The sequence below is a fragment of the Parendozoicomonas sp. 209JJ7-1 genome, from assembly GCF_058147085.1.
This window is the reverse complement of record NZ_JBYVJU010000010.1, coordinates 57672-173014: the sequence shown is the minus strand read 5'-3', so window position 1 is coordinate 173014 and position 115343 is coordinate 57672. Positions and strand designations below refer to the sequence as shown.

The 115343-nt window shown below is 50.0% G+C and carries 93 protein-coding genes, 2 tRNA genes and 1 pseudogene (1 of these 96 only partly in view); 43 read left to right on the top strand and 53 right to left on the bottom strand.

Annotation, left to right across the window (positions count from 1 at the left end; all coding sequences use genetic code 11):
* The 4 genes in view from ACY2RQ_RS11895 to ACY2RQ_RS11880 are tightly spaced (at most 41 nt apart) and all read left to right on the top strand, a layout consistent with a single transcriptional unit that may run on beyond the window.
* Positions 1–399: the 3' portion of a PilW family protein gene (locus tag ACY2RQ_RS11895; RefSeq protein ID WP_490113195.1), read on the top strand. It extends 384 nt beyond the left edge of the window; only the last 399 of its 783 coding nucleotides appear in the window; its start codon lies off the left edge, out of view; it ends in the stop codon at positions 397–399.
* Positions 400–401: 2 nt separating this feature from the next.
* Positions 402–932: a pilus assembly PilX family protein gene (locus ACY2RQ_RS11890; protein WP_490113194.1), complete on the top strand. Its 531-nt coding sequence runs from the start codon at positions 402–404 to the stop codon at positions 930–932.
* A 41-nt stretch (positions 933–973) separates the two neighbouring features.
* Positions 974–5644 carry a pilus assembly protein gene (locus ACY2RQ_RS11885; protein WP_490113193.1) on the top strand — a complete coding sequence of 1557 codons (4671 nt, stop codon included), beginning with the start codon at positions 974–976 and terminating at the stop codon, positions 5642–5644.
* A gap of 12 nt (positions 5645–5656) precedes the next feature.
* Positions 5657–6055, top strand: a complete 399-nt coding sequence (locus ACY2RQ_RS11880) for a type IV pilin protein (RefSeq protein ID WP_490113192.1) — start codon at positions 5657–5659, stop codon at positions 6053–6055.
* Between the two features lie 17 nt (positions 6056–6072).
* Here the strand turns inward: ACY2RQ_RS11880 and radC are convergent, their stop codons facing one another.
* Entirely contained in the window at positions 6073–6747 is a 675-nt protein-coding gene (radC, locus tag ACY2RQ_RS11875; protein ID WP_490113191.1) for a RadC family protein, read from the bottom strand.
* A 158-nt stretch (positions 6748–6905) separates the two neighbouring features.
* On the opposite strand from radC, the gene coaBC reads away from it, so the two are divergent.
* From coaBC to slmA, 5 genes are all read left to right on the top strand, one after another.
* Positions 6906–8204: a bifunctional phosphopantothenoylcysteine decarboxylase/phosphopantothenate--cysteine ligase CoaBC gene (gene coaBC, locus ACY2RQ_RS11870; protein WP_490113190.1), complete on the top strand. Its 1299-nt coding sequence runs from the start codon at positions 6906–6908 to the stop codon at positions 8202–8204.
* Positions 8194–8646 carry a dUTP diphosphatase gene (gene dut / locus ACY2RQ_RS11865; protein ID WP_490113211.1) on the top strand — a complete coding sequence of 151 codons (453 nt, stop codon included), beginning with the start codon at positions 8194–8196 and terminating at the stop codon, positions 8644–8646. The genes coaBC and dut overlap by 11 nt, the downstream gene beginning before the upstream one ends.
* 45 nt (positions 8647–8691) lie before the next feature.
* Positions 8692–11421: a phosphomannomutase/phosphoglucomutase gene (locus tag ACY2RQ_RS11860; protein ID WP_490113189.1), complete on the top strand. Its 2730-nt coding sequence runs from the start codon at positions 8692–8694 to the stop codon at positions 11419–11421.
* An 83-nt stretch (positions 11422–11504) separates the two neighbouring features.
* On the top strand, positions 11505–12440 hold the full coding sequence (argB, locus tag ACY2RQ_RS11855) for an acetylglutamate kinase (RefSeq protein ID WP_490113188.1): 936 nt from the start codon (positions 11505–11507) through the stop codon (positions 12438–12440).
* A 6-nt stretch (positions 12441–12446) separates the two neighbouring features.
* Positions 12447–13076 (top strand): nucleoid occlusion factor SlmA, encoded by a 630-nt coding sequence (gene slmA / locus ACY2RQ_RS11850; RefSeq protein ID WP_490113187.1) that lies wholly within the window; start codon positions 12447–12449, stop codon positions 13074–13076.
* A gap of 48 nt (positions 13077–13124) precedes the next feature.
* Here the strand turns inward: slmA and ACY2RQ_RS11845 are convergent, their stop codons facing one another.
* The 3 genes from ACY2RQ_RS11845 to ACY2RQ_RS11835 all read right to left on the bottom strand — a co-directional run bounded on the left by ACY2RQ_RS11845 (position 13125) and on the right by ACY2RQ_RS11835 (position 17389).
* Positions 13125–14126, bottom strand: a complete 1002-nt coding sequence (locus ACY2RQ_RS11845) for a hypothetical protein (RefSeq protein ID WP_490113186.1) — start codon at positions 14124–14126, stop codon at positions 13125–13127.
* Positions 14113–14757: an orotate phosphoribosyltransferase gene (pyrE, locus tag ACY2RQ_RS11840; protein WP_490113185.1), complete on the bottom strand. Its 645-nt coding sequence runs from the start codon at positions 14755–14757 to the stop codon at positions 14113–14115. The genes ACY2RQ_RS11845 and pyrE overlap by 14 nt, the downstream gene beginning before the upstream one ends.
* A gap of 202 nt (positions 14758–14959) precedes the next feature.
* Positions 14960–17389, bottom strand: a complete 2430-nt coding sequence (locus ACY2RQ_RS11835; RefSeq protein WP_490113184.1) for a hypothetical protein — start codon at positions 17387–17389, stop codon at positions 14960–14962.
* Positions 17390–18169: 780 nt separating this feature from the next.
* Here ACY2RQ_RS11835 and ACY2RQ_RS11830 point away from each other — a divergent pair.
* A complete protein-coding gene (locus ACY2RQ_RS11830; RefSeq protein ID WP_490113183.1) occupies positions 18170–18949 on the top strand; it encodes an exodeoxyribonuclease III in 780 nt (259 codons plus the stop codon).
* A gap of 146 nt (positions 18950–19095) precedes the next feature.
* Here ACY2RQ_RS11830 and rph read toward each other — a convergent pair whose 3' ends face one another.
* Positions 19096–19815 carry a ribonuclease PH gene (rph, locus tag ACY2RQ_RS11825; protein ID WP_490113182.1) on the bottom strand — a complete coding sequence of 240 codons (720 nt, stop codon included), beginning with the start codon at positions 19813–19815 and terminating at the stop codon, positions 19096–19098.
* Positions 19816–19894: 79 nt separating this feature from the next.
* Complete coding sequence (locus tag ACY2RQ_RS11820) at positions 19895–22255, bottom strand: hypothetical protein (RefSeq protein ID WP_490113181.1); 2361 nt, start codon at positions 22253–22255, stop codon at positions 19895–19897.
* Between the two features lie 249 nt (positions 22256–22504).
* Here ACY2RQ_RS11820 and ACY2RQ_RS11815 point away from each other — a divergent pair, with 249 nt between their 5' ends.
* The 7 genes from ACY2RQ_RS11815 to ACY2RQ_RS11785 all read left to right on the top strand — a co-directional run bounded on the left by ACY2RQ_RS11815 (position 22505) and on the right by ACY2RQ_RS11785 (position 31211).
* The gene (locus ACY2RQ_RS11815; RefSeq protein ID WP_490113180.1) at positions 22505–23368 is read left to right on the top strand and encodes a YicC/YloC family endoribonuclease; all 864 of its coding nucleotides are present in this window, start codon (positions 22505–22507) and stop codon (positions 23366–23368) included.
* A 299-nt stretch (positions 23369–23667) separates the two neighbouring features.
* The gene (locus ACY2RQ_RS11810) at positions 23668–25410 is read left to right on the top strand and encodes a choice-of-anchor I family protein (RefSeq protein WP_490113179.1); all 1743 of its coding nucleotides are present in this window, start codon (positions 23668–23670) and stop codon (positions 25408–25410) included.
* 143 nt (positions 25411–25553) lie between these two features.
* Positions 25554–26135, top strand: a complete 582-nt coding sequence (locus ACY2RQ_RS11805) for a GNAT family N-acetyltransferase (protein ID WP_490113178.1) — start codon at positions 25554–25556, stop codon at positions 26133–26135.
* Positions 26136–26231: 96 nt separating this feature from the next.
* Positions 26232–27560, top strand: coding sequence for an imelysin family protein (locus ACY2RQ_RS11800; RefSeq protein WP_490113177.1), 1329 nt, complete (start codon positions 26232–26234; stop codon positions 27558–27560).
* Positions 27561–27577: 17 nt separating this feature from the next.
* Positions 27578–28984 carry a di-heme oxidoreductase family protein gene (locus ACY2RQ_RS11795; RefSeq protein WP_490113176.1) on the top strand — a complete coding sequence of 469 codons (1407 nt, stop codon included), beginning with the start codon at positions 27578–27580 and terminating at the stop codon, positions 28982–28984.
* A gap of 16 nt (positions 28985–29000) precedes the next feature.
* A complete protein-coding gene (locus ACY2RQ_RS11790; RefSeq protein WP_490113175.1) occupies positions 29001–30083 on the top strand; it encodes an imelysin family protein in 1083 nt (360 codons plus the stop codon).
* Between the two features lie 24 nt (positions 30084–30107).
* Entirely contained in the window at positions 30108–31211 is a 1104-nt protein-coding gene (locus ACY2RQ_RS11785) for a DUF1513 domain-containing protein (protein WP_490113174.1), read from the top strand.
* A 15-nt stretch (positions 31212–31226) separates the two neighbouring features.
* Here the strand turns inward: ACY2RQ_RS11785 and ACY2RQ_RS11780 are convergent, their stop codons facing one another.
* The 4 genes from ACY2RQ_RS11780 to leuA all read right to left on the bottom strand — a co-directional run bounded on the left by ACY2RQ_RS11780 (position 31227) and on the right by leuA (position 35770).
* Positions 31227–31979, bottom strand: coding sequence for a hypothetical protein (locus tag ACY2RQ_RS11780; RefSeq protein WP_490113173.1), 753 nt, complete (start codon positions 31977–31979; stop codon positions 31227–31229).
* Between the two features lie 100 nt (positions 31980–32079).
* Positions 32080–32850 carry an alpha/beta fold hydrolase gene (locus ACY2RQ_RS11775; RefSeq protein ID WP_490113172.1) on the bottom strand — a complete coding sequence of 257 codons (771 nt, stop codon included), beginning with the start codon at positions 32848–32850 and terminating at the stop codon, positions 32080–32082.
* A 284-nt stretch (positions 32851–33134) separates the two neighbouring features.
* On the bottom strand, positions 33135–33752 hold the full coding sequence (locus ACY2RQ_RS11770; protein WP_490113171.1) for a putative adhesin: 618 nt from the start codon (positions 33750–33752) through the stop codon (positions 33135–33137).
* Positions 33753–34048: 296 nt separating this feature from the next.
* Entirely contained in the window at positions 34049–35770 is a 1722-nt protein-coding gene (gene leuA, locus ACY2RQ_RS11765; protein ID WP_490113170.1) for a 2-isopropylmalate synthase, read from the bottom strand.
* Positions 35771–36156: 386 nt separating this feature from the next.
* Between leuA and ACY2RQ_RS11760 the strand changes: the two genes are divergently transcribed.
* Entirely contained in the window at positions 36157–36645 is a 489-nt protein-coding gene (locus ACY2RQ_RS11760) for an Lrp/AsnC family transcriptional regulator (protein ID WP_490113169.1), read from the top strand.
* Positions 36646–36687: 42 nt separating this feature from the next.
* Here ACY2RQ_RS11760 and ACY2RQ_RS11755 read toward each other — a convergent pair whose 3' ends face one another.
* Positions 36688–38352 carry a protein kinase domain-containing protein gene (locus ACY2RQ_RS11755; RefSeq protein WP_490113168.1) on the bottom strand — a complete coding sequence of 555 codons (1665 nt, stop codon included), beginning with the start codon at positions 38350–38352 and terminating at the stop codon, positions 36688–36690.
* Between the two features lie 656 nt (positions 38353–39008).
* Between ACY2RQ_RS11755 and ACY2RQ_RS11750 the strand changes: the two genes are divergently transcribed.
* Both ACY2RQ_RS11750 and ACY2RQ_RS11745 read left to right on the top strand, forming a co-directional pair.
* Positions 39009–41342 (top strand): DNA topoisomerase, encoded by a 2334-nt coding sequence (locus tag ACY2RQ_RS11750; RefSeq protein WP_490113167.1) that lies wholly within the window; start codon positions 39009–39011, stop codon positions 41340–41342.
* A 145-nt stretch (positions 41343–41487) separates the two neighbouring features.
* On the top strand, positions 41488–43023 hold the full coding sequence (locus ACY2RQ_RS11745) for a hypothetical protein (protein WP_490113166.1): 1536 nt from the start codon (positions 41488–41490) through the stop codon (positions 43021–43023).
* On the opposite strand, the gene ACY2RQ_RS11740 is transcribed toward ACY2RQ_RS11745, so the two are convergent.
* Positions 42983–44218 (bottom strand): SGNH/GDSL hydrolase family protein, encoded by a 1236-nt coding sequence (locus ACY2RQ_RS11740; protein WP_490113165.1) that lies wholly within the window; start codon positions 44216–44218, stop codon positions 42983–42985. The two genes, ACY2RQ_RS11745 and ACY2RQ_RS11740, sit on opposite strands and share 41 nt — an antisense overlap.
* Before the next feature lie 108 nt (positions 44219–44326).
* Positions 44327–44935 carry a LysE family translocator gene (locus tag ACY2RQ_RS11735; RefSeq protein ID WP_490113164.1) on the bottom strand — a complete coding sequence of 203 codons (609 nt, stop codon included), beginning with the start codon at positions 44933–44935 and terminating at the stop codon, positions 44327–44329.
* Positions 44936–45211: 276 nt separating this feature from the next.
* Here ACY2RQ_RS11735 and ACY2RQ_RS11730 point away from each other — a divergent pair, with 276 nt between their 5' ends.
* Both ACY2RQ_RS11730 and ACY2RQ_RS11725 read left to right on the top strand, forming a co-directional pair.
* The gene (locus tag ACY2RQ_RS11730) at positions 45212–46156 is read left to right on the top strand and encodes a DegV family protein (RefSeq protein ID WP_490113163.1); all 945 of its coding nucleotides are present in this window, start codon (positions 45212–45214) and stop codon (positions 46154–46156) included.
* Between the two features lie 285 nt (positions 46157–46441).
* Positions 46442–47050 carry a DUF2726 domain-containing protein gene (locus ACY2RQ_RS11725; protein WP_490113162.1) on the top strand — a complete coding sequence of 203 codons (609 nt, stop codon included), beginning with the start codon at positions 46442–46444 and terminating at the stop codon, positions 47048–47050.
* A 34-nt stretch (positions 47051–47084) separates the two neighbouring features.
* On the opposite strand, the gene pfkA is transcribed toward ACY2RQ_RS11725, so the two are convergent.
* The gene (pfkA, locus tag ACY2RQ_RS11720) at positions 47085–48125 is read right to left on the bottom strand and encodes a 6-phosphofructokinase (protein WP_490113161.1); all 1041 of its coding nucleotides are present in this window, start codon (positions 48123–48125) and stop codon (positions 47085–47087) included.
* Positions 48126–48221: 96 nt separating this feature from the next.
* Between pfkA and ACY2RQ_RS11715 the strand changes: the two genes are divergently transcribed.
* Positions 48222–48935: an OmpA family protein gene (locus ACY2RQ_RS11715; RefSeq protein ID WP_490113160.1), complete on the top strand. Its 714-nt coding sequence runs from the start codon at positions 48222–48224 to the stop codon at positions 48933–48935.
* Positions 48936–48997: 62 nt separating this feature from the next.
* On the opposite strand, the gene ACY2RQ_RS11710 is transcribed toward ACY2RQ_RS11715, so the two are convergent.
* Complete coding sequence (locus tag ACY2RQ_RS11710; protein WP_490113159.1) at positions 48998–49552, bottom strand: TMEM165/GDT1 family protein; 555 nt, start codon at positions 49550–49552, stop codon at positions 48998–49000.
* A 332-nt stretch (positions 49553–49884) separates the two neighbouring features.
* Between ACY2RQ_RS11710 and pdsR the strand changes: the two genes are divergently transcribed.
* Complete coding sequence (pdsR, locus tag ACY2RQ_RS11705; RefSeq protein WP_490113158.1) at positions 49885–50577, top strand: proteobacterial dedicated sortase system response regulator; 693 nt, start codon at positions 49885–49887, stop codon at positions 50575–50577.
* Positions 50574–52604, top strand: coding sequence for an ATP-binding protein (locus tag ACY2RQ_RS11700; protein WP_490113157.1), 2031 nt, complete (start codon positions 50574–50576; stop codon positions 52602–52604). The genes pdsR and ACY2RQ_RS11700 overlap by 4 nt, the downstream gene beginning before the upstream one ends.
* 154 nt (positions 52605–52758) lie before the next feature.
* Here ACY2RQ_RS11700 and ACY2RQ_RS11695 read toward each other — a convergent pair whose 3' ends face one another.
* Positions 52759–54141: a BAR domain-containing protein gene (locus ACY2RQ_RS11695; RefSeq protein ID WP_490113156.1), complete on the bottom strand. Its 1383-nt coding sequence runs from the start codon at positions 54139–54141 to the stop codon at positions 52759–52761.
* Between the two features lie 340 nt (positions 54142–54481).
* On the opposite strand from ACY2RQ_RS11695, the gene ACY2RQ_RS11690 reads away from it, so the two are divergent.
* Both ACY2RQ_RS11690 and ACY2RQ_RS11685 read left to right on the top strand, forming a co-directional pair.
* Complete coding sequence (locus ACY2RQ_RS11690; RefSeq protein WP_490113155.1) at positions 54482–55252, top strand: DeoR/GlpR family DNA-binding transcription regulator; 771 nt, start codon at positions 54482–54484, stop codon at positions 55250–55252.
* 174 nt (positions 55253–55426) lie between these two features.
* A complete protein-coding gene (locus ACY2RQ_RS11685) occupies positions 55427–56038 on the top strand; it encodes a glutathione S-transferase family protein (RefSeq protein ID WP_490113154.1) in 612 nt (203 codons plus the stop codon).
* 1 nt (position 56039) lies between these two features.
* Here the strand turns inward: ACY2RQ_RS11685 and ACY2RQ_RS11680 are convergent, their stop codons facing one another.
* Positions 56040–56966, bottom strand: coding sequence for a LysR family transcriptional regulator (locus ACY2RQ_RS11680; protein WP_490113153.1), 927 nt, complete (start codon positions 56964–56966; stop codon positions 56040–56042).
* Positions 56967–57100: 134 nt separating this feature from the next.
* Between ACY2RQ_RS11680 and ACY2RQ_RS11675 the strand changes: the two genes are divergently transcribed.
* Entirely contained in the window at positions 57101–57337 is a 237-nt protein-coding gene (locus tag ACY2RQ_RS11675) for a hypothetical protein (RefSeq protein WP_490113152.1), read from the top strand.
* Between the two features lie 33 nt (positions 57338–57370).
* Positions 57371–58600: a Bcr/CflA family multidrug efflux MFS transporter gene (locus ACY2RQ_RS11670; RefSeq protein WP_490113151.1), complete on the top strand. Its 1230-nt coding sequence runs from the start codon at positions 57371–57373 to the stop codon at positions 58598–58600.
* Here ACY2RQ_RS11670 and ACY2RQ_RS11665 read toward each other — a convergent pair.
* The 12 genes from ACY2RQ_RS11665 to ACY2RQ_RS11610 are packed head-to-tail and all read right to left on the bottom strand — an operon-like array spanning position 58597 to position 68823.
* Complete coding sequence (locus ACY2RQ_RS11665) at positions 58597–59814, bottom strand: vWA domain-containing protein (protein ID WP_490113150.1); 1218 nt, start codon at positions 59812–59814, stop codon at positions 58597–58599. The genes ACY2RQ_RS11670 and ACY2RQ_RS11665 overlap by 4 nt on opposite strands.
* An 11-nt stretch (positions 59815–59825) precedes the next feature.
* The gene (tadF, locus tag ACY2RQ_RS11660; protein ID WP_490113149.1) at positions 59826–60362 is read right to left on the bottom strand and encodes a tight adherence pilus pseudopilin TadF; all 537 of its coding nucleotides are present in this window, start codon (positions 60360–60362) and stop codon (positions 59826–59828) included.
* Positions 60349–60828, bottom strand: coding sequence for a TadE/TadG family type IV pilus assembly protein (locus ACY2RQ_RS11655; protein ID WP_490113148.1), 480 nt, complete (start codon positions 60826–60828; stop codon positions 60349–60351). Before ACY2RQ_RS11655 ends, tadF begins: the two co-directional genes overlap by 14 nt.
* A 2-nt stretch (positions 60829–60830) precedes the next feature.
* A complete protein-coding gene (locus ACY2RQ_RS11650; RefSeq protein ID WP_490113147.1) occupies positions 60831–61631 on the bottom strand; it encodes a tetratricopeptide repeat protein in 801 nt (266 codons plus the stop codon).
* The gene (locus ACY2RQ_RS11645; protein ID WP_490113146.1) at positions 61624–62487 is read right to left on the bottom strand and encodes a type II secretion system F family protein; all 864 of its coding nucleotides are present in this window, start codon (positions 62485–62487) and stop codon (positions 61624–61626) included. The genes ACY2RQ_RS11650 and ACY2RQ_RS11645 overlap by 8 nt, the downstream gene beginning before the upstream one ends.
* An 8-nt stretch (positions 62488–62495) precedes the next feature.
* Complete coding sequence (locus ACY2RQ_RS11640; protein WP_490113145.1) at positions 62496–63413, bottom strand: type II secretion system F family protein; 918 nt, start codon at positions 63411–63413, stop codon at positions 62496–62498.
* Entirely contained in the window at positions 63410–64714 is a 1305-nt protein-coding gene (locus tag ACY2RQ_RS11635) for a TadA family conjugal transfer-associated ATPase (protein WP_490113144.1), read from the bottom strand. Before ACY2RQ_RS11635 ends, ACY2RQ_RS11640 begins: the two co-directional genes overlap by 4 nt.
* Entirely contained in the window at positions 64714–65979 is a 1266-nt protein-coding gene (locus tag ACY2RQ_RS11630) for a CpaE/TadZ family protein (RefSeq protein ID WP_490113143.1), read from the bottom strand. The genes ACY2RQ_RS11635 and ACY2RQ_RS11630 overlap by 1 nt, the downstream gene beginning before the upstream one ends.
* Positions 65976–67340 carry a type II and III secretion system protein family protein gene (locus ACY2RQ_RS11625; protein ID WP_490113142.1) on the bottom strand — a complete coding sequence of 455 codons (1365 nt, stop codon included), beginning with the start codon at positions 67338–67340 and terminating at the stop codon, positions 65976–65978. The genes ACY2RQ_RS11630 and ACY2RQ_RS11625 overlap by 4 nt, the downstream gene beginning before the upstream one ends.
* 4 nt (positions 67341–67344) lie before the next feature.
* Positions 67345–68139, bottom strand: coding sequence for an SAF domain-containing protein (locus tag ACY2RQ_RS11620; protein ID WP_490113141.1), 795 nt, complete (start codon positions 68137–68139; stop codon positions 67345–67347).
* Positions 68140–68170: 31 nt separating this feature from the next.
* Positions 68171–68599 carry a prepilin peptidase gene (locus ACY2RQ_RS11615; protein WP_490113140.1) on the bottom strand — a complete coding sequence of 143 codons (429 nt, stop codon included), beginning with the start codon at positions 68597–68599 and terminating at the stop codon, positions 68171–68173.
* Entirely contained in the window at positions 68596–68823 is a 228-nt protein-coding gene (locus tag ACY2RQ_RS11610) for a Flp family type IVb pilin (protein WP_490113139.1), read from the bottom strand. The genes ACY2RQ_RS11615 and ACY2RQ_RS11610 overlap by 4 nt, the downstream gene beginning before the upstream one ends.
* Positions 68824–69013: 190 nt before the next feature.
* Here ACY2RQ_RS11610 and ACY2RQ_RS11605 point away from each other — a divergent pair, with 190 nt between their 5' ends.
* The 3 genes from ACY2RQ_RS11605 to ACY2RQ_RS11595 all read left to right on the top strand — a co-directional run bounded on the left by ACY2RQ_RS11605 (position 69014) and on the right by ACY2RQ_RS11595 (position 75160).
* Positions 69014–71086, top strand: a complete 2073-nt coding sequence (locus ACY2RQ_RS11605; protein ID WP_490113138.1) for an efflux RND transporter periplasmic adaptor subunit — start codon at positions 69014–69016, stop codon at positions 71084–71086.
* Complete coding sequence (locus tag ACY2RQ_RS11600; RefSeq protein ID WP_490113137.1) at positions 71083–74163, top strand: efflux RND transporter permease subunit; 3081 nt, start codon at positions 71083–71085, stop codon at positions 74161–74163. Before ACY2RQ_RS11605 ends, ACY2RQ_RS11600 begins: the two co-directional genes overlap by 4 nt.
* 79 nt (positions 74164–74242) lie before the next feature.
* Positions 74243–75160 (top strand): helix-turn-helix domain-containing protein, encoded by a 918-nt coding sequence (locus ACY2RQ_RS11595; RefSeq protein ID WP_490113136.1) that lies wholly within the window; start codon positions 74243–74245, stop codon positions 75158–75160.
* Positions 75161–75221: 61 nt separating this feature from the next.
* Here the strand turns inward: ACY2RQ_RS11595 and ACY2RQ_RS11590 are convergent, their stop codons facing one another.
* The 3 genes from ACY2RQ_RS11590 to ACY2RQ_RS11580 form a co-directional block, all read right to left on the bottom strand.
* The gene (locus ACY2RQ_RS11590) at positions 75222–75725 is read right to left on the bottom strand and encodes a hypothetical protein (RefSeq protein WP_490113135.1); all 504 of its coding nucleotides are present in this window, start codon (positions 75723–75725) and stop codon (positions 75222–75224) included.
* Positions 75726–75848: 123 nt separating this feature from the next.
* Positions 75849–77264 (bottom strand): DUF1501 domain-containing protein, encoded by a 1416-nt coding sequence (locus ACY2RQ_RS11585; RefSeq protein WP_490113134.1) that lies wholly within the window; start codon positions 77262–77264, stop codon positions 75849–75851.
* Positions 77261–78973 carry a DUF1800 domain-containing protein gene (locus ACY2RQ_RS11580; RefSeq protein ID WP_490113133.1) on the bottom strand — a complete coding sequence of 571 codons (1713 nt, stop codon included), beginning with the start codon at positions 78971–78973 and terminating at the stop codon, positions 77261–77263. Before ACY2RQ_RS11580 ends, ACY2RQ_RS11585 begins: the two co-directional genes overlap by 4 nt.
* A 470-nt stretch (positions 78974–79443) precedes the next feature.
* Between ACY2RQ_RS11580 and ACY2RQ_RS11575 the strand changes: the two genes are divergently transcribed.
* The 3 genes from ACY2RQ_RS11575 to ACY2RQ_RS11565 all read left to right on the top strand — a co-directional run bounded on the left by ACY2RQ_RS11575 (position 79444) and on the right by ACY2RQ_RS11565 (position 82226).
* Entirely contained in the window at positions 79444–80577 is a 1134-nt protein-coding gene (locus ACY2RQ_RS11575; RefSeq protein ID WP_490113132.1) for an S-(hydroxymethyl)glutathione dehydrogenase/class III alcohol dehydrogenase, read from the top strand.
* Between the two features lie 58 nt (positions 80578–80635).
* Positions 80636–81490 carry an S-formylglutathione hydrolase gene (gene fghA, locus ACY2RQ_RS11570; RefSeq protein ID WP_490113131.1) on the top strand — a complete coding sequence of 285 codons (855 nt, stop codon included), beginning with the start codon at positions 80636–80638 and terminating at the stop codon, positions 81488–81490.
* A 76-nt stretch (positions 81491–81566) separates the two neighbouring features.
* Positions 81567–82226 (top strand): XRE family transcriptional regulator, encoded by a 660-nt coding sequence (locus ACY2RQ_RS11565; RefSeq protein WP_490113130.1) that lies wholly within the window; start codon positions 81567–81569, stop codon positions 82224–82226.
* An 84-nt stretch (positions 82227–82310) separates the two neighbouring features.
* Here the strand turns inward: ACY2RQ_RS11565 and ACY2RQ_RS11560 are convergent, their stop codons facing one another.
* The 5 genes from ACY2RQ_RS11560 to ACY2RQ_RS11540 all read right to left on the bottom strand — a co-directional run bounded on the left by ACY2RQ_RS11560 (position 82311) and on the right by ACY2RQ_RS11540 (position 87031).
* Positions 82311–83078, bottom strand: coding sequence for a hypothetical protein (locus tag ACY2RQ_RS11560; RefSeq protein ID WP_490113129.1), 768 nt, complete (start codon positions 83076–83078; stop codon positions 82311–82313).
* A gap of 525 nt (positions 83079–83603) precedes the next feature.
* Positions 83604–84371, bottom strand: a complete 768-nt coding sequence (locus ACY2RQ_RS11555; protein WP_490113128.1) for a hypothetical protein — start codon at positions 84369–84371, stop codon at positions 83604–83606.
* Between the two features lie 494 nt (positions 84372–84865).
* A complete protein-coding gene (locus tag ACY2RQ_RS11550; RefSeq protein WP_490113127.1) occupies positions 84866–85633 on the bottom strand; it encodes a hypothetical protein in 768 nt (255 codons plus the stop codon).
* A gap of 80 nt (positions 85634–85713) precedes the next feature.
* Entirely contained in the window at positions 85714–85875 is a 162-nt protein-coding gene (locus ACY2RQ_RS11545; protein ID WP_490113126.1) for a DUF7706 family protein, read from the bottom strand.
* 304 nt (positions 85876–86179) lie between these two features.
* Complete coding sequence (locus ACY2RQ_RS11540; protein ID WP_490113125.1) at positions 86180–87031, bottom strand: PA4780 family RIO1-like protein kinase; 852 nt, start codon at positions 87029–87031, stop codon at positions 86180–86182.
* Between the two features lie 91 nt (positions 87032–87122).
* Here ACY2RQ_RS11540 and ACY2RQ_RS11535 point away from each other — a divergent pair, with 91 nt between their 5' ends.
* Entirely contained in the window at positions 87123–87716 is a 594-nt protein-coding gene (locus ACY2RQ_RS11535) for a DUF2780 domain-containing protein (RefSeq protein WP_490113124.1), read from the top strand.
* Between the two features lie 116 nt (positions 87717–87832).
* Here ACY2RQ_RS11535 and ACY2RQ_RS11530 read toward each other — a convergent pair whose 3' ends face one another.
* The 4 genes from ACY2RQ_RS11530 to ACY2RQ_RS11515 all read right to left on the bottom strand — a co-directional run bounded on the left by ACY2RQ_RS11530 (position 87833) and on the right by ACY2RQ_RS11515 (position 94088).
* Positions 87833–89674, bottom strand: a complete 1842-nt coding sequence (locus ACY2RQ_RS11530; RefSeq protein WP_490113123.1) for an aspartate:alanine exchanger family transporter — start codon at positions 89672–89674, stop codon at positions 87833–87835.
* A 60-nt stretch (positions 89675–89734) separates the two neighbouring features.
* The gene (gad, locus tag ACY2RQ_RS11525; RefSeq protein WP_490113122.1) at positions 89735–91165 is read right to left on the bottom strand and encodes a glutamate decarboxylase; all 1431 of its coding nucleotides are present in this window, start codon (positions 91163–91165) and stop codon (positions 89735–89737) included.
* A gap of 179 nt (positions 91166–91344) precedes the next feature.
* Positions 91345–93144: a glycosyl hydrolase family 18 protein gene (locus ACY2RQ_RS11520; RefSeq protein ID WP_490113121.1), complete on the bottom strand. Its 1800-nt coding sequence runs from the start codon at positions 93142–93144 to the stop codon at positions 91345–91347.
* Between the two features lie 371 nt (positions 93145–93515).
* On the bottom strand, positions 93516–94088 hold the full coding sequence (locus ACY2RQ_RS11515; protein WP_490113120.1) for an HD domain-containing protein: 573 nt from the start codon (positions 94086–94088) through the stop codon (positions 93516–93518).
* Positions 94089–94313: 225 nt separating this feature from the next.
* Between ACY2RQ_RS11515 and ACY2RQ_RS11510 the strand changes: the two are divergent.
* Positions 94314–94685: pseudogene (locus ACY2RQ_RS11510) on the top strand (IS3 family transposase); the annotation flags it as partial.
* Between the two features lie 98 nt (positions 94686–94783).
* On the opposite strand, the gene ACY2RQ_RS11505 reads toward ACY2RQ_RS11510, so the two are convergent.
* From ACY2RQ_RS11505 to mutY, 6 genes are all read right to left on the bottom strand, one after another.
* Positions 94784–94859: transfer RNA gene (locus ACY2RQ_RS11505), tRNA-Phe, on the bottom strand.
* A gap of 31 nt (positions 94860–94890) precedes the next feature.
* Positions 94891–94966 (bottom strand) — tRNA-Phe (locus tag ACY2RQ_RS11500).
* Between the two features lie 124 nt (positions 94967–95090).
* Entirely contained in the window at positions 95091–95363 is a 273-nt protein-coding gene (locus ACY2RQ_RS11495; protein ID WP_490113119.1) for an oxidative damage protection protein, read from the bottom strand.
* Positions 95364–95445: 82 nt separating this feature from the next.
* Positions 95446–96012, bottom strand: a complete 567-nt coding sequence (locus ACY2RQ_RS11490) for a hypothetical protein (RefSeq protein ID WP_490113118.1) — start codon at positions 96010–96012, stop codon at positions 95446–95448.
* A gap of 106 nt (positions 96013–96118) precedes the next feature.
* Complete coding sequence (locus tag ACY2RQ_RS11485) at positions 96119–96625, bottom strand: hypothetical protein (protein ID WP_490113117.1); 507 nt, start codon at positions 96623–96625, stop codon at positions 96119–96121.
* Positions 96626–96727: 102 nt separating this feature from the next.
* A complete protein-coding gene (gene mutY / locus ACY2RQ_RS11480) occupies positions 96728–97786 on the bottom strand; it encodes an A/G-specific adenine glycosylase (RefSeq protein ID WP_490113116.1) in 1059 nt (352 codons plus the stop codon).
* A gap of 251 nt (positions 97787–98037) precedes the next feature.
* Here mutY and ACY2RQ_RS11475 point away from each other — a divergent pair, with 251 nt between their 5' ends.
* On the top strand, positions 98038–99219 hold the full coding sequence (locus tag ACY2RQ_RS11475; protein WP_490113115.1) for a protein kinase domain-containing protein: 1182 nt from the start codon (positions 98038–98040) through the stop codon (positions 99217–99219).
* A gap of 120 nt (positions 99220–99339) precedes the next feature.
* Here ACY2RQ_RS11475 and ACY2RQ_RS11470 read toward each other — a convergent pair whose 3' ends face one another.
* Positions 99340–101394: an AsmA family protein gene (locus tag ACY2RQ_RS11470; RefSeq protein ID WP_490113114.1), complete on the bottom strand. Its 2055-nt coding sequence runs from the start codon at positions 101392–101394 to the stop codon at positions 99340–99342.
* Between the two features lie 202 nt (positions 101395–101596).
* Here ACY2RQ_RS11470 and ACY2RQ_RS11465 point away from each other — a divergent pair, with 202 nt between their 5' ends.
* The gene (locus ACY2RQ_RS11465) at positions 101597–102475 is read left to right on the top strand and encodes an outer membrane protein OmpK (protein ID WP_490113113.1); all 879 of its coding nucleotides are present in this window, start codon (positions 101597–101599) and stop codon (positions 102473–102475) included.
* Positions 102476–102490: 15 nt separating this feature from the next.
* Here ACY2RQ_RS11465 and ACY2RQ_RS11460 read toward each other — a convergent pair whose 3' ends face one another.
* Positions 102491–105643 (bottom strand): SPOR domain-containing protein, encoded by a 3153-nt coding sequence (locus ACY2RQ_RS11460; RefSeq protein WP_490113112.1) that lies wholly within the window; start codon positions 105641–105643, stop codon positions 102491–102493.
* Positions 105644–105752: 109 nt separating this feature from the next.
* Positions 105753–106130, bottom strand: coding sequence for an acetyl-CoA sensor PanZ family protein (locus ACY2RQ_RS11455; protein ID WP_490113111.1), 378 nt, complete (start codon positions 106128–106130; stop codon positions 105753–105755).
* Positions 106131–106345: 215 nt separating this feature from the next.
* On the opposite strand from ACY2RQ_RS11455, the gene hisB reads away from it, so the two are divergent.
* Genes hisB through hisF form a run of 3 tightly spaced genes read left to right on the top strand, consistent with a single transcriptional unit; the run spans position 106346 to position 108449 of the window.
* Positions 106346–106939, top strand: a complete 594-nt coding sequence (hisB, locus tag ACY2RQ_RS11450; RefSeq protein ID WP_490113110.1) for an imidazoleglycerol-phosphate dehydratase HisB — start codon at positions 106346–106348, stop codon at positions 106937–106939.
* A gap of 56 nt (positions 106940–106995) precedes the next feature.
* Entirely contained in the window at positions 106996–107631 is a 636-nt protein-coding gene (hisH, locus tag ACY2RQ_RS11445) for an imidazole glycerol phosphate synthase subunit HisH (protein WP_490113109.1), read from the top strand.
* Positions 107632–107675: 44 nt separating this feature from the next.
* The gene (gene hisF / locus ACY2RQ_RS11440) at positions 107676–108449 is read left to right on the top strand and encodes an imidazole glycerol phosphate synthase subunit HisF (RefSeq protein WP_490113108.1); all 774 of its coding nucleotides are present in this window, start codon (positions 107676–107678) and stop codon (positions 108447–108449) included.
* Positions 108450–108466: 17 nt separating this feature from the next.
* Here the strand turns inward: hisF and ACY2RQ_RS11435 are convergent, their stop codons facing one another.
* Positions 108467–109774, bottom strand: coding sequence for a hypothetical protein (locus ACY2RQ_RS11435; RefSeq protein WP_490113107.1), 1308 nt, complete (start codon positions 109772–109774; stop codon positions 108467–108469).
* A 224-nt stretch (positions 109775–109998) separates the two neighbouring features.
* Between ACY2RQ_RS11435 and serB the strand changes: the two genes are divergently transcribed.
* Entirely contained in the window at positions 109999–111225 is a 1227-nt protein-coding gene (serB, locus tag ACY2RQ_RS11430) for a phosphoserine phosphatase SerB (RefSeq protein ID WP_490113106.1), read from the top strand.
* 72 nt (positions 111226–111297) lie between these two features.
* Here the strand turns inward: serB and ACY2RQ_RS11425 are convergent, their stop codons facing one another.
* Together ACY2RQ_RS11425 and ACY2RQ_RS11420 are read right to left on the bottom strand one after the other, a co-directional pair.
* The gene (locus ACY2RQ_RS11425; protein ID WP_490113105.1) at positions 111298–113367 is read right to left on the bottom strand and encodes an EAL domain-containing protein; all 2070 of its coding nucleotides are present in this window, start codon (positions 113365–113367) and stop codon (positions 111298–111300) included.
* A gap of 116 nt (positions 113368–113483) precedes the next feature.
* Complete coding sequence (locus ACY2RQ_RS11420; RefSeq protein WP_490113104.1) at positions 113484–115268, bottom strand: cyclic-di-GMP receptor FimW-related protein; 1785 nt, start codon at positions 115266–115268, stop codon at positions 113484–113486.
* Positions 115269–115343: the final 75 nt, after the last annotated feature.

Below are 115343 nucleotides of genomic sequence, written 5' to 3'. Positions count from 1 at the left end.
TGCAATAACAACCCCATTACTGCTGTTACCACTCTTTCATTCTCCATCGAGAATAACACCCTGGTTTGCCGGGTAAATAACGTTCCGGCTCCAGGGCAGCCAGGTATCCCTCTGGTAGACAATATCCAAAGTATGCAGATCCAGTACGGCATGGACACCGACAACAGCCCCAATCGGGAACCCAACCGATATTTCACCGCAGGGAACATCTCTGGCAGCCAGTGGCAAAGTGTAACCTCCATGAGAATTGCTCTTCTGGTCAGGGCTCCTGGAGCAACAGCTCCCGGCCTGAACCGCAATTATTCCGTTCTCGGAGTTACCGTGAACGGTTCTGATGGACGTTTGCGGCAGGTGTTTGAATCTTCATTCTCCCTCCGTAACACCATGAGGGTTTTATAACCATGAAACACTTCCATCAAAAACAGCATGGCGCAACCCTGATTATCTGCCTGGTTATTCTGCTGGTTATCTCGACTTTAGCCATTTACAGCGCTAGAACTGCTCAAAATGACATGCACCTGTCAACCAGTCAGCGAGATCGTGCCGAAGCCCTCCAACACGCAGACAATGCTATTCGTTCTGCAGAAGTGTTTCTCGCTGCACAGTCTGATTTTTTAACTGTCTGGAACCTTATTAATACAGCCAACAATGGCATCGCGCTTGCCGGGAGCGATCCAGACTGGGGAGCAAGTTATAATAAATGGGGAGCGGCTGACGACAATAAAACAACCACAGCACCAGCTCCGCTTAATAACAACAGCCGCTACACCATTGAATATCTTTTTTCGCACTCTCCCCGTACAGCCAAAGGTTCAGGCAATGGTTCACCGGTGCAAACCCATGTTTTCCTGATTACTGGCTGGGGCCGGGGTGGACCAGGCAGAAGCAGCGTGGTTTTACAGTCAACCTATAACATGATGCGAACGCTGTAAGGTTCGTGGTAAAGCATTCTCTAATAAGAAACAAGAATCACATGAACATATTCAATACACGACGCATACTGACAGCAGGGCTATTGGTTCTTTCAGTATGCCAGCAGATTTCTGCGGCTACGGATCTCAATATCAGCCAGGTTCCGCTTACCGTCTCCCAGACAACACCGCCTCTGATGATGCTGACCATGGCACGGGACAGCAAGCTGTATCAGGAAGCCTATAACGACGCATCCGACCTGAATGGGGATGGAACGATTGATATTGGGTATAAGCCATCTATTGATTACTTCGGGTATTTTGACTCCCATAAGTGCTATCAGTATCAAACAGCCTCAGGTGGATACTTCACACCCACCACGGACACCGCCGATAAGACCTGTTCCGGCAACCTCTGGAGTGGAGACTTCCTTAACTATCTAACAACATCTCGCCTGGATGCTATCAGAAAGGTTCTTTATGGAGGAAAACGCTCCACTGATAACAATAACAAAACCATTCTCGAACGTGCGTTTATCACACAGGATGCTCACAGCTGGGGCAAGGAATATGACCCTGTAAGAGATACTGATTTTGTCATAGCCGATTACACCCCTTATTCAGAACCTAACCCGGGGACACGGCATTTATTTGCCAGCGTCACCTTAAATAACCAAAGCGCTCCTAAATTACGCATAATGCAGAATAGCGAAATCCCTGTGAGTGGATGGGTTTCAAAAAATGGCAGCGTATCAGGCTCTGAATGCACAAAAATAGAAGAAAACAATGGGAATATATCCATAGAGGAAAACAAACCTTGCGCAAACTTCAGCAGTGGCATCATAGATACAGTTGTAAGGGTTGAGGTTTGTAAACAAGGCACAGGATTGACGCGGGAAGCAAACTGCAAACCCTACACTGATGAAAATGGTACATCTTATAAACCCACAGGTATCCTGCAAAAATATGGTGAAAACAACAGCATTTACTTCGGACTAATGACCGGCTCTTATGAGAACAATATGCAGGGAGGTGTGCTCCGCAAAAATATTTCTTCCCTATCCTCAGAGATTGATAGCCTTGGAAAATTCACCGCAACAAACGGAATTATCAGCTCACTTAATAAATTAAGGATGTTGGATGACAGTTTCCCCAGGGGCTGGAGCAGGGGTAATAGGTGGAAGGGCTGCGGACTGATTCTTAACCGAATCATGAATAATGGTGAATGCCCGATGTGGGGCAACCCACTGGCGGAAATGATGTATGAAACTACTCGTTATTTTGCAGGGAAATCAAACCCTACATCCGTATTCTCATACAACGATGACAGCAATATTGCAGATAATATACTAGGGCTTCCTAAACCTGCCTGGGAAAACCCCTATAGAAATAACGGCGGTTTCCCACAGTGCGCCAAACCTTTCCAGTTGGTGATTTCCGATGCCAACCCTAACTACGACAGCGACCAGCTTCCCGGAAGTCGCTTTGCCAGTTTCACAGGAGATATTACAACACTGGATGTAGGCGCTTTAGCTGACACCATCTGGGCAACAGAATCTGGCGAAGGCCTGAAAAAGCACTTTATCGGCGAAAGTATTATATTTGCTGATGACGGTACGCGAGTCCCCAACAAAGAGGGTATACCCAGCGCCAAAAACATCAGCAGTTTTGCCAATATTCGCGGCACACCGGAAGAACCCACAAAGCAAGGCTCCTATTACAGCGCCGCTGTTGCCTATTTTGGGCAAAAAACAGATCTGAACCCTGCAGATGGTGACCAGAAGCTCACAACCTACGCCGTCTCTCTGGCATCATCACTTCCGAAAATTGAAATTCCCGTAGGGTCTGGCTCTAACCAGTCAATAGTCACCCTGGTTCCCCTGGGGAAATCCGTAAAATACGGGAGCCAGATAAACTCTAATGAAGGTGCCCACCAACCCTCCCTGTCCATAACCGACTATTACGCCGAAGAAATAAACGCCACATCGGGTAAATTCCTCATTAATTTCGGGGATGTTGAACAGGGGAATGATAATGAGCTGGACGCTATCGTTCGATACGAGTATTCAGTATCTAACGGACAAGTATCCGTCACCATTACCCAGCTTTATCAAGGTGCAGGTATAGATATGCATATGGGTTATGCTATATCCGGGACTGAGCAGGATGGTGTATATCTGGATATAAGTAATAAAGGCAACATTCACGGAAACAGCAATCATCACCCTTATTTTGCTGACACCCTTCCTGGTAGATATTTCAACGCTCAAGGAGTACTGGGTCCACCTTCTGATGCAACCGCAAACCATTTACCTACTGTTAATACCCGTACATTCACTCCCAACACATCAGCCCCTGCCGCCACAGTACTTGATGAGCCTTTAAAACTCGCGGCGAAATGGGGCGGTTTTAGTGACGATGACAATGATGATATTCCCGATCCAACGGAATACCAGGACGCTAACGGCAATATAAAATCCTATTTCCCTGTGACCAATGCCGGCAACCTGACCGCCCAGATAGAAGCCGCCATTAACAATGCAATAGAGGCGAGTGGTTCATCCAGCTCCGTTGCCCTGAATGTTGGCAGTACAGATAACGGCAGCTCCGCCGTCTACCAGGCGACCTATAACTCTGGTACATGGAACGGTGACCTGGCAGCAAAAAAAATAACCGCCACTGGATTTGACCATGTATGGTCTGCCGCCAATATTTTGAAGAACCGCACCAGCCCCAGGAAAATTCTGACCTGGAGGGAAGCCAGCGGAAATACTCCGGGCAAGGGTGTACCCTTCCAATTCCCTGATGATATGGACAACCCGGGTGTTAATGGCATTCTTGCATCCCAGGCCGTTGAGCTGACTCACGAAATCACCAACCCCCAAAGCTTTGGAGATGACTTAATCGCCTACCTGCGCGGAGACACCTCCAGGGAATCACCTTCCGACTTCAGGGAACGAATCACCCCCCTGGGGGACATTATCAATTCAGATCCTGCCTATGTTGGCCGCCCATCTGATTTATATCTAAGCGCCTGGAAAGATAAGCAATATCCGGGCAAAACCCACTCGGAAAACACCGCAGGTAAGAGCTATCTCGCCTTTGCCAATACCTATAGAAACAGAGCGCCTGTTGTTTATGCAGGTGCTAACGACGGTATGCTTCATGGTTTTGATGCCCGTATTGGCTCTGCAACCCAAACCAGTAATGGCCAGGAACTGATTGCCTATGTTCCCGCTGCAACCTTCCCAAGCCTGAAAGATCTGGTAAGCCAGAGCTACAGCCACAGGCCTTATGTTGATAACTCCCCTGTTTTTGATGATGTGTATTTCTCGACAGATACGAACCCCGATAACCAGGGCTGGCGCACAGTACTTGTGTCCGGAATGGGTGGTGGAGGGAGAGCAGTCTTCGCCCTGAACATCACAGATCCATCCACTTTCTCGGAAGCCAATGCATCAACAATTGCTCTTTGGGAATTTGAAGACCCTGACCTTGGCTTAACCTTCGGTAAACCCACCATTGCCCGCCTGCATAACGGCCAGTGGGCCGCCATATTTGGCAATGGTTATAACAGTGCGAATGCTGAAGGTAACGGGTTTCTGTTTATCGTTAATATTGAGACGGGTGAGCTAATCAAAAAAATTGATACCGGTAAAGGCTCAGGCCAGGACCCTAATAACGCATTTTCTTCCCTGCCCGCAAGTCAGAAGAACAGGAAAAATGGCCTTTCGTCTCCAACAGCCATCGACTTTGACGGTGACAATATTTATGACTATGTCGTTGCCGGTGACCTGTTCGGCAACCTCTTTATGTTTGATATTAACTCAGACAATCCCGAAAACTGGGATATAGCAACTCTGAATACCGGTACAAATACAGCCAAGGTTCCCCTGTTTACAGCCACCAGCCCTGATTATGCCCAACCAATAACCACAAAACCCTTAGTGGCGGCTCATCCTAATGCAGAGAAACCCCAGGATCTGATTATCTATTTTGCAACAGGTAAATACATTGAAGTCGGAGACAATACAACAACAGGCTGGCCAACACAGTCTGTGTACGGTATCAGTTTTTCTGGTGCCAGAGACGCAACAGCGACAGTATCAAGAACTTATGCGAAAACAGTCTCACGTAACAATCTTCTACAGCAACATATAGAAGATGAGATATCAGCAGCAGGCAACCGAAAAGCACTGCGTATTCTCTCTAATAACGAAATCTGCTGGGAAAACTGCACCAGCGGCACAACCTCTGTCGCCCCCCATCAGGGATGGGTTCTTAACCTTGTAAACCGCAATGGCACGATCAATGCGGACGGTACAATCACACCTGGCAACAGCACAACAAACTATGGTGAGAGGGTTACTTTTGATATGCACCTTGACTCAGACCGGGTGGTGTTCACCACACTGATACCTTCCGGTGACGTCTGTGCTGCCGGTGGCTCAAGCTGGATTATGGCCCTGAACCGTACCAATGGCGGACGACTGTTTACGCCTCCCTTTGATGCCAACAACGACAGAACCCTCACCAGCGATGATATCTATAACAATGTCATTCCCAGTGGCGTAAAAAACGATTCTGGTATCACTCCAATCACCCGAGGAAACCCGGGAGCAGATGGCTCAATCACCAGTACAACCAATGATTCCAGTGGTGTTCTGGGAACAGTTATAGAAAGTGGCTCTCCAGATAACCAGGGGCGTCAAAACTGGCGGCAATTACGATAAAAGGTCAGAACAATGAAAGGATTTTCTTTAATAGAACTTATGATTGTTGTTGCCATTATTGGCATTCTGGCAGCGGTTGCTTACCCCTCCTATCAGCAACATGTTAGAAATACCAACCGGGCTGAAGCAGAGGCACTTATGGCTGAATATTCTCTCCAGCTGGAGCAATGGTATTCCCGGGGGTATACCTACGCGGGATTCCCAACTGCCGGACGTACGACATCTCCAGCCACAGGGACAGCCAAATACAACATTGGCTACGCCCTTAACGCACAGACTTACGAGATAACCAGCACTCCGGTTGCTGGTTCCGCCCAGGCAGGGGACGGACGTATCGTCCATAAAAGCAACGGCAGCGTATGCTGGTTTAAAGGGCATGATGGTTCAGATGGAACCTGTCAGAACCTCTAAACCTGCAAAGAATGCACTTACATCAAGCCCCTTTCGGCCATGGAGACGGTCACGCCGTCTCCCACTACCATATGATCGAGAACCCGCACATCCACCAGCTCCAGACCATCGCAAAGACGTCGCGTTAAACGTACATCCGCATCGGATGGCTCGGCAATACCGGAGGGGTGATTGTGGGCCAGAATCACCGCCGCTGCATTGTGAGCCAACGCCCGTTTCACCACCTCCCGGGGATAAACCGCAGCACCGTCTATAGTGCCCTGAAATAACTCTTCAAAAGCCAGGGGGCGATGACGGTTATCGAGAAACAGGCAACAGAAACATTCACTTCTTTTGTCCCTGAGGTGTAACTGCAAATATGCCCGGGTTTTCTCCGGAGATGTCAGGGGGTTATCCCTGAACAGCGATTCTGACTGATGACGTCGGGACATTTCCAGAACAGCCTGTAACTGAACAAACTTTGCAGGTCCGAGTCCTTTTTTATTACAGAAGCCCCTGCGATCCGCCTGAAGCAGCTTTCTTAATCCGCCAAAACTGCCCAGCAGCTCCCTGGCAAGATCAACGGCAGAGCATCCAGGCAACCCTGTTCGTAAAAAAATTGCCAGTAACTCTGAGTCACTCAAGGCACTCGGACCTTTTTGCAGAAGCTTCTCTCTGGGACGTTCGTCCACGGGCCAGTCTGTAATAGCCATGTGTACCACAGCCTTTTTATGTATTTTCCTTCGGAGCGCCCCAGCCTAGACCATTTCCATAGACTCTGTACCAACTATTGATATGCCTATTCGCATGGAGCCCGCTAAGGCGGATATAATGCTGCCATTCATCGGAAAATAATGAAGTCTTCATCCGTATGCACAGACTGAACAACAAACGTATTCTGGTTGGCATTACCGGGGGCATCGCAGCGTACAAGTCTGCAGAGATGGTTCGCTCCCTGGGTAAGGCAGGCGCTGACGTCCATGTAGTTATGACTCCGGCCGCCTGTGAGTTTATTACTCCGCTCACCCTGCAGGCGCTGTCCGGAAACCCTGTTCACACCAGTATGCTTGACCCGAAAGCCGAAGCCGGCATGGGCCATATCGAGCTGGCCAAATGGGCCGATGCCGTTCTTATCGCTCCCGCCAGCGCCGACTTTATCGCCCGTATGGCTACAGGTATGGGCAACGACCTGTTATCCACCCTGTGCCTGGTTACACAGTCTCCCGTATTTCTGGCTCCCGCCATGAACCAGGGTATGTGGCTGGACACCGCGACCCAGAAAAACTGTGAAACCCTGCAAAGCCGGGGCATCACCCTGTTCGGACCTGACGAGGGCTACCAGGCCTGTGGGGATGTGGGCCCCGGCCGTATGCTGGATTCGGACGTTATCCTGCAAATGCTTGCGGAACATTTTGAATCCGGAGCCATGGCCGGACAGAAGGTCGTTGTCACAGCCGGCCCGACCCGGGAAGCCATTGATCCGGTACGTTACATTTCCAACCACAGCTCCGGAAAAATGGGCTTCTCCCTCGCCAGCGCTGCCGCAGAAGCTGGTGCCAGCGTTATCCTGATCACAGGGCCGGTTAACCTGCCCACGCCGGATCGGGTTCAACGTATAGACGTGACCGATGCCCGGGAGATGTACACCGCTGCCATGGAATACTCCGCTGAGAGTGACATATTTATTGGCTGCGCCGCTGTTGCCGACTATCGCCCGGAAGTCTGCGCGGAAACCAAAATCAAGAAAGACCCGGACAGCCCGGAACAATCCCTGACCATCAGTCTGGTACGCAACCCGGATATCGTGGCCTCTGTCGCATCCCGGGAAAATACTCCTTATATAGTTGGTTTTGCCGCAGAAACCGATAATGTTATTGATTACGCAACCGACAAACGTCGTAGAAAAAAGATGGACCTTGTTGTTGCCAATGATGTCAGCGACAGTTCCATCGGCTTTAACAGCGATGCGAACGCAGTCACCCTGATTGGCGAAGGGTTTGAAGAGTCGATGAATAAAAGCTCCAAGAGACTTCTGGCCAGACAGCTGATTGAAATGATTGCGCGGTATTCTTTAGAAAAGCAGCAGTTAAAAAAAGAGCAGCAGGAAGCTTCTGATGAAACCATTACGACAGAACCCACAATGGATGAAAACGCAGACCATGCATCTTAAAACCCGCATTCTTGATAACCGTCTGGGAACGGACTTCCCGATGCCTGCGTATGCGACCGAAGGTTCTGCCGGCCTGGACCTGAGAGCCATGCTGAATGAAGCGGTAACTCTGGAGTCCGGCGAAACCAGACTCCTGCCCACAGGGCTGGCTATTCACCTCGAAGACCCCGGCTACGCCGCCATGCTGCTGCCCCGTTCCGGCCTTGGGCACAAGCACGGTGTAGTTCTCGGCAACCTGGTTGGACTGATTGACTCGGACTACCAGGGCCAGCTCATGGTATCCTGCTGGAACCGGAGCAGCACCAGTTTTACCATAGAACCCGGTGAGCGTATCGCGCAGATGGTTATTGTGCCGGTTGTGCAGGCACAGATGGATATTGTGGAAGACTTTAACGAAACCGACCGGGGCGCAGGGGGCTTTGGTTCGTCCGGTCGCCATTAACGTACGACAATAAGCAAGACAGCCAGCCCCATATTTTTGGAGGATATGGGGCATAAGTATCAAGGCAAGAACAACAGCAAAATCAATGGAGCGGGTATGGCACTGGCCTGGAAATCCGGGAACAAGGCAACCGATAATACCAACCTGTCGGAACAGGGTAAGCCCTCTTTTCATGAGATGCTCCCGGCCACGGGCACCGTTGCGGTCCTGCTGGCTCTGCTGTTTGCCGGGCTGTTTTACCTGACTATCTACAGCCCTAACCAACAGGCTGTTACCCAACAGGCCGCTCTTATTGGGCAGCAGGCAAGTATCCAGCTGCAAACAGCCCTGGACTGGCAGCAGAAGAAAGCAGCCTCCCTCGCGCAACACCCCCAGGTTATTGCGGCCTTTTCGGATAGCGTTTTAACCCGAAAAAAGAAGCTGGCAGCACTTGAACAAGTGCTGACGCCGGCATTAGGAAAAAACCAGAAACTGCGTTTATTTACCACAGATATTGAAAATGAAGACCCGGCAAAAACCGGGTTTGCCTCTATCGACCTGGTTCGACGTGCGCTGAAAGGAACACCCACCACACCTGAAGCAGCCCGCCAAAGCGAACAGTGGCAGGTGCTTACATCCAGTCCGGTTAAAGTTGATGGCAGGCTTATTGGCGTAGTACTTGTCAGCACTCCCATGAACAGTTTGAAAGAACGCCTGACACCTGTCGCCGGTAATAATGGCTCCCTGCATATTTTTCAGAATCCGAACAGTCCAGAGCCGGTTTTCGTTGCTGGAGTTCCTTCCGCCACCTCATCATCAAGCTGGGAAACCACCCTGCCGGCACTTTCCTGGAAGCTTATATTCAACCCGTCCCGGACACTGCTTGCCCAGAAAGTTGCTCCCTGGTGGCCTTTGGCTACGGTTCTGGCTATTTGTCTGGCAGCGGTGCTGATATTACTGAAGATTGCTTCCAAAAAATTCAGTTCTCAAACCGGCCCTGATATTAATCTTATGTCCGGGCTGCTTCAGGATATAGCCTCAGGCCGCCAGCCCCAGCCCGGCGGCTTCCAGAATCCCGGTTTCCAGGATCTTGCTGTTAAGGCCATTACGCTCTTTGCCCGCAAGTCTTCCCTGAAAGGTGAAGCCGGCGTTTCACAACAACCAGCCCAGCCCCAGCCACCCGTTGAAACAGCGGAACTGGTGATTGACGAATCTGCGTCAGAAGAACCACAGATCCAGGAAAATAATACAAAAGAATATCCTGAACCAGAGGATGAGTTCATTCTTTCCGCAGATCATGATCCCGATGCAGACCCTTTCCTGCAGGAGCTGGACGACACAGTTTTTGATGAGCTTGAAGAGTTTGATCTTCCCGGCGCTTCTGAAGACGTTAAGCAGCCTGAAGAACCTGGTGAAGCACAGCCTGATATTTCAGCCAATATTTTCCGTGCCTACGATATTCGCGGTATAGCCGGTGAAACCCTGACGCCATACACGGTGAAGCAGATTGGCCTGGCTATTGGCTCAGAAGCCCTGAGCCGTGGTGAAAGCACCATTATTGTTGGCAATGACGGACGGCTTTCCAGCCCGGCTGTTAAAGAACAGCTTATCGAAGCCCTTGCTGCGACAGGCTGTAATGTCGTAACCATTGGCACTGTGCCTACGCCTGTTCTGTACTTTGCTACCCATGAGCTGGAAGCCAGCTCCGGCGTTATGATCACCGGCAGTCATAATCCAGCCAACTACAACGGCTTTAAGATTGTTCTGGCTGGGGAAACACTGTCCAGCGAACAGATTCAGGGGCTTTACCAGCGCATACTCAGGCAGGACTTTGCAGCCAAAGGTAAAGGACAACTGTCATCTGTTGAAATACTCTCCCGTTACCAGAAACGTATTCTGGACGATGTCATCCTTGCCCGTCCGTTAAAAGTTGTTCTTGATTGTGGCAATGGCGTAACCGGTAAAATCGCTCCCCAGCTGTTTGAACAACTGGGCTGTGATGTTATTCCCCTGTATTGCGAGGTTGATGGCTCATTCCCCAACCACCATCCGGACCCTGGTCAGCCGGAAAATCTCCAGGATCTGATCAACAAGGTCAAAGAAACCCAGGCCGACCTGGGGCTGGCCTTTGATGGCGATGGTGACCGGGTAGGCCTGGTCACCAACAAAGGCGCGATCATTTACCCGGATCGTCTGCTTATGCTCCTGGCGAAAGATGTCGTCTCCAGAAATCCGGGAACGGATATTATTTTTGATGTGAAATGCACTCGTCGTTTAACAGCCCTGGTCAGCGGCTATGGCGGACGTCCCGTTATGTGGAAATCCGGTCACTCCCTGATGAAGCGCAAGATGGAAGAAACCGGCGCGCTTCTGGCTGGCGAAATGAGCGGTCATATTTTCTTTAAGGAGCGCTGGTACGGCTTTGATGACGGACTGTACAGCGCTGCACGTCTCGCGGAAGTGCTGACCAGCGAAGCCAGAGATGTCGATATGGTGTTCCGGGCCTTCCCCGATGCTGTTACCACGCCGGAAATAACCATAAATGCTGACGACAACAGCAAGTTCAGCATTGTTGAGCGCCTGATAAAGGCCGATTTCCAGGCCGGCAATATCAATACCATTGATGGCCTCCGTGTTGATTACCCCTGGGGCTGGGGACTGGTACGGGCATCCAATACCGGGCCGGTACTGACCTGTCGTTTTGAAGCCGACGACCAGGCCGGACTGGAAAAAATTCAGGGTATTTTCCGGGAACATCTGGCCCGAGTGGAACCAGATCTGGAATTGCCATTCTAAACACTATGCCCGTGTGGCCCCGTATGTGGCAAAGCTGCCGGCAGGGCCGGCAGGTCTTGAGAAGTAACAGGAAACAAAAAGTCATGACCGAGAACGTCAGCAACAATAACGACAGCCAGAGCTCTCAGATTGCCAACGTACTGACCGAAGCCCTGCCTTACCTGCAACGCTTCGCGGGCAAAACTTTTGTTATAAAATACGGCGGCAACGCCATGGAGAGCGAAGAACTCCAGAACAGCTTTGCCCGGGATATCGTGCTGCTGAAAGCTGTTGGTATTAACCCCGTTGTCGTACACGGCGGTGGCCCGCAGATTGGCCAGCTGCTGGAAAGACTTAATATCAAAACCCGTTTTGTCGATGGTATGCGGGTAACCGACAGTGAAACCATGGATGTTGTCCAGATGGTTCTCGGCGGGCTGGTCAACAAGGAGATCGTCAACCTTATCAACCGCAATGGCGGCCGGGCCCTTGGGATTACCGGCAAGGACGGCGACTTTATCTGGGCCAGAAAGCTCCAGCGCCATGCTAATCAAGGCAAGGTTGGTGGACGTGAGATTATCGACATCGGTCATGTGGGCGAAGTCAAAGCTATCAACACCGACATTATCAAAATGTTGGAGAATTCAGATTTTATCCCGGTTATTGCCCCAATTGGGGTCGATGAGCAGGGAGAATCCTATAACATCAACGCTGACCTGGTAGCCGGGAAACTGGCCGAAGTACTCCAGGCCGAGAAGCTGATTCTACTGACCAACACCCGGGGCGTGCTGGACGGCGATGGTAACACCCTGACCGGACTGACTCCGGAAGATGTCATAGAATTAATCAACAACGGAACTATTCACGGTGGTATGCTTCCAAAAATCCAGTGTGCTCTTGATGCTGTACGTTCCGGCGTTCAAAGTACCCATATTATTGATGGTCGGGTCACTCATGCGGTTCTGCTGGAAAGCTTCACAGAGCAAGGCGTAGGCACCCTGATTCACTCTTCATCCGCATCAACAACCCGAAACACTTAGTATTGAATGGATAAGGCACAGCAACAAGAATTGCGTAAGGAGCCAGCCTCCCGCAAAGAAAAGACCTCACGTAAGGACCAGATTCTTCAGACCCTGGCCCATATGCTTGAGACAAACCCCGGCGAACGCATTACCACCGCTCGTCTAGCCCAGGAGGTTGGCGTATCGGAAGCTGCTCTTTACCGGCACTTCCCCAGCAAAGCCAAAATGTTTGAGGGTCTTATTGCCTTTATCGAGGACTCCCTGTTCACCCGGGTCACCCGGATTGTGAACGAAGACACGGATGCGCTGACCACCTGCCACCGGATTCTGACCCTGCTGCTGCTGTTCTGTGAGAAGAATCCCGGCCTGACCCGTATTCTCACCGGCGACGCCCTCAACGGAGAAACCGACCGTTTGCGTTCCCGTGTCGTACAATTATTTGAACGGCTGGAAACCCAGCTGCGTCAGGTACTGCGGGATGCGGAAATCAAGGAGGGGTTACGAACGACTCTGACCCAGACAGCAACGGCCAATATGATTCTTGCCACCGCTGAAGGCCGGATCAGCCAGTTTGTACGCAGTCGTTTTCGCCTGCGCCCGTCTGAGAACTGGAATGACCAGTGGCGCTGCCTGAGCCAGGTTGTGTTCAGGTAAGTCTGCGCACGCCCAGCACAGTTGATACTGGCAGCGTGTCAGTATCAACTACTTACGGAATCGAACAACGCTGCCATCCCAGTAGATATAAAGATCACCCGCCTTCATATCCAGAATCTGGTAACGGTGTTCAATAGCCAGTGATTCACGGGATGTCCTTCCAAACCTGGTAACTTCTTTACGGGTATAAAGCACGACAATTTCATTGGTTCGGCTCAGGGACCAGCTGCCAATCAACTTCTCATGCCCCTTTGTCTGGCTGCCACTGCGGAGAATGAAATTTCCGTCAGCGTCCGCTTCCCAGCTCAACAGGTCACCGATACTTTCAACGGGCCTCCATTTGCCGACAAGCTGGGTTCTGTTCAGGCGGAGAGCTTTGTTCTTCTCGACAACCCGGTCACCTTCAATCAGGTGACGGACCCGTTCAGCCTGAACACCATATCTGGCCCTGACCTGATCCTTTTCCTGAATAAAGTCCGCAATCTGCTGCTGGAAACTTTCCCGGCTGGTATCGAGGTTATTCAGTTCCTGTAACAGGCTCACCGGCACAGCACGCCCGGCCCGTTCAAAGTCCGCAGCCTTGCTCTGCTTTTTCTCATATTGAATCTGTAAACGCTGGATGCTGCTGTTGATCACGGCAATGCGGGCATCTATCTCTTCCAACACCCTTTCCTGTGTGCGTTTCACATCCTCAACGCTACTGTAAAGGCGCAGCAGTTCAGCGTCTTCTGCAGCCTGCTTTTCATTCTGGATTTGCTTCTGGCGGTTCAGCTCCTGCTGGAAAGAGCGGGCCTGCCGGACATCTTCGCTGAGTTCAGGCTCTATAACCTCCAGAATCTGGCCCGAGTCGGTGACAACCTCATAACCACGGGACGTGGCCGACCTGGGAATCTGGGTTGCGATAACAATATCCCCTTTGCTGTCGGTATAACGGTAGTAACGCTGGCCGGAATATTCAGCACCCCAGCAGCCAGACGCCAGCAACCCTGTACAGAACAGGGCGGCCAGACGGGAAGGCTGAAAATACTTGTTACTTTTACTGGATTCCATAACGCTGACGATAGTCTTCAACTGCCTCGGCATACTGGGCTAGGGTATCATCTTCCTTTATGAACTCCATAACCTGGGCAAGGCTGACGATACTGATTACAGGAATATTATAATCCCTCTCAACCTCCTGAATCGCTGAAAGTTCACCCTTGCCCTTCTCCTGACGATCCAGGGCAATCAGAACGCAGGCGGGCTTTGCCCCGCACTTGCTGATCAGCTCCATAGACTCACGGATCGCGGTTCCGGCGGTGATAACATCATCAATGACCGCAATTCTGCCTTCCAAAGCCGCGCCGACAAGATTGCCTCCTTCGCCGTGCTCCTTGGCTTCCTTGCGGTTAAAGCACCAGGGCACATCCCGACCGTGATGGTCGGCCAGGGCCACAACAGCGGAAGATGCCAGGGGAATACCTTTGTAAGCCGGGCCAAACAGTACATCATATTCAACCCCGGACTCAGCCAGGGCCTGGGCAAAAAAGCGCCCCAGCTCCGCCAGGGCCTTACCACTGTTAAACAGGCCGGCATTAAAAAAGTAGGGAGAAATACGGCCTGATTTAAGCGTGAACTCTCCGAATCGTAAAACCTTGTGTTCAATTGCAAAGCGGATAAATTCACGTTGGTAATTTTGCATAGGATATTCCGGATTAATGCCGACAAGCCCCAGTATTCTACCAGTAATTGAGAAAAACACCCTGGATTGTGGTGAAGAGCAGCTCTTGCTCCCATTCTGATCTGAGGTTTTCGGAGGGCAAAACCTAGCCGCCAGTACTCCTGCCTGAACTCATAGTGGCCGGGCTTTTAAACCTGTAACATCAACAGAGATGGCAGACCACTCACTCTTTGCTGACATGACGTAAATTTTCCAGGACTCTTTGTTCCTGTGCTCTCCAGCGGTCCCTTTTTTCTCGTTTCATTCTCTCTGGATCAATAGCATTTGCTCGCCGAAAAAGCTCTGTCCATACGCCTTCTTCTTTTCCAAGCAATCTTAAACAGTGTGCCCACTGGCTTAAGGCTGGAGCGCAGGTCGGATATCTTTCACATATGGATTTTGCTATGGCCGATGCTTTTATACAGCATTCCTGTCCCTTTGTTTCCTTACTCTCTTCATAGCAACACAGAGCTTCCTGAAAATATCGGATGGAAATGGCGATCTGGATACTCTTGCTGTGAACCAGATCATCTTTATCGTGGCTTTTGATGTCATCAATTTTTCCGTCAAATGTATCCCATTGTCTCCGTTCCCCCAAACAGATGAGATAGATCTCAAGGTATTCAGATCTCATGGGGTAGTTTTCGATGCAAGCACCGATTAACCTGTCAGACAAGGTGTAATCCCCTTTTTCCTGAAGCAACCGAATCCGGGTGATATCTATGGTGTGGTTGTCACAGGGTGTGGCCCAGTCATCTCGGCCCAGGGCCGGGTTATGGCTCCGGGCCATGGCCTGCAGCAGCTGACCGGCCGAATCGTACTTCCCTCTACCCTGAAGCAAACGAACCCGGGCCAGGTCTGTAGTGCTGTTACCACAGAGCGTGGTCCAGTCATCACGGTCCAGGAACGGTTTATAACTCTGGGCCATGGCCTGCAGCAGCTGACCGGACGAATCGTAATGCCCTCTCTCCTGAAGCAGCCGAGCCCGGGCCAGGTCTATGGTGCGGTTGCCACAGGGTGTGATCCAGTCATCACGGCCCAGAGCCGGGTTATGGCACCGGGCCATGGCCTGCAGCAGCTGACCGGCCGACTCGTCATTCCCTTTCTCCTGAAGCAACCGAACCCGGGCCAGGTCTGTGGTGCGGTTGCCACAGGGTGTGGTCCAGTCATCACGGCCCAGGGCCGGGTTATGGCTCCGGGCCATGGCCTGCAGCAGCTGACCGGCCAACTCGTCATTCCCTTTCTCCTGAAGCAGCCGAGCCCGGGCCAAGTCTATAGTGTGGTTGTCACAGGGTGTGATCCAGTCATCTCGGCCCAGGGCTGGGTTATGGCTCCGGGCCATAGCCTGCACCAGCTGACCGGCCAACTCATAATTCCCTTTCTTCTGAAGCAACCGAACCCGGGCCAGGTCTGTGGTGTAGTTGTGACAGAGCGTGGTCCAGTCATCACGACCCAGGGCCGGGTTATGGCCCTGGGCCATGGCCTGCACCAGCTGACCGGCCAACGCGTAATTCTCTATCTCTTCCTGCAACCGAACCCTGACCAGATCTATGGTGTGATTGCCACAGGGTGTGCTCCAGTCATCACGGTCCAGGGCCGGTTTATGGCTCCGGGCCATGGCCTGCACCAGCTGACCGGCCAACTGGTAATTCCCTCTCTCCTCCTGCAACCGAATCCGGGCCACATCTATGGCGTGGTTGCGACAGAGCGTGGTCCAGTCATCACGACACAGGGCCGGGTTATGGCTCTGAGCCATAGCCTGCAGCAGCTGACCTGCCAACGCGTAATTCTCTATCTCCTCCTGTAACCGAACCCGGGACAGATCTATGGTGTGGTTGCAACAGGGCGTTATCCAGTCATCACGGCCCAGGGCCGGGTTATAGCTCCGGGCCATGGCCTGCACCAGCTGACCGGACAAATTGTAATACCCCCTCTCCTGAAGTAACCGAACCCGGGTGATATCTATGGTGTTGTTACCACAGGGTATGATCCAGTCATCAGGGCCCAGGGCCGGGTTATGGCTCTGGGCCAGGGCCTGCAGCAATTCTTGCGCTGCTGGCCATTGTCCTGATGCTTCCAAGACCCTTACAAGGGTTATATCAAGATCCTTAATACAGGAAAGGACTCCATCGCCAACCTTTCGAGTCGCACTTTTGCCCTTAAGGTCTGTCAATAATTTTTCAGCTTCTCTGTGATGTTGATTCCCCCCTTGCTTAAGCAGTGAACGAGCAAGACCAACTGTCGCGATATTCCCACATTGCTCATGGTGTACAAATCTGCGAAATATCCGTTCTGCGGTCTTTGGTTGAGGCGGAGAGCTTTTCAGTAAACCAAAGGCTTTGGTTATCTCTTCTTGCTGAGGGGTATTCTGGCAATAAGCCTGCGCAGAGGTGGAAGAGGACTGTGCACGGGGAGTCAATGACGCGGGAATAACCGGAATCACGGGAATACTATAAATGACGGGAATGCCAGAAATGACAAGAACGCCAGGAACGCCAGGAACGCCAGGAACGCCAGGAACGCCAGGAACGCCAGGAACGCCAGGAACGCCAGGAACGCCAGGAATTCTGGGTTGTGCACCAGGATTAAGCGTGACAGTTCTTTGCTCTAACATCGCCCGATTTTGTTGAAGAAAGCGCTGTTGCAACACAGACTGAGGAGTGAAACTGGGTGCATTCGGATTAAGTTTACTTCTATTCATCTTAATTCCATTCTAATTCTCAGAGCATAAGTTGGTGTCCAGACATCCTGGATAAAGTTATTTTTCTACAGAGTATTTTTTATTAGACAAACATCTGCTGTATTGCAGAGAGACACCCGTTATAACAGGACAGTACTCAGTAAACTGAGACAACGGAGAGAGAGAAAAATTTCAGTATGTCAGTTTTACTACCTTAATGGTTAAAACCTGGCGTCTATACTCAAAGCTGTCGTAAATAATACAAAGACCGTTCAAGGGTCTCGGTTAAACTGTAGTGCAGGGAATATAACCCTCCAGGAGGGTCTCACTGTCAGGATATATGTTCAACTTTCCATCCGGATTGATCCTGAAAAACGCACATCTGACCCACAATCCAAAAATGAAGCTAATAATTCTTTTTGGATACTTCATTCATAACTTCTTTACGCATCTTCATATACCTAATAAATAGGCATTTTGCTCCTATAGAATTAATATACGAATAAATATTATTTAATATCACCGTATGGCCTTACATCTACGTCAGCGGTATCATACATTGCAAATTGATGTGCACTTTTACAGGACATTATCACCCACACACACCGTGATAATCCTTTACTCCACCTTCTGACAGCCCCTGCCTGGGGCTGAGCAGGATGGTGAAAAAGCGCGAATCTGAGCCGAAAGTGGTAGATAGTACAGGACCTCAGAATGAGAATTATCAGTTTCAACTGCGAAGGAATAACGGAAGCAGCTGAACGAGGCTTTTTTTCCTGGGCCATTGAGCAGGATGCCGATGTAATCTGTCTACAGGATATTCGCGCCCGCGAGCACGATATCATTGACGCGCAATTCAACCCCAAAGATTATTTCAGCTACTTCTTTGAAGATTACGCCGATGCCGGCAAGGGCGGCGTGGCTCTCTATACCCGTATTCCCCCAAAAGCTATTATCACCGGGCTGGGAATTCCGGAAGTTGACAATCACGGCCTCTACCTCCAGGCTGATTTCGATAAAATCAGCATTGGCAGCCTGCTTGTTCCCCAGGCTGACAACACCCCTGATTCCCTGAACTGGAAATACCGGTTTATGGACGAATACCTGCAATACCTTGGGAAGCAACGCCGCAAGCGCCGTGAGTTCATTACCTGTGGCACATGGCATGTTGCCCATAAGAAGATTGACCTGGCCAACTGGCGGGATAATGAAGAAGTTCCCGGCTTCCAACCCGCAGAACGTCGCTGGATGGACGAAATCATCAACGGCCTGGATTATGTTGATACCTACCGGGAAGTTGACCGTGAAGGCGGTAAATACACTTTCTGGGAGAGTAATGACTACCGTGAACGGAATGAAGGCTGGCGTTTTGATTACCAGGTCGCCACTCCCAGTATGAAACACCGCGTCCTGAATTCAGGCATTTTCTCCGGAGAAGTTTTCTCCCGCCATGCTCCGGTCATTGTTGATTACAACTGGGAGCTTTCGTTCTAGCCTGGCACCTGTCGCCATTTGAGTGAATTTAAATAAATGGGCCTATTCTGGATAAGTGATTTTTCCCAGAATAGCCCCAAAGTAACAGAACCGGTTCAATACCAAAGTGTAAGGAACCGGTTAGACAGAAAGGGAAGAATAAACCCTTAAGGTGCTTCCAAAGCCTTGCGCTGAATATCCAGCAGGTTGTTCACCCCTTTACGAGCTAAATCCAGCATAGCGTCCATCTCTTCTTTATCGAAAGGAGCCGCTTCAGCTGTGCCCTGTACTTCGATAAAGCCGCCCTGCTCCGTCATCACGACATTCATATCCGTTTCTGCGTTGGAATCCTCAGCATAATCCAGGTCAAGAACCGGGTTGCCATTGTAAATACCCACAGAAACAGAGGCGATAAGTTGTTTGAGGGGATCATCACGGATAATTTTATTACGCTGCATATGACGCAGGCAGTCCACCAGCGCGACTGTTGCACCAGTAATGGAAGCTGTACGGGTACCACCATCCGCCTGAATCACATCACAGTCGATAGTAATGGTGTTGTCACCCATACGCTTCAGGTCAACAGCGGCCCGCAGGGAACGGCCAATTAAACGCTGGATTTCCAGGGTACGACCACCCTGCTTGCCACGGGACGCTTCACGGTTATTCCGCTCGCCAGTGGCCCGGGGCAACATGCCATATTCTGCCGTCACCCACCCCTGCCCAGTGCCTTTCAACCAGCGGGGAACACTGCGATCCAAAGAGGCCGTACAGATGACTTTGGTGTCCCCAAACTCAACCAGTACGGATCCTTCTGCATGTTTGGTGTAGTGGCGGGTAATCCGAATATCCCGTAACTCATCTGCGGCACGACCACTTGGGCGCATTTTTTCCACCTTTTAATAAAAACGGATACGGATTATAACGGTTCAGCCGTGACGCAGCCATGATCTGCCTTTATGACTGTTATTGTGAATAATTTATTAGTCTGGCATCTATCTCGTCAGCCAGTCTGTGTAAAAAACCATCAGTACTGGAACGCAGTTGAGTTAATAAGTGAGCCCAGGTAACCCCTTGATCCTTCTGCCACTCACGGAGCATCCATTCGGCAAGATTTTCACGTCTCTCATTCTCAGGCTTACGCGGCGTTGGATGATATTGGTATTGTTCTTTTACTGTATGTTCATACTTCCATTCATTCTCCTTTCCAGGAAGTTTTATGGCAAATTCCTGCAATTTTTCTGCATCCCAGCGTCCCAGTCTCTGGACAATATCAAGCCCTTTCAAATTGCGAAGGGCAGCCATGTGAGGCTTAGTCCTGAACCGCTGAGTAATGCTTTTCCCTGTACTCTTCTGGTAGGCAGAGACGACAAGGTCAGCATTTATCTTGCTGCGTAATTCATAATCACTATTCGTGACTACCTTCAGGTAAGTTTCCCACGTTGCCGGTGCTCCCAACCCCTCAAGCCAATACCCGATCAACCCCTTGAAGATCTGATCAGCCCCGTCCTGCTTCAAGTGATGCAATGAGCCATACTGGTGCGAATAGCTTTTCAAATCCAGGATAGTAACCAGTTCCGATAGATTACCCCTTATATGCTTATTTGGATAAGCTTTCCCTCCCGGTTGAAAATGAAACAGGTCCTCTGAACCTAAATAGGCTTTAGAAGGAAAATCTACCTTGAGGGGCTGATCCAAAGGGTGGGCAGAAACAGTTACCGTCGCTGAAGAGGATGTATCCATCTGAGCAGCCTGCAAAGCGCCTTTATAAGCTGCTCCCAGCTGGGGAGGAATATAATCAAGCTTATAGACACAGGCCCATGCCATGGCTTCTATCATGTCCGAGTCCGTGAGTTCCCCTATTATTCTTCCAAATTCATCCCGGGTATCCTTCTCAGCCACTTCTATACCATCATCGTCGTCTTCTCCATCTTCATTCTCATCACCGCTGTCATCATCCTCAATAGTTCTCTGTGCCAGAATAACATCCAGGACCATCAACGCCGGGCGTTCAAAAATCCCTTTACTCTCCAGTACCTGATACAGGCTGTATGCGGTCAGCATATTCTCAGGCTTACCAGCCATCAGCTCCGCCGCCGACAGACTCTTTTCTTCCTGAGAAGCCCTTTTCGCAAGCTCGGCTACAATAGTCTGGCCGTTATCAAGATATCTGTTGGCAAATCTCAACATCCTGTCGCTAACAATATTCTCAGCAATATCGTACTGGGTATTCAGTTCATCCCGAGTGTCATCATTATCGCTGGAGTATTTAAGACCCATCAGGTGAACAGCTCTATATAAGTGAGCCCACCTCCTGGCATTACTCACCCCATAAACATCAAATCCCTTACTTCTTTTAAACAGTCTCTGGAACATAGCCAGACTTCCACTCGTAGACTCTTCAGCCTGCAGATCCAATCGAGCCTGCTGTATTCCCATCAGCATTAATACCCCATCCGGATGACCAACCTCCTTAAAAAGTTTTTTCTTCTTTACAATTTTGTTCAGCTCACGCAGCTGTTTTATACGATCCCCCTTCACTTCCATAACAGGAATAATATCCACCAGCCCCAGGCCAGTACTCACTCTTAACATGTCCATCAGGTATTTAGTATTTAACTCCTTGAAAGCATTTCTCTGATATTTCAGTAATTTTGTGTCAGGATTTAACAGTCGCCCAAGCTGTTCCAACTCATTGATTACTACTCCGGAAGCATCTAACTTCGTTTTAACTTTACTTCTATCCACCTGAATACTCAGGTCAGACGGCAACCGCCCTTCGGCCTTAGGGAGAACATCCTTCCATTGAAAAGCAACAGGCACAGCAGAACGCATAGAGGCGGAAGCCATACTGGCAGTTGTTTGATGCGAGGCAGTTGCCGCTGATGAGTCCTGGTCCATATCCTCTGTATCACTCAAATCATCGTCATCAACTTCCATGCCTGAAATAGCCGACAATTGAACTGCAGGTTGTTTCAATTGCTCTGCCAGGACATCCATTTGGGCTTGATTCCTGCTGTACCTTGAACTGCTTTTTATCAGGGGCACAACTCTTCGAGCAAAATCTCCAGGCTGGTTCAGCGCATAGGTGATTACAGATTGCTGAAGGGCTTGGTATTGATCTTTTTTCAGCAGATAAACAAGTTCTGTAACCACGCCTGCCGTTACACTCTGGTGATTAGCTGCCTCTGGCAAAGATAAAACCGTATCCAGAGAGTCAATACCTTTATCAGGGCAAAACAACGCAAACAGTGCTTTGGCCGTTGTTTTTTCCGACTCACTAATTCCTGCCTGGGCAAAAACCGGAATCAGGCAAAAAACAAGCATTAGAAAAATCCGCCTGGGAATATATTCTGAAAAGAAATTAATGCCGGGAGCACTGCTGTTCATAACAACCTCAAAGGAACAATGATTATGATCTCTCCCTGGGATATTCACTCGTTCTGCCCTGAGGCCGGTAAGCGTAGCAGCTGCCTGCAGATGTTGATTAAAAATCACACACCACAATGCCCTGCACATGACCCACCATAAGCCTATACAATGGTTGTATTTGCTCAATGTTCCAGAAGAGACAACATGACCGCAAGCATGACCTCATTTGCCAGAGTAGAAGCCAGTCACAACTGGGGTTCTCTGATCTGGGAAATCCGTACTGTCAACCACCGCTACCTTGAACCCCACTTTCGCCTTCCGGACAACATGCGGGAAACTGAGACTCGCCTGCGGGATTTACTGCGCAAGACCCTGAGCAGAGGGAAGGTAGAATGCACCCTGAAAGTTATCCAGACCGATGCCAATGACTGCATATCCCTGAACCAGAGCCTGCTTAATCAATTGGATGAGGCGCTGGACTCCGTGTGCAATGCTATTTCCAAAGCCAAAAAGGCAGATCCCTTGGAAATCCTCCGCTGGCCCGGTGTAATGGAGCAGGTAAGCACTGACCTGACCCAGATACAGTTCCATGTTGTGGAAGCCTTTACCGAGGCTCTGAAGCAGATTCAGGAGTCTCGTAAAAGGGAAGGCGAAGAACTCAAGCAGTTTATTCTTCAGCGCCTGGGCCGCATTGCCAAAGAAGCCGCCATTGTTCGCGAACATATGCCCGAACTCCTCCAGGCCCAGCGGGATAAAATCACCCAGAAGCTGGAAGAAATAAAAACCGATATCGACAGCACACGGCTGGAGCAGGAGCTGGTCTTCCTGGCACAGAAAGCGGATATTGATGAGGAGCTTGATCGCCTGGAAACCCATATAAATGAAGTCACCAGGGTACTGAACAACAAAGGCGCAATTGGCCGCCGTCTGGATTTCCTGATGCAGGAGCTGAACCGGGAAGCCAACACCCTTGGCTCAAAAGCGATTGGGATTGAAGTGACTCAGTGTGCCGTTAACCTGAAGGTTTTCATTGAGCAGATTAGAGAGCAGGTCCAGAACATAGAATGATGTCATAGCCCGTAATGGCATGTAACAGCAAGCCCCCCGCATTTCGGGGGGTTCCATATATTTCCACCCTTGTTTGTCCTTTAAGGTAATGTGCTGTAAGTGGTGGGACAAAATGTGGGACAGACACATTTCCCACACCAAGAGAAAAAGAATCTGTAATTAATTATTAGCCCGAATGAAGAGAGCCAAAAACCACTTCCACTGATTCAGTCTGGGTGGTTTTTGTTGCTGTCATACGGATGTCATGGAAACTTTATAAAAGGTACGCTGTCAGAATCAAAAATGAATATGGACGGCCCATGGCTCTTTTTATAAAAACGGCGAAAATCACTGGCGGCCTGGCAGCTCTTAGCACAGCTCTTATGCTGACTGCCTGCAACTCTAAACAACCTGTTTCCTCCTCTGCTGCTTCCTCTATAGCGGCGGAACCGGCCAATATTACTCCGGTGGGTCGTTATGCTTCCGGACAGTACCATAAAAGTGCCGCTGAGATCGTTGCCTGGCATGGAGCCAGTCAGTCCGTTTTTGTGGTCAATGCCGCTTCTGGTACCGTTGACAGCCTCGATGCCTCCGGCCTGACCAGCACTCCCCTGGCCAACCCTCTGTCCGATGCCAACCTGCCCCTGCGTGGTTCTATTGATATTCAGCGAGACCTGCCCGGTCTGCAGCTGGGCGCTGCCAACAGCATATCCGTTCACGGTAACCTGCTGGCGGTAGCAGTTGAGAATGCTGACAAGCAGGCTCCCGGTATTGTCGTTCTGTATACCCTGGATGAGCAGGGCAAGGCTACCTACAGTCATAACGCGCGAGTTGGTTCCCTGCCGGATATGGTGACCTTTACCCCCGATGGTAAGTACCTTCTGGTTGCTAACGAAGGTGAGCCTTCCAGAGATTACAAGAATGACCCTGAAGGTTCCGTCAGTATTCTTACCGTAAAAGGTAACAGGGTTTCTGACGTGCGCACTGCTGGCTTCACCGACTTTAACAAAGGTGGCAGCCGTGCCGCTGAGCTGTCTTCCGATGTCCGTATCTTTGGTCGTAATGCCACCGTAGCCCAGGATCTGGAACCGGAATACATCACAGTATCCTCTGACTCCTCCAAAGCCTGGGTTTCCCTGCAGGAAAACAACGCCCTGGCCATTGTTGATATTGCCAATGCCCGCATCGACTCTATCGTGCCTCTGGGTTACAAGGATTATGGTCAGCATCCCATTGATGCCAGCAACAAGGATAAGGGCGTAAATATTCAGGCATGGTCCGGTGTTTATGGCATGTACCAGCCGGATACCATCACTTCTTTCGAGAACAATGGTAAGACCTTTATTGTCACAGCCAATGAAGGCGATGCCCGTGATTACTGGTACAAGGCTGCTGATAAGTCTGAATGCCTGGCGTCTGGAGGACTGAAATTTGACGATGAAGATGGTTGCCTGGGCTTCACTGAAGAAAAGCGTGCCGGAAAGCTGAAGATTGCCGCCAGCCATCCCCATGCCGCCGACGTGAAAGACAAGGCTAAGCTGGGCCGTCTGAAAGTGACCACCACCCTTGGTAAGAATGAAGATGGCAAGTTTGGCCAGCTCTATTCCTACGGTGCCCGCTCTTTCTCAATCTGGAATGAAGAAGGTCAGCTGGTGTTTGATTCCGGTGATGACTTTGAGCGCATCACTGCCGAAGTTCTGGGCAAGGACTTCAATAATAACGACGATAAGACCAAGGGTGACAGCCGCAGCGACGATAAAGGCCCTGAGCCGGAAGCCGTTGCCGTAGGTGAAGTTGACGGGCGCACCTATGCCTTTATCGGCCTGGAGCGTACCGGTGGCATCATGATGTACGACATCAGCAACCCTTCCAGGCCAGAGTATATCCGTTACGTTCATAACCGTGACTTTAACGTAGATGCGAAGAAAAAAACTGCCCACGCAGGTGACCTGTCTCCGGAAGGCATGACTTTTGTTAAAGCGGAAAACAGCCCTACTGGAAATGCTCTGCTGATTGTCGGCCATGAAGTGTCCGGTACCACCACTGTTTATGAAGTGAAGTAATCATCCGGGCTTAAGCAAAACGCCGCTGGAGCTGCGCATTCCGGCGGCGTTTTTTTATAAATGGGACACGTGAACACTTCTGCCTTTGACTATCCTACGATGGCTTTCTTACTCGACCATTTGTTCTCTGTCTGGAGTGCGGCATGCCATCTATTCAAAATGTTTGTGAAAGTGAGAGGGAAAAGTTTAACCAGTGTTTTATGGGGGCGTTTATCGCAGATACGTTTCTCCGGTATATATGGCCCGATCTTTCTGAATACTTTAAACACTTTGATCGCTTTCTAAGGGTTTATTACAGCAGTGCCATTGAAGATGGAACTGCGGCAACTATTGATGAGTTTAAAGGCTGTATAACCTGGCTTGCGCCCGGAAAAATCCAGGATATGGTTGCTCTGACAAAATGTCTTACCGAAACAGCCTGCAAAGACCATGTTGAAGAACTGCTTGAAGCCAAGGCCCAGATTGGGCGGGACAGCCCTAATGAACTTCACTGGTATTTCACCATGCTTGGCGTTGATCCTTTGTCCTGGGGAAAAGGCTATGGTCGTAAATTGTTTGAAGCGCAGCTTCAGCAAATAGATAAAACATCATCGGCACCAGTCTTTCTGGAATCATCCAATCCCCGCAATGTTTCTCTTTATAAAAGATTGGGCTTTATGACTGTCTCCGAAATAAAACTGGGTGGAGAGCCGGCAATTACGACTATGTTGCGAACAAAAGACTGATAAATCCCCTCTTCAATATTGTAATGAAAATCGTTCTCATTATAATCTCCCGAAAATATTACTATTTAAATAACTAGATAATCGGGGAAGGGAGTCATGGGAAACTTTCGTAAGACGCTGGCAGCCGTTGCTGTCTCAGGATTTGTTGCAAGTTTCATCGCAGGCTGCAGTCAGGAAGATAACAATACCCAGGCGGTAACAGAACCAGCTCCTGCTGTGGAAGCGCAACTGGTTGATGTTGCCCTGAGTGCTGCCGTTGTCAATCATTATGCCGATGTTGCCCATGCCACATTTGAAGATTCCCTGATCACCGCAAAGGCCCTGCGTACTGCTTTGCAGGTACTGGTTGATAATCCTTCTGAAGAAACCCTCAAAACCGCCCGTGAAGCCTGGCTGGCCGCCCGTGTTCCTTACCAGCAGAGTGAAGTTTTCCGTTTTGGCAACCCGGTTGTAGATGACTGGGAAGGTCAGCTGAATGCCTGGCCCCTGGATGAAGGCATGATCGATTATGTTGATGCCGGCAGCTATGCCGCAGAAATGGGTAATGAAGGTGCCTCTGCCAATATTATTGCTAACACCTCTCTGCAGGTGGGTAATAACACTTTAGACCTGACAAGTCTGACCCCTGAACTGCTGGCCGGCCTGAATGAACTGGCAGGCAGCGAAGCTAACGTGGCAACTGGTTACCACGCTATTGAATTCCTGCTCTGGGGGCAGGACCTGAACGGTACCAACCCCGGAGCCGGTGAGCGTAAGGCTTCTGACTATGCAAAGGGTGATGCCTGCACCAATGGTAACTGTGATCGCCGTGGTGAATACCTGCTGGCGGCTGCCGATCTGCTGGTCGCAGACCTGGAATACATGGAAGGCCAGTGGAAAGCCGGTGTTGCCGATAACTACCGCGCTGAATTTGTGGCGCTGAACGAAGAAGAGTCCCTGCGTCGTATGTTGTTCGGCATGGGCAGCCTGGCACTGGGTGAATTGGCCGGTGAACGTATGAAAGTAGCCCTGGAAGCCAACTCCACTGAAGATGAACACGACTGCTTCAGTGACAACACCCATAACTCCCACTTCTACAATGCCCAGGGCGTGAAGAATGTTTTCACCGGTGAATATGCCCGGGTGAATGGTGAGGTGCTGAGTGGTCCGTCCCTGAAAGAAATGCTGGCCAGAAAAGACACTGCCGCAGCAGACAGTGTGCAGGTTCTGTTCGATAACACCACCAAATCCCTGCAGGCACTGGTGGATTCCGCCAACAATGGTGTTTCCTTCGACCAGATGATCGCCGCCGACAACGCTGAAGGGAATGAACTGGTAAAGGTTGCCATCAATGCGCTGGTAGCGGAAACTGGTGGTATTGAGCAGGTTGCCAAAGCTGTGGGTGTCAATAACCTCAATCCGGATACCGCAGATCACACATTCTAAAAATTCAGTGTCTAAGAATGATAAAACGTAGTTCATTAGCACTTGTCGGCGGGCTTTTGCTCGCCGGCTGCAGTGATACAACACCGCCAGGCCCGGAGCCTGGCGAAGCTCTTTCTGGGGGCGGCACAACGGTGTTCGATAAAAGCCGTAATGCCTACTCTCTCCCTGCTTCGAATCTGGACTTCAGCGGTCAGCTGGAATTCAAGGTAGGCAACAGTTTCTTCCGCAATCCCTGGGTCAGTTCCCCCGCGACAACCACGGCCCGTGATGGCCTTGGGCCTCTGATGAACACCAATGCCTGCCAGAACTGCCATATCAAGGATGGTCGCGGACATGGCATGAACCCTGGTGATGCCCACGCGGTTTCCATGCTGATGCGTTTGAGTCTTCCGGCGATGACCGAAAGTGAACGGGAACAGGTGAAGATTACGGGCGGAATTCCGGATGCTGTTTATGGTGGTCAGCTACAGGATTTCGCCAATCCCGGCATTAAACCGGAAGGCCGTATCGCGGTTGAGTACGAAACCATAAAAGTCTCCTTGGCCGGTGGGGAAACCGTTGAACTCCGCAAGCCATTATTTACCCTGGAAGACCCGGGTTACGGGTCCTTCCCTGATAACCTTGAAACGTCTGTTCGGGTAGCGCCGCCAATGATTGGCCTTGGGCTGCTGGAGACGATTTCTGAAAGGGATATCCTGGCTCTGGCCGACCCTGAAGACCAGGACGGTGATGGTATTTCCGGTCGCCCCAACTGGGTGCGGGATGTGGTCGCGGGCAAACAGGTTTTGGGCCGCTTTGGCTGGAAAGCCGGGCAGCCAAACGTACGACAGCAAAATGCCGGCGCTTTTGCCGGAGATATGGGGCTGACAACCAACCTGTATCCGGATGACTGTACCCTGCTGCAGAAAGCCTGCCGGGAAGCCCCCAACGGCGGCAGGGTAGAAGTGCCGGACGATATTCTGGACAAGGTCACTTTCTATACCAGAACCCTGGCGGTACCCGCCCGTCGGAGTGTGGATGACCCTGAAGTTCTGAAGGGTAAGCAGCTGTTCTTCAACAGTCAGTGTTCCTCCTGCCACGCGCCTAAATATGTGACTGCCCAAAAAGGTTCTCCGGCCCAGCTGGGTGGACAGGTTATTCGTCCATGGACCGATTTGCTGTTGCATGACATGGGTGAAGGACTGGCGGATAACCGTCCTGAGTTTCTCGCCGATGGCCGGGAATGGCGCACACCGCCCCTGTGGGGAATCGGTCTGGCTCAGACTGTCAGCGAAGAAGCCACATTCCTCCATGACGGTCGTGCCCGGACGCTGCTGGAAGCTGTGCTCTGGCATGGCGGGGAAGCTGAAGAAGCGAAGAACAAAGTGGTTGCCATGGCTCCCGATGACCGTAACGCACTGATGAGCTTCCTGGCATCGCTCTAAACACAGAAAGGTAGAAATGAAATACATGTTTGTACCTCTGGCCGCCCTGCTACTTGCAGGCTGCCAGCCTGAGGGAAATCCCGAACGGCAATTGGCGGAAAGTACGCTCAATGTCGTTAAACCCCTTTATGACAATCTGGCGGACAGCCTCGCCAGATTAAATGTCAGTGTGGATAAGCTCTGTCATTCTCCCAGCGATCAGCTTCGAAAGAAGGCTGAACAACAGTGGTTTTCTGTTATGACGGACTGGCAAAAAGCCAGTGTCGTTAATTTCGGGCCGATCACGTTGGACAGTATGGCCTGGAAGTTCCAGTTCTGGCCTGACCGCAAAAACCTGACCCGCAAGAAAGTTGAAGAAGCTCTGGCCAGCGATAAAGAGTGGACACTTCCCGTTATGTCCCGCTCCAGCGTGGTAGCGAGGGGGCTTGGTGGTTCTGAGTATCTTCTTTTTGATAGTGGTGCTTCAGACAAACTGAATGAGCCTGTCCGATGCCAGTATCTGAAAACTGTTGTCGCGGATATGAAGCGCAACGCCGGAAAATTGAGTAAAGGTTGGCAGACGGGTGAAAAGCGTTACTCCGAAGAACTGAACAGCCTTGCCCTGGAAAGTGAAAGCCAGGAAAACCATTTTCCGGTCAGTTCTCTACTGGTGGCCAGCATCTACAACTCACTGGAAGTGACCCTGCGTAAACTCCGTGCTCCTCTGGGTAAAAACGTGAAGGCAGCTGGCAACCCTTACCAGGCCGAATCCTGGCGCAGTCGCAGTTCACTAAGCAATGTGCGGGCGTCTTTATCCTCCGTGCAGACCTTATATGCAGGCGGCAAAGGTTATGGGATTGATGACCGGTTGGCAGGGAAGAATGAGGAAGGTCGGTTAATCGCCGAAGAAGTGAATACAGCCTTTCAGGAAGTTTCTAAATCCCTGAACAGCCCCGCCCTTGCTGAAACATCCCTGTTTGATGCTGTGACTGATAAAACCCGCCGGGAAGCGGTCAATGATCTGGCGGTCAAAGTCAGCCGCTTGAAAACTCTGTTTGGTGGCAAGATTCCGGAGAAGCTGGGAATACCAGTTGGTTTTAATTCCAATGATGGAGATTGATGCTCTATAGCATTAAGCAGTTTGATGTTACGTCGTACTTTTCTTGCTTCTGTTCTGGCTGGCGGCGCGGTTGCCGCTGTCGGCCCCCTTGCCGGTTGCCAGTCTTCCCTTTTTCAGCCCTTGCTGAGTGTGGCCCGTAGCCGCAGTGATAAAAACAATCCTTACTCTATCCGTGTGTTTTCGGGAGAGGGTGTTCAGCAGGTTGTTCTGCCTATTCCTGATCGTGCCCATGGACTCTCTCTGCACCCTTCCGGACGATTTGCAGTTTGTTATGATCGCAGGCCCGGTCGCAGGATGTATGTTGTTGGTCTGGAGAGGCGAACCCTTTTCAGAGAGTTGCAGGCTGAGCAGGGAAGGCATTTCTTCGGCCATGGTTCCTTCAGCCTTGATGGAGAATTGCTGTACGCAACAGAAAATGATTATGGGTCCGGGCAGGGTGTAATCGGCATTTACCGCACAGCAGACTGGCGTCGTGTGGGAGAGTTGCCGGCTCACGGAATAGGCAGCCATGAAATGCGCATTCACCCGGATGGAAATACTCTGGTTGTGGCCAATGGTGGAATTCTTACCCATCCAGCCCAGCCAAGGAAAAAGCTGAATCTGGACACCATGGCTCCCCGGCTGACTTATATCGACAGAACAACTGGCGAGTTGCTGGAACAGCGTAGCTTTCGTCATCACCAGCTCAGTATCCGGCACTTTGATATTGGTTCCGATGGAACCGTTGTGCTGGGAATGCAGTACCAGGGCGACAAGGGTGATGTCCAGCCTCTTGTAGCGGTACATCGTCGAGGTGAGGACATTCAACCGATGCATGCCAAAGAAAGCCAGTGGCTGGATTTTTCGCAATATATCGCCAGTGTCGCCTTTCTTTCCAGAGAGAATATTGCGGCAACCACATCTCCCCGGGGCAATATTGTTACCTTCTGGAATGTCTTAACCCGCAAACCTTTAGCCAGCTTTCCCCTTCAGGATGTTGCCGGGGCTGCTGTGACAGGACCAGAACAGATTACTGTAAGTACAGGTTCGGGTTATCTGGTCACCTATCAATGCAGCAGTGAAAAAATAACGGAACGCCTCCGTGTCCATTACCCGGATACCAGCTGGGATAACCATCTGACCGCCTGAACACCTTTCAAGTCATTACAGTGGCAATACCTCCAGGGCTTTTTTCGTACAGGGGCACAGGTGCAGAGGTTTTCCGCATGGCCCCCGCACACCGGCCAGCCCCAGGGTTAGCTGGGTACCAAAAAGCACCAGACTGGTGGCGGTAACAGCGGAGCCAAGCAGGAGTTTGGTCAAACCGTATTTGTCCACAAGGTCACTGAGAAATGTGCGGTCAGGGGATGAAATATCAATAGTCACGGTTTCTGCCGGAGTATGAAGCAGCATACTGTGCTCCCTGAAATCGGCATAACCCAGGATATTCAGCCACAGCTTTTCGGCTATCTCCTGTTCCTGCTCGTTTGAATCTTTGAGCAGAAGAATCCGGGCGGAGTGGTAATAGTGGGCATTATCCTGGTTATAGGTAGCGGCAATAGCGATTAAGTGTTTTGGTCCGTTGGGGGCCAGGCTGTTGGTGGCCCTGATAATTGTGCAGTTCTGTACGCCGCAGGGAATATGGGAGGTTTTCGTCACCTGCTCAAAACTGCGGTCCAGCTCATGGAATACAGAGTCATCGGTAATCTGTTCCGGTGAGGTAATAACGGTCAGTGATGGTGTGAGATAGCACTTCCGGCAGGAAAAAATATGCTGCCAGCCTTTGCCTTCTTTCTGGACAACGGTCGGTGACCAGTAGCGGTCAAACAGCCGGAACCCCTCGGCCTGGGATAAGCCTGTAAACAGGGAAAGCAATGTCAGTAGGAACAGTCCGTTCAAGCAATGTTTGTTTTTCATATGGAACTATGTTCTCACTCTGAATATGTGAGTGAGAACATAGTTCAAACAGATTGATGTCGCCTGTTTGGTTGTATTTCTGTTTTGCTCTATTTAAAGCTCAGTTCAGTATAAAAGGTGGAGGGTTGGAGGCGCAGACCGGGATCGGGATGCTGAGCAGTTCCAGCCAGCTCTCCCGCCAGCCGTTATGGTGTGTTGCTCCTGCAAGGGTATGGCCGGCCAGACAGTCCTGTTTACCAAACCAGGTTTTGTAAGCCCGATAGACTGAGGGTGGAACTATGGCATCATCCGAGCCGGAGAAGTGAATCTGGGGAATATCGTCCAGCTCCCGGGTAAATTTCACCGGGCTTAAGGCTTCCGGCATAAACGAGACATTATGGATTTTGTTGACATAGGCCGGATCAAGGTTACCGGCAATAGTACGTATTGAACGAACATCTCTCCGCTTAGTTGATACCAGTAGAGCGAGCGCAGCCCCACCGGAGAAGCCAACCAGTTCCAGTTGCTGGTAATTTCCTCTTGCTTTAAGTACATCAAGAACGTCGTTTAAAGAGAGAACAGCGGCTTTACTGAAGCGCTGGTCGGTCCATACTTGTCTTGAACAACTTTCCGTCATGACAAACTGACAGGGTCGGGCAATATAGACTTTATCTGTCGTCGGATCAGCAGCCATAAGATCAATCACCAGAAGGTTCTCCGGTGTCGGATCATTGGATGGCAGGGAACGTCTGGCCCAGGCCCGCCCGTCCCCTTCAATATAAATCCGCAGGGTTTTGCTGATTCCGGGGGTTACCTGAAGGGTCTGCAATGTGTATTCACTGGTGGCAATTGTTTCAGCGGTGGCACGCAGCTGTTGTGATTTTTTTAACAACAGGGGCTGGTAATCCTGAACACTGCATCCGTTGAGAAAAAGCAAGCTTGAAAGAGCTAAAGATGAGAGAGCTATAAAACAGGCGCGCATCATTATTGTTTTTATACCGCTTGTGGTATTACCCGGTTGATATTATCACGGCTCCTGGTGTTTTCCCTTGTTTCCTGGGGTTATAGCTTCACAGGGCCAGGGCTGGCCTGTTCTCCGGCACCGGCGCCAGAGCTTATATACAATATGGCAGGAACGGTCGATAGCAGAAATAATGTTCTGCACATACCATAAGGCTAGTTGGTAACCTTTATGATATTTCCTTTCTCATTGATGATGCAGTCATACTGGGGGGAGCGGATAAAGGGATTGCTGGAGGCGCGGCAAAAGGCGCAAAGTACAGCGCTGTATGTATGAGTACACAGAGAGCCTCCGGCTATACCTTCACGTTCAAGTTCTTTAACAAAGTGAACTACATCCTGCAAGGATGTTCCTTTGAACGAATACCAGGGTTTTTTGTCGATGGTAACCATTGCAATGGGGCGGAAGTCCTCCAAAGTATTTTTTGCTGGATGCCCCTGCTTGTTGGCATCTATCCAGGTTTGAAAATATATCGCCGCTCCGTTAATCAGTTGTTCTGATTCTTCAAAGTAACTCAGGTCGTAGTTCGGACAGTTTGAACCGGGTTTGTATATTTCGTAAGGGTAAACTTTTAGTTTGGCGAAGTTAATGGGATTGATGTCCACGAGTGAAGTGCCATCCGGACAGTAAAACCAGATGTCCATATTACGGGGTACAGTAAATGCGCTTCCGGCTTTCGTGCCATGGGATGAAATCAGCAATTGAGCAGCCGGGAAGTTAGGGTTGTAGGTAAGTGTTACGCCATTGCGGCTGATTGTTTGACAAAAGCTCATACTGCAGACTCCAGGGAAATTATTAATCTCTAAATGGTTTTTCTGCGGATGTAGCACAAAGCTAAACAGGAAACACCCGGAAGATGTAATCACATAGCGTGATGACATCATGTTAAAATCCAGGCTCGCAGGATAGATCATTCAACTTTAAGACGGAGATATATCCGGGATATATAAAATAGTTTCTGAGTTTGTTCTTCTCTGTTAATTGCCATAGAACGCCATTATGGCTATGGGGTAGAAAAAGGGAGCTCACCAGCCGGGTATGCGGACGACGATTGTGAGCGGGATTTTTCTTAAGCTACAGCCTGTCCGGATTCCAGTGACTGGTTGGCTGCTGCGAGCATGGCTTTTAACGACGCCAGCACGATATCCCTGTCGATTCCCGCGCCACAGTACCGCTGGCCATTGATGCTGGCATGGACATAGCTGACAGCCCTGGCATCGGAACCGTTGCCGAGGGCATGTTCGCTGTAGTCGAGAATGTCCATCTGTATTCCGAGTCTTTCCAGTCCACGGGCAAAGGCATCCAGTGGGCCTTGTCCTGTCTGGTTGATGGACAGGGTGCCATCAGCGCAGTGAAGATCCAGCTGTACGGAATCCCCTTTATCTGTGTGCTGGAGCTGGTAATTACCCATCTGGTAAGTACCGTCAATGCACATAAACCGGCGCTGGAAAATATCCCAGATCTGCCGCCCGGACATTTCCGCAGAGTTGTTTTCTGCTTCCTCCTGCACTGCCGAGGACATGGCAATCTGTAGCCAGCGGGGAGTCTGCAGTCCTTGCTCCTGTTCCAGGACAAACGCCACGCCACCTTTACCAGACTGGCTGTTGATACGAATAACTTCCTGGTAATCCCGGCCAATATCCGCCGGATCGATGGGCAGGTATGCCACATTCCAGGGAGCTTCGGCCTTGCGAAGGTTCAGGCACTTGCGGATAGCGTCCTGGTGGCTGCCGGAGAAAGCGGTGAACACCAGCTCCCCAAACCAGGGGTGGCGGGGGTGAACCGGCAGATCTGTGCATTCGGTATAAGTGCGGATAATTTCATCGGAACGGGACAGGTCCAGCTGAGGGGCAATGCCCTGGCTGTACAGGTTCATGGCCATGGTGATGATGTCCATGTTGCCGGTACGCTCACCATTGCCAAACAGGGTGCCTTCTACTCGATCCGCACCAGCCATAACCGCCAGTTCGGCAGCGGCTACGGCACAGCCACGGTCGTTGTGAGTATGGACACTGCAGATGACTGCTTCGCGGTTTTTCAGGTTATCGATAAACCATTCAATCTGGTCGGCAAAGACATTAGGTGTGGACATCTCCACCGTAGCCGGCAGGTTAAGAATGACAGGCTTTTCCGATGTAGGCTGCCAGATCTCCATAACGGCATCACACACTTCAACGGCAAAATCCAGTTCCGTGCCGGTAAAGCTTTCCGGGGAGTACTCGAAAACCCACTCTGTGTCCGGATGCCTGCGGGACTCATCCATCACCATACGGGCACCGTCACGGGCAATTTCAAGAATGCCGGCGCGATCCCGTTGAAATACCTGTTCACGCTGCACCCTGGATGTGGAATTGTACACATGCACAACTGCACGACGACAGCCTTTCAAGGCTTCAAAGGTGCGGGAAATCAGATGCTCCCGGGCCTGTGTCAGTACCTGGATGGTGACGTCTTCAGGGATACGATTCTCATCAATCAGCAGGCGGACGAAATCAAAATCAGGCCCGGAAGCGGCAGGGAAGCCCACTTCAATTTCTTTAAAGCCGATTTCAACGAGTTGCTGAAAAAGACGACATTTCTGCTCTACAGTCATGGGCTCTATTAGAGCCTGATTGCCATCACGAAGATCAACGCTGCACCACTGGGGGGCCTGTTCAATAACCTGGTCCGGCCAGCGGCGATCTGTTTTTCTCACTGGAGGAAACGGGCGATACTTTTTATGGCTAAACTTTTTATGGCTAAATGTGGTATGGCTAAACGCGACCTGTCGGTTGATTTCTGTCGTTTTCATAGAGGAATCCCCTGCTAATCCCTGCAACCACTAACCTGAAAAGACAGGCCGAAAATAAAGAAGGCTGGCATTTTGGAACCAGCCTTTCACGTATTCTGTTTTCTCTGAGCCTTTTGTGCTTCCTTTTCGCAGTCCCGGTAAGACCACTGACCAACCATGTTCGCTTGTGGCGGTTAGGTTCTTCCAACTCTCTATGAGACCTGTAAGGCAGTTCTCTCTGAAGGGTTGGGGTGTCACTTGTGGCGACGGAGATATAATAGAAAAAAACAAGAGATGAATGATTGCTAAAGTAGCGTCAATATGGCAATTGTTGACAATAATGCTCTCACTTTGTGGTTATTTTTGGCATATTATTGTTTTATGGTTTGAGAAGAGAGCAATAATAAATGGCTTTTGATCGTTATGACTTTCGTATTCTCGAAGAATTACAAAAGAATGCCCGGATTACCAACCAGGAGCTGGCTGATCGTATCGGCCTGTCCCCCTCACCCTGCCTGCGCCGGGTCAAGGCCCTGGAAGAGAGTGGAATTATCGCTGATCATGTCACCAGGCTGGTGCCGGGAGAGCTGGGGCTGAAGTTGACTGCCTTTATCAATATCAGCATGGATCGCCATACACCGGAGCGATTCGAGAATTTTGAGAGGCATGTGCGTGAATACCCGGAGGTGATGGAATGTCACCTGATTACCGGTCAGGCGGCGGATTATATGCTGAAAGTGATGGTGCCGGATATGGAGTATTATCAGGAGTTTTTGCTGAACAAGATCACGCCACTGGAAGGGGTGACCGGTGCCCATTCCAGTTTTGTTCTGCGGGCACCGGTCAGCCGAACCGAATTGCCGCTGGTTCACCTTGAACGGAAGGGGAAAAAATAACGCAGCCTGTTTGAAGAACAGGCTGCATTGAGTTTATAGCATTCAGTATGCTGGCTTGGTTTGCAGGAAAGGATGCTTCAGCAGAGTTTCAGGTGAGCTGCGTTCTTTCGGGTTGATTTTCAGCATGCCTTTCAGGAAGTCTGCAAATACAGGCATATTGTTGAACAGACTGTTTTTGAGCTTTGAAACCAGCCAGTCAAAATTACGATCTTTTCCGAAACCATCCCACACCTCCCTGTTCTGGGCCTGGCAGCTTTCCCCCAGACCATGATCAACATGAAGTTCTAAAGCAGATATTCCCAATGACCAGATATCGGTGATTTTCGAAAACTTACCGCTTCCCAGTTTATCCATGCTGACTTCGGGGGGGGCATAGGACGGAGACATGTTCAGAGCCAAACCCTTGCCGCTGGCATCAAGTTTAGGACTGCCTCCAAAATCAATAAGCCTTACCTTCATATCTTTATCAATCACCATATTGGATGGCTTAAGGTCAAAATGGGCATATCCGGCATTGTTCAGATCCTTAAGACCAAGCAGTGCGCCTTTAATAACCTGTCGTAACTCATCCATGGATTTGATTTTATGTTTGTACTTGGGACCTTGTGCGGTTAGAGCTGCGTTAGCTTTTGCAGGGTCCTGACGAATAAGCTTCAACAGTGAGAGTGAATGGTAGCCAAGATCCTGGCCACTATCTTCCATCAGCATTACCAGTTTTGCGGATGATGAACCGGCATTTTCAAGCCAGGCATCATGAAGGTTGCCGATATGGTCGCTTTTCACATTCTTTAGAAGGGACATCTCCATAGCACCCTGGACTGCATATCCCAGAAGTGCTCTTCGGATATCAACCGGCATTTCTTTCCTGATCCATATTTTTCCGTTGCTGTCTTTGACCCTTGATGTTGTTGCGCCATTGTTATCCCAAAGCACTTCAATAGTTTCATACTTACCCTTGAAGTATTTCAGGGGAAGATCCAGGGCAGCGCCAACGGTTGCGTCTGCAAGGTATGACAACTCTCTGTTGATTATGTATTCGCCAATATGGGCAAGGCTTCGGGACATCCTGTATTGGCCAGAATCCCTTCGATGGTTTTCATCATCAAGGGAAGAAGAACCAGATATAACGATTGACCCAGGGTAACCCGGATGCCAGCTGGTGTTATTCAGAACATGCAGGAATGTCGGGCTGTCAGCGGACGACATACTGAATGTTCTGGTTTTACTTTCTGCCGTGTCTATAGCCGTCAGGCCCGATAAAGGGGAGCATACAGCGTTTGAATCATGAATTTTTGCACGGATGCAGTGAAGTCCTTCCGGCTCCAGAATTGAAAACAGGTCTTCATCGTGGATGGGGTGCTTATAGGATCTTTCCAGCCAGCGGGGCAGGAACTCTTGTTCATAAGCGGTGCTATAAAGCTCGGAATCTTCCCAGGTTCCGCCTTTGGTGTGTGTAGACAGCATGATGGCTTCACCATACCCGGGATATTCGATGTGAATAGAGTCAAGATTATTTTCCAGAGCATCATTCACCAGCATGCCTAATGATTTATGCCATGGGGATGTCAGGGCATTCAGGTCAACTGGCCTTAAGGGGGTTATTTCCAGTTGCAGACGGTAGCCTTTTTGAAATGTGATTTCCCGGGTGTGAATAAGGAAATCAATAAAAACGGAGCGATCAAGGGGGCTGCCAACATAAATGGGCATTCTGCCCTGCCTCTTGTATCCGGCAGTATTAAAGGCTCTTTCTATTTGCTGACTTGCAATATTCCTGAGCTTTGGCAGCTGGTATAAGAGGTACCAGAGGTTTGTGGCAAGTGGTATACCCAAGGTGGCATAAGCGATAAAAGATTTATTTCCAAAGTAGGAGCGGGCGTGGTGTAGTGTCATAAATATCAGGTGATGTACAAGCTTCCGATAAATAACTTCCCCTCCAGCCCTGAGCAGCGTTGATACCATTGAATCTGGAATCTGCACTCCTGGAATAAAGAGCGTGCGTGCTCCCAGGGTCATATATGTTCCTAAAGGCGTAACCTGAATTGCGGAAGCCTCCGGCATTCGGGGTTCGGCTGTATCTAAAGCAAATATATTCAGGCTAAGCAGGGACAGGGATACAACAAGGCACAAACGTATACATATATTTCTCATAGTCTATGGCCAGAGAGTAGGGAAAGAAGGAAAAGATTAGTTAATAGTTCTGAAAGTGAAGGCCAGAAATGCAATCTGTAACATACAAAGTACAGATGCTTAATCAAAGACAGGCACAGCAATAAAACACATCAAAAATTTTCCTTTTTTGCGGAGATGAATTAACTTAGACAACTGTAAATATATACAGTTATACAGGCTTTGTTTCTTCGCACATGACAGCAAGAAAAAAACATAACAGACAAAACGGTTCCTGCCAGAACCGTAGCGGAAGAGAAAGCGCGCCTGGTAAGACCGTTAAACCTATTGTTGTGCTGGCCGAAAAGCGGGACCAGGCCCGGCAGATTGCTGAAGCCATGGGTTGGCGCATTCACGGGGATTACGGCTCCGGGCAGCTCAACGGCAGGCCGGTAACCGTTGTGTGGGCTTCCGGGCACTTGCTGGAACTGATGGAGCCGCAGGAATTGAAACCCGATGCCAGCTGGAGTAATCCTTCAACTCTGCTGCCTATTCCCTGCAGCTTTGATATCCGGGTCAGTAAACCGGGCAAGGGTCGCAAAGGAAAAACACCCGCCCAGTATCTCAAAGTTATCCGCCAGCATTTAAAGGGTGCCGGGGAAGTGATTGTCAGCACCGACCCGGACCGGGAAGGCACAGCTATTGCCTGGCATTTATTAGAACACTGTCGCTTCCATGGCCCTGTTCGCCATGCCTGGCTGGTGGACGGACTGGATAAATCGGCGGTTAAAAAAACCTTCAGTCATCTGAAAAGTGGTGAGGAGATGAAGTCCTGGTTCCGTGCCTCAGAAGCCCGGGCACGTTCAGACTGGGCCTACCAGTTTGTGGTCAGAGCACTGACCTGTTACGCACGCCATGGAAAGATGGGAAAGCATCTTGGCCAGGGGGGTGGCCGGGGGTCAGTTGTTTCTGTGGGCAGGGTTCAGACACCAACGCTGGCTCTGGTGGTAGAACGCTGCCGGGAAATCCGTAATTTTGTTCCTAAAGATCACTTTTTGATTAATGGCCACTTTGATCTGGCCGGACAAACTATCACCGCAAGATATAACCCCCAGATCAGTCAGAAAATTATTGACGCCCTCCCCCCGGGAGTGGAATGGGAGCCTTCAAAAAAACTGGTGCGGGAAGGGGTTCCTGAGCCACTGGATTCCCCTTTATTTGTGGGGGAAGTCGAGGTGCAGGCTTTTCGAGAACGACTGCTGGCCGTTGGCGACCGAGCAATTGTTGTGGGTAGCAAAACCCGTGAGCTGAAACGTCAGCCGCCCATGCCCTGTGATCTGGCGGAATTTCAGGTGGAAATGCATAAAGCTGCGGGTTTAACGGCTTCTCAGGCCCAGAAGCTGCTTGAGAAACTGTACAACGATGGACTTGTAACCTACCCGCGCACCGAGCATGCGGAACTGCCTCTGTCCCTGTATGAGGCGGGTGAGCGTAATCCTGTTCTGGAACATCTAACCAGTATTCCCGCCGTCGGCCAGGCCGCAGTCCGGGCGCGGGATATCCATAATGGCCAGGACACGTCTTACGCATCATTCCGGCCCGCGTGCTTTACCAGCAAGCCCATGGAGCACTATGGCATTATTCCCACACAGAAAGCAGCCCAGATAAACCGTATGTCCCGGCAGGAACAGCAGGCTTACGAAATTGTAGCAAGGCGTTATGTACAAGCGCTCTGGCCTCCGGCACAGATACGGGAACAAAAGCTGGGTATTGCTGTTCCCGCCCGGGATATGCTTGGCCATGAGTACAGCCGCTTTACCACAACCCTTAACTGTGTACTTGATCCAGGCTGGCAGCAGGCATTTCCTGCTGAAAGGGAAAAGCTTTCCGATGTTCAGCCAATACCCGTACAGAAACATATGCCCGCTCCTTTGCGGGACGTGGATTTGCAAACCCGTACCACCCGGCCGCCACCCTGGTTTACCGACCGCTCACTGATTAAGGCGATGAAATCCGTTGGCCGCCATGTTAAAGACCCTAAACTGAGACGATTGCTTCGTGAGAGTGCGGGAATCGGCACGCCAGCCACCCGAAGCAGTATTCTGGAAACTCTGTTAACCCGGGAATTTATCCAGCGCAAAGGCGGCCGGCTGGAGAGTACAACCAAAGGTGAAGCCCTTGTGGATGACCTGCCCCCATGGCTGGTGCAGGTGGAGACAACCGCTGTCTGGGAAGACTGGCTGAACCGTATCTGTGAATTGCGTAGCGATGACACCACCGCAACCGAGCAGCGCAATAAATTTGTGGGTAAACAGCTGAATCGACTGGAGGAATATCTTAAAGAACTGCAATCCCGCCATGGTCCGGTATCCGGAAGTGCGTCCCGTGGTAACGAAATCTCTGGCCCTCGTAAACCAACAGTGAAAATGCTCAACTTTGCCAAGGCTATTGCCAAAAAGATAAACCAGTCTTTACCGGAAGGAGCTGATAAGGATGGTCGTATCTGCAGCCGTTTTATTGAGTCCAATAAAGCGGCTCTTGAGAGCAAAAGCCGGGAGAAAAAGGCAGCCCCCAGTCCGGAAACTGGCTAGCCTGGAGAAGGGGCAGATAACTCGGGAACTGGATTGGTAAGTAGCTCTGATACAAAGCCTCCACAAAATAAAACCATCGTTCTTATTTGGCCTCACTATATTGTTCTGGTAATCATTGTTCCGGTATCAAGTAACACCGAACCCTATGGCTGTTTTTTCCACTTTGCGTGCAGGTATCCTGATCCTTCTGGTGGCAGTGAGAACTTGCAGTCTGTGGGCGGCTGATGTCCGTTATGGTGATATTCCTGTCGAACCCGTGACCAGTCTTGACGCAGATTGGGGGGCGGATCACATTCCCGGTAATGGCTGGCTTCTGCCGAACTCTGCCAGTAACAGGACCGGGACTTTTGTTCGTTCAGGTAACCGTATCCTGTTTATGGATGGGATAAGCAGTGACCTTTGGAGCAGGATTTACACATCTGCAATTTATGGTGGTTTGATTCCTTCTTTCGTTCTTGGTTCGGCTTATTTGCTGATGGGCGCTACCGGCTCTTTGGGGGGGATAAGTCACACTGTAAACAGTGCAGCTGTTGTGTATGCATGGTTCTGGCAGTTGAGAAACCTTTATAACAATGGTTGGGGGGCAGGAAAGGCTTATCTTGGTGCCCAGTTTCTGGGGGGCATAGAGAGTTATTATCACACTGGAACAAGACTGGTTAACCTGACTTTTGAATTGACCTTCCTGAGCGCAGCTGCGGCATCAGGCATACGTTCATTTCGGCGCTGGTACTGGCAGCAGATGGTGGATGGTGTTGCAGTACAGCTTCCTGCCTGTCTGGCGGAGCGGGCATTTATTGATATACAGGATAATGACCGGACGATGGGAGGCGTGACCACGCGCATACACCGTATTCCCCGGATATTGCGCAGGGACGACAGAAAGTCCGGTCCCCCTGAATGCGTGCCCTGGCGACCATTGCTGAATGTTATGGATACTTTGCGAATAGACAGGATAACCCTGAAGGCCGGTGAAAACGGTAGCAGGTTACTGGCCGGGTTTCTTGACCATAAATCCAGACAAGCTGGAAAAATTATCTTCAATTCTGAACTGGGCGATACAGGCACTCCCTGGCTGGAGCATCAGATTGCCAAGAGACAGAGCCGACATGAAGTTGATGATTTTCGCACCCTGCTTCACCCAAAGATTATAGAGCAGGTTCATGAAGCTTTGGCCTGTTACAAGGCGCTTTCTGAAGGTTATGCACAGGAATGCCAGGGTGGAACCCTGTACCGGGCAAGCCAGGAAGGGAGAGAGTTTGTCTGGTCCCCAAATGAAGCAAAGCTGGATATGGAAACCTGGGTACAGCAGCATCCAGGAGTGGCTGTGTTTTATCTTGGGCGACCGGGTTGTGGGCCCAAATTGTCATGGGAAGGGCCGGGAAGCCCTGTGTTACGATTACGCCCTGATAGTGAAACTGATCCCGAAGTCATCAGTCAGTACTGGCTTGATGAAAAGAACAGTCTGACTTTGTCCGGGCAGCTGGATTACTTTGTCCGTTACCTTCCCCATTATCTAACGGGACAGCTGGTATCCCGTTTCATTCCACTGGAGAAAAAGCCAAAAGTAACCGGCACCATGAAGGAAACACAGGGTAGAATGAATAAATACGCTCCAGGCTGGTTATCCAATGTTTACTCTGTTACTGAATTGCTGAAATGGCTTCTAGCTGGTCAGAAATAACGGTCTTTTCCACAGCGGGTAACGCCTGCAGAGTTTCCTGATCCGGGCACTCAATCTGGTAGCCGGAATCCCTTACCAGGCGACAGATATGACCCGATGCGATTTTATGCACACGGGTTGTGGCATGCACCTGATCCCAGAACAAATACTCATCGGGGTTACTGCATACGGAGGCTTTGGACATGTCGAAAATGGACACCATGTTTTCATCCCTGTCACAGCCCGGCAGGTAAACATTGATGCAGGGCTTGTGAATTTCCTTGAACTTATTGGCCGGGTCATAGGCAATTTCCCGGAAGATATGACCGATATCTCCCATTATTAACTTCACTTGGGGCCAGGCTTTGGAAAAGGTGGCGGCCAGTTTTTTTACATTGGCATTATGCTGTCTGCCCCAGTTTGTGACGAGGTCTCTGCGGGGGCCTTTGTGGAAGCAGGGGGCCATGGAATAGTCGGGTACCAGCCCCCAGAAAATATGTCGTGCTCCGGCATTGATGAGATCCCGGATTTTACTGAATTGCCGTGAAGGAACTATCAAGGTATCACTAAACCCGTTCAGGTAATCATTTCCACTGAAATACACTGCATACATGGTATCCGGGTTCAGTCTGGGCCTGTTCTGCAAAAATACATCAACCACATGGCTGAAACTGGGGGGCATAACTTTGCCCTGGAACATCAGCCTCAGGTTGGGCATCTGCTTTTGGTTCCAGAAATGGCGCAGGGCATCACCGAAGGTTGTGGTCCAGCTGGCACCAAAGGCCAGGTTTAAATACTGATTTGGGTCTTCACGGTTAAGACCGAGGTAATCGACAACGTATTCCGCTGTACTCGGCCCGTTGGAAAAGAAGCCGTTGTAGTAAGGTGCTGATGGAAAGCTGGGAAAGGAAACAAACTGTGGGCCAACCGTACCAATAATGGTCGACAAAGTATCCTGAAAAAAGTCCAGAAACATATTTCCCTGGTAATCTTTTCCAAAAGGGTCTGGCAAACCCTGGTAGTAGTGGCTGAGCCGCCAGGTATTGCCGTTGTCGGAGAGGCTGTCCCCAAAAACCACCAGGCCTTTAATGGGAATCGCCTCTTTGGCAGAAGTTTGCCCGCAGACCGGTAAAAGCAGCACGATAAAAACAGCCAGTTCACGAAGTGCTGACCGGAGCCAGAAAAGATACGGTTTGTCGGTTATGCTATCTGCCATGGTGTACCGTCGCTGGTTAAGACGGATAGCAGCCTAGCACCTGTTATTTATTTGTCAGGTACGCTGTGTGGTCATTTATTTTTGGAAACCCATGGATTTTTATCGTTATTACTCAAGTACAACCAGCAGTGCCGTTCCTACCAGCAATAAGCCCATGATATAGCCGAACAGGCGGCGGTGCTGGGGGGTTGAAAGTACACGGCTCATAACGCTGCCAAATCCCACCCAGATGGCAATGGATGGAAGGTTGATAACCGTCATGATAATTACGACGATGGCCGCGTTTTCAACGTAATAAGGCCCGTGCTCAGGAAAGATACTCAGGGATGTGAGCGCCATCATCCATACCTTGGGGTTCATCCACTGCAGCATAAATGCCTGCCGGAATGTTACGGCATGGTGCAGGTGCCCGCCATCCAGGGCTCCTCCAAACGCGCGGGCAATACTGATGGCGAGATAGATAAGGTAAGCAAAGCACGCCCACTTAAGGGTTTTGGGCAGAAGTGGGTGCAGTTGTATAAGTTGACCAATACCAAGGGCAGTGATAACCAGAACCAGGAAGATACCAAAGTTCACCGCGAACATGGGAACCAGGGTTCGTCTGGCTCCAAAGGATATGCTGGAACAGGCCAGTAACAGGTTGCTGGGACCGGGGGTTGCTGAAGCGACAAAAGAAAAACCCACGACTGCCAACATAGTGGTTGCAGACATCAGCATAAAAACAGCTTCCTGAAAAGTGACGTTTGTGAAGTGTTTGTATAGCGGAAAATGGCTTGTATATATGACTGATGTAAAGTCCGGAGTAATTGTTATCCATGCAACAACTGTCGTTATTTGGAGGGCTGGCAAAACGCTCTCTGAAATATCAGACAGATGACAACAATATGCATACGATATAAAGTAAAGTAAGCGCTAATTTTTTCCCGTAAATGCTCCTTCAGGCCGAGTGCCACCAAACTAAGTGGACAAAATAATAAAAAAGGAAAAAACACAATGAAATCAGTACTCGTTGTTGATGCAGGATGTGAATTATCTTCGGATTACATTAAAGAGAAAAACATTGTTGTCCTGCCCCTGAAAATTCAATGCAAAGATGAGATACTGATTGATGATCGGAATGAGACCTTTATATTGGAACAATATAAATCTGGTCGTCTGGATATCAGTCATGACGCAGATATTATTCCTCCCAGTGCAGAGGAGATTGAGGCTTTTGTTCTGGAGTCGCTGGCCGTAGATTACGATTACATCAGTATACAGACAGTCTCCAAAGCGAATAATCGGGTCTACGATTGTGCTCTTGAAGCCGCTCAGCGTATACCTGTCAGTTATAAAACTTTTCGGGAAACTGCCGGAGTTTCCGGTCAGCTCAGCCTGCGGGTATTTGATACCCGAACGGCTGGTGTTGGCCAGGCTCTGATTGCCAGATACACCTGTGATCTTATAGATGCCAATACACCTCGTTCTGAGCTTTACAACAAACTTGAAGAGTTCCAGAAATACGTTTGGACCTATGGCATTCCAAAAGATGTTGGTTATGTCCGTGAGCGCGCACGTAAACATGGCGCAAAAAACGTAAGTGCTTTCAGTGCATTCTTAGGAAAAGTTCTGGATGTTCACCCGATTATTGCCATCCATCAGGGGGAAAACACCCCGGTGGCCAAAATTCAGGGAAGGGCCAAGGCTGTTGATAAGCTGCTTAATTATCTGATTCGCTGTATCAATGAGAAACGGCTGATTACCCCTGTTATCTGTTTGTCCTATGCGGGCCCTCTTGAGAATGTGAAAAAGTTGGAGTATTTCAAAAAGCTGGAAGTAACAGCCTCAGAGAATAGTGTGACTCTCCATCTGGCTGTTACCAGTCTTCCTATAGCCCTTGCGCTCGGTCCAGAAACTATTGCAGCTTCTGTAGCTGTCCGGAGTAATGATTTCTCATAATCTGATTACAGACACTGTTACGGTTTTAGCGAAACTTCGTACTAACAGATTTGTTGCCACTTCATTTTGGAGAAACATCAATAATTCAGGTTTCTCCTATGGTATTTATGGGGACTTTTATGGTGTGTTAATATCAAAAGAACGGATATACCTATCGAAAGTTCAACGTGAGAATTCTCAGTGACAGGAAGTTTCCCACCCTATATATACATCCTTCCAGTAGTCGGCGTACTGTTGATTGCCTTACTGGCTTTTATCCTGTTACGGCACAGGTCCAGGGTCAGTATGTATCTGCAGGACCCGCTGTTTAACGGAGCATCCCGCTCTTTCTATAGCCTGCTGGATGTTGCCGTACGTGATTATTTCAATATTTTCCGAAATATCCCGGTTAAAGATGTATTACGCTCATCTGGCTCAGTCAGCCCATTGCCGGGGAAAATAAAGAACAGCGCGTTTGATCTGCTGCTGTGCGATCGCCGTAAGATGTTGCCCAAATGCGCCATCGTTCTGGTGGAACGGAATAATCCGAAAACCAAACAGACGGATTGCCTGCGGGAGTACTGTGACAAGGTTGGCTTGCCCCTGCTGGTGTACGAGATAGGTGGAATACTGGACGTGAGCAGTCTGCGTCAGGCGGTTATGGAAGCGGCAGAAATAGAAGCGAAACTGGATAACTGGACGTCCGTAGGGGATGTGCGGGAACAGGAAGAAGAACCCGAGGATAAGAGCCTTTCCGCCCAGGAATCCGAAGCAGACAACAGTGAACGCATGTGCAAAAAGTGCGGCTCCGGCATGAAACAGCGTGCCATTACCAAAGGCGAACATGTCGGACAGAATGTCTGGGTGTGTGAAGAATTCCCGAACTGCCGCTATGCCGTATTGAGTGAAGCCTGATTTGATACCTGCGGCTAAGGAAAGAGCTGTAAAATCAGGTCGTTATAATATCCGCGACCCGGATCAGCTCTGGATCCATGGCCGGGATTTCTTTACAGGCTTTTTCCAACCCAGTGAGGGATATACGATTGTCCCTCAGCCCGACCATGACTCCCGATGTCCCGTCCCGCAGGGCATCAACTGCTGCGACTCCCAGTCGGCTGGCGAGAACCCGGTCGGCACAGGTTGGGCGACCTCCCCGTTGAAGATGGCCAAGAATAGTGACCCGGGCGCTGTAGCCGGGCAATTTTTCTTCAACTGTTTTGGCGATCTCAAAGACGGTTCCGCTTTTCCCACCTTCAGCAACAATGACAATGCTGGAGGTTTTCCCTGCCCGGTTGCTGCGATCCAGTGAGCTGATCAGGTAGTCAATACCTCTGTCCTGTTCCGGAATAAGGATTTCTTCACTGCCCGCGCCAATGCCTGCATGGAGGGCGATATAACCGGCGTCACGGCCCATCACTTCAATAAAGAACAATCGGTTATGGGATGTGGCTGTGTCACGAATCTTGTCAATGGCTTCAACCACAGTATTGGTGGCCGTATCAAAACCGATAGTCAGGTCAGTGCCATAGATATCGTTGTCGATTGTGCCCGGAACACCTACGACAGCTATCTTGTGTTCCCGGGCCAGTGCCACGGCGCCAGTAAAAGAACCATCACCACCAATCACCACAAGCGCGTCAATGCCTGCCTTCTGCAGTTCTGCTGCGGCCTTGGCACGGCCTTCCGGTTCATAAAATTCACGACAGCGGGCAGATTTAAGAAAGGTGCCACCCTGGTTCACAATATTGGAAACCGACCGACTGTTCAGCTTTTCCATCCTGCCGGTCAGCAGGCCGGTATAGCCTTCTGAAATGCCGGTGATCTGCATGCCGTGAAAAATGGCTCCACGGACAACCGCTCGAACAGCTGCGTTCATGCCCGGCGCGTCACCACCGGATGTGAGTACGCCAATATGCTTGAGTGAATTGGTCATCGTAATACCCCGGTTTTTCTGCAGGCGAGTATGGGAGCAGTTGCCATAATTCGCCATAATTGCTCCTCAAATTGCCATACTCTCGCCACGGCTCTGCCCCTTTTGGTGGGTTTAATAAACCTGTCGAAACCAACAACCCAAGAGGGGCAGGATATGAAAACAGATATCTCCAAACTGATTATGGTTTTAGGTCTGAGCGCAGTTTTTGCTTTACCCGTTCAGGCAAAAAATCTGACCAACAGCGAAGAATGGACCAAAGAAAAAACCGGAGTGATGGCGGGCATGTCTATTGCCGGCGCAGTGCTTGGTGGCCCCATTGGTTTTGTACTGGGTGTGGCTGCCGGAGACTGGCTGGGTGACAGCGTAAACACGGCCAGAAGAGCGGAGATTCTGACAACAAAAGTGACAACTGAGCGGGATGAAGCTCTGGCAAGATTAAGCAGGGCGGAAGAAGAGCTGATGCTGGCCAAACTGGAAGCTGGCCGTTACCAGAATCTGGCCCTTGATTCCCTTCAGCTGAACGTTATGTTCCGCACAGCTGAAGATTCACTGTCCATTCGAGATAAAGCCCGTCTGAATGTCCTTGTTCGTTTGCTGAATGAAAAAGGAAATGTACAGGTACAGCTGGCCGGTTTTGCCGACCCTCGGGGCAAGGATGTATACAACCTGGAACTCTCCAAGCGCAGGGCTGAGAGTGTTCGTGATTATCTGGTAAGCCAGGGTATTGAGGCAGAACGTATTGTGACATCAGCCTACGGTGCCCGTCGTTCAGAGGCGGAAAAAGGCAATGTGGATGCCTATGCTATGGAACGGGTCGTGACTATTGAACTCAGGGATGGAGATGACCAGTTTGTTGCACACCAGTAAGACATTGTCAGTCGATGGCCCTGTGATTAAGGGCCATCGGGATAGCTTTAAAATATCAGCATTTAAGCAACGAGAGTCACAATGCCAAGGACGGCAAACAACGCAGCGGCGGCCCGACGAATCCAGAGCAGGGGCAGCCGTTCAGCCAGGCCATTGCCCAGGAAGACAACGGGGATATTGGCCAGCATCATGCCCAGGGTTGTTCCGATAATCACCATGGACAGGGACTCATAGCTTGCAGCCAGTACGACTGTCGCCACCTGTGTTTTGTCACCTATCTCCGCAAGAAAGAAGAGTACGAATGTGGCAAGGAAAGGGCCGTAACGGTGGAAGCCGGTATCTTCATCGTCCATCTTGTCCGGTATCAGAGTCCATGCGGCAACTGCCAGAAAAGACAGACCCACAACCCACCCGAGAATATCCAGAGACACAAGGCCGGCAAGCCAGTTACCCACCCACGCGGAAATCCCGTGGTTGACCAGAGTGGACAGGAAAATAGCCAGGGTGATGGTCCAGGGCTGGCGGTAACGGCAGGCAAGCAGAAGGGCAAGGAGCTGGGTTTTGTCACCAATTTCAGCGATCAAAACCATAAACGTTGCGATCGAGAGTGTTTCCATAGTTTTTAAGCGATACCAGGGGCAGGAACAGGTTCGACCGATACACAGCAACACAACCACTCGTCCCGCCCCGGTTCAGAATGGTTATGCCGCAGGTCTCGTCAAACCCGATATGGTCGCTTGAAAATGCGATATATGCAGGTTGTGGTTACCACAGGCATTGAGGCCCGATTATGTTGATAACCACCCGGCTTTCCCGTTCTGTTGGAACAACTGTGAACAAAGAAAGCGGGAAACTACTCCCCCAGAGCCGGTGCAGGGTACCAGAGTTTGGTTGCTGTGATAACCTTGCGGGTTTACAGGGATTACCGGTGATTCCGGGGGCAGGAAAAATGTCTCGCCATATAGCAATAGTTGAAGATGAAACCGCCATTGCGGAGAACTACCGGGATGCGTTTCGGCGTTACGGATACAGTGTCAGCCTGTATTCAGACCGCTCATCGGCCATGGCCGGTTTTCGCCTTGGGCTGCCAGATCTGGCAGTGATAGACGTTGGCCTTGGAGATGAAGTGGAAGGTGGGTTTGAACTGTGCCGGGAACTGCGAACGCAGGCTCCCGGGCTGCCGATAGTATTTCTTACTGCTCGGGATGATGAGCTGGATGTGATTTCCGGCCTGCGCCTGGGAGCGGATGATTACCTCACCAAAGATATCAGCATCGCCCATATGATGGCCCGGGTGCATGCTCTGTTGCGCCGGGTGGAACTCTCCAGCAAGCCTAAAGAGCAGGATGAAGTGGTGGAGCGAGGAGAATTGCAGATCAATCTGGATCGTATGTCCGTCACCTGGGCAGGCCAACCGGTAGATCTTACGGTCACCGAGTTCTGGATTGTTCACTGTCTGGCCCGCCATCCCGGACAGGTGCGCAATCGCCAACAACTTATGGATGCCGCAAGAACGGTTCTTGATAACAATACCGTGACCTCCCATATCAAACGTATCCGCAAGAAATTTCAGTCAGTGTCCGGTGATTTCTCCTCCATAGAAACAGCCTACGGAATGGGCTATCGCTGGAGTACCCGGTGAGGCTCAGTCGTCAGCTGCTGATAGTCAGTCTTCTGGTTCTTGCACTGCCTGTTGGGGGTATTCGCTGGGTACAGGAGATGGAACTTACCTGGCGGGAGCAGCAGGTTCAGGTTGTAAATGCCTCCCTGCGGGCCACAGCTTCAAGCCTTGCCCTGGAGGATTTACTGCCAGCCCCTGTACAGGGAAAAAACGCGGTTTATGTTGAACCGGTCAGCGGCCATCTGGTAATGGATGGTTACCTTGATGACTGGCGCAGCAATGGTATTACCAGCCGGGAATATAAGTCCCGGCAGAATCCGGATGATACTTTTCAGGTTTCTTTTTCCGCCGCAACAAACGGCTCCAGTCTTTATCTGGCCTTTCAGGTGGAAAATAAATTGGATGTCGTTTATTACAATCCTGTTAAAGAAACCCTGGAAAATGGCGACAGAATAAATCTGTCGTTTGATAGCGGGCAAGGTGTAACGTCATACACAATAGTGACAGAAGCTCCGGGGCCGGTTATTGCCAGAATCATAAAAGATTGGAATGGCATTCACCACCTGACCCGGGAGAGTCGAATTCGCGGTGTCTGGCGGGACACTCCCGATGGTTATCAACTGGAACTGACTATGCCCCTCTCCATGGTGGGGCAGCGTGTGGGCTTTTCCGTGGTATCGGGCAGTGATAATCAGAGAGTGGCCTCTTTTGAATCGGGAACAGAACCGGGCCAGTTAATTCTGCCGGATATGAACCTTAGCGAAATTCTGCAGGCTTTCCTCGAACCGGATATGCGTCTGGGAGTTATCGACAGTGCCGGTTGGCAGATTGCGGAAACCGGCGCAAGAAGCAGTGTCCATGCAACAGAAAATAATGAAGCCTTCTGGCTGATCAGCTGGTTTTACCAGTCCATTCTGGACTGGGGCCGCCTGCCGGAATACAAAGCTTACTGGCGGGGCGGTGGCTGGCAGAACAGTGAACTGGTATCGGCACTGGAAGGACAGCCTCACTCGACATGGCAGCGGGATGGGGGTCAGTACCGGTTGCTGGCTTCCTGGCCCTTGCGAAAAGAGGGGGAAGTTGTGGGAGCCTTAATAGCGGAACAGGGCAGCCAGGCAGTACTCTCTCTGGCCAGCCGCACATTTGACCGGTTATTTTCGGTCAGCTTTCTCACTATTCTTTTGGTGGCTGCGGGCCTGCTGGGTTATGCCTCGTGGCTGTCGGTGCGTATTACCCGGCTGAACCGGGCGACTGATCGCTGCCTGGGGCGTGATGGTCGGTTACAGGCTGCATTTCCTGTGAGTGATTCCGGAGATGAGCTGGGGGAATTGTCCCGCAGTATTGCCGCTATGCTTGGCCGCCAGGAAGAACATGCGGATTATTTAAGAACCCTGGGCAGCAAGCTTTCCCATGAACTGCGTACACCTCTGGCGGTGGTACGTTCCTCCCTGGATAATCTGGAGCATGAACAGGTCAGCGAACAGGGGCAGGTGTATGTTTCCAGAGCGCTGGCCGGTGCCGACCGTTTAGGCACACTGTTGAATACCATCAGTGAAGCCACCCGACTGGAAAATATGTTTGCCAGTACGGTGGATGCCGGTGACAGGGAGTTTGTAGATCTTGCCCGGATGCTGGAAGATTTATATCAGGCATACAGCGGTGTTTATCCACAAAGCCGTTTTCTGCTGGATATACAACAAGAGTCTTGTGTTGTGTCTATCTTTCCGGAACTGGTGGTTCAGGCGATGGATAAACTGGTTTCAAACGCAGTGGACTTCTGCCCGGTACAGGGAACCATTGTCTTACGTTTGCAGCTGATTGAAGGGCAGGCCGTTATCTCTGTGGAGAATGATGGTGCCCCCCTGCCGCAAGCTATGGCCGGGCGACTGTTTGATTCCATGGTATCCGTACGTAAAACCCGGGGAGATAAACCTCATCTTGGATTGGGACTTTATATTGTCCGGTTGGTAATGGATTGCCATGGGGGCAAGGCAATTGCCAGAAACAGGGATGATCAGACCGGGGTGATCTTTTCTCTGAGCTTTTGATAACCCAGTTAGTGAAAGCGTAGAAAAATGGCCCGGATAACTTTGCTATATAACCCATGTATTCTTTCTGCCTTCTTGAATCACTCCTTCCAGGTCAGTAAAGGGCCAGTTAAAAAAAGAGCCGGTAAACCGGCCCATAGTCCAGGAGGTTAACTTAAGATATTCTCAGATCCTCAATACTGGTGGGACACCCTGAGAAGAACTGATTTGAAATCCAGTTAAAGGGATTACCCCAGGTTGTCTTTGTTTCTTCAGTCTCTTTAGCTAAAGAAGTGGATACCGCTTTGTAAGAAGCTTTTTCGGAAGGAGATTCCTCTACTATATCCCCACTTTTTTCAGCTTGATCTTCTTCTGTAACCGGGTGAACTGGATCATTGCCCGGCATGTCTTGCGGGGCGTCTACGAATACCTCATTGCTATCTTCATCGTCTTCATCTTCAGCAAGTACCGGCACAATGCCACCTTCAGCCTGGGGGTTCCGTTGGGCCAGTTCCTCCTGCAGTTGGGCATTGTGCCTTCCCAGAGAGTTAATGGTACTTTTCATGTCGTGCTCTCGACTTCTATTCAGCTTTTGCTGCTTTTCTTTTTCTTCCTGAAGATTGCTGAACAGTGTTTGTAATGCATCGACCTGTGCTTCAAGCTTACTGATTTTCTCCTGCATTTGTTGCTTATTGGCTTCATAGGATGCACTGCATTTCTGCAGGTTTTGAAGATGTAGCTGTGTACGCTTTTTCTGTTCCTTGAGCTGTTTCTCTGACACAACGGCTTTCTGGTACAGGGCAGCTGTACTGGCCAGTCCATCAGACTGTTTTTGAGTGGCATGGGCCATAACCCTTTCCCGCCAGCTATCAAAGCGATTGGAGGCGTAGCGGAACACAACGGCAGTGGTCGCCAGGGCCAGGGCCGCGGGAACACCTATCTGGGGAATAACAAGCAGAGGAGCGACAGTAGTAAGGGTATAACCAATTACATCCCCCAATCCGGTTTTAGCGTTGACCTGGTTTAATTGGTCTTGCGCTCTTTTGTTGAGGGTACAGGCACGTTGTCGAAGAATAGCCGCTTTTTCTAAAGGGTCTTCAACCTTGATGGTCTGCAGCACAGCCTGTTCATTTGTATGTTGTTGCAAACGGGAGATGCCGGTACGTCGGGCAATTCTGTATCCTGTGCTAAGTATTGGGCTGATAAAAGGCGCTGCGATTGTACAGACCGTACCAACAGAGTATTTGCCAGCTGGAAGTACGACAGCGGTTCTTTCGGCCAGTCTGGTAATGGCAGGGTAAGACGACAATGCGCTTTTCAGAGCCGCTTGGACGCCGGCTATCTGTCCGCTGACGTAGGTTCCGCCAACGTTTACAGCCTCACGAACAGGAGTGAACTCGGTGCATGCCCGGTTGAATACAGTTTTTAAACCGCTCCTGGCGGCTGAAAAGCCGTTGAGCAGGAATTCTTTGGAGCTGACAGAAGCTATCTTCTCCAAAGTGGACATTGTATAGCTGGGGATAGCCAAAAAAGCCTGATTAATATTAGGAAAAGACATAGCAAACCTCCATGTTTACTGCTTTCTTATACGTCCAGATTTAAAAGGCCTTTTTAAGACCCGCTTTATATAAGACCCGCTTTATATAAGACCAAAGTATTAGCAGCCTCATCCATGAAACCACCTGTTACCAATATTGACTGTGTTGCCAGGAAAAAGTTCGAAAGAAGTAACCGGAAAACGGGAAAAATCTTATATTCTGCGTTATGCCGGCTTTCCGAAGAGGGGTTAACCGGGCTTTTTCCTTATAATACTGCCGCATCAGCTATCACTGCCTGCCCCTGGAGCCTTCGGCTAACCGGAGGGCTGTGAATTACCGGTTTCTGGAGGGAATGAATCCTTGTTAGCGATAGAGCGCCGTGAACATATCCTCACTTATCTGAGACAGCATGAATACGCCAATGTTGAGACTCTGGCTGAGCATCTGAACGTGTCCAGCATGACCATCCGGCGAGACCTGAACAAGCTGGAAGAGCAGGGTGTTGTGCGCCGTACCCATGGCGGCGCGACCATCGGGCAGTTTATTAATATCCAGCCCCATACTGAAGAACGCCGTGGCCAGAGTCCGGCAGAAAAGGCATCCATCGCCAGGTATGCCGCCTCCATGGTACACGATGGACACTCAATCCTGCTGGATGCCGGCACCACCTGCATGGCGCTTGCCCGGCAACTGACAGATCGTAATATTCGTGTTGTTACCACTGATCTGGCCCAGGCCCAGTTCCTGTGCCGGTACAGCAATATTGAAGTGTATGTGCCGGGAGGGCGAGTGGATGACCGTACCCAGTCTTGTCTGGGGGGGAAAGTGAGTAATTTCCTCGACCTGATTCATGTGGATATTGCCTTTGTTGGCTGCACGTCCTGGGATCTGCGCCGTGGCGTAACAACGCCTACAGAGCGTAGATGCGTACTTAAGCAGAAAATGATTGAGCGGGCGGATACTTCAATCCTGCTGGCCGACAGCGAGAAGTATGGCCGTTACTCCTTCCATAAAATCAGTGAACTGAAAGACTTCGACCTGATTATTACCGACGGTGGCCTCGGGGCAGCCAATGAAGAGCGGATCAGTGAAGCGGGCGTAGACCTGTACTGCACCGAGCTTGAGAAGTAGAAAACGGATATCTGATATTCTTCTGGAACAAACGCCGGGTCATGCATGGCCGTTTCTGCCAGCATGGATCGGGTATTGAAAGGGGTCTCAAAATAACCGGAAGACACTACTCCTGATAATGATATATTGGTCAGGCGTAACCCCTGCCAATTATGATAATTATGGAGTTTTGCTGTGAAGATATATGAGTCCCGTATAGCCCCGAACGCCCGTCGCGTCAGGGTGTTTCTGGCGGAGAAAAGCATCAGTGATATTGAGTATGTTGAGCTGGACTTGAAAGCCGGAGATAACATTACCCCGGAATTTATGGAAAAAAGCCCATTTGGCAAAATTCCTGTTCTTGAACTGGATGACGGTACCCATATTTCTGAATCAGTTGCCATATGTCGTTATTTTGAAACCCTGTACCCGGAATCACCACTTATGGGTTCAACACCCCTTGAACAGGCCCAAGTGGAAATGTGGCAGCGTAATACCGAGATGTATTTTATGAATATGGTGGGCATGAGCTTTCAGCATACCTCCGGATTCTTTGCCGACCGTATGACTCCGGTAGCGGAATGGGGCGTAGAAGCGGGGAAAAATGCCGCCAAAGCCTTCCAGGTTCTGGAAAACCAGTTGGGCAAGACCTCTTACCTGGCGGGGGAGAACTTCAGCATTGCTGATATATCCCTTATGTGTGCTGTGGATTTTGCCCGGGTTATTAAGATTCGCATTACCAACGAGTACCCTAATCTCCAACGTTGGTATGCGCTGGTCTCCTCCAGGGAAAGCATGCAGGCGTAACTCACAGCTCTGGTGTTGAATGGCACTCCGTCAGCTTGCGCCTTGTCCACTGGCACATGGGGTTGTTGTGATGGCGGGCATGCCAGTACATAAAGAAAGTGACTTCCCGCCCTTGCAGCTCATAAGGGAGCTCTTTCAAAACCAGGCTGCGGTTTTTGGTAATACGTCTGGCAAACCGTGACGGAAGGGTGAACAGCAGGTCTGAACCTTCACAGAAATCCGCCACCGACATAAAACTGTTCAGTCGCAGAGAAACTTGTCTGGTTCTGCCCTGGGCTTCCAGCATCGCATCCATGGAACCGGGGCCTTTACCGGTTATTGATACAAGACCATGGCGAGCCTTCGCGTAGTTGTCCAATGTTAGCTCCTGATCTGCCAGAGGGTTGCCCGCATCCATCAGGCAGAGTGCATCCATGGTTTGCAGAGCCTGCCGGTAATACTGATCCGCACGGAGGTTAGGCTCCATACCAACCAGCAGGAAGTGTGCGTCACCATTTTCCAGGGCAGAAAAGGGTTCGTCTGGCTGACGGACAATCTCAACCCGCATATTGGGAGCGATGTTTCTCAACATACGGGTAAAGCGTGGCAGAAACAGTGCAATTTCCAGGTCCAGCCCGCACAGGCGCAAAGTGTCTGTTGATGTGGCCGGATCGAAGGAGGGTTCCGCGATAAGGCGGGATACGCCCCCAAGTAGATTATTCAGGTCTGGCAGAAGGACTTCAGCACGGGCCGACAATTCATACCCTTCCGATGAGCGAACCAACAAGGGATCCCGGAATGTCTGCCGTAAACGCTGAAGAGCGCGGCTAACAGCAGGCTGGCTCATATTTAATTCAATAGCGGACTGGGATACATGCCGATGGGTCAGAAGAGCCTGCAAGACAACCAGAAGATTCAGGTCTATGGAGCGTAAATTCACTTCGCGCATGAAAAGTATACTAATTATGCATTATATGAATCCAAGGTAATTCCGTAGAGTGCGAAGCACAAGCTATTCCATATAAACATGTCAACACAAAGATGAATGGATAAGGAGAGAGACAGTGCCAGCGAGCCGTTCAAATGAGTGCATTTGCTGCCCAGCAGGGTATGATCTGGGCGGGGCTGGATCTGTTACCGGGCAACAACAGCAGCACAGGCAGTGAGAATGACCTGAACCGTCTGGGCAGCACCTTGGGGTTAATGGCCCAAAGTAATGTTGACGAAAGTGCTGAAGTCGCGCCGCCGAACAGTGACCACAGAACCGCCAGAGTCTTTGGCAAACGTGTGGCCGACACTACATCCCACTGGCTGAATTGAATTCCAGATAAACAACAAGTAAAGAAGTAAAAAATGGCTCTTCCCCTTTTGACCGTAATGCTGGCCATGCTTGTGGCCGTAGCGCCACTGGCGATTGATATGTACCTGCCGGCTATGTCGTTTATGGCCGCAGACCTGGAGACACCCATTCATCAGGTGGAATTGTCGGTCAGCACTTTCCTTATCGGCTTTGCCGCTGGTCAGGCTCTGGGAGGTCCATTATCCGACCGTTTTGGTCGTAAGCCACTGGTGGCTATCGGCCTGGTTATCTTTGCCCTGGCCAGTGCCGCGCTCGCCTTTGTTTCTTCACTTGAAGGTTTACTGGCTTTGCGGGTTGTGCAGGCCATTGGTGGCGGTATCGCAGTGGTGAACTCGGCGGCTATGGTTCGAGACTTGTTCTCTGGTGCACAGGTTGCGAAGGTTCTGTCCATGATCTCCATGGTTATGATGGCCGCACCGCTTATGGCTCCTGTGCTGGGGGCTCTGGTGCTGGAAACCATGGGCTGGCGCGCTATCTTCGGGACTCTGGCGGGTTATGCTCTGCTGGTGCTTGTGGTGTTTATGGCGAAGGTGCCGGAAAGCAGGAAAAGGAGCCTGAATAATCAATCAGGCTTTGTCGGCGTATTATCTTCTTATAAAAGAGTACTCAGCCACCGCCGAGCTATGGGTTATATACTGGCTGTGTCGTTTGCCTTCAGTGGTATGTTCGCGTTTATCACCACATCTCCGTTTACCTATATGGAATATTTCCAGGTTGAGGCTTCCGTTTTTCCTCTGCTCTTTGGTGCCAATATTGTGGTGATGATGATTATGAACCGGGTCAATATTCGGGCTCTTAATCGTTTTAAAAGCGACCAGATTCTGAAGGTGGGTCTGAGCCTTCAGATAATAGCTGGAACAGGACTGGTTATTGCCGCCTATATGGGAGCGTCTCTCCCGATTGTTGTGGCCCTTAATATGCTGTTTGTAGGTTCCCTGGGATTAATCGCTTCCAATGCCATTGCCGGTTGTCTGAGCTTTTTCCCGGATATCAGTGGCAGTGCCAATGCGGTTGTTGGCGTAATGGAATTCTGTATGGGAGCGCTGGCCGGAATTGTCTGTGCGCAGTTGCACAACAATACCCTTATGCCTATGGCCTGGGTTATGCTCGCATGTGCTGTTATGGGACTTGTTTCCCTGACCACTTTTCAGGGCAGAGTGAAAGAGTCTGTTGATGGGATTACAGTGGAACCGATAACGGATGAACTGAAAAAGGCATCTTAACGTTTATGCAGATGCCCGACCTCTTCCTCAATAAAAGAGTTTATCTTGTTAAAAATATCTTCGGCATTCTGGGCTGAATAGAATTTGCCTTTATCGGCACAGCGATAAAGGATTTCATTCAGACTCGCATCATAGTCAAAACCGATAATCGCTATTTCTGCCTGAACGGGCTTGTTATCAGGAGTGACCTGCTGGTTGAGGGTGTTACGAATAATATCGCAGTAGCCCCGATCCTGAATCTGCAGATGAAACTTATCGCTCAGGTCCATACCATCGGATAAAACCAGAATCAGGCGACGGGGATTCCTTGTTTTTGCCGCCAGCTGGGCGGCCCGGATTATCCCTTCGTAAGAAGCGGTTCCTCCATTGGGTTTCATGGCATTAATAGCCTGTATCAGGATATCGGCACGTGTGGTTGGTTGAATCGTATAATTCATGCCCATAGCGAAAGATTCAAGTTGTTCTCTGGTCCATGTTTGCGTGCAGGTTTTTTCTATAAACATATTCGCAACAGTCCAGGAAGGGTTCTGGTAACAGATTTGGGAAAGCTCGCAGACTTTGTCGCCGGGTGGCACCAGATCCTGGGTCTGGTCATTGAAGGGCACCAGTGCCATTGTGTTTTTATATTCCGGACCCGCGTCGGCGGTACTGTTTTCGAGGCCGCTGGCAATACGTCCCAGAACATTCTTAAGCATCTTTATTTTTATTATTCCTCCCCATTCCTCGTTCATGGAGGAAGAAAAATCCGCAACAAAAATAACATCTATGGCTTCACGGCCTGTGAATCTTCTGGCGACAGCGCTGTTGCCAACAGTCGTTTCCCTGTCGAACACCGGAGCCATACCACTGGAGAACCAGCTGGTATGTCGGCTGGAAACCTGTACCCGATACTCCACAAACGGGCGGGCTGAGGTTATGTCGCACTCATAATTATCTTCACACTTCACCCGTTTGATTCGGGAAATGATTCCCTGAGAGTCGGGAATCATGGCCTTTACCCAGTTGTTGACCAGATGCCGGTTCTCCGGACTGTTGCCCCCGTTTTTAGCGCTGAGGGCAAGGGTGGCAGCCTCTGCCGCGTCACCAAGGGCCGCGCTGGTGCGCAAATAGCGGCTGCTTTCAAGGCAGAAGAACATAAACCCTGCCAGGGTCGGAATCATCAGCATAAATATAATAGACGCGACGCCCCGCTGACTTTTGGAAGATATGTTCACGGTGTTGTCCTTTAACGTCCCGGCATCAGTGAACTGGCTCGTATGATTCTGTCTCTTCGCAATCCATTTTCTATCTGGTAGCAGAGTGTTACCCGATAAAGGTTGGATGCGATGGAAGATTTTTTCATAAATAAATCCGGCATCTTTTCCATCTTTCGTTCCGCTTTACAGGGAATGCCACGTTTGTAGTGGTGAACTGTAGGTTTGTCGGGCGTGCTTGCATCTAGATAACCTCTCTCCAGATGCATTCCCAGGGAGAAAAGATGAAAGCCTCCGTAGGTACGCTCCATGGATTGTCTGATAAGAGTAAACAGCTGGTCGGCCTGGTTATCGGTAATGGCTGGATTCTTTCCATAGAGCTGGCTGCGCTCCTTGATAATATTGGCCCCCGAATAGCTTAACCGTTGCAGTTGCCCGTGAATGTTCTGTCGGGTAACGACGTCTATTGTGAACATCAGCAGCAGGGCCAGCACTGATGCAACAAGGGCGAATTCAATCATAAAGGCACCCCGTTGTCGGGACGGCCAAGAGCTATTAGCGCATACCACTGCGTTCGTACTCCTGGACAGCGATAATTTCCCTTTTGATTGTTGGTGGCGTAAGGGAGCCGAAGGTAAGGGGCATAAAAAGAGGCTGGTAAGGGTAAGAAACCTGATAAATCGCAAGGGGGCTGTTTAATGCCTTGGATTTTTTTACATTCAGCTTGTCGTCTGTGAACAGGCTTTTTATATCTGCGTAGTAGAAAGTCTGGATATTCAGTTTACTGGTATCGACAAAGCAGGACCATAACGCCTTGTCGTTTTTCAACAGGCGGGCAAAAACCTCTTTATAGTCATCGTTAGGGGATGTACGGGCTGTTCTACTGGCTTCCGCCACTGCGTAATCCACCATGGCGGAGACATAACCCAGATAGTTCATCTCCATCCAGAACATAATTATTGTCAGGAAGAAAAACATTCCCAATGCTGTTTCAACAGTGACAGCTCCCCGTGATAACTTACGCAAACCCATCATGTTTATTTTTTTTCAGGTGAAACCGGCTTGATTGACGACAGAGCAATAAACAGGGAAATCCGTTCCTGTTCAGTTTTGGCGCCGGCGTAAACGGTTTTGAACTCGCTGTAAAGACCGGCCCGTACCAGGGCCAGCAGCAGATTGGCTTTAATACGTTCATCAGCCTGGCCGCTGGTATAAAGGGGCATCAGTCGCTGCACAGCGGCTGTATAGTCCCTCTCAAGAATATCAAGCATGGCCAGATTGTTTTTCACCACCAGGTCGTCAAGCATGGCGTGCCTGGCCTGGTTTATAGAGTCCCGGGCGGCTTTGTAGTTCCCCATATCGGCCTGGATCAGCCCCCGCTGGTTGAGAATATCGGCCCTGCCAGGAGCAAGTATTTCCGCAGTGTTAACAGCTTCCAGAGCTTTTGTGGCTTTGCCCATGTTTAGCAGTGCCTGGGATTTCAGCAGCCACGTATCCGCTCCGGGTTGGTGGGGTGAGGTAAACAGGGGCTCAATAGTGAACAGGGTGGATTCCGGGTCATGGGTGGCCAGATACGCCTGACCAAGCTGAAGACGGATGTCGTTTTTTGTGTTCTCCCCGGAGGCTTTAGCCAGCCTGTCTTTATAAAGCGCGATGAGTCCGGCCTGATTTCCCGCCGCTTTCAGTAAAGTTTCATTCGGCGGTTGTTCACTGACTTTCTGTGTTTTTTTCGAACCAGAGTTATGGGCGCAGCCCGCCAGAGTACACAGGATAAGCACCAGCACAGCAACAAGTCTTAATGTTCTGTATAGGCAGGAAAACTCTTTCGTCTCAGCCATTGCTTATCATCCTCATAATTCCGGGGGCTGTAATTAAAATCACCAGGGGCAGCATGATGAACAGAATCAATGGCACGGACATTTTGGCTGAGAGTTTGGCGACCTTCTCTTCCAGGGTAAGCATCTGAATTTCCCGAAGGCTGGCGGCCTGGGTTGTCAGCACATCGTATATGGAGCTGCCGTATTGCAGATTCTGGTTCAGGGTGTAAACAAAACTCTTGATCTGTGCGGAAGGCAGCTGTTCCGCTAAATCCTTGAGAGCAAGTTGAATTCCCGACAACCGGGAAACGGACGTAACTCTTCTCATGATGTAGGCAAGGTCACGGTCAAAGCTTTCCAGCTCTTCGCCGAGATAGCCGATAGAGGCTTCAATAGTCATACCTGTCTGAATACAGATCGCCATTAAATCCAGGAGGTAAGGAAGCCGGGCCGAAACACGCCTTACCCTGTTAAGGGCGAGTTTTCCCAGGATCATATCGGGAAGGATGATCACTGCGGCAACAGCCACAAGAGCGGCAATCATCTGCTGGTTAAGGGCCGCCAGATGGAGGGTGTCGGGAAACAGGAAAATACCGGCAACCAGCAACAGGGCGATAATAAACTTGATTGGAAAATAGATTCTGGCAATGGCGATATTGTAAATCCCGGCCTGAACCAGCTTCTTTTCAATATCCTTAAAAGGGAGAGACAGGGTGTTTATGATTCGGTCAATTAATCTATTCCAGTCGTTTACCGCGCTGTGGGGTAAATTCAGCCACTGACGTCTGGTTTGCCGGGCAAAGATACCCTCAAGAGCCAAAATCATGAAGGTGGCCAGACTCAGGGATGTCAGCAGGGGGAAAAGATATGACGACATGGTTACCCCTATTCCTGCACCCGGCGCATCAGCAGCCAGATAATAAAACCACCCAGAAGTTCGCTGCTTGCCACGTAATAGAAGATGAACTGGCCGGCGGGGTCATACATCACAAAGTTGAAATCCACCGGGTTTATATATTTCATAAAAATCAGAAACAGCAGGGGAATGGCTGCCACGATCTTTGCGGACAGCCGGGCTTCCGCGGTCATGGAGGATTTCTTCTTCTCCAGAACCTGGCTGCTGAACATAACTTTGTCGAGGTTGCTGATAATGTTCTTAAGTTGTCCACCCCGGTTGATATTGGCTCGCAGAGCAATAATAAAGAACACGAACTGGGGATAAGGAAAACGCTGGCAGGACTTGAACAGTACGGCGTCTACCGGTTGCCCCATGCTTAACCTTTGGCCCATGCGTTTAAATTCCTGTCCCACCAGTCCGTCCAGGGAGTCCCCCACAAAGATAATGGCGTGCATCAGGCTTTCTCCGGAACTGATAGCGCCAGACAGCATGTTAAGAGCATCGGGAAAAAAGCGTTCAAAGGTTTTGTGTTGCCAAGTTCTCAGCCCCACGATTGTTGCGGTAAGAGTGATGGCTGTGACCGCAAGTAGAAGGATGACCAGCGACACCTGTTCAAAGGCCAGGTGCAGCCCCCATGTTGCAATAGGGATGAATCCGGCAAGCAGGGCCAGTTTCAATTCCAGCCTGTTCCCAAGGGCAACCTTTAAATTATCCAGTTCAAAACGCAGCCTGCTTACCAGTGACTGGTCTCTCAGGCTCATCATATTCACCGCGCTGGTCTGTTCTGAGCCGGAAGATATGGTTTCAGAAGCAGACTGTAACAGGAAACTGAGGGGTTGCTTCCGGGGCCAGAGGACAACCAGAAATATCAGCAACGCAAGGGAAATAAAAGCCAGCCAGATCATGCCCCGTCTTCCCTGAAAGCGTTGCCAAGCAGCTCTTCCATACCGAAGAACAGGGATTTTTTGGTCAGCACGGAGCGATTCATCAATCCTGCGCAGGAAAACTCGCCGGTTACGGTGTCTCCGGTCTGGTGTGGAGAAAGATCAAAGTGAAAAATCTCCTCCATCACCACGTTCTCCCCTTCAATGCCCATAACCTCACTGATACTCATAATTTTACGGTTTCCGTCGTGCAATCGGGAAACTTGGATAATCAGGTCAACGGCGCTGGCTATGTTGCGTCGAATAGATGTGATGGGCAGGTTGGGTACTGCCATCATTACCATGCTCTCCAGACGAGCCACGGCATCCCGTGGGGTATTGGCATGGAGGGTGGACATGGAACCGTCGTGGCCGGTATTCATGGCCTGCAGCATTTCAAAGGCTTCGGCTCCCCGGCACTCCCCGATAATAATTCTGTCCGGCCGCATCCGCAGGGCGTTGATGAGCAGATCCCTCTGGGAAATGATCCCGGTGTTCTCTGTACCCGCCGGGCGGGTTTCCATACGTACGACATGGGGCTGCTGAAGCTTCAGCTCTGCGGCGTCTTCAATGGTGAGGATACGTTCTGATTCGGAAATATGGCTGGAAAGGGCATTCAAAAGGGTGGTTTTTCCTGAACCCGTACCCCCGGAGACAAGAATATTCAAACGACAATGGGCGGAAATTGCCAGAACCCTCGCCATAGCCTGGGACAGGCTGCCAAAGTTCACCAGTTGTTTGAAATCAATGGTGCTGTTGCTGAACTTCCGAATGGAAATGGCCGCGCCATCCAGGGTTATGGGGGGAATGGCGATATTGACCCGACTGCCATCGGGTAGGCGGGCATCGCACAGGGGCATGGATTCATCCACCCGGCGTCCGGCATCTGCGGCAATGCGTCGGGCAATGGTCTGCAGCTGCAGATCATCAATAAAGGTGATATCGGTCAGGGCCAGTTTGCCCTGGCGCTCCACGTATACGCAGTGGGGTCCGTTCACCATAATGTCTGAGACTTCCGGGTCATCAATCAGGGGCTGGAGGGGGCCAAGGCCGGTCACTTCATGAACCAGTTTGCGGGCGAACTCGGCCTGGAGGGGTGGCGGCACCTGAATGGATTCTTTTTCCACAATGATTTCGATGGCACCGCGAATCTGACTGGTGAGGGTTTCAACCGGCAGATTCTGTACGGCTTCGGCATCCAGGGCATCCAGAATCCGTGTTCTCAGCTTCAGGAATAGTTCCTGAATGCTGTGGCTGGCATTTATCCGGGCACTGGAGAGCATCAGGCTTCACCTCTTGAGCGCAATGCTGTGAAGCTGTTGAGCATTCTTTGCACCAAAGATTGTTTCAGCTGGTTTTTACCCAGAATTTGTCGTGAAAGCTGCCGGAAGGGCTGCGCCATTCTGGAATTGCTGTCCCGGAAACTTTTGCCGGTGGTCAGATAATCTTCACAGGATGGATACCAGGGCAGTTCAATATCAATCGGCCTGTTCAGATATTGCTCAGTGCTTTTGCCATCAATATCGCTGGATGGCAGGTTGTTATTCAGCACCAGCAGAATACGGGGAGGCTTGCCGCATCGGGCAACCTGTTCCTGTAACTGCTCCAGTAACAGGCGGGTCTGGAACAGGCTGGAAAGAGTCGGGTTGACCATAACCACAATACAGTCCAGCAGTGGCAGTCGGGTTCCGGCAGTTATTAGAAAAGCGTCCCCTGTCGGATAGTCTTCAACGATGAAATTATTGTCACGTGTCAGGCTGACCAGGGCATCATAGGTGTAAGTCGCTGAACCACAATTAAGATAGTTCAGCCTGTCCCCTATTTTGACCAATAGACTGCTGGCTTGGATATATTCAACAGGCTGCCCTGCCGTATATTCTTCAGGCTCCGGATTGAGGTGCTGGCACAGGTCAGCTTTGCCCAGCATGATATGCATATTGCTGCCGGTGTAACCGTGGTCGGCAATAATCCCGGGTTGCCCGCTCTCTTCCGCGAGATTTCTGGCCAGTTCGGCGGCGGTCATGGTACAGCCGCTGCCCCCTTTGGCGGCGACAACGGCAATACCCATGGCTGTATGGGCGCTGCGGACAGCCTGAGTGTCTGTCTGGCCATGATGGAAAGTGCGCAGAATATCCACAATATCCTGACAGGTAGCTGGCCAGAGCAGGTAGTGGAAACCCAGATGATTCAGCTGGCGAACTGTGCTTATGCGGTCATCGGAACCAATAAATACAATCCGGGTGTGGCTGGCAGTCAACCGACCAAGCGCTTTGAGTTGCTCGGACTGTTCTTCAGACACAAAATTTTCGTTAGCTTCAACAAATACAATTGATACCGTAGTTCCGGCAATGCTGTCGGCCAGCATGTCCGGAATATACTTCTGCCCGTCCGGGCAGGGCATACCTTCGTATCGGAGGGCTTCCTGCAGAAGATGAAGGCATGCATCGTTCTGATACAGAATAAAGACGTCGTCTTTACCGTGGACTGTGCTGCTTTGTTGGGTTTTAAGTGCGGTAATATCTCCAAAATCAAGCATTGGATTACTCATTCTTTGAACCCTCCGGTCATCATAATCTCCTGGGCCTGGCTGGCGACGGATGCCTGTTCCTTATGCAAATCCAGGTTGAAAAAGCGCAGCAGGGTGTCTGTGCGGTTCATATGGGGCAGTTGAACGACACCGGTTGGAACCGGTTTCACCAGATTGACCGTCGCGACAATAATCAGTTCTGTTTTCCGGCGCTGGTTGTCAGTATGGCGGAAAGCTGCTCCCAGAATGGGGATGTCACCGATCAGGGGGATTTTGGAGAGGGCTTCCCGGTCTTCGGAGCTGATCAGACCTCCAAGAACAAAGCTTTCTCCATCAGCCAGTTGAATGGTGGTGCGGGTTCTGCGGGTTTTAAATGCGGGTATGCCGGTTCTGGTATTGCTGTTGCTAACGTCGATGGAGCTGACTTCCGGCTCCAGGGACAGATTAATCGTGTCGTTTTTCATGACTTTGGCAGCCAGGGTCAGGCGCACCCCGAACTCTTTGTAATGAATATTCTGGGAACGATCTACATAGGTGACGATAGGCATCTCACCACCGGCCAGAAATGAGGCTGTTTCACCGGACAAAACAGAAAGATTGGGTTCTGCCAGGATCTGCCCCATAGCATCGTCATCGGCGGCACTGATATAACGGGCAATTGTGCTGGAGCTGAAATGGCCGAGGCGGTTGTAGAACTGTCCACCGCCGAGGAATACCGCGCTGGCCCCACTGCCGATTTCCGTGCCGAACTTCACACCTATCTGGCGAATAAATGAGTGGGAAACTTCGGCAACGGTCAACTTCACGTTAATTTGCTTGATCACGCTGATCTGCAGGTTGTTAACCAAGCCTTCGTAGGTACGCCGGGTAAGAAAACGGATGGGGTCTTTGTCCATTGAGCCGTCTTTCCAGCCGACTTTGTCTTCCGTAACCTTTTTGCCCAGCAGCTCCCCGGCCAGATTGTAGATATCCTGGCTGACTTCTTCAGAAGACACTGTGCCATTCAACACCGCTTGCTCCCCGATATTGGTCAGCTGAATTTCGCTGTCGGGGAAACGCATATTCAACTGCTGGCGGACAGTTGTCAGGCTGCGGGTTACTATCAGCGTTTTTCTGTCGATGGCTTCGCCGCTGGCATCCATAACCAGCAGGGAAGTGCGTCCGATACCTTTACCATAAACGACCAGCTGCGTGTTATTGATAACCTTGTAATCAGCGATATCCGGGTCTGCGATAAACACGGTATCAACAGGGGTTTTATAAACCAACGGTGAAGCTTCGCTGATATCCAGATACAGGGGTTCTGCGCCCTGGCAGATCAAGGTAAAAGAATAGAGAGCCAGAGCTGTCAGCGCCTTTGTCGCTGTTGTTGTATATCCCATAACGCTACCTGCCTGGCTGGTTCCTGTTGGCGGATGTGTTGCCCCGGAGCTCAGTCACACTGGCAACCAGAGGGAGAACCTTGCGAAGCCGCGCTGCTTTAACAGGCTGGTTGGTAGAGCGGGTGACATCCAGAAAGCCGACATGTCTGGCCATCATAAGCTGGGTGGCTTCCTGGGACGTAAGAGCCAGGGTCAGTGTTTGTAATTCATCGTCATTCCAGGATGGGCCGGGGAAAGATAACTCCAGCACTTTTTTTCCGGTCAGCAGAGGTGTTGCGCTGATATCTTTGTAACTGCCCATTAGCTGCTGGCTGGTCAGGTTCTTTTCGGGAACAGAGATAAGGGTTACGTCAACCTTATCGCCGGGCAACAGAGGAATACGCAGCTGGTTCTTTTTCTCAAAAGAGATTGCGTAGGGAACAGTATCCTGTTCGTAAAGGAGTTCCCCATAGCCAGGTTCATTCGGGGTTAACAGATTATAACGGGTAAGTACCGTGCCCTTGGCAATATCCTTTATGGCGAGAGCTCCCTCAGGCAGAGCATCAGCCTGTTTCCCGGTTATGCCGTGTGATTCCGCTTCTTCACGGGACATTGTCTGGAAGGTGATATCAGTTAACGACACCCGTTCCCCCTTTTGCAGCGCACGATTGGCGACAAGTACAGAGATTCGTGGAGATTCTGAAGAATCGGGTGCTTGCGCATCTTCAGAACTTTCACTGGTGAGCAGGCCAAATAATCCGACGGTGGTTAAAATAAAAGCGGCAGACAATAACCACCGACGATCTATAGAAAGATTCATTCACTGTCACCCGTGTTTCTCTGTTTCTGATTTATACAAACAGCGTTAAAAACACCCCGGTAAGCCCGGCAATGCCAATGGGAATTCCATAGGGCAAACCACGGCAGCGCACTTCTGGCAGACATTTAAATGCCCAGCCGTACCCCAGATACATCAAAGCCATAAACCCGCCGCTTATGGCCATAGTGAAAAATACCTCCGGCCACCATCGGGTGTGAATTCCCGTCAGAAAAGCCAGTGCCAGTTTGATATCTCCCCCGGCAAGAAAACGACAGGCGAATAAAATACAGCCAGTTATCAAAGCCATCAGCCAGGGAAGAAGGGAAAAAGCAGTGCCATTAGTCGCAATAAGCGACAGCAATGCGATCACCCCTGTAAGGGTATTGCTGATAAAGCGCTTCTTCCCGTCGGACCAGAAGATATATCCGGCCATAACGGGGAGAAGAATCTCAGCCATCATTTTGTGAAGCCGGAAATCTGGCTCGACAGTTTCGACATGGCACCTTTCAAAGCGCCTTTCAGTGAATCTTCTCCATCTCCGGAAAAGACAGTGACCACAATGCCGGCAATAGCCACGGCAACCAGGGCATATTCAATGGCTGTTACCCCTTTCTGGTCTTGAATCAGTGAATCAAGGAACAGCTCACTCTTTACGTACAGGGACGTTATCTTCTCGCTTAACATTCGCTTAACTCCACGCTTTTTGTGATAGCGCTCTTTTGATAGTGTCCAGCCGGTTTAGTTCGTTGATTTTTGTTTTCTGTGTAAGGAATTGTTGTTTTTCAAAGGGAAATGGGAATCAGCAAGCAGGGAAACGTTTTTCATTCAGCTCTTGATTAAGGTGACAATTACGACAACGTAATGGGGGAATGTTGTGAATCTGGTCGGTGCGTTTGGTCTTATGCAGATTCTGCGGGTGTTCAGGTTGCAGATTACCGTAACCTGGCTATTGGTGGCCCTGGAGAATATCTGTCTGGCCCTTATCCCTCTTTTAATAGGTTTTACCATCGACGGTCTGCTGGCCGGAAACTACGAAAAATTGTTTATTCTCGCGGCTGTGCTGGTGATCCTGACCCTGATTATGGTTGTACGACGTATTTACGATACCCGGGCCTACGGCAGCATTCGTGTTGCCCTGGGGCTGGAGGTGGATAAACGTCATCAGCAGGAGCCGGTTTCTACCCGCAATGCCCGGCTGGATATGGCCCGGGAGCTGGTTGATTTTCTGGAAGAGCAGGTTCCGGAAGTACTGACAGCCTTTATCCAGATCATTGTTGCTCTGGTTATCTTATTAACATTTCACTGGATGCTGTCTGTGTCGGCCATGGCTATGGGCCTGGGCATGCTGGTGATTTACTCGCTGTTCCATAATCGCTTTTACCGGCTGAACTCGGTTTTTAATGCCCAGATGGAAGGACAGGTTCATATATTGGGTGCCGGTGGCCGGAAAGGCCTGACTGCACATCTTCGCGCCCTCAGGGGGCATGAAGTTCAGTTATCCGATACAGAAGCCATTGTCTATGGCCTGATATTCCTGATGGCCATTGGTTTTATTCTGTTCAACCTTGCCTGCTGTGCTGATCTGCCGGATATGACCGCAGGTACGATTTTCTCAATCGTGACCTACTCCTGGGAGTTCGTTGAGTCAGCCATCATGCTGCCCATAGTGCTGCAGAGCATTACCCGCCTGACAGAAATCTCCGCACGTTTAAACGGCAGTGATACTGTTGTGAAAAGCGAGCATGTGGGAAGCGAATCTGTGGAAAAGATGGATGAAAACGGCTCTGCGGATAACGGACAGGACGTTTCCCGGGGCAGGCCGGAACTCTGGCTAAGCGTCTCTGGAATTGTATTTGCCCTTGTGGTGGGCTGGTTGATTTTTGGGGAAGACAACCGTGTTACCCAGGATACCAGGCCTCCGTCTCTGCTTCCTGTCTCTGTGGTGGAACTTTCCCCGGATACCCGGCAGCTGACTGTTACATCAACAGGTGTCACGGAAGCCCGCTGGCCGACATCGGTTGTGGCGGCTGTTTCCGGAAGGGTTGAAGAACTGAAAGCAAACTTTGAACCCGGAGAGCTAGTCAGCAAAGGTCAGCTGATAGCCAGCTTGCAGGCGGTCAGTTACCAGGCGGAAGTTGATGCCGCTGCCAGCCGTCTGGCGGAGGCAAAGAAGAACCTTGCCAGGGCGCTGCACGAGCAGACTGTAGCTTTGAGCACCAGCTCACGGCTGCAAACCCCCTATGCCCGCCATGAACCACAGGTGGAAGCCGCCCGCCTTGAGGAACGGGCTGCTGCCAGCGCTTTGGCTGATGCTCAACAAAGGCTGGAGGATACTCAGGTTCTGGCCCCCTTCCCGGCCATTATTCTGTCCCGCAAAGCCACTCCCGGCCAGTGGGTGCAGGCCGGGGAACAGTTATTTGATGTGGCGTCCAGTGACTCTGTAGATGTACGTGTGGAGCTGTCGGCCACGCTCTGGCAACGGCTGGGTGATGTGAAACAGGGCATGGAGGCCACCATTAAAACTCACGCTGGTGACAGCTGGCCGGCCACTGTTCGTTATCTCAGTCCTGTACGAGACGAGAAAACCCGTCAGCGCAGCCTGGTGCTGAAAGTGGATAACCCATACCAGAAGGCCGTGCAGCTACTGCCGGACCAGCAGGTCAATGCAGTGTTCTCCGGTAAACAACTGACGTCTGTCTTTGAAGCGCCTGCTTCAGTGCTGACGGAAGACGGCAGGGTCTGGACAGTGGACGGCAATGATCAGCTGCTGCTGACTAACGTTGAGCGGCTTTATGAGAGCGTGGATAAGGTCTGGATACGTTTTCCAGATAATTCAGAACAGTCTCGCAGGCTGGTGCTGTATCCCCTTGGCTCTATGCTGGAAGGGCAGCAGGTTCGCCCTGAGTTTGAGGGGGAAAAGACTGAGCAGAGCGGGGATAAACAATGAAGTGGCTGACGGGATGGTTTCTGGATAATCCTGTAGCCGCAAACCTGCTGATGGTTATGATTCTTGCAGGTGGTGTGCTGTCGTTTAATACCCTGCGGGTGGAGAGCTTTCCTCAACTTCCGCCTTCCCAGCTGGTGATTTCTGTCTCTTATCCGGGCGGTACAGCCCGACAGGTGGATGAAAGTATTACCCAGCGAGTGGAAGATGCCATCAGCTCCATTGCCGGAGTGAGCCGTATCTCCAGTGAATCTTCACGGGGGCTGTCCACTGTTCGGGTCAAGAAAACCGCTGATGCCAGTCTGAATCGCCTGCTGGAAGATGTACGCAATCAGGTGAACAGTATCGCCAGCTTTCCTGACCAGGCTGAACGGCCCCTGATTTATCGGGATGAATTCACCAATCTGGCCATGTTTGTGATGGTGGCTGGTGATGTCAGTGATGATGTATTGCAGAAGTCCGCTACCCGTGTGGAGCAGGCCCTGAAAAAACATTCGGCCATTTCCAAAGTCAGTAATCTGGGTAAACGACAGCCTCAGTTAGTGATTGAGCCTGACCCGGACCAGCTTCAGCGTTACGGATTGAACATCAGCGATCTTGCCGCCCAGGTGAATGAATGGTCTCTGGAATATCGCAGCGGTGAGCTGAAAACTGCCCAGGGCAATCTGGTTCTCCGTGGGGATGGCTACGCCAATAACCTCGTTGAACTGAGGGCATTGCCGGTGGTGAACACAGGCAACAGTACGGTCACCCTAGGGCAGGTTGCCAGGGTTGCTCGAGGCTTTTCGGATGATGACTCCGTCGTGCGCTTCCAGGGCAAGCCTGCTATTGCCATGATGGTTTCAACCAGCCAGAAGGATAACCTGTTTAAGGTACGTGAGGCGGTTGGGGACGTTCTTGGGGATATTCAACCCCTGATGCCCGTGGCCATTGAGCTGGATGTGATGGCGGACATGACGCCCTATATCAAAGACCAGCTTAATCTTCTCGGTACCAATGCCTGGCAGGGACTGTTGATTATTCTGGTTATTCTTGGCCTTTTTCTGGAAGTAAAACTGGCTTTCTGGGTGGCCGTAGGTATTCCGGTTTCCCTGGCCGGGGCTTTGGCGCTTATGCCCGGACTGAACTACAGCATTAACGATATAACTCTGTTCGGTATGATTCTGGTGCTGGGAATACTGGTAGATGATGCAGTTGTGGTAGGGGAAAGTATTCACACAGCACGGGGAAAAATTGCTGATCCGAGAAAAGCCGCCCGTTCAGGTGTGGAAGCTGTTGCCGTAGCGACAACCTACGGTGTGTTAACGACCATTGCCGCTTTCTCTCCCATGTTGTGGATAAAAAACGAGCTGGCCCAGGTATTGGCCGGTTTTTCTGTTGTGGTGATTCTGGCTCTGGTTTTCTCGTTAATTGAGAGCAAGTTTATTCTGCCAACTCACCTTGCTATGAGCCATGACTCTGGCGAGAACACCAAAGCAGGCCGTTGGCTGAAACAGCTGCGTGAATATTGTATCGGAGGTTTGGAGCTGTTTTCCGAACGTGTTTACCAGCCGGTTCTGCGTTTCTCCCTGCACAATAAACCTGCTGTTCTGATGCTGTTTGTTTCCATGATGGTGCTGGCCTACGGCATGATCTTCAAAGGAACTATCCGCAGTGCCTTCTTCCCGGAAATTCCTGGTCGTTATATGCAGGTTAAAATATATATGGATCAGGATGCTCCGCTGGAACTGACCCGTAAAAATGCTGTAAGACTGGAACAGGCTTTGAACAATGTACAGCAGAGCTTGCAGGAGCAGTATGACCTGGAACAGCCCCCGGTCACACGGCAGCTGGTTTCGGTGGATGGTGCCTATGAAATTGAAATAACCGCTGAACTTTCCTCGGAAGCTTTAAGCAAAATTCCTGGCTGGACTCTGCTGCGGGCCTGGGAAAAAGAAACGGGAACACTGGAGGGCAGTTACTCAACCAGCTTCTCCTCGGGGGAAGAGCTGGGAGGCGGAACCTCTATCGCGATTTCTGCCCCGGACCGGGAAATGGCACGAAGGGTATCCCAAGCCCTGCGGACTGAGCTGGAAACCTTTCCGGGCGTAAATAATGTTTACGATGACAGTCAGGGCGGCCAGCGCCAGTTATTGCTGACGGTCAATGACCGTGGTCGTCAGCTGGGCCTGACCCAGAGGCAACTGGCAACCCTTGTGGGTGGCGCATACGGTAGCATGGAAGTTTATCGGCTGCTGGAGAAAGGTGAAGAAACAAAGGTTCAGATTCGTTTTCCGGATGACCTGCGTCGCAATCAGGAACAGCTGATGGAAACCCCAATTCTTTTGGGTGATAGCAGTTATGCCCGCCTTGGAGATGTGGCTGAAGTGACGTCAGAGCGTGAGCCGGAAGTGCTTTATCGCCGTAACCGGGAAGAAGTGGTGACCGTAAGCTGGCGGCAGAACCGCAGTGAAATGTCTCCGGAAGAGGTCTGGCAGGAACTCCAGAACGAGGTGGTGCCCAGGCTTGAGCAGACTTGGCCGGGAGCCTCTATTCGTGCCGTTGGCGAGTTTGAGGACATCAGTGAAGTACAGACAGGTTTTCGCAAGGCTCTGCTGCTGACACTGCTGCTCATTTATATTCTTATGGCGGTGCCCCTTAAGTCTTACTGGCAGCCAATCATCATTATGTCGGTGATTCCCTTTGGCTTTGCCGGGGCGGTATTTGGCCATGGTCTTATGGGGCTGCCGGTCAGTATGCTGTCCCTGTTTGGCATGATGGCCATGACTGGAGTAGTGGTAAACGATTCTCTGGTGCTGATGACCCGGTTTAATGATTTGTACCGGGAAGGTATGCCGGTGAAGCAGGCACTGCTGGAAGCCGGTCGCAGTCGTTTACGGGCAATATTCCTGACCACGGTCACAACGGTATTTGGACTATTGCCTTTGTTGAGTGAAACCTCAGAGCAGGCGCAATACCTTAAGCCAGCGGCTGTTTCCCTGGTATTTGGTGAGCTGTTTGCGACACCGATAACCCTGATTCTGATTCCCGTACTGCTGGCCTTTGGCCGCTATCGCCAGCCAACGGTTAAGTCTGAATGACGGCGTGCAATGCCGGAGCGGGCTGATATACGTATACTCTGTATTGTCGCCAGTGGAGAAGTAGCAGGGAAGATGCAATATGGCTGAAGTCCGTCCGGTTAACCTTGTACCAGAAGAACGCTTGATTGAGGTGCTTTCTCCCCACTGGAGAGAGCGCTTTGAGCGGGCGCTGACGTTTATTCTGGAAAACCTGGATAAAACGCCTTTCCCTTCCTGGGATGAAGTCGCTAAGCAAAGTGCTGTTTCCCCTTACCATTTTCACAGAATGTTCCGGGCGATCTTTAAGGAAACTCCAGGGCAGTATGTGCGGCGCAGTCGCCTGCAGATAGCAACTTATTACCTGCTGGCCAGTAAAGATATGAGCGTTACGGATATTGCTCTGGAATGCGGTTTTTCCTCTTCACAGGCCCTTGCCAAAGCCCTGAAACGGGATTTGGGCAGTACTGCCAGAGACATTCGGGCTTTACGGCAGGGGAATTCAATAGAAGCTGTTGACGGTCTCTTTCACAAGCTTGGGCATCCCTCTGAGAACAGTGATAACTGCATGGAAAGCGACCTGCTTGCCAGTCTGGAGTTTCATGTCGGAGAACTGCCCGATATACACCTGAAAGGTGAATATGTGACTCCACCTGATGAACAGCTTATTGAAGAGGCTTACTACAGGCAGGATCACACGGTGACAAAAGAGCTGTATATCGTTACCACAGCTGAGGAAGAAGAGAAAAACATCGATGACCAGACAGTGTTTGTCGGGGTGCCGGTCATCGGAGAGAGTGCAGGGAATAAGAGTTATCCCGGTGGAACATTCCTGTATTGCCGAATACTGACGGGGAGTGAAACAGCGTACTTTGGAGCCTGGGATGCTATCTTTACCTACATGGTGAAAGAAGGCCTTGAACCTGCCGAAGATGGCTTTGGAATAGATATTTTCCATAATGCCGCAGAGTTCCTGACAGCACCTTCTGACATGACACTGGGCTTAAAACTGAAAACCTGAACCAAACGAAAAAGCCCCGAAACCGGGGCTTTTTTACAGGCTGGCTGCAGAAACTTACAGCTTAGAACTGCTTGGTCTGCACCAGATCAATAATTTTCAGGGCACCATCAACCTTTTCCAGAGTGAAAATATCGGCGCTCTTGATCTCGCCTTTCCAGGGAGTGCCTTTATAGTCCATCTCGTAAACGATGGTCTCTTCAGCTTTCACTTCAAAGCCAGTACCCTTCCTGGACACAGACAGGATTTCGCTGGACTGGCCCAGCTGTCTGTAACCCGGCAGCGCATCGTTATTTGACAGCAGAGCAGGATCGATAACCTCTTTCAGTTCAGCGAGAGAGAATTCGGTGGTTTCATCGGGCTGGCCATAGCCGTATTTCCAAGTGGACTTGAAGCTTGCCATGGGATCAAACACTTTTTCCAGTGCGGGCATATCCAAGGATCTGGCGTGACGATAATAGTTATTTACAACTGTCTTCGCTTCATCTTCAGATGCCTGTACAAATGCGCCGGCACACAGGATCAGGGGGAAGAGCAGGATAACTTTCCAGTGGGCAAGACTTTTCATTGCGTGTCCCTTCTCTTTTTTCATCCTCAGGGGATGTATTTTTCTTAATCGGCAAGTCACGCCTGCCTTTCTAGCAAATTCCTGCCGCTATTGTACGACAGGAGCTGGATTCAAATACACAGGTCAGCTGCTGATAACTCCAAGGGGCTGGTATCCGTTGTCGCCTTTGTAGAAGTTCTCTATGTTGGGGAACAGGGCCGGAAGGTCGGCTTTGCTCGCGCCAAACCACAGAGCCAGCTCAGCATAGAGCTCGTCAGTGGCGGTTGTGGGAATCAGTACACCGTCACCAACATCCAGTTCATTACCCAGATTCAGAGACGGATATTGACCAAATACCTGGCCACCTTCTACTGGATCACCCATTACCAGAGTGTTGCCACCCCAGCCGTGGTCGGTGCCGTTGCCGTTGGAAGTCAGGGTACGGCCGAAGTCGGAACCGGTAAAGGTAACAACCTTGTCGGCAATGTCCATATCATCCAGAGCGTTCTGGAACTCGCCCAGGGCCTGGCTGACAACTTTCAGCATACGGGCATGGTTGTTCAGCAGCTCATCGTGGTGATCCCAGCCGATGTAACGGACAAAGAATGTCTGCTGGGGCAGGTCCAGCTTCTCGGAAGCCTTGATGGTACGGGCAACCATTTCCAGCTGACGGGACAGCGGAGTGTCGGAAAAACGGGTAGTGCTTCCCACACGCTTCAGGGCTTTGCTGAACTTCTCGTGCTGAGTCTGGGACTGAGCAGTGAAAGAGGCAAAGGTCTGCTTGAACGGATCGTCGTAACTCTTGCCCAGAATCCGGTCGATACTGCGCTGGAGAATCCGGTCAAACTCAGAGTTCTGGTCTTTAAAGATCATACCGACACTGCCTTTGTCGGTAATGGCGTAGCTGGTGTCTTTGGCACCGTCCTGCATAATGTTGCTGCCCGCCATGGAGATATTCATGGGAATATCGCCGACGGCACGGTTGGGCTGCAGGCTGTCGGCAAAGGCACCGAACCAGCCACGGTTTACCCGCTCACCGGGGCGGGAGGTTTGCCAGTGACGGAACTGGTCTGCGTGGGACAGCAGACCGACCGGCAGACGGGCACTGTTGGCGTAGAACTGGTCTTTGCGAACCGGTTCTACCAGGGGGCCGATATTGGCAACAAACGACAACTTCTTGTCATTAAACAGCTTCTGAACTTCCGGCATGGATGGGTGCAGTCCGAATGTACGGCCATCGTCGTCGGAGAAACCATTAAGGGACAGCAGATCGTCTTTTTTATGTGCCAGGTTGCTGCGGGACTTATTGTACTGGTTGTAGTGCTTGCTGGAGGTAGGCACCAGCATGTTGTAACTGTCGTTACCGCCATCCAGCATCAGGAAAACCATGGCGCGGTCCTGACGACGGATATTCAGCGGAGCGCCTGTTTTGCTGTCACGCAGCAGTTCGGCGCCAGACAACCCGGACATAAACAGGCCGGAGCTTGCCATGGCGATACCTGTGTTTCTCAGAAAGCTCCGACGGGAGAGCTCTTTCTCACTGAAATGCTTCTTGCTCATGCTGCTCCCTCCTGAACGGCGAACTGCGGTGAAATGGCGATCATAAAGGCGACGGTCTGCACTACCCATTTGGATTCACTGGGGTAGTTTCTGATGGCGGCTTTAATTTCCCGCTTTACATCACACTGTTTGGTTCCGTTAAGGATGAGGCTGACCCGTTCAATCAGGTCATCGAATTTCTGGCGGCGGGCAAGTACCAGTTCTTCAGAGAAGTTGAGGTAGAGCGCGTCCTGTTTGTTCTCAAACAGCACGTCCGGGTCCAGCTCCGGCACGTTCTTGACAGAACTGCTGATCTGGGTGCTGACCACTGGGTAGTACTCACCAAAGAACCAGCTGTACATTGTGTTGATAAAGGCGACAGAGGTTGACGAGTTGTGCAGTTCAAACTCGGGAGCGACCTTCCCTTCGTTGGCGAGGGAGCCGTGGGGGCTGTAATCCGGTTTGTAGAAGTTGAATACTGTGGGAGACGCCATGGGGTGCTGGGACAGCTGCTCCTTTATGTCGTCCCCAGTGAGCCACAGTTTGTCGGATGCGTTGTTCACGTTAAAGGCCCGCAGCAGCTGGGTTACACGCAGTACCGGAGACTTCAGTTTTTTCGGATTCCTGGCTTCCGGGTGGGTGAGAATCTCACGAATCACGGCCTTCATATCACCGTTTTCACCCCACTTGGAAGCAACGGCTTCAACATAGGCGGGGGACGGGTTGGAAGTTACCAGCTGCTGGATCAGCTTGTGGGCGATATAAGGCGCGGTACTGGGGTGGGAAACCAGCGCGTTAACGACCTTACGGATATCTTTCTTGCCAGATTGGCGGGCAGGAATCTTGATATAGCCCTTAAGCAGCTTCTTGGCACCACGGTCATGGAACTTCTCGTCCACAACCATCGGGTTTACCATATCGACAAAGGGGATGCTCTTGTAGTTTTTGGCGACCCCATCATCAAAGGAGATTTTCTCACCGCTCCAGGGGAAGTAGTCTGTATCCCATTCGTACAGGTAGCTGCGGGCTTTCAGGCCGGTGAATACCCGAGCCAGCTCTTTTATATCCCGGTTGTCATAGGTGGGAATATCGTTGCCGTTGGCGTCTTTCTTGCGGGTACCGTCCATATTCAGTTCAAAAAGACCGATACTGAACAGCTGCATGATCTCCCGTGCATAGTTTTCGTCCGGGTGAATATTGCGGGACGGGTCTGCCTTACGGTTGTTCAAGTGAGACAGGTAAACGCCCATGGTCGGGTGCAGGGACACGTCATACAGAATGTCGGTGTAGTTACCGAAGGCATTGGTATAGAGAATATCGTAGAAGCTGGCCATGCCCACTGCATCCAGTTCCAGCTGGGAGTTCTCGGAAATAACCAGAATCTCACTCAGGGCCTGGGCCACACGATGGCGAAGCAGGTTCTCGGTGTTGGGGGACAGGGCCTTGTCCCACCAGGCCATGCGGAAGTACCACTGGTAAGGCAGGGCCGGGTTGTTACCGTCACCGTTCAGGGTGCTCTCGCCATGGGCCTTGATCAGGCGTTTTTTGAAAGACTGCCAGATATCGCTGGTTTTTTTCTGGAAACGGTCATCGGAGTCAAGGGAGTCGTTCAGCTGTTCATCCAGCCATGATGAAATGCCCTGATCGGCCACTTTACCTATGGTGTTGTAGTCAGCCCCGAGGGTTGCCTGCATCAGGAAACGGGAGGCTTCCTGTCGTGTATCTGCCACTACTTCTTCTCCTGGTTTGCCTTGCGACACGGATCATCGGTATGAACGGCGCTGTAGCAATTTGTAGTTATTGTCTTGCAGCTATTTTCAACAGCTTCCTGCCAGATAGGCAGTGAAGAGTATAGATACAGTGGAGTCTATGCATTACTCCTTGAGTCATTTTTGTCTCAAAAAGTCTTTCAATCAACCTTTTTTGTATTTCTTCCCATGAAATTGCTGAAAATCTATCTTTTCCGGAGTTATCACTCCATATGGAATTCCTGAACGATGACTACGCAAATATACGCTTTAAGAAAGGGGTGATAGTAAGAAGGAGGTTATACGTTACCCGGAAATCCTGAGTTCGATCATAAAACCTCAACAGGCCCTAAGCAGACATTCTTTGTCTGCATGTTTCGGCAGGAAGGGTGCGGCGTTAAACTAATCTCCAGCCAGACACGCATATCGTCGGATAACCGGGAGAGAAAATAATGAGTGCTGAATTTATAAAATCACGGGCAGCCATTGCCTGGGGGCCTGGAAAACCACTGACCGTTGAAGAAGTTGATGTTATGCCTCCCCAAAAGGGTGAGGTGCTGGTGAAAATAGTGGCGACAGGTGTCTGCCATACTGATGCCTTTACTCTTTCTGGCGAAGACCCGGAAGGTGTTTTCCCCGCAATCCTCGGCCATGAAGGTGCTGGTGTTGTGCAGGCCGTTGGCGAAGGTGTGACCAGCGTTGCTGTTGGCGACCATGTGATTCCCCTGTACACACCGGAATGCGGAGAATGCAGATTCTGTCTGTCGGGAAAAACTAACCTGTGCCAGAAAATCCGGGAAACCCAGGGCAAAGGCCTGATGCCCGACGGTACCACCCGCTTCTTTAAAGATGGAAAACCCATTTTTCACTATATGGGTACATCGACGTTTTCCGAGTACACGGTAATTCCGGAAATCTCCCTGGCTAAAGTTAATCCCCAGGCACCGATGGAAGAGATTTGTCTTCTTGGCTGCGGTGTTACCACCGGTATGGGTGCGGTTCTTAATACAGCGAAAGTACAGGAAGGAGATACGGTTGCTATCTTTGGCCTGGGTGGTATTGGGCTTGCCGCAATTATTGGAGCGGCAATGGCCAAAGCCGGACGGATTATCGGGATTGATATTAATACCAGCAAGTTTGATCTAGCGAAAAAGCTGGGCGTGACTGAATGCATAAATCCGAAGGACTACGACAAGCCTATTCAGGAAGTTATTGTTGAGCTGACTGATGGCGGCGTGGACTTCTCCTTTGAATGTATCGGCAATGTGGATGTTATGCGCTCAGCGCTGGAGTGTTGCCATAAAGGCTGGGGGGAATCTGTAATTATCGGTGTGGCTGGTGCAGGGCAAGAGATTTCTACCCGGCCTTTCCAACTGGTAACCGGAAGGGTCTGGAGAGGTTCCGCTTTTGGTGGTGTAAAAGGCCGTTCCGAGTTGCCGGGTATTGTTGAGCGTTATCTCGCCGGTGAGTTCCCGCTGGATGACTTTATCACCCACACAATGGGCCTGGATGATATTAATAATGCATTTGACCTGATGCATGAAGGCAAAAGCATCCGTTCCGTTATTCATTACAGCCAGTCTTAAATCCATATAGTTTAAATCTGCATAGCTTAAATCCGTATAAAGAGGGGGAGGAAGTCAGGTGAGCCTGGAATGCGTGAGTGAGCAGAAGTGTTTTGGTGGCTGGCATAAACAGTTTACCCATAACTCAGAAGCACTGAACTGTAATATGCGGTTTGCGGTATTCCTTCCTCCCCAGGTTGATATGGGGAAAAAGGTGCCTGTGTTGTACTGGCTGTCCGGCCTGACCTGCACAGATGAAAACTTTATGCAGAAAGCCGGAGCCCTGCGTGCGGCTGCGGAGCTGGGCCTGGCCGTTGTTGCTCCGGATACCAGCCCCAGGGGTAACGAAGTGCCGGATGATAAGGATAAAGGTTGGGATTTCGGCCTTGGTGCAGGCTTTTATGTCAATGCCACGGAAGAGCCATGGAGCCGACACTATCGCATGTATGACTATATTGTGGATGAACTGCCTTTGCTGATAGAGAACAACTTTCCGGTATCTGAGCAACGATGTATCAGTGGTCATTCCATGGGGGGACATGGAGCATTGGTGATTGGCTTAAGAAACTCCGAGCGGTATACATCGGTTTCAGCCTTTAGCCCAATCTGTCACCCTGTTGATTGTCCTTGGGGCGTAAAGGCATTCAGCAATTATCTCGGAGATAACAAAAAAACCTGGATGTGTTACGACAGTGCAGAGCTTGTAAAAGCCAGCCAGGCGGAAAACTTTTTGCCGGTACTGGTAGACCAGGGGGATCAGGATGGTTTTCTTGACAAGCAATTAAAGCCCCAAATTCTGACGGCAGCCGCTAAAGAGAGTGGTTATACCCTGACGGTACGTATGCAGGAAGGCTATGATCATAGCTATTACTTTATCGCCAGCTTTATAGAAGAACATCTGCGTTTCCACGATCAATATATCCGCAACACGTAAATCAACAGTTGAGATACACCGGCCAGAGCTTCCAGTATAATGCTCTGGTCGTTTTCTTCCTGAGTGTACATTGTTCATGTCTACCGCCTTTTCCCGCCGTTTTCAGCAAATAGTTGACCAGCTTGCCGGAGGGAATAAAAAGCAGTTTGCCGAGCAGACCGGTAAATCCGCTTCCCATGTTTATAAAATCTGCCGGGGTATCAGCCGTCCTTCCATGGCGTATCTGGAGTCCCTGTACGATGAGTTCAGAGTTGACCTGAACTGGCTGCTGACAGGCGAACAAAGCGATAACGGTGAAGTTGCCGGACAACGTAAAGTTGGTGAAATCGTCTATGCGCCAGTGTTTGACATTCGGGCCAGTGCCGGTATGGGAGCAGTGGTACAGACAGAAGATGTGACGGACTACTTTGCCTTCCAGAAAAACTTTCTTGCTAACCAGTTAGGCGTTTCTGGGGAGAGTCTGGCGCTGATTACTGTTAGCGGTGACAGTATGTTGCCAACACTCCGCAGTGGTGACCAGGTGCTGGTGGATATGAACCGTAAAACAGTCAATGGCGAAGGTATCTATCTGCTGCACACAGATGATGGTTTGATGGTGAAACGCTTGAAGCAAAAAGTAGATTGCTTGCAGGTGAGCAGTGATAATCCCGACTATCCAAGCTGGGAGGTGAGAAGCTCATCCCCCGGGCAGACACAAATCGTGGGTAAGATCGTCTGGTGTGCCCGGATGATGTGAGGACTTTATACCGATATGTCAGCATGAAGCTTTTGGTGGTACATTCCGGGTTCTGGCAGCGATAGCGTTGAATACCATGTACAGCTAACTGGTTGGGGCTGAAGCTTGACAAACCTGAAGAAACTGAGTGGGTGGGATAACATCAATCTCGGGGTTCGCATCTTTGAATATCATCCATGTGTCGTAATCTAATGCATAGAGTCTTTCCATAGCCTGAAAAACCGTCTCCTCACCCACCCTGACATCAGAGAGTTCTGTCTGTGATCTTAGGGCGAGTTCAGGGTCAACATGCACTTTCCACCCGGAACCCCGGCCTGCCCATTGGACCGCCACATCCCTGCAGGTATCATTACCGCAACCCACAATATAAACGTCTTTTATGTTTTCACGTTTGAATGCGTTATATACTCTCTTCCATGACTTATAGTTAGGATGAGACTCAAAGGTTATTCTTTTAGCTGCGATTCTTGACTGATCCACGTTTGTTAACATAACTTTGAAACGAAACCTGGCAAAATTTTCATCAACAGCTTGCCTGAAAGATTCAACCAGGAATTGATGGGGAGCACTTTCTTCATTAGAAATATTAATATTGAAAAGAGCAAAATAAACACGATTGTTTTCTCTGTAATTTGTTACTAGAGCGGCGATATCTTTCAGTTTTCTTGGGTTCTCCAGAGCTTCAAATATACGTGCATTGGCCGCCTGAACATTCATTATAACTATAGCGACCATATCCGAACCTGGAGTACTCTGTAACTTCTGATCAATGCTTGCCATCATTCTCTCCAGACCCGCTTGTGAATCACAGGAGAACAAACAAAGAAATATGACTGCCTTCCAATTAAACATATCCCGGACCCTGTAAGGGTTGAACAAGACGTTCTGGCTTGTTGCTACTGCCAGGTTGTTTCTCTACATAGTTCCCGTGCTTACATTGGATCCACCCCTTCTCCTCGTTTACCCTGCCCTCGGTCTTCAGAAACTGTCTTTTTGATCATGACTTCTTACCTCCGGACTCACTGCTGCCCAGTTAAGCATAACTCAGCTTCAGGGTTACGTGACTCTAAGAAAAGCCGGCCCTTTTTACCTAGGGGCTGTTCCTTGCTCGACAGGTGACGTTCAACCTTCTGAAACTGGACACCTCAGTAAAAACAGGTATCGAGAATAATCGGAAAACCTGTGTCTGGAGTGAAGAATACATGATCTGTGATATTAGTTGTCACTGATATAAAAGGTGAGCTTGGTACTGAAAGAAAGAAATGTAATTTCCGCTTTCATCAAGGCGGTGTCGCACGTTTTGAGCGGGGGAGCTTTGCTCTCTACAGCGGGAGCATTCCGGGTTCTGGCAGCGATAGCGTTGAATACCATGTACAGCTAACTGGTTGGGGCTGAAATTTGACAAGCCTGAAGAAACTGAGTGGGTGGGATAACATCAATCTCGGGGTTCGCATCTTTGAATATCATCCATGTGTCGTAATCTAATGCATAGAGTCTTTCCATAGCCTGAAAAACCGTCTCCTCACCCACCCTGACATCAGAAAGTTCTATCTGTGATCTTAAGGCGAGTTCAGGGTCAACATGCACTTCCCACCTGGAACCCCGGCCTGCCCATTGGACCGCCACATCCCTGCAGGTATCATTACCGCAACCCACAATATAAAGGTCTTTTATTTTTTCATATCTGAATGCCTCATATACTCTCTTCCATGAATGATAGTCAGGATGAGATTCAAACCTTATTCTTGTAGTTGCAATTCTTGTCTGATCCACGTTCGTTAACATAACCCTGAAACGATACCTGAAAAAATTGTCATCAACAGCTTGCCTGAGAGATTCAACCAGGGATTCATGGGGAGCACTTTCTTCATTAGAAATATTAACATTGAAAAGAGCAAAATAAACACGATCATTTTCTCTGTAATTTGTTATTAGAGCGGCGATATCTTTCAGTTTTCTTGGGTTCTCCAGAGCTTTAAATATACGTGCATTGGCCGCCTGAACATTCATTATAACTATAGCGACCCTATCCGAACCTGGAGTACTTTGTAACTTCTGATCAATGCTTGCTATTATGCTCTCCAGACCCGCTTGTGAATCACAGGAGAACAAACAAAGAAATATGACTGCCTTCCAATTAAACATATCCCGGGCCCTGTAAGGGTTGAGCAAGGAATTCTGGCTTGTTACCACTGCCAGGCTGTTTCTCCACATAGATCCCGTGCTTACATTGGATCCATCCCTTCTCCTCGTTTACCCTGCCCTCGGTCTTCAGAAACTGTCTTTTTGATCATGACTTCTTACCTCCGGACTCACTGCTGCCCAGTTAAGCATAACTCGGCTTCAGGGTTACGTGATTCTAAGAAAAGCTGGCCCTTTTTACCTAAGAAACTGTCTAAAAAAGTAGTGCATTCAAAGACAAATTCTTGAAAACAGACCTTTTTGTAGCTGTCCCTTGCTCGACAGGTGACGCTCAACCTTCTGAAACTGGATACCTCAGTAAAAGCATGTATCGAGAATAAGCGGAAACCCTGTGTCTGAAGTGAAACCAGAGCATCCCCCATAAAAGCGGGGGCTTTGTTCTCTGCAGCAGGAACATTCCGGGTTCTGGCAGCGATAGCGTTGAATACCATGTACAGCTAACTGGTTGGGGCTGAAGCTTGACAAGACTGAAGAAACTGTGTGGGTGGGATAACATCAATCTCGGGGTTCTCAGCTTTGAACATTATCCATGTGTCGTAATCTAATGCATAGAGTCTTTCCATAGCCTGAAAAACCGTCTCCTCACCCACCCTGACATCAGAGAGTTCTGTCTGTGATCTTAAGGCGAGTTCAGGGTCAATATGCACTTTCCACTTGTGTTTCCGGCCTGCCCATTGGACCGCCACATCCCTGCAGGTATCATTACCGCAACCCACAATATAAATGTCTTTTATGTTTTCACGTGTGAATGCAACATGTACTCTCTTCCATGACATATAGTTAGGATGAGATTCAAAGGATATTCTTGTAGCTGCAATTCTTGACTGGTCAACGTTTGTTAACATAACTTTGAAACGAAACCTGGCAAAATTTTCATCAACAGCTTGCCTGAAAGATTCAACCAGGAATTGATGGGGAGCACTTTCTTCATTAGAAATATTAATATTGAAAAGAGCAAAATAAACACGATCATTTTCTCTGTAATTTGTTACTAGAGCGGCGATATCTTTCAGTTTTCTTGGGTTCTCCAGAGCTTCAAATATACGTGCATTGGCCGCCTGAACATTCATTATAACTATAGCGACCCTATCCGAACCTGGAGTACTCTGTAACTTCTGATCAATGCTTGCCATCATTCTCTCCAGACCCGCTTGTGAATCACAGGAGAACAAACAAAGAAATATGACTGCCTTCCAATTAAACATATCCCGGGCCCTGTAAGGGTTGAACAAGACGTCCTGGCTTGTTGCCACTGCCAGATTGTTTCTCCACATAAATCCCGTGCTTACATTGGATCCATTCCCTTCTCCCTCACAGCCATAAGCCTGTCCCGCATCCTGTACGCCTTCTCCTCGTTTACTCTGCCCTCGGTCTTCAGAAACTGCCCCAGACTCCAGGCTTCCTGTTCGGTTAATTCTACGGTGATAGAAACTGTCTTTTTGCTCATGACTTCTTACCTCCGGACTCACTGCTGTGCGGTTAAGCATAACTCAGCTTCAGGGTCACGTGATTCTGAGACAAATCAGCCCCTTTTACCTAATAAACTGTCTGAAAAGTAGTGTATTCAAAGACAAATTCTTGAAAACAGGCCTTTTTGTAGCTGTCCCTCATACGAAGGACATTAAGCATACTCCATAGCCACCAAACCAAGAGCTGTTCGCCCGGTTACCGTCCAGCAAAGCCAGCACGACATTGCCATACAGGTGTGCCCCATAAGCAGGTATTGAACAAAATTGCAGTGTTAATTTGAATTAATCGTTATCACCTTTTAAACGCTCCTGGCGTGCCTCCTCTTCCGCAATTACAGCCTGGATATCTATGAGCATGGCATCAAGATCTGCTCTCTCAGTGCTTTCCTCGAAAAATCCAGTGAGTTCGGTCTGCTCCGTTAACTGGCTGTTTTCAAACAGTTCCCACATTTCACTGGCGTAACGGGTCTGCAGCAGTTCCGGAGCAAACTGGCCGTAATACTGAGTGATGTTTCTTACATCCCTTTCCAGCATGGATTTGGCATTGTTATTGGAGGCCGCGTCTACGGCCTGGGGCAGGTCGATAATCACCGGGCCATCTTCAGCCATAAGCACATTAAATTCTGAAAGATCACCATGAACCAGCCCTGCGCACAGCATACGCATAACGTAGGTCATCATGATGGTATGATCCTGTTTCGCCTGTTCAGCGGACAGGGTGATGTCATTCAGGCGGGGCGCCACATCGCCGTCTTCATCAACCACCAGTTCCATCAGCAGAACACCGTCTACACAGTCATAGGGTTTGGGAACCCGAACCCCTGCGCTGGCAAGTTTAAAGAGGGCATCAACTTCGGCGGACTGCCAGATATCTTCCTGCTGCTGGCGACCATATCTGGAGCCTTTCTCCATGGCTCTGGCGCGGCGGCTGTTTCTGACCTTGCGGCCTTCCTGATATTTAACCGCTTGTTTGAAGCTGCGCTTGGCAGCTTCTTTGTAGACTTTGGCGCAGCGAATCTCATCACCGCAGCGAACAACATAAACATCAGCTTCCTTACCACTCATTAACCGGCGCAGAACTTCATTTATAAGCCCTGCATCCATAAGAGGGCGTAATCTTTTTGGTACTTTCATGCTCTTTTTTTATCTTATTTCAGTAAAAAATAACAGCAATAAGAGTTCGCTCTTGTTAAGGTACTTGAAATAACAATGACAAGAATGAGTGATGAAGAAAAACATTATTGCCCTTGCCTTCTCTTTGACTGTATCAACTTCCGTCCAGGCTGCTTTCTGGGATTCCTGGTTTGGTGACACACCAAAAGAGACTGCTTCAGCAGAGGCTACAACAGCTCCCGCGAAAACCGTAACAAAGGCTGCCGTCAATGCGGGCAAACAGATTATCGCAGACTTGATTCCCACAGTGACTGAACAGCTGGGCGTCTCCCGGGTACAGGCCAATGGCGGTATGGGAGCGATTTTTGAGGTGGCGAAAAAGAACCTGAGTGTTGAAGACTTCTCCCAGTTAAGCCAATCCATTCCTGATATGAGCAGCTTGCTGGCTTCGGCACCCCAATTGGAGGGAAGTCAGGCAGATAGTCCACTGGGTGGTTTGCTTGCCCAGGCAGGTTCTGTTGGCAAGGCGTTAAATGAACTTTCCCAGTTGAAAGCCAAGTTTGAGGCTTTGGGGCTGAATACCGAGATGATGGGGAAGTTTGCCAGCATCGCTATTGAGTATCTTCAGAATGCTGATGAGCAAAGTGGTGCTGAGTTGTTGCAGAAGGGCCTGGGAGTATTGATGGGCAAAGGCAAAGAGGTTTGATCAGACTTTGTGTTCTTACCTCGAACAGTACTCGCCCCAAACAGTTAGCTCGCAGATGTCCATCTGTCAGAGGATTTGCAATGCATTGTTTTTGGCGAGTTTGTCTGAATTACCCGTTATGAGAAGATCATCGCAATATATCCAAGAATAAGCACTATGGCTGATGTCAGGGCATAAGGGACAGGGTACCCAATGGCTGCAATGGCACTTTCTGAAATGGTCTGAATACCATTGAGGCCCGGTGTGCTGTTTCGGGAACCGGAACAGGCTCCGGCCAGGATAACCGGGTTCATCCTGCGGATATAGTAACCATACAACCAGGAAATAAACGGCGGAATCAACGCGCCAGCCATACCCAGAACGGCTATCCATATTACCACTGTTCCCTGGAATGAATTCAGAATCTTGGGGCCGATGGAAGATGCCAGAACAGAGACAAACATGGACAAGCCAATATCATTAATAAAAGCCCGTGCCCCTTCACTGGTGGGCCCGCCCAGGCTTGGATTGCGGGTACGCATCCAGGACACCAGAATACCCATCAGCATACATCCCGCCGATGTGCCCAAAGCGAATGGAATTCCTTTCAGCGTAACACTGAGGTGCCCGGCCAGATAACCAGCGATCAGGGCGAGGGACATAAAGGAAACCTCCGTATAGGAGCTTTCTACAACAGGAGTTCCGTCCAACATTTTTGCAACCCGGTTAATACACGTCTCTGGGCCAATAAGACGCAAGACATCTCCGGTCTCAACGACAGTGTCTGGCAGGTGAGGCTCAGGAACACCGGAACGGAACACGGCCTTGATACTTACGCCAAATCCGATGACCTCTTCCAGCTGAAGAAGAGTTTTGCCATGTATGCTTTTCGAGCCGATATGAATATCCGCGACTTCTACGCTGATAGTGCGTACACGGGGTTCATCCACCTCATGGCCAGCAACCTGACTTTCTTTGAGTAAATCACTGTATTCGCCCATGATGCCGATGATGTCCCCCATTTCGAGCATGGAATCATCCTTGGCTTCCATAACCTGATCGTCCCGAAGAATCCTGAGAATGCTGGCGTCGGGGCAGTATTGGTGGATTTTGGCGACAGGTTTGCCTGTTAGTTCTGCGTGTTCAACAAGGAAAGATCGTATTTGCTGGTCGGAGAGCCCCAGGGCCGATGATCCTACTGTTCCCGGGAGGGCTTCCCTGTCACTGCCAAATGAGGCTTCGGCTTCCCTGGCAGATTGAACAGGGTCGTGACCAAACATGGTTGGCAAATATTTAATGAGCAGGATGATAAATATTGATGAGAGTACATAACTCACGGCATAACCGGCTGCCATATTCGCTCCCACAATATCCGCCGTAAATCCGGCGGGCATTGTAAAGGCACCAGTGCTGACAGCGTTCTGCGCGACACCAAGAACTGCCGTAACGGTATAGCTTCCTGAAATAATTCCTGCGGCGTATCCCGGAGCCAGACCAGCCAGTTTGGAGCCGAAGAAAACTATCAGGAAGTTGGTGAAAACGGTGATAAGCCCAATAACAAAGAAGTCCCAGCCTCCACGTTTAAACCCGGAGAAAAACTGGGGGCCAACCCTTAAACCCAGGGCATACATAAACATCATAAGAGCAATGTCTTCTATTAATCCGGGAATATGGAACTTGACCCCAAACAGGGTGCTGGCAGCCAGTGAAATGGCAATGCCTGTAACCAGCGTGCCTGCTGTTGAACCAAGGTTAATACCATGAACGGTCACCCGTCCAAGGGGGTAGCCAATCGCCATGGAGAGGAACAGATAGGCAAAAGGATTATGGCTTAGCCATGCAAAGGACGAATGTCCGATAGATGTTTCTGCCGCGCAGGCAGTTTGGACGAAGAGACAGGATAAAGAGATCAGGCTGCCCAGTGCCAGAGGCCATATTCGTATGGGCCAGGCGCACTGATGAACAAAGCTGGTAAGCATTGGAGCACCCTCTTTCGCAAGAATGGTTAACTGAAGAACTAATGTGTCTGCGAACAGTATCTAGCCGTGCTTGAAACTGCCGGAGTCTTTTTCATTGCTCTTGTTAACGACAGGGTGACGCTCAAAATGCCTGATAGAACGATAAAGGTCGTCTATCAACAGGTTGGCGAGGTCACGGCTGAAACCATGACGGATGAGAATGCGCATAATCACCAGATCTTCACGATTCGGAGGCATAGAGTAGGCCGCAATCTGCCAGCCACGGCTGCGGATACGATCTGACAAGTCATATAAATTAAAACCAGGGTCGGTGTTTTTTTTAAGGGACCAGCTAACCGCCGGAATACCTCCCTGGCCTTTATAAATAATATCGAACAAGCCGATACGATTTATTTCCTCAGCAAGGTAATTGGCGGTGTCATAACAAGCCTGGTGTATACGACGATAGCCCTCTTTTCCAAGGCGCAGGAAATTATAATACTGGGCAATAATCTGGCCGCCAGGACGGGAGAAGTTGAGGGCAAAGGTGGGCATGTTTCCACCCAGATAATTAACGGAGAAAACCAGGTCTTCCGGTAGATCGACTTTGTCTCGCCAGATAATCCAGCCTACACCCAGTGGCGCGAGGCCGAATTTATGCCCCGAAGCGTTAATTGATTTGACCCTTGGTAAACGGAAATCCCAAACCAGGTCCGGCTCAACAAAAGGCGCGAGAAATGCGCCGCTGGCGCCGTCTACATGGACAGGAATGTTCAGCCCGGAATACTCCTGCAGCTTATCCAGGGCTTCGCAGACCTTCTGCACAGGCTCATACTGGCAGGTAAACGTAACCCCCAGAGTTGGTACAACGCCAATTGTATTTTCGTCGCAGCGTTTGATGACTTCTTCTGGGGTCATCAGTAAACGATCCCCCTGCAGGGGGATCTCACGCAGTTCCACGTCCCAGTAGCGGGTGAATTTGTGCCAGCAGACCTGGACAGGGCCGGTTATAAGGTTTGGCTTATCTGTTGGCTTCCCCTGTGCCCGCATTTTTTCCCGCCACCGCCACTTCATCGCCAGACCGCCCAGCATAGCAGCTTCGCTTGACCCTGTTGTCGAACAACCCATGGTATTGGTGGATTCGGGTGAGCTCCACAAATCTGCAAGCATGTGTACACAGCGTGATTCAATTGCCGCGCTTTGTGGATACTCATCCTTATCGATCATATTTTTATCGATACACTCATCCATCAGGCGGTGCACATGATCGTCAAGCCAGGTCTGGCAGAAGGTGGCAAGGTTCTGGCGGGAGTTGCCGTCCAGCATCAGTTCATCATGAATAATCTGGAAAGCATGTTCCGCTATCTGTTCATCGTTGGGCAAACGATACTTCGGCAGGGCAACAGCCAGGTTGCTTGATGCATAGATATCATCACTTAATTCATTGCGAATTGTGTCTTTCTCATGACAGGGCATAGGAACTACTCCATGCTGAAAACAGACTTGGGTCATTTTCTGAAAATCAGCTGTTTATGCCTAGAAAATTGACCATTGAGTAGTGGGTAGAATTGTCCACTGGCATCTCAGTATAGTCACCTGAGAAGTGACAGCAGGCTGTGAACACCAGAGCCAGAGAGCTTTTTACAAGGTTTTACAGCCCCCGTGACTTACAACATCATCCACAGTATTTTTCACTTCAGCGGTTCAAGGCTACAAGTGCCAATGCCTAAACGGGGCATGAATATTGAAACATGGTAGTCTTGTGAAAAGTAAAAGCTGCCACAGCTGGCTGCAGGCCCGAGGGCATAAGTTTTCCAGCTGACTGATACTACTTGATTGATTAATTGTGCCGTTGACGGGATGGTGTTGGGTCCAAGTGTATAACTGTTGCCTGGGGCAAGATAACCTCCATATGTCAGACTGACACCTGATTTCGTTGTGAATGTTACTGAGCCTATTCCCAGATCTCCTATAGTTCCTGTATTGGATATTTCCAACTTAAAAGGCTTCGGGGGAGGGGTCCAGTTACCGTATGCTGTTGTAGCATTACTTGTATCTTTTTCAGACCATATTGTTTCTTTTAAACCTTCTTTCAATAAATTTTTAACAATGTAATGATAGGAAAAAGAACCAGAACAAGAAGCTCCACTGATTGGTAAGCCTGTTTCACACTCTTTAGCATCCAGATCTCCTGGTACAATTTTGCTTGATGCGGTGACAAGAGAAAACAAACCGGAATACTGACCTTTGCTAATATCAGCCAAAGCGCGCCCATATGCCGGGATTCCTAAACTTATATGAGAGACTGGAACGCCGGCATCGAGCAGTGCAACTAATGATTTATCAATACTAAACTTATTTTCAGTTGAAAAAGGGTCTTCAGGTGAGGTTTGTAAATAGAGATTGGTTAAGAACCCCGTATGATTATCAACACCACCTGTTGCATAATCAAATGCGCCGTGGAAGTCATAAGTCATCAGGTTGATTCTTGTGGCATTTTCAGAAATCTTTTTTAAAGCACCTGGAGTAAAATTATCTCTTATATAAGTTGGGGAAGATAACATCGTTACAGAAATTAATTTTTCGGGTAAGGCTTCATGCAATGCTTCCACCAAATCAGCGTAATCGTTTGACTGTTCTTTGGTCATGTGGGGGTTTTCATAATCCAAATCAATGCCATCCAGTCTGTAATGTTCAATGATTGCCTTGGCTGAATGAATAAAGTTATCTACATATTTTTGATTTTTGAAAACATCTTCAAAAGTGCTATCGTGGGCATAACCACCTACAGAAATAATACGCTTTAATTCTTTATGAGTTTTGTTAAGGTTGGCAAAAGCCTCAAAATTCCCCATTGAAGCTGCGGGTTGTTTTTTTTGCTGTAAAAAAGCATACCAGCAGGTCATTTTATTATCATCTGAACAAAAACTATCTCCTGGGGATAAGTCTGCCCATGGGTCGTTAAAATAAAGTGTGCCCGGTTTCGCCCTTGCAACTTTAGAGTTGGCAGGTATGGCTTCCAGAAAAGCGTAAGCAAGGATGGAAATATTTTTGAGTTTTCCATCCATATCTTTATTATTTGCTTTATTTCCAGCAAACGTGCTGCCGGAAATGCTATATGGAAGTGTAACTTGAGCACGTCCAGTTGTGTATACACTCCAATCAGTCCAATACGCCATAACGGATGCATGGGGCTCAGCATTTTTCTTTAAAGCATCCAGAAGAGAATGTTTATCTCCAGACGGCATGTCACCACTGATTTCCCATAGGGTATATCCGGCTACCTTATGGCTGTTGCCATAATGTACCAGACTTTTGACATTGTCTGGAGATGAATAAGAAATAAACATGTCGTTTATTTTTGCATAAGAACTGCCGATAAATATAAAAGTGATTAATGTTATTATTTTAAATAAAGAATCAATGTGATGTGATAGATTAATTTTCACATCGAAAATTTCTCTTATCGAAGAATATTGTTGTAAGAACATCTCTCGTTACCCGCCACTAATGATCTTTTATATAAAAAACCAAAAACGACGGCGTTTGGCACACATGACATACTAGAGCCACTGAGTCGATCATAAAATTTCAACAGGCCCTAACGCATCTATACCCAAACGAGTCGTTCAACCCATGTAGCACAGAGTGTAGTAAGCAGGCACTTCAGTGGCAAAGTTCCAGCGAACGAATAGTGTTGTGGTATATAGTTGTCGTATATTTCCTTGTATTTTGGACTCTTTCCCTGATCGAATAGACAGCTTAACCACTACGGAGTAGCAAACATTCTTTGCCGGTTTCACCAAATTTGCTCAGGCGGATTTCTCAGCCACAGCACCTAACCAGAAATGGGCGGGAGATATCACTCACTCAGGTACAGCGACTTTTTCGGTTTGGCAAAAACACGCTCAACCATGGGAATGAAAAATGCCAGGGGCTCACTGTCGTAATCCGGATCAAAGCAATTCTGGTCGTATTTATGACAAAATTCCTCGCAGGCCCGGTAGTAGGAATGGTCCTTGAATTCATCCCGGACGTCGCGGTTTAACCCGAGGTGCTGGAAGAAATAATAGCCCTGGAAAATGCCGTGGTGTTTGACGATCCAATGGTTTTCTTCGGATACATAAGGCTCCAGGATGACGGCGGCCACGTCGGCATGGTTGGCGGGGCCCAGAGTATCGCCGATATCGTGCAACAAGGCACAAACCACGTATTCCTCATCACGGCCGTCACGATGGGCGCGGGTTGCAGACTGCAGGCAATGAGTGAGGCGGTCGACGGTAAAACCGCCATAGTCGCCGTCCAGTAGCTGTAAATGCGCAATAATGCGCTGGGGTAGTTCTGCGGCGAGGCCCATCATATGTTCGCCGATCACTTGCCATTCTTCAGCGGTTGACTCGCTCATCGCTTTGAATGTGGCTTGTTGTTCTGTCATAGCATCCTCCAGTGTTATGTCAGTGGTTCGCTTGATGAAACCGTCAGGGCAACGATTTCATCACCGGGGCTTCCGGCGGCCCTTATTGCTTGAATCCAGCCTGGATTATTGCTTTGGCTGATTATACAAGGATCAGTTTGACAGCAATAGCCAGCGTAGTCAGCACGATCAAGGGTTTCACGATCGTGGCACCCCATGCGATCACCAGGTTCGAGCCGAGCCGCGAGCCGGGCACCCACCACCCTTGTCTGTAATGCCTTGAATATGGCGCTCTAGCGGCGCAAATTCCCGGAAGGCGTTATCTTCCACAGTGACCGTAGCAGCCAGTAGTGCTCTGACGCATTCAAGAGTTTGCTGAAACAACATAGCCTGTTACAAAGCATGAGCCGCAAGGGCAACTGTTGGGACAATGCCTGCGTGGAAAGCTTCTTTCATTCATTAAAGGCAGAAGCCGTGTTTTATGAACCGATGATGAATCGTGAACAAATACGACAGGCTGTGTTTGAATACATTGAAGTCGATTATAATCGCGTACGTCGGCACAGTTCTTTGGACTATCACAGTCCAGAGAAGTACGAGCTGGTAAAGTTAGCTTAAAGTGGTGTCCATTTTCACTGCCTCACATCACAACGAAAAAGGCCCCGGAGCAAAAATGCTTCGGGGCCTTACTTTCTTGAGCCGCTCAGGGCTGAATATGGTGCCTAGGGACAGAATCGAACTGCCGACACGCGGATTTTCAATCCGCTGCTCTACCAACTGAGCTACCCAGGCTTAGGCTGTTTTATCGCAGGGAGAGGAGAAATGGTGCCTAGGGACAGAATCGAACTGCCGACACGCGGATTTTCAATCCGCTGCTCTACCAACTGAGCTACCCAGGCTCTGCGATAAGTGCGAGCGTATTAAACTGTTTTCGTTTTGCAGAGTCAACACCCGCACACGAGATTTGCAGCATCATAGCCTGAATTGGGAAGAATGTTTCGTTTTCCCCTGTAAATCAGCAGGTTATTTGGTTTCTGGTACGTAGCCTTCAGCCTGATCGTAGTCATCGCCCTTCAGGAACTTGTCCATCTGCTCGCTCAGGTACTTGCGTGCATCTTTGTCGATCAGGCTGAGATGCTTCTCGTTAATCAGGCGGGTCTGGTGTTCCTGCCACATATTCCAGGCTTCCTGGGAGATGTTTTCGTAAACCCACTGACCTTTTGCCCCGGGCATTGGGGGAACGGTCAGGCCATCGGCTTCGACACCAAGTTTTACGCAGAGAACTTTCCGGGCCATGTTTTAACTCCGTGAATTATCCCGGCAATAGTAACCTGTATTGATCGGTTGCGGGAGTGAGTTGGAGCTTTGGGCAAAGTGGTTAACGGGCATAGAGCTCAATTGGCCAGTAGCACTTGTAGGTTGTGCGCAGTGTGCTTCCTGTGCCTGTTTCAGACCTCGTGCAGCAATTAGCCGGGGCTGTGGTGATCGGGCCATCTGTACACTGGGAGTAATTTATATAGGCAAGCCCTTTAAGGGTCGATGGGTTGTTGCCCGGAACAAGGCTCACCATCATTTGCTCCGTTACGCTGTTGGCCCAGATATCCATTATATAATTGTGGTTGTTTACCCAGATAAAAACGGCGGCTCGTACATAGTCAGGAGCACCATTGAAACTCCCTACAAATTCATACTGCCCTTTTGGTATCTGTGTCAGAGGCATGTAAGGATCAGGGAAAACAGGATGGGTGGTATTTTCCCTTGTTTCTGCTCCCCATAAGAAACCTGTGTTTATTTTCCCATCGGTGAAATTCCCAAGGTAAACCTCTGTGGTAATTTCTGCCTTATTCTCCGGCATGGATGAAAATAAAAACGGCGGAAACATAAGTGTCAATGAGAAGGGGAGTAACACTATAAGAGCAGCTTTTGGAAGAACATTTGTGCTCATAGAACACCTGTAGAATATCGGCCTGGTTGGTTAGTCGTGAAATATAGCTCTTGCAGGTGCAGAAGGTAGTTTTTAATGAAAGCCGATCATAAAACCTCAACAGGTTCTAATAATTGCTGAGGGTGGTCTGAATATCTGTTTCGTCACACTTAGCCGGTTTAGTGCCATCGTAACGAATGTTGGCGTTGAGGCTTCCGCAGTGAAATACCAGCTCCTCATTATCAATGGCCCAGCCGAGGGTCAGCATTCGGTGATGGACGTTGTTATTGTTCAGAACCTTTTTTGATACTCCAATGGCGTAGAAGGCATATCCTGGTTCGTCTCCTGGTCCCGGCATACGGTAAAAACGCCGTTGTTCGATGACTGTGCCATTATCAAAGGAAACATTTTTTGTAGAGCTTAAGCCCCGGATTTCCACGGGGAGGCTACCTGTCAGCGAGTAATGACTTTTCACTTCATGTTTTGCGAAAGCCATCTCATTCAGTATTTCCGAGAGGTAACCCCGCTCTTTATTGCCCTGAAAGTAGCTCACAACTGCACCGGCCAGTATGCCGAGTACAGCTAAAGCAACCAACGCTTCCAGAAGCCCCCATCCCTGAGCAGCCTGCTTCATACAGTTCCTGCTTAATGCTTACACCTGTTACCAGACTATATCGCCTCTGCAGGGGAAAAATTTACCTGTGTTACAGGTCCGAATCCGCAGCTCGGTGCACCATTAAAGGCTCTTCTTCAGACGGGCTATAAGCTTTTTAACCGGAGCCGCCAGTCCCAGGTTTGCAGTGGTTTCCAGTGGCTGCCAGTGCCAGCGGCTTTCTGCAATGCACTGGGGAGCTGAATCGGTAAAGGCTTTTACCGGGAAAATATCCAGATGGTAATGGCTGAAGGTATGCCGGAAGGAGTCCCATTCTTCCATCGTTTCGGGTATGTAGCCTGTGAGCTCTTGCGCGGCGGTTTCAACATTTTCATCAGAGCTATTCAGTTCCGGAAAGCTCCATAATCCTCCCCAGATTCCTGTAGGCGGGCGTTTCTCTAGAAGAATCTCGCCATACTGGTTTACCAGCATCAGCATGCGGGTCTTGCGCTCGGGCAGGACTTTTTTGGGCTTTGGATGGGGAAAGCTGGTTTCTCTCCCCTGTGCATGGGCTTCGCACCATTGTTCCAGGGGGCACTGTTCACAGGCTGGCTTGCTGCGGGTGCAGAGGGTGGCTCCCATATCCATCATGGCCTGGGTCCAGGCAGGTAGCCTCTGTGATGGTGTGTATTTCTCAGCCAGCTCCCACAGCTCGTTGGCGACGGAGGACTTACCCGGCCAGCCGGGAACAGCATGAAGCCGGGCGAGTACACGTTTTACATTGCCATCAAGAATCGGCGCTCGAATTCCCATGCTGATACTGGCGATAGCACCGGCTGTTGAGCGGCCTACTCCGGGCAATTTCTGTAGATCTTCAAGATTATCAGGAAAGCTGCCACCAAACTTATTCACAACCATTTGAGCGGCTTTATGAAGATTTCTGGCCCGGCTGTAGTATCCCAGACCGCTCCAGAGGTGCATTACATCATCCACATCTGCGGCGGCAAGGTCGGCAACGGCAGGAAAGCGCTCAGTGAACTTTTCAAAGTAGGGAATCACTGCAGCCACAGTGGTTTGCTGCAGCATCACTTCACTGAGCCAGACCCGGTAAGGGGTAATGTTTTCCTGCCAGGGCAGATGTTTGCGGCCATGCCGGTCGTACCAGTCGAGAATGGCGTGTTGGATAGAAGCTGTATCAGGCATGGATGTATACGGACATATCAAAATTATCAGGAAGGAATTGTCCGCATCGCTGACAGACATTACAACCCGCCTGACCAGCCTGTTAGTTACCAGGAGCTGTTTTTAGAGTCGAATGGCTATCAATAATAATCAGGTAACAACAAAGGCTGTTTGCGATGTTAAGTGGTGATTGGAGTAAACCAGATGCATTTGGAAGAAGACAATATCTGCGGACTGAGGCCATACCAGGACAACTTAGAACAGATGCACGTTTGAAAGCAGGCCATGGTAAAGAGCGTGTCGTCGCAGCCCACAATAGTGCGGATGCCGCAGGTTTATCGTTACCACAGCTGCCAGCCCGGATAAGGCCGGCTGCTAATCCGGGCAGGCCTGTAAGGGAGACAGTTGTTCGACTCCTACAACTTAACCCTGTGAAAGAAGACGTGACAGCAAACAAGAAAAAAGTTGTGTCCGTTAACGAAGAAAAAGTCCGGGAGAGAGCTGAAAGTGGTCCTGTCGCACCACTTAGCAATCATGATCTGACGGCTATTCGTCTGAAAGCCGAAGCTGCCCTGATATTTACAGACAGTGATTTTGCTTGTCTTAAGAAAGTGCGCAGCAAAGTTGGTGAAAAGCCGTATCGATGGGTTATTAAGCAATCAGTCTGTCCTGAGATTGGCAATACTTTGTTGAAAAATGAAATACAGGCACTCAAGGCGCTCAGGCACCCGAATATTATTAGACTATCCGGTGAGATTCGTCTGGATGGCATGCCTGCTTTTGTTATGCGTTGTTACTCTGACAATCTTTATTGCCTTTTGTATGGAGCTTCTCCGAAGACTCCGGTCAGTTATTTTACCTTCCCGGTTATTCTGGATATTGCAGATAAACTTGGAAGTGCTTTGGAATATATGCACGATAAAGGCTATCAGCATAACGATGTTCGGGTAGATAATGTTCTCTGGAGCAGGGGGCGTCAGCCAGTGCTTTGTGACTTTGGCTATGTGGATGGCCCGAAGATACGAACAGCTGCGAACCATAAAAATATTATTTTTATGGAGACGACAGCTCCTGAAATGGCGGACCGCAGTTATGCTCCCGGCTCCCCCTCTCCGGATATTTTTGGTTTGGCCGGTGTTACAGAGGCCATGCTTGATAACAATATGGACACAATGTGTCAGAAATGGAAAGTGACTGTCAGGGGAAGAAAAGAAAGCCTGATTGAAAGTAAAAAAGGGAGACATGCAGTAAGGGCTGATTTGCGGCTAGCCAAAGATGGATACAAGGCGGTACACCTGTTTGATACAGTTATTAAAAAAGGTTTGTCACTGAATCCGGCAAATCGACAACCCACAATAAAGGCTTTGAGGGAGCAAATCAGTGCAAGTGAAGACTACTCTAACCCCAGGGTCCAAGTGGGAGCCAGAAACCCAGGGGGCAAAGATAAATTATAAGGACTCAGCAATCATGGCTATTGCCCTTCGATAGCTGAGCAGATTTAGAGGAAAAGTGAGTCGTGATATGTCGTTTATAGAACATGTCACGACCTGACTTTAGATAGTCAAAGTTTTGGTTTATTTAAACCAGTCTCCCAGTTTGTCTTCCAGTTTCTTCTGCAGTTTATTGGTGATCTCTTTCTCCGCGATACGGGCGATAGTGTCACCAAGGCGCTGTTCATCAATGCCGCACAGCCCGCTGTCTCCCAGCTTGCCCTTGCAACGCAAAGGCCAGGTGATATCGGCATATTTCTTGTTAATCTGGCAGGCCGGGTCACTGGCTTCTGCTGTGTCACCGGTGATGGTCAGGCCAAGGTGATAATCTATTGTCTGGTTGGGCAGGTTAACAAAGCCATCACCTTTCAAGTTGAGATTATCCAGATCTGCAGTCAGGTTCTGGTTGCGGGCAATGCCATCGACAATTTTCACTGTACCACTGAGGGTGCGGAATACGGTTTTGTTCTGCCAGTCGGTTTTGGTGAGGTTCTTTTTACGAACTTTGGCAATAAGCTCACATACCATTTCGTTGAAGTTGGTACCCAGCAGGGCACCGTCGGCAATATTGAATTCAATTTCGCCATTCAGACTGTGAGTAAGCTGGCCACGGGTCAGGCCATGGCCGAGTACACGGAGGTTGGCATTGGCCTCGCCAACAATAGCTTTCAGTTCAGCAAGCTGTTCAGCCAGTGCCTCAATATCAATGGATTTCACATCTGCCCGGGCAGAGATCATCGGCTTTTTGGCAAGGGAGCCGCTGGTATCAATACCGACAGAAGCATCAATTACGCCTTTGTAAAAGCCCGCGTTTAACTTGGTGATTCTGGCATTACCGTTGGTTGCGATAACTTCCAGAGTCGGTTTTTCAAAAACAAGGCCGCTGGCGGTCAGGGAAGCCAGCTGGGCTCTGCCTTTGATATTCAGCTGCTGAATCACTTTAACAGGGATGATAACAGGATCAGTCTGAGACGAAGGTGTTGAGGTTGATGTTGAGGGCTTTTCCGGAGTTGCTTCGGATGCTGTATTTGCAGAACCCTGTTCTGCAACCGGAAGGTACTGATCAACAACCAGATCGCTACCTGTCAGTTTGAAGAGAATAGCCTTGGCTTTCAGGTTGGTGATGGCAAGGTCACCTTTCAGGTTGAAGTCATCAACCGTGGCGGTCATTTTGTTCAATGCGAGGTCATTGTCGCCTTTGGCAAAGTCTGTACCAATGGAAACTTTGCGTAGAACCTTGTCGCCGCCGGTTAAAGCAGGAAGTGGCATTTTCAGCTGTTGCATCAGCAGGGCAAGGTCAACCGGCTGTATCTTAACATTGCCTTTTATATTGCTGCCTTCACCACTGACATTGCCGGTAAGGGCCAGTATGGCGGGGCTGTCTGCACCCAGAGGTGTCACTTCAAGCTGCAGGTTTTCCGCTTTGTAGGAAAGTTGCTCCTGCTCTGGAGTAATCAGTCCGCTAAGGCTGACTTTGGCCTTGGTTGCAGGTTTTTTATTCTCTACATCAAAAGACGCATTCAAATGGAAGGGCTGGCCTTTGCTGATGGCTCCTGTTTCCAGCCTGGCGTTACGCACGCTTAATTGCATATCGGCAGGCACATCTTTGTAGGTCACAGAAATATTGGTAATGGCGATACCGGAAATGCTCAGGTCGGAAATAGCCGGTGAAGATGCTTCCTTCGTGCCCGCTGATGCAGTTGTTTTGGCTTTAGCCTGTGGCGCGTTTTCTTCTGCAGATGACGCAGGTTTGGCGGGCAGCCAGTTAGGGTTGCCCTGCTTGTCCACAACCATATTCAGGTGAAGACCGCTCAGTTCCAGGGTGGATATATCCAGCTTTTTACTGAGCAGAGGTATAAGTTCTACTTTTACAGCCGCATGCTTGAGGGTGCCAAGGGGTTTGTGACGGGTGTCGTCAATGGCCAGATCATTCAGGCTGAGTCCAAGCCAGGGAAATACCGACCAGCCGATATCTCCGTTAATGGCAAGGGTCATGCCGGTTTCTTTATGGACGAGATCTGAGATGGTGTCCCGGTAATTATTCGGGTTTATGACCATGGGTAAAATAATAATGGCGGCAACGCCCAGCACGACAACCGTACAGACAATGATAAGGAGCCACTTGAGTGCACCTTTCATAGCAAATTCCCTCTATTTAAGTGTCAGGGGCTGTTAAATGATTGATTAGCCCAGGTTTGTTATCAGCACATGATAGGTGGAAGGTTCGCTGTTGCGAAGAAGATATGTGGCTTTTTTGCGATTTTCCGAAATGCACCTAATCTTCAATCTCTTCAATAGCTCTTCAATAACTTCCGATCACCTGTTTTCAGGGAGAACTGGTATGTTGAGGATAATGCGGATAAGAAGTTTTTTTGTTCAGCTTGGGTTGCTGTTTGCTTCTCTGTTTTTGGCACTCTCTGTTCAAGCGGAATATCGGTGGGGATTCAAGGATGTCAGCATTAACTGGCTGGACTGGTCCAAGGGAACAGAGAACCGCACTCATAAGGGTAAGAAAGACTTCTTCTATCTGGAGTTGGAAGGTGGTGCAGGCTTTGACTGGGGTGAACTTTATGGTTTCTTCGACCTGGAAAACCCCCAAAATTCAGCCCATGAGAAAAACGGAAGTGAGCGACGACGTTCTGCGCTAAAAGGGAATTTCCGTTACTACCTTGGTGAGAAGGACAGCGGCTTTAACCTTTATTTGCATGTATACAACTTCGCAACCCCAGGGTTTCACGAGCAGAATCGTGTATATGGCTTTGGTTACAATTTGGTTTGTGGCCCCCTGTGGTGGAAGCCTTTTATCGGCTTTCATGACTTAAGCTCCGGTGGCTACAGCGGCTCTAACGGTTATATGGCTGGCTGGAGTCTGGGGTATGGCTTCAAAACTGGTGAGCAGAATTTTCTAATCACTAACTGGCACGAAATGGAGTTGGACAGGCACAAAGGGTATAAAGCCAACCTTGCTACAGGACAACCGAAAGATGGAAACCAGTGTGTGATGGATGGCGGAAGCTGTAAGCCTGTCCCCCAGAAAGGCTTTAAAACTCTGGCCGATACCGGGGGAAAAATGAAGGATGGTATAAATGGCGCAGTTGGTCTCTGGTGGATGCCATTGCCGGAGATTACCGCTGGCATTCAGTACCGTTATGCCTATTACAAGCTGGGAAATGCTACTTATCAGGATGCGGCAATCTTCTCTGTGAAATATAACTTCTAGTTTTCATGTGCAAGGTCAGGAACCTGCGGCTCTGCGCAGACCTGAGACGGAACGTGTCCACGGCTTGAGTTTGCTGGCCAGATTTTGCAGCTGTGGGTGTTGAAGGGCTTTCACTGCTGCATGATGGCTGGGGTACTGGCCTTGAATCAGCACATACCAGTCTTTCTCATTACGGCGAAAATGTATGGTTTCCGCTTCCTGGAGGCTTGGGTAACGGGCCTGCAGTTTCTCCAGCATGCCCGGGCGATGGGCCGCCAGCCACTGGATAGTAAATGTCCCTTCCGGAGCCTGAAGTATACGGCTGGTGTTGTGATCCATAGGAACACTCACACGGGTAAAGACAGGCTTGTTAATAATCCTGGTATTATGCCGCAGGCTGGCCATGGGACGGGGCTTTGCCTGCAGTTGCTGAGCCAGGTTAGCCAGTCTTGGTGACTCTAATATAGTGGACACGCTGCGGTGATTGGCGTAACGCCCCTGGATCAAAACATATTTAATGGCGTTACGCCGGTTCACCATAACAATTTCGCTGGTTTCCAGCTGTGGGTAACGTTTGCGAATATCCCTCAATGGCGCAGGAGAGCCGGCTTCCAGCCATTGGATTGTGTATTGACCCTGAGGCAATTTCTTTTGGGCAGATGAACTGCGGGATAATTGTGAATTATCCTGGCTAACTGCATGTTCATCAGTTCTTACCAGATTAAGTTTTTTCAAACCTGCAATCGGACGTGTCCAGGGATTCAAACGTTTAGCCATGGTTCTGTACTCATGGGTGCGGAGCATAGCCATGGCGGATGCAATATTGGGATAAATGCCGGTGAGCAGAATATGCCAGGTTTTTCCCTTGCTGATAAACCGGACAATTGTAGCCTCTTGCAACAGAGGGTAACGCTGTTGAAGGTGGAAAATACGTGCTGGCTGGGTTGTTGCCAGCCATTGCACAGTCATACTTTTTTGTGGAGCGGACAGCAGTTCTTTCATTGTCAGTTGTGAAGGGGACTGAACTGACAGGTTACCTGGTACAGTGGGCGTTAAGCTGGCCTGCTGCCAGCCTTGAGTACTTCTTGGTAAAGGCTGAGGAACAGCACGGGAAGGAGTACCTTTCCGATAGCTCGGCTCAGGCCGTCTTGTTTCAGGCTGTCTTGTTTCAAGCTGTAGAGCTGCTGGTGGAGCATCCAGAGAGGCTGCGGGTTCGCTGATTCTCTCTCTGAATCTGTCGATAGAGCTGGGGCCTTCCGGTTGCGTTTTGTGCTGCCTGCTTGGGAACAGTTTGCCTGAATTCTGGGTACTGCCTCCGGCTGACGTTGGCTCCTGAGATGCGAGCTTATAAATATCCTTGGGGGAAATTGGTGGTGGACGACGATATTCCCGCAAAGAACTTCTTTGCCGACGGGACTGGTTTATATCTATTTTCCGGCTGTTACGGCGTAGGTCGTTGGCACCCGGCCATAAAGGTTTACCTGCGTAAGCGGGTAGCTTTGGGGCCAGACGGTCTCTGGCTTTGTATTTTGGTTCTGGCCACTTTGGAATAATGGGTCTGTCATCAAGAACCTTCTCCGGAACAGGGTCTCGCACTTCTGGTGCGTCGCCCCTGACCACCTGACCATTTAAAGACCAACTGCGATTAAAAGGAAGCTGAGCTGCTTCGGTCTGGGGAGAAGGCGGCAGGCTCTCATTTTCAGCCAGTACGCCATTGTCCGGTGCATACACTGGCAAATCAATATTATCGGGGGTTACAAAAGGCGTGGCGGGTCTGGAGTCGGCGAAACGGCGATCAGGAATAGCTGTGCCGGATGGCGCATGGCGCCACTGTTCCGGTGAGGCGTGTTCCTGCCAGGGCATCGGTTTGTGGGGCATGTAACGGTGCTGCGGGTAAGCTCTGGAAAGTCGCTCAGAGGGAGTGACTTCAAGATCGGGCAGCAAGGGTTGCGCAGAGATTTGTTGTTGGCTGGGAGTTGCCAGTGACTGCATCTGTGCTTCAGGCAGTTGCCGTTGTCCCAGCTCCAGTTTGTAGGCGGGCATTTGCCTTTGGGCAGACATTACGCTGCGGGGAGGAGCAATGCCGGGAATATGTTCGGATGGTGTTGCCACCTCTGTTGATGCCTGGTGGGCAAGCAGACTTTGTCTCAGGCTGCGAACCTGAGGTTGTACTGGGCGAAGCTCTCTCTGCTGTGTCTGGGAAGCTGACTCAGGTGTGTCGTCCAATTCCTCCAGTGAAAGAGCATTATCTGGCCCGGGGACGACGTTATACTTTCCTGTATTCGCAAGGGAAATACTGTCTACCAGAGCCATTTGAGGGCTATCAGCCTGCTCATCTGCAGGAGCAGGTTCCGCCTCAGCAATAATTTGTTCGTCTGGAGTGGGGGTAGAAATCGGAGTCCCGGACTGCCTGTGCTCAAGCTCAATGTTTTGTGTTTTCCAGGTTGTCCGACGCTCCGCCTGTTCAATCCAGTCATCGGCATAGAGCCTGGGTTTGGCTGGCTCAACAGGCTTTTCTATCTTTTCCACTCCCGGAAGCTCTGGCTTATGGGCCGTTTCGGATTCTATATCCTGCGCAGCCCAGGATGCCCGCCTGCGGGCCCGTTTCAGCCAGTCTGATAGCAGCACAGAGCGTCCAACTTCTTCTTCGGTCACTGCTCTGCTGGTCAGCTCTGTTCGGATTTCCGGCTCTCTCTTGGGAAGCATATCCTGATCTTCTGGCCAAGACGTCCTTGCGCTCAAGCGGGCGATCCAGTCTTTGTCTGCCATTGAGCGGGCTGGCTTATTTTTTGAGGCTTCTATATCTGCTATTACTTCATCAGCTATGGCTTCGGCTTCTGAAGAAGTGGAGGAGCCTTTTGAAGTTTCTGATGGAGTGGGAGTATTCTCTGCAATTGCCTGGCTGGTCTGGACTTGTTGCTTCAAGGCCTGCAGCATCAGGTTGGCGAAGCTGCCCCTTAAAGTGTCTCTTTTGCCGCGAATCTGCTCAAGTTTTTCCCCGTAGGGCTTGCCGGGCTTTGAGCTGCAGCGCCAGTCCTGGTGAACAGCGGCTGTGCACTCCCAGCTTGAGGCATGTGTGGAGGGCACAGGTATTTCTGAGTGGGAAGAAGGCGCAAAGGCACCGCTGCCAAGGGCAGCTGCGACACTGAGTGCCAACAGCGCGGGCAGTGGGAATCTGCGTCCTTTCATTCTTGATTATTCCGTTGCCGACACTTTTCAGACTAAGTTATCGGCAGGGCTTTGCAAGAATGGGGCTTTTTGTCAGATGTTTTTGAAAATATTCTTTTCGAAGTAAAGGCTACTCAGCCGTCATCCACACTGGCAGAGATTCACCATTTTCAGGTGTTTGTACTTTTAATGTTGTTCCAGCTTCCTCCGCCAGCCGCTTAAGTTCAGAAAGTACCCGTTTGCCTACGCCCCGGTTGCGGGTGATAGTGCGAACGGACAGCCACTCCAGCAGCCACGGGGATTCGATTTTAATAATGATTGCAGCAATCAACCGGTCATTAAAACGGGCACCATAGAGGGCGTAGCCCGGCTGTTCTGAGAACCCGATAAGCCAGTTATGGTTACTGTTTTCAGGGCGCAGCCATTGTGGGGCGTCACTATAGATTTTTTCCAGGTCTATGCGATCCTGGGGGGATGGCTGGGTTACATGTTCTATCAGAACGGGCATCGGAACCTCTGTCTACAGATACAACTGGCGCCATATTAAAGCCCGGGCAGGGAATGGCAAGGTATACAATCTTAAATACGGCTCTGGGAAACAGGGCTCTGTAGCAATATAATTTCAGCCAGAATAATCATAGAAATGAGTCTGATGACAGGGCTGGCATTCTTACAAGCAGACTTAAAAACAGAATTTTGAACAGAACCAACCGGAAGAGCACCATGGCTGACCGCAAGGCAAATGTCCAACGCAACACCTTGGAAACCAGGATTGAGGCTGAAGTAAATCTTGATGGTTCCGGGCAGGCAGCCTTTGATACTGGCGTCCCTTTCCTTGAGCATATGATGGATCAGATCGCCCGGCATGGGTTGATTGACCTCAATATCAAAGCTGACGGTGACCGTCATATTGATGATCACCATACAGTGGAAGATATCGGCATTACCCTGGGGCAGGCCTTTGATAAGGCTGTGGGGGATAAAAAAGGCATCTACCGCTACGGTCATGCCTATGTTCCCCTGGATGAAGCCTTGTCCCGGGTTGTGATTGATTTCTCAGGTCGTCCCGGTCTGGAATTTAATGTAGATTACACCCGGGCTTCCGTGGGTGGGTTTGATGTGGATCTGTTCCAGGAGTTCTTCCAGGGCTTTGTGAATCACGCCAAGGTCACCCTGCATATTGATAATCTGCGGGGCAAGAACACCCATCACCAGATAGAAACCGTATTTAAGGCGTTCGGTCGTGCGTTACGTATGGCGCTGGCTGAAGACCCCCGTATGGCCGGTCAGATGCCATCCACGAAAGGAACGCTTTGAGGCTTCAGGCTTCTAACCACAGACAGCTGACTGTTTTATCTATCGGAATATAAAGCATGCAAACCGTTGCGGTAATTGATTACGGTATGGGCAATCTTCACTCGGCGGCCAAAGCCCTGGAGCATGTGGCCCCCAATAATATGAAGGTTCTGGTGACCTCCGATGCCAGCGAGATTCGCAAAGCCGACCGGGTTGTTCTGCCGGGTGTGGGAGCGATTCGGGACTGTATGGCCGAAATTCGTCGGCTGGGTGTGGATGAGCTGGTTAAAGACGTTGTTCAGACCAGGCCACTGCTGGGTATCTGTGTTGGCATGCAGGTGCTGCTGGAACACAGTGAAGAGAATAGCGGCGTGGATTGTATTGGTCTTATGCCGGGGAATGTTCGCTACTTTGGTCGTGATCTCCAGGAGAATGGCGAACATCTAAAGGTTCCCCATATGGGCTGGAACAAGGTGCAGCTCTCCTCCCACCCTCTTTGGGACGGTATTGAGAACGACAGTCGTTTCTATTTTGTTCACAGCTATTACGCCCGCAGCACAGAAAGAGTGCTGGTGGCCGCCACCTGTCAGTATGGTGTTGAACTGGATGCGGCAATTACCCGGGATAACCTGTTTGCCGTGCAGTTTCATCCGGAAAAAAGCGCTGCCTGTGGCTTAAAGCTGCTGGGTAACTTCCTTCGCTGGCAGCCCTGAGTTCGCAGAGCTCTGGATAAAATTGAGAGTTAAAGAGGTTATCTATGGGTCTCGCAAAAAGAATTATTCCCTGCCTTGATGTGGATAACGGTCGTGTGGTGAAAGGCGTCCAGTTTGTTGATATTCGTGACGCGGGTGACCCGGTAGAGGTTGCCCGCCGTTACGATGAACAAGGTGCTGATGAGATCACCTTTCTGGATATCACAGCCAGCAGTGATGACCGGGCAACCACTGTTCATACGGTCGAAGCCATTGCCAGTGAAGTATTTATTCCCCTGACCGTGGGCGGGGGTATTCGCACCATTGATGATATTCGCACCATGCTGAATGCAGGGGCAGATAAAGTCAGTATTAATACCGCTGCGGTCTTTAACCCTGAGTTTGTGCGTGAAGCCGCTGAGAAGTTTGGTTCCCAGTGCATTGTTGTTGCCATTGATGCCAAAAAGGTCAGTCAGCCCGGCGAAGAAAACCGCTGGGAAATCTTTACCCACGGCGGTCGCAAGCCAACCGGCCTTGATGCCGTTGAGTGGGCAAAGAAGATGGAAGAGCTGGGTGCCGGAGAAATTCTGCTCACCAGTATGGATCAGGATGGCGTAAAAAACGGTTATGACCTGGGGGTGACCCGAGCCATCTCCGAGGCTGTTGTGATTCCGGTCATTGCCTCAGGTGGTGTGGGTAATCTGGATCATCTGGTTGATGGTGTTGTGGAAGGAAAAGCCGACGCTGTACTGGCTGCGTCTATTTTCCACTTTGGGGAGTATTCCGTTCCCGAAGCAAAAAAATATCTGGCTGAAAAAGGGATAGAAATGAGGCTGTAAGGCCTCATTTCTGCGTTTTATTCTTCTTCTGGAGTAATTTCCCGCTTCTGGTGAATCTGTTCAGCCTGACGATCCAGGAGTAACTGAAACTGCTCGGGCAGTTCACCCACTTCCTGAATATCATCTCCAAATTCTGTTGGATTCAAACGAACTTTGATGAGCTGTTGTTCTTCATCTGTATATTTCCCGTCCAGCAATAGTTGTCCCTGCCCAAGATTCGCCAGCATTAGTGCCTGGCTGGTGGCAGAATCGGAGAGTGAGGGATGACTCTCTCCAGGGATTTCTGTTGACAGTGTGCTGATACCAAGCTCAACAGTTAAAGTGACCGGATCACCTTCATGCTGGATAGAGATAAGGCGCTGTAGCAGCCGGGCACAGCAAACAGCCTGGAAAATATCTTCTGCGGAATCGGTTGGGCGAAGAAAACGGATATAGGCATTACCTTCCGCTGAGTATTCCAGCTCTCCACCGTATAACTGTACAGCATCATTAACCAGGGGCAGTCGCTGCCCCAGTAATTCAATCAGCACCGGATGGGCAAGACACTGCCTGAGTCTGGCCAGGTTGCTGAAACGCATAGCCAGAATCAGGGTATTTTCTTTTGTTTCCGGTTTTTCACTTTTCACTGGTGAAGGTGTAAATTGATGGCGCTGGCTGCCCTGGGTAATGAGGTATTCCAGTTGGGAGGCTATCTGCTCAATTTCGTCAGTGCTGTTTCCGGGGTTGGAAATATGATTATCACTGAGAACCTGAAGCTGGCGTAATGAGCGGGAGAGAATGTGCTGTTTCCGGGCGGCGTAGTTCCAGGCCAGTACGGTGCCGGTAACCGTTAGCAGAGAAGTAAGCCCGAGAAACATAAGCAATGCTTTTCGATAAGGGTTGCCAAAGGATTCCATATCCATTTCAAGACGTAACTGGCCGGCAATCACATTCTGATAATCAATGGGGGCGGTAAACAGGGCGTATTGACGGTCAGTCCCGTAATCAGAAGTTTCTGTACCGGCGATACGCTTGTTATCAATGCTGAATACTGTGGCTCGCACGATATGTTCAGAGCGGGTCAGCTGTCCGAGAAGAATATTCAGGCTCAGGCGATCCCCTGTCACAAGAAGGTCCCGGGCGGAGTTGGCTGTCTGGGCGGCGAGTGTACTCCCCAGGCTATCGGCCTGTTCCCGGAAGATTCTGTCTATCTCGCTGCTGGCGATCATACCTGAAAGTATAAGACTGGCCAGCAGAATGCCTCCCACAAATAACGGGATTTGCCGGCCAATACTCAGGCGGGATAGTCCTGGTATGCGCAGGTTCTGTAAGCGCTGTGTTAACACAAAAGACTCGTTTTAAAACAAAATTATAAGGTAATGTTATCCTACTATTGTGCCTTAGAGTCAGTTGAATACCTACAGGCTTTAACAGGTGACAGCACTTGCTTTCTGTGATCTGCACGTAAGTACACTGAGCGGGTTTACCCTGCCGTTATAAAGACCGAGAATATGGATCACTAAAATAACACCAGTCCAGAAAAAAAGTCCTGCATTCCGGGGAAGAAACTATGAGTCGTATTGTTCTGATCAATGTTACTGGTGAAGACAAGCCAGGGCTGACCTCCGATATTACCGGAATTATGGCGGGCTATGGCGTCGAAATTCTTGATATTGGGCAGGCGGTAATCCATGACTCCCTGACCTGGGGAATATTAATTCGTGTACCGGAGCAGGATGATGTTGCGCCGGTGCTGAAAGACCTGCTGTTTCATCTCCATGAGAAAGGCCTGCAGGTCACCTACCGCACTATTCAGCCGGAAGAGTATGACGAATGGACGACCCGCCAGGGCAAGGATTGCTATAAAGTCACTCTTTTGTCCCGTTCCATTACCGCTGAGAAAATGTCCCGGGTGTCTGCGCTGACGGCGGAACATGGGTTGAATATTGAAAGTATTGCCCGTTTGTCTGGTCGTGTACTTCTGGAGCCGGAGGTAAATGCTGCTTCCCGGGCCTGTATTGAATTCTCTGTCCGAGGAACGCCGGATGATCAGAACCAGCTGAAAGAAGATTTTCTACAGCTCTCTTCTGAGCTGGATGTGGATGTTGCCCTTCAGGAAGATACGATTTACCGGCGCAGTCGCCGTCTGGTTGTGTTTGATATGGATTCCACCCTTATTGAGGCAGAGGTGATTGATGAGCTGGCGGTAGAAGGGGGAGTTGGTGAACAGGTTGCCGCCATCACCGAAGAAGCAATGCTGGGCAAGATCGATTTTTCAGAGAGTTTCCGTCGTCGCCTGGCTCTGCTGCAGGGATTGGATGAATCCGCCCTGGAGAGAGTCTCTAAACGCTTGAAGATGACAGAAGGCGCTGAGCGCCTGATCAAAAGCCTGCGGGCATTAGGCTACAAGACAGCGATTGTTTCCGGAGGGTTTACCTGGTTTGCCAACAGACTTAAGGACAACCTGGGTATGGATTATGTTTATGCCAATGAGCTGGATATTGTGGACGGTAAAGTAACAGGCAGAGTCAAAGGCGAAATTGTTGATGCCAGTCGTAAAGCCGTTCTGCTGCGGGAGATCGCACAGCAGGAGAATATACGGCTTGAGCAGGTTATTGCTGTAGGTGATGGTGCCAATGATCTGAAAATGCTGGCCATTGCCGGACTTGGGGTGGCATTCAGGGCTAAACCTCTGGTGCGCAAGTCTGCACGGCAGTCGATTTCCACTCTTGGACTCGACAGTATTCTCTATCTGCTGGGTTGGCATGACCGAGACTTGGCGGGATTAAGGGGTTAAAACCGTGAGTAAAATAAATAAAGCTGGAAGCATCTCTCCCGGCTTTATTATTTTTGCATTGAGACGGGTTGTTTACTGACTGAAGTCGTAATTCATTTGCTCGGCGGGTGCCTGAATAAAGTATCCCTGAACATAGCCGACGTTGTTCTGCCAGAGTGTGGTCATCATTTTGTTGTTTTCCACATGGGGGGCAACAATATGAGTGTTCAGAGTCTGTAACTTACCTAGCATCTCTTTGAAGGGATCAAGGGCCAGGTCGTCTTCTGCCAGTTCCTTTATCAGAGAAGAGTCCATTTTTACAAAGTCCGCAGGGAAGTTCTTAAGAATAGTAAATGGATCAACGGCACCGCCGAAGTGATTCAGACAAACGCGGAAATGTAATTTCTTCAGATTTTTACACAGTTCCTGCGCGGCTTTCTGACGAACGGAAACATCTTCTTCCGCCATCTGCAGAACAAGGGACTCAGTGGGCACCTTAGCAGCACGCATGGCCACATTCAGCCAGGAAGGAAGTGTTTGGTCCTGAATAGATTCCGGCCCCAGACTGACAAACAGACTGGTCTTGTGCCCCTGGCTGTGTTTTTCCGCCAGAGCCTTGATGCCTTGCAGAATAGCCCAGCGGTCAATGCGAATAGTAAGACCTGCGCGTTTACTGGCGTTAATAAACTCCGAGGCTGGAATTGTTTCTCCCTGTTCGTTTACCAGGCGAGAGAAGACTTCATAGTGTTCTTCTTCGTTTTCAAGATTAATAATGGGCTGGTAGCTGAGTTTGAATCTGTCATTTTCCAGGGCCTGGATAACAACAGCGACCATATTTCCTTCAGCGGCTTTAGCGGCAAGTTCTGCCTGCTGGTCATGGATCTGAAACTTATTGCCTCCGGAATCCCGGGCCTGCAGACAGGCTTTCTCGGCTCTTTCAAGCACATAACTGCTGCTGTCCGATGCTTCCGTGACCGGCATTATACCGAGAGAAGCGGTGATCTGAATTTTTGATTTTTTGACAGTGAACGTGTGTTCTTTGACCGTTCGAATAATGTGTTCGGCCTGTTCCTGAAGCTTCTGGCGCCTGTCGTGGTTAATCAGGGCAAGGAAAACATCGTCTGTCAATCTGCCCAGAATGCCATATTCTTCGACAATTGGTTTCAATAATGCGGCAATATCGGTCAGCATCTGATCCGCACTTGCGGTACCAAACTCTTTCTTCAGGTCACGGAATTTATCAAAACGAATATCAAAAACAGCGGAATTGCCTTTATCGGCTATCGCCTGTTCCAGGGCTTTATCCAGTTGCTCTGAAAAATAGGTGCGGTTGTAAAGGCCGGTCAGAAGGTCAGTATTCTTTAAGGTTTCAAGCTCTTTGGCGAGGGCCGGATCAGCTTCGGCCTTGCGAATAACAACCTGAATACAGTTTTCACCATCCCATTTGGCTTTGCTTAAAGACATGCTGGCTTGAAATGTTTCGCCATTATCCTGCTGTCCCCTGAATTTAAGAGGTGTCGCAGAGCCGCCCGATTGTGGGAATTGTTTAAGGTATTGTTTGAATGCAGCCTGGTCTTCCCGGTTAACCAAATCGATAAGTGGCAGACCAGCAAGATCATCCACATCTTGAAAACCAAACTGTTCCACATAGGCCGGATTGGCGTGAATATGCATGCCTTCATGAACATAGGCAATAGCATCAACGGAACTGTTCAGTAGAAGCAGGCAGCGTTTCTCAGCTTCTTTTAACGAGATTTCATTCCGGCGACGCTGGCGGCGTTGAGTCAGGTTGGCCCATTCACGCTTGCAGACCAGAATCAAACGTTCTTTCTGGTCAGAGGGAACAGCGTCAGCGCCACCCTGGCGTAGCCAGTCGGTTGTACGGTCACTGTCTTTTTCAATCAGAAGAATGCCGGGAAGATCTTTTCCAGCCTGTATAATCCTGCTTAATGCGGTATCGGGAGACATAGCCATGGCATTGTCGTAAGCCATAAACAGGTCCCAGCTCTGTCCCTGAAGGGATTCGTCAAGATCTTCGGAGGATGTTACACGGTGGACCCTTGTTGCCAGTCCGGAATTTCTGAAGCAGCTGACCAGATGTTCAGCGGAGTTGCTGGCATCTTCAAGAAACAGGAGGCGCAGAGGATGATTTTGTTCTGCCATGTTCAGGATGTGTCTTTAGTTTTTGCTCTCAGTGCCTTTATTCTACCGTTTTAGTGATTGAATCATAGGTTTATGCTGGAAAAGTCAGCATATGTCAGAATCGGTTGTGATATTTATTATAAATCATCCCACAGAATGCTGAAGTCTTCGTTCTGACGGGGTTTAGCAGGCTGTATGGCTTCGTTCTTTTTGGCATTAACCAGAGTTCTTTTAACGGGAGTGAACAGGAACTGGCTGATACTCCCCGTAGACAGGGGACACTCGCTAAGGAGCGCTTCTATAAAGTGTGTTCCGTCGTAAAACCGAATTTTATTGCCCACCTGGAAAGGAATCCGTGGGGTGATAAGGCAGGCAGGTTCTCCAGCTTCGAGAAATTCCGGTAGGTAAAAACAGCGCAATAAGTCACTGGCACCGCGTTTTTTGTGCAGAATGGAAACGGCCGTTGGCCGGGCATTGGATGATAACAGCTGGATGCCAAATACGATTCTGGTTTGATTTTCAAGGCGCATCCAGCGAATCAGGGCAAGCAGCCACTGGGAGCTTTGCCCAGAGCGTACGCAAATCAGTTCCCCGGCCTGAATCTGTGGATTCGCTTCGCCATCAATACAGGCACAGTAACCGCCGGGGCTTGTGTCCAGAAGCAGGGCTTTAAAGGCTGGATAGGTTATTTTCTTTGGCGTACCGTCGGACTCTCCAAACGCTACCATATCCCCAGTCATAAAGGCTGGCTGATTGCCGCCGGGAACTGCACCTGAAACATGGTTCCAGACATCCCCACTCTCTGTAGTCTCAAAGCGGTTTTGTTGTTCTTCGAGGTGTACCTTACCCATATCTTCCTGCAAAACCTGTTGGAAAGGTCTTTGCCTGGCCAGGAAAAAATGAGCAGCGGACAAACCGGCGGCAAAGGTAATTTCTCCCTGGGTTGTCTGGCGACTTTGGCAGCGGGATGTTTTGGGACCCCAGGAGGAGATAAGATGGTTCAGCAGTGTCGGAGAGAACTGTTCCACATCTGCAGGTTTTTTCTCCAGGGTTAGAGAGAGCAGATTATTCGTCAGTTGCTGGGTATCGAGTCCCTTTACGTTGTCGGTATCCAGTGACTGGATATCGATGCTGTATTGAGGTGCTTTGTCTTCCTGTATGTGGATAGTAAAGGGTGTGCTGTCCGTAGGATAGGAGTGAATATTCGTCAGTTCAGACCATTGCTCCAGCACTTGGAAAAGCTGCTCCATTTCCAGCTGGCGCAGCATATTGGGGCGGGCACGATTGAAAAGCAAAGCCCGCTTGTAGTTGTTAGCAATGGAGGTGTGCTGTATCCGTTTATTTTCCCTGTCTTCAACCGTAGCTTGATCGAGTCTGTAATCTTCAGCGAGTTGATACAGGGTATGTAACTCTTTCCAGGTTCGTTCAGGAACACGGCTATAAAGTTGATAGCAATGCAGCAGTATGCGGGCGCTTTCGTTTATTGCACGGTGAAGGGCGATAACAAGGTTGTTTTTATCCTGCTTGCTGAGTTTGTTCTGGCTTGCCAGCTGTTGTGAAATAACCAGTTTATAACCGGTCATCAGGTGGGTTTGCAGGGCCTTGGAGAGGTTGGCGACCTGTCTCTCTTTCCCCGTCAGGATAATCGACTTTTTCAGGTAGTGTTGTTTCAGTGTCTGACAGGTGTAATGAACATGGGGGCGTAGAAGCTCAAGAAAAGAGAGGCGCGCGATAACAGGCAGACGAACATCATTAAGTTCCTTCAAGGCAAAATAGAGCTGTTTAGCCATAGCTCCCAGGTTGGCTCTGGGCAATTCCCGAGTCCATTGGCGGATAGAACCGGTATCCGACCTAGCGAAGGTAAGCTGATCTTTGACGCAGTCCGGCACTGTAAGATCAAGATTTCGGATAGAGCTGTCCATAACTCCGTTCTTTGTTGTTTTATCGGTCAGGGCATCCCCTGGGGGATCAATTTTTATCCGTTGCCTGTCATGATA

What these genes read in the sequence shown, in the direction of transcription:
- mutY (WP_490113116.1), bottom strand. Translation starts at nt 97,786, where the DNA reads ATGCCTGATACAGCTTCTATCCAACACGCCATTCTCGACTGGTACGAC.
- ACY2RQ_RS11565 (WP_490113130.1), top strand. Translation starts at nt 81,567, where the DNA reads ATGTCTACCGCCTTTTCCCGCCGTTTTCAGCAAATAGTTGACCAGCTT.
- coaBC (WP_490113190.1), top strand. Translation starts at nt 6,906, where the DNA reads ATGCACAGACTGAACAACAAACGTATTCTGGTTGGCATTACCGGGGGC.
- ACY2RQ_RS11800 (WP_490113177.1), top strand. Translation starts at nt 26,232, where the DNA reads ATGGGAAACTTTCGTAAGACGCTGGCAGCCGTTGCTGTCTCAGGATTT.
- ACY2RQ_RS11655 (WP_490113148.1), bottom strand. Translation starts at nt 60,828, where the DNA reads ATGATGGGTTTGCGTAAGTTATCACGGGGAGCTGTCACTGTTGAAACA.
- ACY2RQ_RS11575 (WP_490113132.1), top strand. Translation starts at nt 79,444, where the DNA reads ATGAGTGCTGAATTTATAAAATCACGGGCAGCCATTGCCTGGGGGCCT.
- ACY2RQ_RS11810 (WP_490113179.1), top strand. Translation starts at nt 23,668, where the DNA reads ATGGCTCTTTTTATAAAAACGGCGAAAATCACTGGCGGCCTGGCAGCT.
- dut (WP_490113211.1), top strand. Translation starts at nt 8,194, where the DNA reads ATGCATCTTAAAACCCGCATTCTTGATAACCGTCTGGGAACGGACTTC.
- ACY2RQ_RS11860 (WP_490113189.1), top strand. Translation starts at nt 8,692, where the DNA reads ATGGGGCATAAGTATCAAGGCAAGAACAACAGCAAAATCAATGGAGCG.
- ACY2RQ_RS11755 (WP_490113168.1), bottom strand. Translation starts at nt 38,352, where the DNA reads ATGCCCATTTATGTTGGCAGCCCCCTTGATCGCTCCGTTTTTATTGAT.
- ACY2RQ_RS11625 (WP_490113142.1), bottom strand. Translation starts at nt 67,340, where the DNA reads ATGGGATATACAACAACAGCGACAAAGGCGCTGACAGCTCTGGCTCTC.
- hisB (WP_490113110.1), top strand. Translation starts at nt 106,346, where the DNA reads ATGGCTGACCGCAAGGCAAATGTCCAACGCAACACCTTGGAAACCAGG.
- ACY2RQ_RS11830 (WP_490113183.1), top strand. Translation starts at nt 18,170, where the DNA reads ATGAGAATTATCAGTTTCAACTGCGAAGGAATAACGGAAGCAGCTGAA.
- ACY2RQ_RS11555 (WP_490113128.1), bottom strand. Translation starts at nt 84,371, where the DNA reads ATGTTTAATTGGAAGGCAGTCATATTTCTTTGTTTGTTCTCCTGTGAT.
- ACY2RQ_RS11490 (WP_490113118.1), bottom strand. Translation starts at nt 96,012, where the DNA reads ATGAGCACAAATGTTCTTCCAAAAGCTGCTCTTATAGTGTTACTCCCC.
- ACY2RQ_RS11540 (WP_490113125.1), bottom strand. Translation starts at nt 87,031, where the DNA reads ATGAAAGTACCAAAAAGATTACGCCCTCTTATGGATGCAGGGCTTATA.
- ACY2RQ_RS11550 (WP_490113127.1), bottom strand. Translation starts at nt 85,633, where the DNA reads ATGTTTAATTGGAAGGCAGTCATATTTCTTTGTTTGTTCTCCTGTGAT.
- ACY2RQ_RS11750 (WP_490113167.1), top strand. Translation starts at nt 39,009, where the DNA reads ATGACAGCAAGAAAAAAACATAACAGACAAAACGGTTCCTGCCAGAAC.
- ACY2RQ_RS11460 (WP_490113112.1), bottom strand. Translation starts at nt 105,643, where the DNA reads ATGAAAGGACGCAGATTCCCACTGCCCGCGCTGTTGGCACTCAGTGTC.
- ACY2RQ_RS11560 (WP_490113129.1), bottom strand. Translation starts at nt 83,078, where the DNA reads ATGTTTAATTGGAAGGCAGTCATATTTCTTTGTTTGTTCTCCTGTGAT.
- hisF (WP_490113108.1), top strand. Translation starts at nt 107,676, where the DNA reads ATGGGTCTCGCAAAAAGAATTATTCCCTGCCTTGATGTGGATAACGGT.
- gad (WP_490113122.1), bottom strand. Translation starts at nt 91,165, where the DNA reads ATGACCCAAGTCTGTTTTCAGCATGGAGTAGTTCCTATGCCCTGTCAT.
- ACY2RQ_RS11780 (WP_490113173.1), bottom strand. Translation starts at nt 31,979, where the DNA reads ATGAAAAACAAACATTGCTTGAACGGACTGTTCCTACTGACATTGCTT.
- ACY2RQ_RS11470 (WP_490113114.1), bottom strand. Translation starts at nt 101,394, where the DNA reads ATGAAAGGTGCACTCAAGTGGCTCCTTATCATTGTCTGTACGGTTGTC.
- radC (WP_490113191.1), bottom strand. Translation starts at nt 6,747, where the DNA reads ATGGCTATTACAGACTGGCCCGTGGACGAACGTCCCAGAGAGAAGCTT.
- ACY2RQ_RS11835 (WP_490113184.1), bottom strand. Translation starts at nt 17,389, where the DNA reads ATGTTAGAGCAAAGAACTGTCACGCTTAATCCTGGTGCACAACCCAGA.
- ACY2RQ_RS11485 (WP_490113117.1), bottom strand. Translation starts at nt 96,625, where the DNA reads ATGAAGCAGGCTGCTCAGGGATGGGGGCTTCTGGAAGCGTTGGTTGCT.
- ACY2RQ_RS11805 (WP_490113178.1), top strand. Translation starts at nt 25,554, where the DNA reads ATGCCATCTATTCAAAATGTTTGTGAAAGTGAGAGGGAAAAGTTTAAC.
- ACY2RQ_RS11735 (WP_490113164.1), bottom strand. Translation starts at nt 44,935, where the DNA reads ATGCTGATGTCTGCAACCACTATGTTGGCAGTCGTGGGTTTTTCTTTT.
- ACY2RQ_RS11885 (WP_490113193.1), top strand. Translation starts at nt 974, where the DNA reads ATGAACATATTCAATACACGACGCATACTGACAGCAGGGCTATTGGTT.
- ACY2RQ_RS11620 (WP_490113141.1), bottom strand. Translation starts at nt 68,139, where the DNA reads ATGAATCTTTCTATAGATCGTCGGTGGTTATTGTCTGCCGCTTTTATT.
- ACY2RQ_RS11515 (WP_490113120.1), bottom strand. Translation starts at nt 94,088, where the DNA reads ATGACAGAACAACAAGCCACATTCAAAGCGATGAGCGAGTCAACCGCT.
- ACY2RQ_RS11820 (WP_490113181.1), bottom strand. Translation starts at nt 22,255, where the DNA reads ATGCTTGTTTTTTGCCTGATTCCGGTTTTTGCCCAGGCAGGAATTAGT.
- ACY2RQ_RS11520 (WP_490113121.1), bottom strand. Translation starts at nt 93,144, where the DNA reads ATGTTCTTACAACAATATTCTTCGATAAGAGAAATTTTCGATGTGAAA.
- rph (WP_490113182.1), bottom strand. Translation starts at nt 19,815, where the DNA reads ATGCGCCCAAGTGGTCGTGCCGCAGATGAGTTACGGGATATTCGGATT.
- ACY2RQ_RS11795 (WP_490113176.1), top strand. Translation starts at nt 27,578, where the DNA reads ATGATAAAACGTAGTTCATTAGCACTTGTCGGCGGGCTTTTGCTCGCC.
- ACY2RQ_RS11610 (WP_490113139.1), bottom strand. Translation starts at nt 68,823, where the DNA reads ATGTTAAGCGAGAAGATAACGTCCCTGTACGTAAAGAGTGAGCTGTTC.
- ACY2RQ_RS11815 (WP_490113180.1), top strand. Translation starts at nt 22,505, where the DNA reads ATGACCGCAAGCATGACCTCATTTGCCAGAGTAGAAGCCAGTCACAAC.
- argB (WP_490113188.1), top strand. Translation starts at nt 11,505, where the DNA reads ATGACCGAGAACGTCAGCAACAATAACGACAGCCAGAGCTCTCAGATT.
- ACY2RQ_RS11590 (WP_490113135.1), bottom strand. Translation starts at nt 75,725, where the DNA reads ATGAAAAGTCTTGCCCACTGGAAAGTTATCCTGCTCTTCCCCCTGATC.
- ACY2RQ_RS11680 (WP_490113153.1), bottom strand. Translation starts at nt 56,966, where the DNA reads ATGCGCGAAGTGAATTTACGCTCCATAGACCTGAATCTTCTGGTTGTC.
- ACY2RQ_RS11615 (WP_490113140.1), bottom strand. Translation starts at nt 68,599, where the DNA reads ATGATGGCTGAGATTCTTCTCCCCGTTATGGCCGGATATATCTTCTGG.
- ACY2RQ_RS11675 (WP_490113152.1), top strand. Translation starts at nt 57,101, where the DNA reads ATGAGTGCATTTGCTGCCCAGCAGGGTATGATCTGGGCGGGGCTGGAT.
- ACY2RQ_RS11845 (WP_490113186.1), bottom strand. Translation starts at nt 14,126, where the DNA reads ATGGAATCCAGTAAAAGTAACAAGTATTTTCAGCCTTCCCGTCTGGCC.
- ACY2RQ_RS11740 (WP_490113165.1), bottom strand. Translation starts at nt 44,218, where the DNA reads ATGGCAGATAGCATAACCGACAAACCGTATCTTTTCTGGCTCCGGTCA.
- ACY2RQ_RS11770 (WP_490113171.1), bottom strand. Translation starts at nt 33,752, where the DNA reads ATGAGCTTTTGTCAAACAATCAGCCGCAATGGCGTAACACTTACCTAC.
- ACY2RQ_RS11600 (WP_490113137.1), top strand. Translation starts at nt 71,083, where the DNA reads ATGAAGTGGCTGACGGGATGGTTTCTGGATAATCCTGTAGCCGCAAAC.
- ACY2RQ_RS11530 (WP_490113123.1), bottom strand. Translation starts at nt 89,674, where the DNA reads ATGCTTACCAGCTTTGTTCATCAGTGCGCCTGGCCCATACGAATATGG.
- ACY2RQ_RS11650 (WP_490113147.1), bottom strand. Translation starts at nt 61,631, where the DNA reads ATGGCTGAGACGAAAGAGTTTTCCTGCCTATACAGAACATTAAGACTT.
- ACY2RQ_RS11760 (WP_490113169.1), top strand. Translation starts at nt 36,157, where the DNA reads ATGGCTTTTGATCGTTATGACTTTCGTATTCTCGAAGAATTACAAAAG.
- ACY2RQ_RS11585 (WP_490113134.1), bottom strand. Translation starts at nt 77,264, where the DNA reads ATGAGCAAGAAGCATTTCAGTGAGAAAGAGCTCTCCCGTCGGAGCTTT.
- ACY2RQ_RS11710 (WP_490113159.1), bottom strand. Translation starts at nt 49,552, where the DNA reads ATGGAAACACTCTCGATCGCAACGTTTATGGTTTTGATCGCTGAAATT.
- ACY2RQ_RS11545 (WP_490113126.1), bottom strand. Translation starts at nt 85,875, where the DNA reads ATGAGCAAAAAGACAGTTTCTATCACCGTAGAATTAACCGAACAGGAA.
- ACY2RQ_RS11670 (WP_490113151.1), top strand. Translation starts at nt 57,371, where the DNA reads ATGGCTCTTCCCCTTTTGACCGTAATGCTGGCCATGCTTGTGGCCGTA.
- pyrE (WP_490113185.1), bottom strand. Translation starts at nt 14,757, where the DNA reads ATGCAAAATTACCAACGTGAATTTATCCGCTTTGCAATTGAACACAAG.
- leuA (WP_490113170.1), bottom strand. Translation starts at nt 35,770, where the DNA reads ATGAAAACGACAGAAATCAACCGACAGGTCGCGTTTAGCCATACCACA.
- ACY2RQ_RS11880 (WP_490113192.1), top strand. Translation starts at nt 5,657, where the DNA reads ATGAAAGGATTTTCTTTAATAGAACTTATGATTGTTGTTGCCATTATT.
- ACY2RQ_RS11635 (WP_490113144.1), bottom strand. Translation starts at nt 64,714, where the DNA reads ATGCTCTCCAGTGCCCGGATAAATGCCAGCCACAGCATTCAGGAACTA.
- ACY2RQ_RS11455 (WP_490113111.1), bottom strand. Translation starts at nt 106,130, where the DNA reads ATGCCCGTTCTGATAGAACATGTAACCCAGCCATCCCCCCAGGATCGC.
- ACY2RQ_RS11715 (WP_490113160.1), top strand. Translation starts at nt 48,222, where the DNA reads ATGAAAACAGATATCTCCAAACTGATTATGGTTTTAGGTCTGAGCGCA.
- ACY2RQ_RS11640 (WP_490113145.1), bottom strand. Translation starts at nt 63,413, where the DNA reads ATGATCTGGCTGGCTTTTATTTCCCTTGCGTTGCTGATATTTCTGGTT.
- ACY2RQ_RS11645 (WP_490113146.1), bottom strand. Translation starts at nt 62,487, where the DNA reads ATGTCGTCATATCTTTTCCCCCTGCTGACATCCCTGAGTCTGGCCACC.
- pdsR (WP_490113158.1), top strand. Translation starts at nt 49,885, where the DNA reads ATGTCTCGCCATATAGCAATAGTTGAAGATGAAACCGCCATTGCGGAG.
- ACY2RQ_RS11630 (WP_490113143.1), bottom strand. Translation starts at nt 65,979, where the DNA reads ATGAGTAATCCAATGCTTGATTTTGGAGATATTACCGCACTTAAAACC.
- ACY2RQ_RS11695 (WP_490113156.1), bottom strand. Translation starts at nt 54,141, where the DNA reads ATGTCTTTTCCTAATATTAATCAGGCTTTTTTGGCTATCCCCAGCTAT.
- hisH (WP_490113109.1), top strand. Translation starts at nt 106,996, where the DNA reads ATGCAAACCGTTGCGGTAATTGATTACGGTATGGGCAATCTTCACTCG.
- serB (WP_490113106.1), top strand. Translation starts at nt 109,999, where the DNA reads ATGAGTCGTATTGTTCTGATCAATGTTACTGGTGAAGACAAGCCAGGG.
- pfkA (WP_490113161.1), bottom strand. Translation starts at nt 48,125, where the DNA reads ATGGCGAATTATGGCAACTGCTCCCATACTCGCCTGCAGAAAAACCGG.
- slmA (WP_490113187.1), top strand. Translation starts at nt 12,447, where the DNA reads ATGGATAAGGCACAGCAACAAGAATTGCGTAAGGAGCCAGCCTCCCGC.
- ACY2RQ_RS11745 (WP_490113166.1), top strand. Translation starts at nt 41,488, where the DNA reads ATGGCTGTTTTTTCCACTTTGCGTGCAGGTATCCTGATCCTTCTGGTG.
- ACY2RQ_RS11420 (WP_490113104.1), bottom strand. Translation starts at nt 115,268, where the DNA reads ATGGACAGCTCTATCCGAAATCTTGATCTTACAGTGCCGGACTGCGTC.
- ACY2RQ_RS11785 (WP_490113174.1), top strand. Translation starts at nt 30,108, where the DNA reads ATGTTACGTCGTACTTTTCTTGCTTCTGTTCTGGCTGGCGGCGCGGTT.
- ACY2RQ_RS11425 (WP_490113105.1), bottom strand. Translation starts at nt 113,367, where the DNA reads ATGGCAGAACAAAATCATCCTCTGCGCCTCCTGTTTCTTGAAGATGCC.
- ACY2RQ_RS11890 (WP_490113194.1), top strand. Translation starts at nt 402, where the DNA reads ATGAAACACTTCCATCAAAAACAGCATGGCGCAACCCTGATTATCTGC.
- ACY2RQ_RS11495 (WP_490113119.1), bottom strand. Translation starts at nt 95,363, where the DNA reads ATGGCCCGGAAAGTTCTCTGCGTAAAACTTGGTGTCGAAGCCGATGGC.
- ACY2RQ_RS11725 (WP_490113162.1), top strand. Translation starts at nt 46,442, where the DNA reads ATGTATCTGCAGGACCCGCTGTTTAACGGAGCATCCCGCTCTTTCTAT.
- ACY2RQ_RS11730 (WP_490113163.1), top strand. Translation starts at nt 45,212, where the DNA reads ATGAAATCAGTACTCGTTGTTGATGCAGGATGTGAATTATCTTCGGAT.
- ACY2RQ_RS11465 (WP_490113113.1), top strand. Translation starts at nt 101,597, where the DNA reads ATGTTGAGGATAATGCGGATAAGAAGTTTTTTTGTTCAGCTTGGGTTG.
- ACY2RQ_RS11535 (WP_490113124.1), top strand. Translation starts at nt 87,123, where the DNA reads ATGAAGAAAAACATTATTGCCCTTGCCTTCTCTTTGACTGTATCAACT.
- ACY2RQ_RS11790 (WP_490113175.1), top strand. Translation starts at nt 29,001, where the DNA reads ATGAAATACATGTTTGTACCTCTGGCCGCCCTGCTACTTGCAGGCTGC.
- ACY2RQ_RS11595 (WP_490113136.1), top strand. Translation starts at nt 74,243, where the DNA reads ATGGCTGAAGTCCGTCCGGTTAACCTTGTACCAGAAGAACGCTTGATT.